This is a genomic window from Undibacterium sp. Tian12W, from assembly GCF_049339405.1.
GTDB lineage: Bacteria > Pseudomonadota > Gammaproteobacteria > Burkholderiales > Burkholderiaceae_D > Undibacterium.
Genome location: NZ_JBMPPK010000004.1, coordinates 227,584 through 319,565, shown reverse-complemented (window position 1 = coordinate 319,565; position 91,982 = coordinate 227,584). Strand labels below are relative to the sequence as shown.

Genomic DNA, 91,982 nt, shown 5'->3' with positions numbered 1-91,982 from the left:
CATCGGTTTGCTGGGGCATGCGCCGGATCAGGCGACGTTTGATGCACTGCTGGCGCAATCGGGTACCGATGTGGTGACGCTGATCGGGCAGTTTATTAATTCGCCTGAGTATCTGGCGCGGTTTATGCCGGTTTGATTTGTTGATCTGTGTCGTTGATATGCGGAGTTTCTCTTAAAAGGAACTCCGTACATAGTCTATCTTTGCTACATCCATTCTCACCAGGCTGAAATATCCAGCCTGGTGCAGATCAAAACTATGCGCCTGTGCGCTGTGTCCATGGAATTGCCGTTCCAGCTTCCTTCTTGGCTTGCTTGGCGGCTTTCTTTTCTTTAGGCGTACTGGCCGCCTGCTTCTTGGTTTCTTTATTACTTTGCTGAACTTTACTCATGATTTACTCCTGGGAACACCAAGGCCTTGGTGACAAGTCAGTATAGGCTTGTATTGCCTCATCAACCGTTTTCCAGAAAATATAGTCCGCAAGGATTACATATCATTTAAAAGCCATTTCATACCGCGATTTACGCAATCTGTCTCAATGCCAGGGCAAAGCAAACAGCTTTTCTCTACAGTTAGCCCATGCAAATAAAATAATGATGGGGGAGCGAGATGCTGGAAATCAGGAATGTCACAAAAACCTTTGGTAAAAAACTGACCGCAGTCCATGATTTGTCACTCAATCTCGGTCACGGTGTGATCGGCCTGATAGGACACAATGGCGCGGGCAAGACCACGCTCATGCAAATGATCGCGACCCTGACACGCCCCAGCAGCGGCAGCATACTTTTCCAGGGTCAGGACATTGTCAAGAAACCGCAAGCCATACGCCAGCGTCTGGGATTCCTGCCGCAGGACTTTGGTATCTATCCCAATCTGACAGCGCTGGAATTCATGCAGTATTTTGCCGCCCTCAAGGGTGTGCGAGATCCAGCCAGGATCAGGCATTTGCTGGAAGTGGTGAATTTGCATGAACAGGCCAAACGTCAGGCTTCAAGCTTCTCTGGCGGCATGCGGCGGCGTCTGGGTATTGCCCAGGCCTTGCTGAATGATCCAGACATCCTCATCGTTGATGAACCAACCGCCGGGCTGGACCCGGAAGAACGCCTGCGCTTCCGCCATTTATTGAGTGAACTGGGTTTCAAGAAACTGGTGATCATGTCCACCCATATCGTCTCTGACGTAGAAAGCATTGCCAGCCAACTGGCCATCATGCGGCAGGGCAAACTGATCGCCCATGCAACGCCGGATGACATCCTGGCACAGGCGCATGGACAAATCTGGACTGCCGACATTGCCAGCCATGAATATGAGACCTTGCGTAATAAAGTGCATGTATTGCAAAGCCAAAAACAGGGCGATCAAATGAGCTTGCGCATTGCCCATCCACACCAGCCATGTGCAGGCGCACGCCATGCTACGCCCAGCCTGGAAGAAGCCTTGATGGCACAACGCTATGCGGTACAGGAGCTGGCAGCATGAGCCCTTCCCTGCCAAATACACTGAACACACTGACCATTCTGCTACAGAGTGAAGCCCGTCTGCGCCTGCGGCGTCTGGGCAGCGTGGTCGCGATACTGGCAGTCATCGCTCTGGCCTGGGTCATGATTCCTGATCCGCAATCGGGTACGTCCCTGATGGTCATAAAAAGTACCCGCGTACTCTACACCAGCTCCACCCTGGCTTTTGGCAGTGCGACTCTGGCCAGCCTGTTATTTGGCCTGGCTGGTTTTTATCTGGTACGAGGCCGTATTGCAGAAGACATGCGCAGCGGCTGTGGTGCCGTCATCGCCGCTACTCCTGTCAGCAATGGCATCTTTTTGCTGGGACGCTGGCTGGGCGGTGTGGCTTACCTGCTTGTGCTAAGCACTGCCTTTATGGGTGCCATGCTGGTCTGTCATCTGGTACGGGGTGAAGGCCCGTTAGAACTGCTCATCTATCTGCAAACCTATCTGGCCCTGCTGTTGCCCATGATATTTTTTGTTTGCAGTTGCGCCATCCTGTTTGACAGTTTTTCACCCTTGATGGGCAAGCTCGGCGATGTGATTTTCTTTTTTGTCTGGGTCGCACAAATCGCCCTGCTGGATAAAGCAGATAGCGGTATTGCCGGTGAAATCAATCCTTACATGTATATCGATTTCATAGGTGCAGCCACATCGATGGCACATCTGAAGTTATATGTCAGTACCAGACATATCTCTTTGGGCACTGCCAGTTTTGATGCAAAACTCATCCCCATACTTTTACCCGCCTTCATGTGGTCCGGAAAATTAATGGCCCTGCGTTGCGCCACAGCGATGCTGGCCTTGCTGCCACTACTACCAGCGATCGTCTTGTTCCACAGGTTTTCACCAGACCGGGTAAAAGTCAGCCAGGCCCGCAAGCGCCGTTCTCCCCTTAATTATTTAAATCAAATACTGCGCCCTTTCGCTGGCTTGTGCCAACCGCTATTTCGCCTCGCGCGAGCCTTGCCAGGTCTGGCCGGGCAAATATGTGCGGACCTTGCCCTGACAGTGGCGACCACGCCTGTCGCTGGCCTGGCCTTATTGATCATCCCCTTGTTATCCATGTTCTTGCCAAGCGCAGTTTTGCCAGGTTTATTGACGATCACCGTCGCCATCTGGGGCATACTCATCAGTGATCTGAGCAGCCGTGACCATCAGGCTGTTACCGGTGAAATGACAGGCGCCGTATCAGGCGGTATTGCCCAGCGTTATTTGCGGCAGTTTGCAGCTAGTACACTGCTGGGCTTGATGTTGATGGGTGTCATCGGTTTGCGTTGGCTTATGCATGAATCAATGCATGAGCCAACACATGAGCCAATGCGGGCACTGGCCTTAGTGAGTGGCATTTTCAGTATGAGTGCGGTGGCCTGTTTGCTGGGGCGCCTGTCAAAGACACCGCGCACTTTTTTGTCCTTGTTTCTGTTTGGCATCTATGTTGCGGTGAATGCAAAAAAAGCCCCGATTATGGATGCATTCGGTTTCAATGGTGTGGCAAACAATTTCTCGATCAGTTGGCAACTGATGCTGGGCGTAATCGCACTGAGCTGCGGCTATCTGTATAACCGCCGCGCAGCAGCATAACGGTACCTGTGTATAAAACGGTGTATAAGTTGTAGATAGGCTGTAGATAAGTAGTAGATAAGCTGTGGACAAGCCACGGATGTTTTATTTCTTTTCAGCAAAGCACAAATTGTATTAATTGTAAGCAGACTTTAGTTTCATTGTTTTAGCAAATTGATGTCTCTATACTTTTTATACTTTTGTTGATCTGACGACGATGTTTTCAGGTCTGCCGGAATCCTGTCTGCTGAGCTTTTTTTGCCTGGTTAATATGTGGCCTGTTCATCAGCATCGTTCCCTCCGCATGTTCATGAACAGGATAAATTACGCCTATGTCTACCGGATTGTCTCTCAAAAAAGATTTGGCAAAAATACTGCTGTATTCTCTGCTGTCGCTATTCCTGATACCTGCGTTTACTTACTGGTTTTCTCAACATGTGGAAAACAAACAGGATGAAAAATTCCTCAGTTTTGTATCGCAGCAAATTGATACAGACAGCAAGCTGACTTCTGAAGAAAAATTCCAGCAACAAGAATTTTTTCGTCAATACCCGCCGTCTAAAATTTGTGACAGCAATATAGCCGAAGCCGCCAGTTACAGGGAGCGTGTATGCGCACGCTATTCAGATAACTGGCAATTCATCATGGCCAAAAAAGTCTCGGCCTGGACCATGGCCGGTGGTGTAGTCTTGCTGATCAGTGTGCTCTTGCTCGGTGCTTTTGCCTTTCTCAATGAAAAAGCCCAGTACCTGAGTTTTGTCACAGGCTGGCGTGTGCTGACCTTGAGTTGCACTGCCGGAACAATTGCGCAGGGCGCAATGCTGATGTGGTTGTCATTCTGGGTCACGGCGTATTTCATGAACCGCTATTCCGTCAAGCTGATAGCCGTCGCCGTCATCTTTGTCGCAATTGCGGTTTTCTATGTCATCGTCAGCATCTTTAAACGTGTTAATAACAATCACCAGATCCAGGGTGAGCTGATTTCTGAACAGGCAGCGCCGGGTTTGTGGCAACGCGTACGTGAACTGGCGGCACGTTTGAAAACAGCAGCGCCAGATAATATCGTCGCAGGTATAGATGCCAATTTCTTTGTCACTGAATCCCCCTTGAATGTCAGCGGCAGGAGCTTGCGCGGGCGTAGCCTGTTCATCAGCATCCCACTGTTGCGCCTGCTGAGCCAGTCAGAAGCGGATGCCGTGCTGGCACATGAACTGGCGCACTTCCGTGGCGGTGATACGGCAAACAGCGCTGCGCTTGGGCCCAAGCTGGCACAATATGATCAATATTGTTATGAGATGCGTAGCGCCCATGTGCCTACCGTGTTTTATCTCATGTGTTTGTATCGCATGATTTTTGAAATTGCCTCTGCCCGCAATAGCCGTGACCGTGAATTTTTGGCAGACCGCATCGCCGCGAAGGTGATTGCACCTGCTGCAGTCACTTATTCACTAATCAAAATTGCGGCTTATGCCAATTACAGGAACGAAATCGAAAACCAGCTGTTTTCACGCAACGAAAGACATGGTGCCAGTGTAGGGATAGCACAATTTGTGGCGTCCGGCCTGCATCCATATGCGCGCTCGTCCGCCTTCATTGACACCATGAAACATGCGAGCGTGCCGCACCCTTACGACAGCCACCCCAAGATGACGGAGCGCATGAAAAACGTTGGCCATGTGATAGCCGAAGCTGATTACGGTGCCATCGTCACCAGCATACCGGCGCAAACCTGGGCAGCCGATATACAGGTTGCCGACGAAATTGAAGCGCGTTTGTGGACCAGCTATGAAGAAGATTTTTCACAGGCGCATGAACACAGTCTGGCCTACCGCTATGAACCAGCCAATGAAGAAGAACAGGCGCTGGTGTTGCGCTACTTCCCACCGGTGGAATTTTCCCTGAACGAAGGCAAAGCCATACAAGTGACCTATGCAGGCTGGATTTTGCCCGATGAAACCGAGCCGCTGGCCTGGGACAGGGTAGATACCTATGAATACGAAGATGGCATGCTGTCAGATACCCTGACCATCAAGCACCCTGAAAAAGGCATGCTGGGTGCCAAATCGACCAAGGTAAAACTCGCCGGTATCAAGAAAGTGCGCGAAGAATTCAAGAACGTCTCTGGCCATTACTGGCACAGGCATCAGGTCATGCGGCATCAACAGGCCTTGCAATAAATCTGTTGTTCTGATTACCCCAGCAAGAATCCCGTCCAGGCGGGATTTTTTTATTGTGTACGCTTAGCTGTACGGACAAGGCTGCGGACAGTGTGGACAATCAGGCCTCAATAAAATACCCATATAAATCAATGACTTAAAACTGGCACGCTTTCTGCTAAACAGTATGCAAACTGTTTAATGGAAACATCATGATAAGAGACACTTCAGGCCAGGATACGGTGTTGGCCGCCAATAAGGGACAAAAACGCAAGCGCATTATCATTGCTGGCGTCGCCACGCTGGTGGGCGTCACTGGCCTGGTATTGCTGATGTCGGCCTGGCGCAGCAGCAGCCAGTCTGTCAGCGCATCACGCTTGCGCATTGCCACCGTCAGCCACGGCACCCTGGTCAGGGATGCGGCAGTCAATGGTCGTATCGTTGCCGCCATCAGCCCGACCTTGTACTCCAGCGCCGGTGGCACGGTGACGCTGAAAGCCAATGCGGGCGACACCGTCAAGAAAGGTGATATCGTCGCTGAGATAGAGTCCCCTGATCTCAACGACCAGCTCAAACGCGAACAATCAAATACCGAGCAACTGGAAGCAGAAGTCGCGCGCCAGCAAATCCTCGCGAAGAAACAAAAACTGATCGCCAGACGTGATGCCGACCAGGCCGAGATAGACCGTGTGGCAGCCCAGCGCGCCTTCCAGCGTATAGAAGCTGCGGGCGTTGTTGGCGTGGTTGCCAAGAATGATTTCCTGAAAGCCCAGGATGCCATGCATTCCACAGAAATCCGTTCCAAGCATGCAGCCCAGGCTGCAGACCTGGAAAACGAAGATGTGACGCTGGAATTAAAAACCAAGATGAGCCAGTTGCAGCGCCAGCGCCTCTCCCTGGACTTTGCCAAACGCCGTGTCGATGAATTGAAACTGCGTGCACCTGTCGATGGCATCATCGGCAGCCTGGCGATTTCCAACCGCAGCGTAGTGGCCGCCAATACAGCTTTGATGACACTGGTTGATCTGTCGCAGCTTGAAGTCGAAGTCGAAATCCCGGAATCGTATATGACAGACCTTGGCCTGGGCATGAAGGCAGAAATCATGATCAACAATAACAAGGTCATGGGCACCCTGACCGCCATCTCGCCAGAGGTGGTAAAGAACCAGATACTTGCCAGAGTGCGTTTCAGCGACAAACAGCCTGAAGGTATGCGTCAAAGCCAGCGCGTCTCAGCCCGTTTGCTGATGGAAGAAAAAGCAAATGTCATGATCTTGCCACGCGGCCCCTTTGTCGAAGCAGACGGCGGACGTTTTGCCTATGTCGTCGAAAACGGTGTTGCCCAGCGCCGCCCCATCAAAATGGGTGCTACCAGTATCTCTGCAGTAGAAATTCTCAGTGGCTTGAAAGACGGCGACAAAGTCGTGATATCCGGTACCGATACATTTGAAAGCGCGAACAGCGTTTCGATTAATAACTGATTAACAACTGATCAATAACTAATATCAACAATTAATTTAAGAAGGAATATCCCATGTTACGCATGAAAAACCTCAGCAAAGTTTACCGTACGCATCTGATCGAAACGCATGCACTGCGCGGCTTTGACATACATGTCAAGGAGGGTGAATTCGTCACCGTGACCGGGCCATCCGGTTCTGGCAAAACCACCTTTCTGAATATTGCCGGTTTGCTGGAAGAATTCAATGACGGCGATTATCTGCTCGATGGCATCAACGTCAACGGCATGAATGACAATGCCCGTACCCGTTTGCGTAATGAAAAACTGGGTTTCATTTTCCAGGGTTTCAACCTGATCCCTGACCTGAACCTGTTCGACAATGTCGATGTACCTTTGCGCTATCGCGGCTTCAATACGGCTGAACGCAAGGAACGCATAGAGGATGCACTGGCACAGGTTGGCCTGGCTTCACGCATGAAGCATTATCCGGCTGAATTGTCTGGTGGTCAGCAACAGCGTGTGGCGATTGCCCGCGCCCTGGCTGGTTCACCAAAACTGCTGCTGGCCGATGAACCTACCGGTAACCTCGATACCCAGATGGCACGCAGCGTCATGGAATTGCTGGAAGAAATCAATGCCAAGGGCACGACCATCCTGATGGTAACGCATGACCCTGAACTGGCCGTACGGGCCCAGCGCAATGTGCATATTATTGATGGACAGGTCAGTGATCTGGTGCGCAAGCTGCCATCACTTTACGATGCCAAAGCTGAAACCAAGACCGATAGCGGTTCAGCCAATGAAGTCGATAGTTCGGCAGTCGCCTGAGGAGCCGCATGATGTTTCGTTATTATTTTTTACTCGGCATACGCAGCCTGCGCCGTAATCCGGCCCTGACTGCCCTGATGGTGCTGACCCTGGCAGTTGGCGTTGCCGCCAGTATCTCCACCCTGACGATCTTGCATGTGATGTCGGGTGACCCGATACCACACAAGAGCAATCGCCTGTTCACACCCTGGATGGACAATGGTCCATTAAAAGGCTACACGCCGGACGACAAGCCGAATGATACCCAGATGAGTTACCGGGATGTCATGAATCATCTTCCGGCAAAAATTGGAGAGAGACGTACGGCCATGTATGGCATATTGATGGCCATAGAACCAGCACGCAAAGACTTGCCTGCGATAGAGCCGGAAGGTGCCGCCGTCACCAAGGATTTTTTCGCGATGTTTGACACGCCGTTTTTACATGGCCAGGGATGGACTGAGAACGACGATGCAAAAGCCGCCGACGTTGTCGTACTCGGAAAAAAAATGGCAGACAAGCTGTACGGCAATACCAATCCTGTTGGTCAGTACCTGACCATGATAGGACATCAGTTCCAGATCGTCGGCGTACTCGACACCTGGGAACCAAGCCCGCGCTTTTACCGCAATGCCACCTTTGGCGTGCAGGAAGATTTCTTCATCCCCCTGGCCAGCGCCATCCGGCATGAAATTACCCATGCAGGCGGTATGGGCTGCACTGGCGATACAGCGCCTGGCTGGCAAGGGCGACTGGATTCTGAATGTACATGGCTGAGCTTTTGGTTTGAATTAAAGTCAGAAAGCCAACGCCCTGAACTGCAAAGCTACCTCGACAATTATGCATCCGAGCAGCGCAAGCTTGGGCGTTACATGCGCCAGGCGAAAAACAAACTGTTCAATGTCATGGAGTGGCTGGAAGAATCCAAGGTAGTGGGCAACGATAACAAACTGTCTGCCTGGCTGGCATTTGGCTTCCTGTTGCTGTGTCTGGTGAATACCGTGGGTCTGTTACTGGCGAAATTTTCTGTGCGGGCATCGGAAGTCGGCGTACGGCGTGCACTGGGCGCATCCCGCAAAGAGATATTCAATCAATTTCTCATTGAGAGCAGTGTCATCGGTCTGGCTGGTGGTGTTGCGGGATTGTTGCTGGCATTTGGTGCACTTGCCCTGATCGCCAACCAATCCAAACAACTGACTGTCGTGGCGCATATGGACTGGCAAATGCTGAGCATTACTTTTGTGATGTCAGTCACCGCTGCCATATTGGCGGGCTTGTTCCCGACCTGGCGTGCATGCCAGGTGACGCCTGCCATACAACTCAAATCACAATGAGGCTATCATGAAACTCAATCTCGAAATTCGCCCCATTTTATCTGCGCTACTGCGCAGCAAGACCGGTGCCATCCTGGTGGCCCTGCAGGTTGCCATCAGCCTGGCAATTTTAACCAACGCTGTCTATATTGTTAAACTACGTATGGAAGTGGTAGCACGCCCGAGCGGTGTCGCAGAAGAAAACGATCTGTTTTCCATCAATATCAGCAACCGCAAAGTCGCTGATCATACTGAACAGATCGCCACGCAAAAGCAAGAAGAAGCAACCATACGCGGGGTCTCTGGCGTGCAGGGCGTGACAAGAGTCAGCCAGACACCATTGTCCTGGTCTGGCAGTGCCATGGGAGTTTCGCTGGACAGGAAACAGGCTGCCACCAGCGCCAATGTATCGAGGTATATCGTCTCGGAATCCGTGATGAAACTCTGGGGCCTGAAGCTGGCCGATGGGCGAGACTTCAATCAGGGTGAATTTCGCGAAATTGATACCAGTACCAGCAAAGAATTTCCGAATGTCGTCATCATTACCAAGGCGCTTGCAGACAAACTTTTCCCTGGTCAGGCCAGTGTCGTTGGTAAAACCATTTATTTTGGTACAGGTGACGATGCGGAGGAGACCAGGATCATCGGTGTGCTTGACCGTTTGCAAACCCATGCTGCCCAGATTGGCGAAAAAGGTGAAATCTCGGTTGTCTTGCCGATACGCATGTCAAATGACCCCTACTCCAAGTATTCGGTACGCGCCGAACCAGGCCAGCGTGAACGTGTCATGAAGGATGTTGAGATGGCACTGAGAAAAGCATCTGCTACACCTATCATCATCAATTTGCGCAGCTTTCAGGAAGACAGGTCGAGGCGCTACCGCGCTGACAATGGCCTGGCGTGGATGCTGATTGCAGTCTGTGTGCTGCTCTTGCTGGTGACTGCCAGCGGCATCGTCGGCATTTCCAGCCTGTGGGTCACGCAACGCCGCAAGCATATCGGTGTGCGTCGTGCACTGGGTGCGCGCAAGATAGACGTGTTGCGTTACTTCGTCACAGAAAATTTCATGATCACCACTTTTGGTATCGCCTGCGGCCTTGCCCTGGCCATAGGCCTCAACCAGTTATTGGTCAGCAAGCTGGAGCTGACCAAATTGCCTGCAGCTTATTTGCTGGGAGGCAGTGTAATTTTCTGGATACTTGGTATCATCGCGGTGGTGGGACCAGCGGCACGTGCTGCGTCGATTTCACCAGCCACTGCTACCCGCAGTACCTGAAGTACTAAAACCCCTGAGTTTTGAAAACACAAACACTGACAATGCCTACCGTATTAATTATTGATGACAATGCCACCGTCGCAGTTGCACTGGAAGTGCTGTTTTCCCTGCATGATATTGATGCGGTCTGCGCCACATCGCCAGAACAGGGCCTGGCAATGCTGGAACATCAGGCTGTCGATCTGGTGATACAGGACATGAACTTCACCGCCGATACCACCTCTGGTGATGAAGGCCGTGCCCTGTTCACTGAAATACGCAAGCGCTACCCTGACCTACCTGTGATCTTGCTGACAGCCTGGACACATCTGGATGCGGCAGTAGAACTGATCAGGTCAGGTGCTGCCGATTACCTCGGCAAACCCTGGAATGACCAGAAACTATTGACCACCGTCAGGAACCTGATAGAACTGGGGCAAAGCAACCGCGCCCTGCAACAAAGGCTGCAACGCGAACGCAAGCAAAAGCGTGAACTCGAGCAAAAATTCAATCTCTGCAATCTGGTCTGGAATGATGCTGCGACCGAACGGGTATTGGGCATGGCTTGCCAGGTCGCCCGCGCCGACGTGCCGGTACTGATCACCGGGCCAAATGGTGCAGGCAAGGAAAGGATCGCTGAAATCATACAGGCCAATTCCAGCGTCAAGGATGGCCCTTTTGTCGTGCTCAATTGCGGTGCCCTGCCGGCAGAACTCATAGAAGCAGAACTGTTCGGTGCCGAAGCGGGTGCTTATACCGGGGCCAGCAAGGCGCGCGAAGGTAAATTTGAAGCAGCCGATGGCGGCACCCTGTTCCTCGATGAAATTGGTAACCTGCCACTCGCCGGGCAAATGAAATTATTGCGGGTGCTGGAAACCGGGCGCTTTGAAAGACTGGGCTCGAACAAGGAAAGACAGGTAAAGGTACGTGTCTTGAGCGCCACCAACGCTGATTTGCCAGCCATGATCAAGGCGGGCAGCTTTCGCCAGGATTTGCTATACCGTCTGAACGTCATCGAATTGCATTTACCCACGCTGGCAGAACGCACTGGCGACATCTTGCCGCTGGCAGAATACTTCCTCAACAATGGCAAGACCCTGCATCCCAGCACGGCATCAGCACTGGTGCAATATGCCTGGCCGGGCAATGTACGGGAACTTAAAAATGTCATGCAGCGCGCCTGCCTGCTGGCCGCCAAAACTGAAATCATGCCGACTGACCTTGGCCTGCCCTTGGCAAATAGCTGGGTCAATGAGCAAGAGCCCGACAAGGAGGCGATAGAACGCTCCCTGCAAAAAGCTCACGGCGTGGTAGCGCAAGCTGCCGCCGAACTGGGACTGAGCCGCCAGGCTTTGTACCGGCGTATGGACAGGCTGGGCATCAGCCGTAGCGCATGACAGACCAGAAAGCTCCATCAGCAAGCGGCAGCGTTCCCGGCCAGCGCCCGCTGTTTTCCATGCTCACGCGTTTGAGTCTGTTGATGGCTGCCATATTATTGCTGGCAGTTGCTGTCAGCATGCTCATGCTGCATTTACTGCCAGACCAGCTCTGGCTGGCTACCGGCCTCAGTCTATTGATTGTCTTGCCAACAGGCTTGGTTCTGTTGCGCAGCCAGTTGCAAGCCATGATACGTTTGTTCCACACCCTGGCTGGCACGGTCATCAGTTATCAGGACAATGATTTTTCCATCGGTGTGCACTGGCCCTTGCAAGACGAGTTGGGTGAACTGGTAGATGCCCATAATGCACTGGGCGATGTCTTGCGCAAGCAAAGATTGAATCTGGTACAGCGTGAATTGCTGCTTGATAGCATGGTGCAGAACACGCCGGTAGCGATGATGCTTGTGGCTGACCATGGCCCCATCGTCTTCGCCAATATCGCGGCCAGGCAATTGCTGAACCAGGGGCGCAAGCTAGAAGGTTTCAGTTTCAATGAGGTGATGACACAAGTCTCGGCCTCATTGCGGGAAGCCATACTGCGCGGTGGCGATGGCTTGTTCACAGTAGCTGCCAAAGATGCCGAAGAAGAGGAAGAGGTGTATCACCTGGCGCGCCGCCACTTCAGCCTGAATGGCCGTCATCATGAATTATTTTTGCTGCGCCACCTGACGGTGGAATTGCGCCGCCAGGAAGTGCAGACCTGGAAAAAAGTCATACGTGTGATCAGTCATGAACTCAATAACTCGCTGGCACCGATAGCCTCGCTGGCGAATTCTGCTGCGGTGCTGGTAGGCCGTGGCCAGACCGAGCGCCTACCCGGTATTTTGCTCACGATAGAAGAACGCACCCGCCATCTGGAAAGTTTTATCGATGGTTATGCACGCTTCGCCAAACTGCCGACACCGAGGCTGGAGAGTACGCACTGGGATAGCTTTATCGCTGGTCTGAAGTCACAAGTCATCTTCACCGTGACTGACAGCTTGCCTGAAGAAGCTGTCAACCTCGACAGGGCACAAATGGAACATGCGTTGCTGAACCTGTTAAAAAATGCCCATGAGTCTGGCTCACGGGAAGATGAAGTATTTCTAAACATACGCAACTTGCAAGGCATCATACGCATAGAAGTCATGGACAGGGGCAGCGGCATGACAGATACGGTGATGTCGAATGCCCTGATCCCCTTTTACTCCACCAAACGTAGTGGCACAGGCCTGGGCCTGGCACTGGTGCGTGAAATCATAGAAGCACATGGCGGCAGGATCAGCCTGCAAAACCGTGAAGGCGGCGGCCTGAACGTCAGCCTGTTCCTGCCTGTATCACTCTAAGCAAATTAAGCAAATGCCATTGGCAAAACCATCAACATGCACAGCCCGGCGGCACGGCGATTGCTGGCCGTGATGCTGCCACCATGCGCCTGTATCACGCGCTGGGTAATCGCCAGCCCCAGGCCATAACCTTCGCTACTTTGTTCTGCCAGCACACTACGGTAGAAAGGCTGGAAGATGCTCTGCAATTCGGCTTCCGGCACGCCTTCACCTTCATCCAGGATGGACACATGTAAATGTGTACCCAGTATTTCTGCGTGTAGAGTCACGGCAGTATCGGGACGGGTATGTCGTATCGCATTGCGTAAGACATTTTCCATCGCCCGGTGCAGCAATTCATAGCGCCCCAGCACGCACACCTTGCTGATGGCATCGGCAGAATATTCTGTCTTGAACGCCTTGCCTGCGGTCTTCGCTTCAAAGTGGGCATTGTCAGTCAGGTCAGCGAATAATTCATCCATGTGTATCAGGTCTTGCCCTGCATGGGCACCCGCTTCGAGACGCGACAGTGTCAGGATTTCACCGACCAGTTTATCCATGCGCACGGCTTCCCTGTCCATGCGCACCATGTATTCTTCTGCCTTGTCTGGCTGTTGTCGTGCCAGACCTATCGCTGCCTGCAAACGTGCCAGCGGTGAGCGCAATTCATGCGACACATCATGCAAAAGGCGACGCTGGTTTTGCAGGGAACCTGTCAACTGCTCGGCCATGCGGTCAAAGTCACGCCCCAGCTCTGTCAATTCGTCCTTGCGCTTACCCATGCTGTCTCCTATGCGCGCCTGTAGTTTGCCGCCTGCCAGCTCATGAAAAGCCTCGCTGAGCCTGCGTATGGGCTTGGACATATACCAGGCCATCAGGGCCGCAAACAGCAGGCTGGCAAACAAGGCAACTACCATGGGAATAAAGGCACGCGAATCGCCACCATCATGCGGTGGCTTGCGCATACCCATAGGCACCGGCCCAGGCTCACCAGGCGGACCACCGGGTCTGGCTGCATTACGGAAATCCGGACCGGGACCATGTTTGAATTCAGAACCAGGGCCGGAGCCGGGGCCAGGACCAGAGCCGGGGCCAGGACCGCGCCTTTCTTCATGCTGGGGTTTGTCGGGCTGCACAGCGATTGCCGCAGCCCTGGCCATGTCTTCATTGCTGCGCTTGATCCAGAATGTGATACTGATACCGGCGATGGCCGTCAATTGCGCCAGCCAGATGAAGAAAAAGAATTTCCAGAACAAGCGACCGAGTTTCAGCATACTGAGTTTAGGCATCATTACTCGCTTATTCACTTAATCGCGCGTCAGCATATAACCCTGGCGATATACCGTCTGTATGACAGTACGGCCATCGGCAAAGGCGCTGATCTTTTGTCGTATGCTGCTCAGATGAACATCGATATTCCTGTCGAACCTGGCCAGTGGGCGGCCCAGGCCCTGCTCGGACAATTCATTCTTGCTGACAGTTTGTCCGGCATTTCTTGCTAATAACTCCAGCAGGGTGAATTCAGTACTGGTCAGGTCAAGCATTTTATTATTCCATTCTGCGCGGCGCTGGCCTGGCCATATCTGCAAGGCACCAACGACCAGACATAGCCGGTCATGGTCGGCATTCATGCCACTCTCGGTACGGCGCAGGATGGCCCTGAGCCTGGCCAGCAATTCGCGTGGGGTACATGGCTTGGGCACATAATCATCGGCCCCCAGTTCAAGACCGATGATGCGATCGACATCATCACCACGCGCGGTCAGCATCAGCACTGGCATGCGGCTGTGCTCGCGTATGCGGCGCAGGGCTTCGATGCCATTCATGCGCGGCATCATGACATCCAGCACGGCAATCGCATGCTGCCCAGATAGCGCCTCTGCCACGGCTTGTTCGCCATCATGTACGGTAGTAATGGCAAAACCCTCACGCTCAAGATATTCCTTGAGCATGCCTACCAGTTCGACGTCATCGTCTGCGAGCAATACCTTGGTCATAAAGTGTGGGGATATGAATTCTATGTACTGATGATAGCAAAGCCATTCATATACGCGTGCAAATTTACCTGCTTTTACAGTCAGGCAATTTCCAGGACACAAAATCCTTACCTAACTTTACCTTTGCTTTACTGCACTTAACAAGTCATCAAGACACAATGCAGCAACACCAATGTAATACCCACAGCGAGGAAAACACATCATGGAAAAACATGGCAACCAACTGGAAACCGATCTTCACACCCTGATGCAGGCAGCCGCATCACGCAGGCAGATGCTGCGCTGGATATCGGCGGGTGGCGCTGCGACCTTGCTGGGTTGTGGCGGCGGCAGCGACGCCTCCACCTCAACGGCGACATCATCAACGACAGGTACCACCACGGGTAGCACAAGCACCGCAGGTACAACTACAGGCACAAGCACGGGAACAACAGGTAGCACGACTTCTTCCTGCAGCATCATACCTGAAGAGACAGCCGGGCCTTATCCTGGTGACGGCAGTAACAGCAATGGTGTCAGTATTGCCAATGCGCTGGCGCTGTCTGGCATAGTACGCAGTGATATACGTTCCAGTATTGCCGGTGCCAGCGGTGTTGCAGCAGGTGTGCCCCTGACCATCAAATTGCAATTGGTGAATACCAAAACCAGTTGCGCCTCTCTGGCGGGTTATGCCATCTATCTGTGGCATTGTGACAGGGATGGCAATTATTCCATGTATTCATCCGGCATCACCGCTGAAAACTATCTGCGCGGCGTGCAGGAGACAGACAGCAATGGCAGTGTCAGTTTCACCACGATCTTCCCTGGTTGCTATTCAGGACGCATTCCTCACGTGCATTTCGAGGTTTATCCCAGCGTGAGCAAGATCAGCAGTGCCAATAACAAGGTCAAGACTTCGCAATTCACCTTCCCCATGGCCACGCTGAACGAAGCCTACCAGGCCACAGGCTACACCACCAGCGTGCGTAACCTGTCGCAGATCACATATGCAACAGACAATGTTTTCAGCGATGGTACCAGCCTGCAAATGGTCAGCGTGACTGGCAATGCCACACAGGGTTATGTCGTGACCCTGACCGTGGGCATATCCGTATAAAACTTACAATGCCGGGGACAGAACCAGCTTGTTTTGCTCCCGGTATTTGCATAGAATCGGATTTTATTTGTACTCTTTTCAAGAAAGGAGGAAATATGGAAGTTCTAAAGTATGCCATCAGCGGCATACGCAACTTTGGTACCTTTGCCAGCTCTTGTCCTGAATCCATCGCGCAGCGATAAAAGGCGAGAGCACATATATCCCATCACCCTCCGGGCCAGTTCTCGGCTCATTATCGTTAGCGCTCCTGTTGACGTGGATGTTTGCATCCCAAAACAAAGACAAGAGCATGACTACCTTATTATCTGCACAAGCATTACAACTCGACACCAACCACGGTGTTTTATTTCAAAACCTTAACTTCACCCTGCAAGTCGGTCAACGCATAGGCTTGATAGGTCACAACGGCAGTGGCAAATCGACCTTACTCTCCCTGCTGGCAGGACAAGGCCACGCCAATCGCGGCAGCATACAGATGGCACGCCTGTGTCGCCTGCAATATGTAGAGCAACATCTGCCACCTGCGCTGCATGCGCTGAGCCTGTACGATGCGATGCTGGATGCGATCAATGACCAGCCAGAATTGCACTGGCGTGTCGATAGTCTCTTGCAAGAACTTGGCATAGACGCAGCGACTGCTGAAGTTGCAGTGCAATCCCTGTCCGGTGGACAGCATACCCGTCTGCTGTTGGGCCGTGCCTTATTGCGCGACCCCAATCTCTTGCTGCTGGACGAACCCAGTAACCACCTCGACTTGCCATCGCTGTTATGGCTGGAAGAATTTTTGCTGAACTGGAAAGGCGCATTTGTGCTGGTGTCACATGACCAGCGCCTGCTGAACCGTGTGACGCGACAAAGCTGGATCTTGCGTGACCGGCAAATCACCAGCTTTGACCAGCCCTGCTCTGACGCCCTGCACTCCCTGGCTTTGGCGGATGAAGCCGCACAGGCCAGACGTGATGCAGAGCAATCTGAAATTGACAGGCTGGCAGCCAGTAGCAAGCGTCTGGCCATCTGGGGCAGTGTGTATGACAATGAAAAACTGGCACGCAAAGCCAAGACCATGCAAAAACGGGCAGACCGGCTGAAGGAAGAACAAACCACAGTCACCGAAGGTCAGCCCTGGACTTTGCAATTGCATGGCAAGGCATCGCCTGCCAATCACTTACTGCAACTTGATAGTCTGACAGTCAGGGCAGCGCCTGGTTTGCCAGCGCTGTTCAAACTGGAGCAATTCGGTATAAGGCCAGGTGACAAGATTGCCTTGCTGGGCGCGAATGGCACAGGCAAGTCTTCGCTGCTCAGGCAGTGCTGGCAAGCGATACAGGCAGGCCAGGAGTCAGTCCAAAAATCAGACCAGAAACCAGACCAAAAGTCAGGACAGGACAGCGAACACATCAGCTGGCATGCGACAGCGCAGATCGGTTATTACGACCAGTCTTTGCAACAACTGAACAGCGATGCCAGCCTGCCGGATGCGCTGTATCCCTTTGTCGCTGGCTCTGATACTGCCAGGACAGAACTGGCACGCAAGCAGGCACTGATCTCGGCAGGATTTCCTTATCACCGGCATCAACAAAAAGTGGCATCGCTGAGTGGTGGTGAACGGGCACGTCTGTTGTTTTTGGCACTCTCGCTGGCCAGCTACCATTTGCTGTTTCTCGATGAACCAACCAACCATCTGGACATGCAGGGCAAGCAGGAATTGACAGAAGCACTGGCAGGATTTGCCGGTGGCTTTTTGCTGGTATCGCATGACCGCGATTTGATAGAGCAAAGTTGCCAGGAATTCTGGGTAATACAGGATGGTCGCCTGGAAAGGTGGCTGGATGCAGAAAGTGCCTATGAATGCCTGCGGCAAAAACAGCCTGTCTCTGAAACGGGGCGGGCGATGTTGGCTGCACCTGAGATAGCGAATAACAAAGTGGGTGAGACAGTGCTCAGTGATACAGAGCTGGCTTTGCAAAGGCTATGTGAACTGGAAGAATTATTGCAGGCTGATCTGGCACGCAAACCCAGACACCAAAAGCCGCAACAACAGGCAAGCTGGCATCAGGAAATGGCAGATTTAAATCAGTTTCTTGGTCTGAATTAATTCGCCTGACCAGCAGTAAGTCATTCCCGGCGGAGCGCAACATCAGGCAAGCAAGATGTTGTGCTCCGCTTTTTTAACTATCGGGCAAGCCCTGGTCACACCACATGCATGCCTCGCGCTGACTATCCGTACGCATGCTGCATGCCGGGCATGCAACCAGGTTTTCTTTTTGTGTTGAAGCGTTTGAAAATACCCTGAAAAATATCCATACAGCCAGGGCAGCAAATCCCACAAAGAAAACCAGATATGCCGCAGCAGAAGCAGATATCCAGTCCTGCTGTACCGCCATAGCAATCAATAGAAACAACACGATGCTGACAACTGATATTCTGAACAAGAATTTCATCCTGCGTATCCCTTATATATTTCCTTATCCCTCATCCCCTAGTCCAGGTTCATGCGAGCGGAAAGCGTATGAGCAATTGCGTCCCGGCTGCGGCAGAGGACTGCAATTCAATCTCACCATTAAAAGCCACCACACGCTCGCGCATACCCGTGATACCTATGCCAGCAGAGCTGTGGTGTATATCAAAACCCACGCCATTGTCGCTGACCTCTATCTGCAAACTCTTTTGCTCTTCCAGCATGGTCAGGGCCACTTCCACTTGCGTCGCCCCGGCATGCTTCATGACGTTGGACAAGGCTTCTTGTATGATGCGATAAACTGAAATTGCCAGCCCGCTATCCAATCCCGAAAAATCCCCGTCGCTATCAAAATGAAACTGGCAGCCAGGCACATTGCTGTTGTAATGCCTGAGCATGTCTTCGACCGCACCTTGCAAGCCCAGCATATCCAATACTTCAGGCCGCAGGCGACGCACCAGGTTGCGACCGTTAGCGTATAAATCCAGCGTCAGTTTGGTGATGGCTCTGGCGCGTTCCTGAATTTCTTCACTGGCACCACCAGCGGCCATCTGCGCAGCAAGGTGCTGTATGCGCTGAGCTTCCAGCCTCGCTGCAATCAACGAGGCATTCAGTTCATCATGTATTTCTATGGCGATACTCTTGCGTTCATCTTCTACTATGCTGTGCACCTTTTGTATGAGCTTGCGTTTCTCTGCATTGGCCTTTAACGCTTCATTGCGCGACTCCATCAAATCACGCGTTCTTTCCTGCACTTTGTTTTCCAGATCCTGCTTGGCCTGTTGCAGGCTGATGGACATGGCATTGATGGAAATCTGCAAGTCCCCTATTTCGCCACCCGTAGTCACTTCCAGCGTACTCGAATAATCACCTTCACGTATCTCACGCAGGGTTTCTATGGATTTTTGCAAGGGCCGTGTCAGGCTCAATGCAAGATAGACTGCCAGCACCGCGCTGACAAACAAAGCCAGCCCGCTCATCGCCAGTTCAAACATGAAGCGCTGGCTATGTTTGGCCAGCATGCGCGTCGCCGACATCGTGACCCTGATATAGCCCAGTATGTCTGCGTCCTTGCTTTCGGTGCTGGCCGTCGTCAGCGGCAGGACGCCTGATTTTGAAGTCCGGGATTCTTTCAGCAAATTTACCCATACCAGTTGACGTCTGACCGGTACTTCTACCGAATGTTCCGCTTGCTGAACTTTTTCTGTAGAAATAATGTGCAAGATGTCCTTCTTGTTTGTATCAAGCACATCTATTCTGGCAATGCTGCGGTCTGACAACATGACATCCGTCATGGTGCTTTTCAGGCCGGGCAGGTTCTTGGTCAGCAGGTTGTATTCCACGCTCTCGGCCAGTGCTGTGGAGATCACATACGCACGCTCCAGCAATTCTGCCTTGCCCTCTTGCAGGCGCGACTGATAGGAATACCAGACTACCGAGCAAAACATGTAGATCACTGGCACGAAGATGATAAGAAACAGGCGCGAGCGCAAATCCCAGTTGCGCCAGAGCAGCGCGGCAAAATTCATTGCGGCACTGCCTTGATCAAGGCGGATACTAATGCGTGTAACTTTGTCTGCAACAGCATCACGGTGCAATCAATCCATGTTTCACCGCCAGCTTGGTGATGTAGGCAGGACGGTGTACACCCAGTTTTTCCTTGATGGCCTGGCTGACATTGCTGATTGTTTTCAATGACAGGTCCAGCCGCTCGGCGATCTCGGCATTGGTCAGCCCTTCTGCCATGAGTTTGAAGATTTCAAGGTCACGCTCATTCAATAATGATTGCGGTGATTCATCACCACGCACCGACAGATTCGCCAGACGCTCTGCGATCTGCGGCAGGAAATACAATTCCCCCTGATGGGCGCGCTGCACAGCGGTTGCCAGATCAGCCGGGTCACAGTCCTTGGTCACAAAAGCCTTGGCACCGAGGCGATAAGCCTCCTTGATCAGCGCATCCTGATCAAACTGACTCAGGAAGATAATCTTTGCATCGGCAAATTGCGCAAGGATATCGCGCGCCGCATCCAGGCCAGTCAGGTCGGCACCAAAGCGTATGTCCAGTATCACAACATCCGGTTTCAAAGCGGCATATTGCTCAAACGCTTCTTGCGGCGTCCTGGCCTGCCCCAGCACGCTAATCCCCAGACTACCCAGCGACATGGCAAAACCCGTCATCACGATGGGATGATCATCAGCCAGCAATACCCGTATGCCATTTTGCATAATTACAACACCTTATAAATTAGCAGAGTTATTTACTCATCAAACGCAATAGTAATGCTTTTTACTAGCAATTGCATTAGCAGCAGCGCATAAAGTATGCGCCATAGTGTCAAAGGCGATTATTAACTTGGTTTTTCAATCCCGGCTGCAGCGGTAACCAGAGCAGCAAGCAGAAATGAAGCGGATATATTTTTCCGTTCAAGCGATATTGAAATGATTAAATTAATAACAAATACATTGTCTGAGAATCTGCAAACCACAAAATAAATAAAATAAATGCTTTTCAAGTGACATTTTTATTGCTATCTTAAAGCACATGGATTGCACATTAATGCTATTTTCAACTACTTCCACAGTTAAGAAACGGCAAAAACAGTTGCATCTCCAAGCCAGCCCCGGCATGTGCTTGCACCACGCCGGGCCAGATCCCAAACCTGGAGAACAAAATGGAATTTACACAAAACCAGCAACATCCCTTCAAGCGCATGTCACGTTTGGGTGTAGTCGCCGTGCTGCATGTGGCCTTGTTGGCTGCTTTGCTTAACAGCATGAAGATCAAAGTCAGCCCGCCAGTTTTTTTTGAACCCAAGTCTATTCACGAACCTGAAAAACCCAAATCTGTAGAACCCGATTATTTTCCACCTACACGAGACACTTTACCGCCTCCCATCAATCCACCGGTCCTTCCTCCGACAGATGTAATCGGCGATCCGCCGCCCATTACCCCTCCTGTAGACCGTGGTGGCAAAACAGATGAAGGCAATACAGGAAAAGTCATTGAAGGCACAGGCGTGTCGGGTAGCGGTACCGGGACAGGCACTCAAGTAGTAAAGAACCCGGTCCATGTTGCAGCCGTCGTCGATATGAGCCGTTGTGAAAAGCCCGCCTATCCAGCAAGGTCGATACGTATTGGAGAGACAGGGACAGTGACACTAGCCATGCTGATAGGTACAGATGGGCGCGTGCTTGAAACCAAAACAGAGGGTAGCAGTGGCTCACGCGATCTTGACAAAGCAGCCAGCCAGGCTCTGTCACTGTGTCGCTTCACACCCGGCACCATCGATGGGGTAGCACAGCAAAGCTGGACCAAGGTGCAATATGTCTGGAAGATAGATTAATCAGGAAGGGAAACAACAAGGCATGCCTTCCCCGATGTCTTTCCCACTTTGCCGCTTCCCGTTTTTCTGCCTGCCTGTCGTGCGGTACCTGCGACAGGTAAGGCAGTTTTTTTAAATAGAACTTACGCAAAACCGTCCCAAACTTGCAGCCAGCCGTACTTCCCAATTTGTCATACCCGCGCAGGCGGGTATCCATGCCTGATCGGCCCCATCGGTCTACGGTTGATCAACGATGGATTCCCGCTAAAAGCATGCGGGAATGACGGTTTGGGGTACTCTGTATTTATTGCGTTCATTGTGCTCATTGTGATCTGTACATGGCCGAAGCAAAAATCGTCCAGGCCAATTTTGCGTAAGTCCTATTAAATATGAACTGACACCTTACGAATGACGAACAAGCCATGCACCGCAAATACAGCCACTCCAGCTATCTTCGCGTCCTCTGCTTTTTTGTCAGCATGATGCTGGCTTCTTACGCAACGGCTACTTTGCCTCCCGCGATCAATAGCGATAAGGACTTACCTGTACTCATGGTCAATATTCAGGATCATGCGGCCAACTCAACTGCGGCAAGTGCCCCTGCGTTTACGCCCTATCACGGCGCAATCGAACGCTCACCCTATCTGGGCTGGATTATCCTGATATGCGCCTGGCTGCTGCCAGCAGGCATGCTGGTCGTAACGCTTGCCACCGTGTTTGACTTTCGCAAACGCAGACGGGACGATGAATTATTTACTGCGGCTACGGCAGCACATTAAGTGAAGTCTGCATCTGCATTGACATGTCTTGGTCATACTGGCACTTTAGAATAAGGCCATCTAAAGTCTCCGTAAGGAAAAGCCATGTCCAAGGATCGCAAGCCAAACAAGAGTGAACTGGAACGCCGCCAGTTCCTGTGCAATGCCAGCGCCAGCGCTGCTGCCATCATCGCAGCAACCGGCCTGCCAAAACTAGTACGCGCACAAACTGCGCCGGCACTCATCACGTCAGACAAGCTGCGTCCGCAATTGCCCTGTGGCGTCATGAGCGGCGACATCACACGCGACAAAGCCATCATCTGGAGCCGCACCGACAGGCCCGCGCGCATACTGCTGGAATACGCGAATAACGAAGCATTCAAAAATGCTTCCAGCCTCAATGGCCCAGTGGCATTGCCCAGCACAGATTACACAGCACGCATAGACTTGAGTGGCTTGCCCGCAGGCCAGCGCACTTATTACCGCGTGCGTTTCCAGGACCTGCAAAACCCGTCTGCTATCAGCGAAGCATTACAGGGCAGTTTGCTGCTGCCAGGCGGCAAAGAGCGCGACATCACTTTTGCATTTTCTGGTGATGAAGCGGGCCAGGGCTGGGGCATTAACGAAGCTTTTGGCGGTTACCGTATTTATGAAAGCATGCGCCGCTTCCAGCCTGATTTTTTCATTCACTCAGGCGACCAGATTTATGCAGACGGACCTATACAGGCGCAAGTCAAACTGGATGATGGCAGCCTCTGGAATAACATCACCACACCCGCCAAATCCAAAGTCGCAGAAACCCTGGACGATTATCGTGGCAATTTTGCCTATAACTTCCTGGACGCCAATAAGCGCCGCTTTGCTGCCGAAGTACCCTTCCTGGTGCAATGGGATGACCATGAGGTACGCAATAACTGGTACCCAGGCCAGCAAATCGGCGAAGCAGAAAGACGTTACCAGCAGCGTGATTTGAATACCCTGGCAACCAATGCACGCAGGGCCATGTTTGAATATAATCCCTACCGCATAGACCAGCATGATCCTGACCGCATCTACCGCATGTTCAGTTACGGCCCCTTGCTGGAAGTGTTCATGCTCGATGAGCGTAGCTACCGTGGCAAGAATTCACCGAATCTGCAAACGACACTGAATGAGGATGCCGCCTTCCTCGGCAAGCCGCAACTGCAATGGCTGAAGCAGGCATTGCTGCGTTCACGCGCTACCTGGAAAGTCATCGCCAGCGACATGCCCATCTCCATTGTCGTACCAGACCTGAACCCTGATGTACCCAAAGGCACTTATGAAGCCTGGGCCAATGGCGACAACGGCAAACCACTGGGACGTGAACTCGAAATTGCCGAGGTACTCAAATTCATCAAGCAGCACAATATCAAGAACGTGGTCTGGGTCACTGCCGATGTCCACTATGCAGCGGCGACTTATTACACGCCGGAGAAAGCCAAATTTACCGACTTCAAACCCTTCTGGGAATTTGTCGGCGGCCCCTTGAATGCGGGTACCTTTGGCCCGAATGAAGTCGATCAAACCTTTGGACCCGACGTGAAATACGTCAGCGTGCCACAGGGAATGAAACAAAACCGCTCACCGGCAGAATTGCTGCAATTCTTTGGTATTGCGAAAATTGATGCCAAGACCAAGGCAATGACCGTGTCCATCCACGACATCGATGGCAAGAGCCTGTATAAAGTCGATATCAATCCAGAAGCCTGACAGGCTTTCAGTTACCGATGTATTTCAAAAAGCAAAAAGCCTGGTGAACACCAGGCTTTTTTACTATTGAACTGCCACAAGATTATTTATACACAGTGACCGGCTCAGTATTTTGCACAGGCACAACAGGTTGACCATTTTGCACACGGCCATACTGGCCACGGTTGGCACCGCGAGGTGCGCCGAACTGTACCAGCAATTCATCATAGGCGGCGTCAGCCAGGCTGCGGGAAGTCTCTTGCATGACCTTACCACGGCTGAAGACTACACGGTCACCAGCACGGCTGATTATCTTGGTATCGACACCAGAACCGCTGGCGCTGAAAGCTGCCTTGACTTCATAAGTCTTGGTATTGATGAGGCTAAAGTCAGCAACCAGGTCCAGCGACAGGCTGGCTGTCATAGAGTTACCGTATTGCAGCTGGTTACTCTCCTGGCGGAACTGGATATTGCTGACAGTACCAAACAAGACATAATCAGCGCCCGGGTACATGCCCTGCTTGATACGGCCTATGATGTCATAGATTTTTTCCATGGGCTTGCCAACATAAGGGCGAGCCTGAACCAGAGAAACACCACCACCCTTGATCAGGGCACCTTTGAGGTCAGCAGTGTAAGTCTTCAATTCACCACGATCGATGTAGGTATAGAAACCTTCGGCTTCGTAGTAATTGCTTTCGCTCTTGGCGTTTACATTGCCACGCTGGGAATAGCTGTGATCGGTTTCACGTTCACTATAGCTGCCCTTGACACTGCTCTTACTGGAAGCAGAAACCACACGGAAATATTCACTGACTTTTTCTTCATAGGTCAGGTCAGTCACCGCAATTTTTGGGATGGTCATTCTTTGTTCAGCGGCAACGGCAGAAAATGCCGCTACAGAGCAGAACAGGCCTGCCATCAGTTTTTTCAGATTCAACATCGTATTGCCTCTTTGAATGAATAGCGCTTCAGAATTGCGCTTCAGAGTAAAGCCTGAGATTAGCGCTTGGAAGTTTTACGAATTTCTTTTTCGTCTTGCCATTCGATGGAGCCTTCTTCGACGTCATACAATTTCAAAGTCATTTTGTAGAACACGTCTTTGGTATTGGCATTTTGCTTGACGATGGAAACAATCTCGCCTTCCAGGGAGTATTTGGCAGCAGCCATATTGCCGATTTTTGCCTTACCCTGGGCTTTATACAAGCCGCTTTGATTTTGACGTTGCAACTCATCGACGCCTTGCTGCATTTCATCAGCGCTACGGGTGAATTTCACCTTGCGGCTTTTCACCAATGCAGTCTGAATACTGTTCATGATGGATTTGGTATCGATGTATTCGCTGGTCTTGTTGCGTACGCCAGCCAAAGTCATGGTCGGGCGATTTGCCAGTACCGGGTCTTCGAGCAGGGAACCGACCATTTTTTCTGCAATCATTTGCAGATCAGTAGAACCAAACTCATTGGTGACAGTTTCTACCGCCTTGTTGTCGCCATAACTAACCTGGCGTGCCAGGCTGACAGTAGGCTGGGACAACCTGGTCTGACAGGCAGTCAGTGAGAGGCCAAGCAAGACGACGAGCGCGCAGCTTTTGGACAGTGAGGAAATGCGTTTCATATGTACTCCGTAAAGATAATCTTGTTACTGTTCACTATTTCACTATAGGTGATTAGCGTGGTTCTGCGCTGAGCTCTATCCTGAAATCCGTTGCTTGCGGACCATAAGCCGTGCCTTTGACGAACTGGCTTTGCTGGCCCAGTATCATCAATGGTTTCCAGACTTCGCCGTCACCTACCTGCATGCCTGCTGCATCAGTCCAGCGGAAACGGTAATACACGCGGACATCGCGGTTGGTCAGGTTGACCATCTCAGCCTGCACGACCATGACATCATTCTTGCGTTGTGAACGCAGGTCAGTCACCTGCACACCTTCGAGCGTGCCACGCACCATCAGTTTGGCAGCAATACCGGGCGAAGATGCGTTCGGGATATCCTGGGCCATGACAGGGGTGACGAAGCAGGCAGCCAGCAAAGCCGTGCATGCAGCAAATTGTTTGGAAATCAGTTTCATATATCCTCTTCTATCCTCTATATCAGTTGGATTTGGTGCTGGTAGTGCTGGTCGTACTTGTCACTGTGGTGGATTTCGCTACCGGTTTTTTGACTGCCGGTTTTGCCTTGCCTGAAGGCTTGGCGTCGACTGCCTTGGCTTCCGGCTCTTCCTGCAATTGTGCTACAGGTGTCACGCTACCAAATTTTGCCAGGTCGCCGAGGTAAGTTTTGTCCTGGTAAACACGCACAGGAACTACCATGTAGCGGCCATCAACCGTGATCTTGCTCGACTCTCCGCGATTACCAAAATTCAGATCATAATCGCCTGGAGGCAAAAATGCACGAGCGACAAACACGCGGTCTGGCAAACTGCGCCACATACGGTCATCTGCCGGGCTCTCAGTTACGGCAACCGCCAGATTGGCGGCCAGTCCAGCGAGTGCACCAAAGTTTTTATTTACCTGGTCCTGTACCAGGCCCTTGGTAATGGCGCGCACCGCAGCACGGGTATAAATACCTGGCAATTCATCTTTCAAGGCCTTACGTGCCATGACGTTGAAGTCAGTTACCAGAGCGGTAGGCAGCATTTGATTGCCGACACGGATACTGTTGATGATAGGTGCATTCGGGTCAGGATAAATTACAGGGAAAGCGAACGAGATAGTCACCAGACCACGGCCAGTAGGCACAGGGAAAGCGATTTTCTTGGATTGGCGTGCCGGTGAATTACCAGCCTCAATAATGAACAGTACATCCGTCACGCCTTTCTTGCGGCGAAAACTGGTACGCTGATCCAGGCCTTTCAGGCCATCTTCGAGCACCGGCAGGTCGGGGCGCAATTCAATTGCCTTGCGATAGCCAGGTGCAGCCAGGCCAGGCTCATTCAGGGCTTCATAAACAAAACCTGCCAGGTAGTGGCTTAGAGCATTCTGATAACCGTTTTTCAGCTTCAGCACCTCAGGGTCGTTCAGGGTTTCTACCGGGTAGCCATTGAGCTCCTTGCCGGTAGAACTGACACCCTTGTCCTTGGCTTCTTTTTCTGCTTCTGCTGTTTCCTTGGAACGGAATTCAGCAATTACGGCTTCACGCTCATGCGTGCGTTTGATATCAACGCGGGCGGTATCGAGATCACCAAGGTTCAGCCTGTCCATCGCCATGCGTGTGGTCAGCATGACTTTTTCATAGTCCTGGCCTTCATAGTCGCGGCTGGCATCACCCATGATGGTGGCACCGATCTGGCCCATGAGTTTTTGCGGCGATGATTTGGCAGTTTCTTCCCAAATTTTTACTTTGGCGTCCGCCACGTCAAAAGCGTCCAGGCTGTCTTTATAGCGCTTGCCTACGCGCATCAATTCGCCTTTTTCCAGATTCAATAGCAAGTCAGTTTTGTTATTGCCTTGTGTTTGCGCTTCTACCTGTCTGATTGCTTCATCAATCTGGCCAGATCTTGCAACGGAAAGTGAGGCAGCAACTTTGCTGTCATGCTTAGGCGTAGTCACGCAGCCCGTCAGCACAAGTGCGGCAACAACAGGTGTCAGGGTAAAGGCTTTTAGGCGCATAGTTATCATTATAAAGAGCTAGTGTAGGGTGAAATGCAAAACGCACGCATGGAAATATCCACACGTACGCATAGACGATAAGTATAGTAAGGCTTTGCATTTTTGTCATAGCTTTAACTGCTACGAAACCGAAGTTCTTGTAACTAGTTGTAATGAAATAGAGGAAATAGAATACTGTTTCGATATGAATTGCTGTGCATTAACGGTAATTCATATCACTGCTTATTTTCCTGCTTGTTTCCCAGTTATTCACTATTTATTCATTACTTTCTCATCACCTACTTATTACCTACTTACCAACTACTTACCAACTACTTATTTTCCACCTTATGCTCCAACAACCAAAGGTCTATCTGATGCATGAAATCAGGCAAATAGTTTCTGTCCTTTGTGCTGAGGCCGTGGCCAGCGTCGGGAAAACGCCGTATGTCGATGGCTTTTCCTGCAGCTTGAAACTGCTGCCGTAAATGGGCAATTGCATCGTCAGGAATAACCGGATCAGCATCTCCAACGGCCAGCAGTATCGGCATGTTCAAAGCAAGCAAATTGGCCGTTTGTGGAATGGCAGCTATCTCTGACCAGTAACGCCAACTACGGCCATGCATGCGCGCTGTATCTTGATCTGCCGGCGTAGCACTCAAGCCTGCCTGTAATTGCTGCCAGGCCGGCAGCATCGCGGGATTTTGCTTCGCCAGCGCGGCATACACATCTAGTGCATTCATCCCAGCATGCGACAGTAAAACCAGGTGCGTTGCAGGTAAATGCTGCGCCAGTATGGGGGCCAGTTCTGCCCCTTCGGAAATACCCATGATGACCAGGCGTTGCGGCATATTTCCTTGCGCTTGCAGGCCCGCCATTTGCGCGCGTATAAATTCCAGTTGATCAGCCTGCCAGCGTGAAGGATGATCAGCACGCTTGTAGGCTTCGCCGCAAGCAGTACCATTAGAGCCCGGCAAGATGTGGCGCTTGTGCATGATGAAAACCCGCGTGCGGCCAGATTCCCCTTCCAGCCCAGAAAAATACTGGGGCAAAAACGGCCCCATGCTGACACAATCTGAACCAGAAATCACAAAGACCACATTCGCCAGTGGCTGCTCTTCATCTCTTTGCTGCCAGGGCTTTCTATCCATGTCAAAATAAATCGCGTGGCCGCCATCGCTGAATTTAAATTGATGCAGATTTACTGCCACCCGCTCACGCTGCAAGTCTGCCACGCTGCAGGCAGACAACAGACCGCAGAGCGCGATGACAGTCAATGTCATGAAATGTTCTAACGTATAAACTGCGCGCCAGTAGCCTGCAAAAAATTTCAGCATGACATAGGATTTATAGATGCCAATTCGAAAGCATTATTTTGAAAATGCCTTGCGCGATCCATCTTCATAGACCTGATCATCGGCGAGCAGTTTTCCGTTTTCATCCCAGCTACGCTCGCGCTGTATGCGGCCACGCTCATCGTAATGAGATTCGCGCACCAGCGCGCCGTTTTGTGCAAAGCTCTGGTGCACACCAATCGGGCGTTCGCGGTAGCGGCCTTCATAGACATAGCGCTCAAGACTGGACATCCTGCCGTTATCAAAATAATTGCGTACTTCCTTGACGTCGTCCTTGCCTTCAACAGAGAATTTCTCGCTACGCTTGGGCTGTCCATTCAGGTAAAAACTGGCATCGGATATCAAACGATTCTGGCGACGGCCCTCTTTTTCAACGAAGGCATACAACTGCTCGCGCACTTTGGGGCCAGTCTCGTGATATTCAACTTCACGCTCAATCGCAGCGGGTTTTTCTGTGACGTTCCACGCAGTCTCTTTAAACAATACACCCGTGTCAAAATATTGTTTACGCGTCTTTTGTTTTGTACCAACTTCGTCTACTGTTTCAGGCTTGCCGTTGTCGTAGTAATGCGTGGCTTGCTGAATCTCACCTGCAAGAAAGGTGAACTGGCTGCGCAAGCGCCCGCCTTCTGCAAACAGTTGTACCTTGGACGGTTTGCCATTGAAACCGCACAGGGCTGCATCATTCGCATGGGGTGCCAGCAAAGCTTTGTCACCACATTCAATTGCACTTAATTGTTTGTCCTGCGTATATTTGATGGTGGCTTTTTCCTTCGGATTTTCACCAATAAAAGAGATCCGCTTAGCTGCGCCATTGGGATACCATTCGCGCACCAGGCCGCGGGTACTGCCATTGACATTGTTTTCTTCACGCAGCACTTGTCCATTCGGCGCAAATTCACGCGCACGACCATCGGTATTGCCACGCTCATTGACGCTGTGTTCCTTGAACAAAACACCGTCCTTGTAATAACGCACCAGCCCCATGAAAACACCTGCGCGCAATTCCTGCTCGCGTACCAGCTTGCCAGTATTCCTGTCCACACATTTCATGATGCCGGTTTTACCCGCAGTTGTATTACCGTTGGCAGGATTGACCTGCTCTTTGTTTAATTCACAATCTTCGATAGCCATGGCATTGGACATGCACAGCGCGCTAATAGCAATAACAGGGAACAGGCCCCTCAAAATGGATTTGGTAGAGATAGTCATCTTGAAATAAAAATAATGTTTAAAAGCAAGAAATAATACAATAGCAACATTGTCAAAGCAATCAGGTATTTGGGATAGGCCAAAGTTTTCTCCCATCATACCAATTAACCAACAAGACTTGCGAAAACTGCTGCCTTGATACGTATTGCCTGGTCAGGTTTTCGTGCGTCCCCCTGAAAAAAGCTAGATTGATCACAACAACATTGGAGCCTGTTGCATGTCCTTAAAGTCCTTAATGTCCTTAAACAAAATCAGTTTTCAAAAACCCGTCTACACTTATGCAGACCTGAGTACATTTGGTGGCCAGTATAGTTTTGCCAACGCCATCAACGATGCTGGCCAGATGATAGGCAGCGATACAAAAAATGAATCTGGCAACTCACATAGCTCATCTAAATATGGTGTCCAGACTACTTATGCAGTACTTTGGGACAATTCATATTACGTCCCCAAAACCAGCTTGCTGGCAGATGTCGAGAGCCATGCTTACGGGATCAATAACTTGTCTGCCATCGTTGGCTCTTCACTGAAAGAAGTGAATGGCAGTTTCCAGACAACCGCCACCATCTGGCAAGACGGCAAGACAAATTACCTGGCATCACTAAGCAATGGCCTGTACAAGAGTAGTGCCAATGCCATCAATGACAAAGGTGTGGTGGTTGGCAACAGCTTTACCGGCAATTCATGGGATGCACATCACGCCACCCTCTGGAATGACAAAGGAGTGATTGATCTCGGCACCCTGGGCGGCACGGACAGTAATGCATTAGCCATCAATAATGATGGCGTGATAGCTGGCTGGGCTTCTGGTGCAGAACCCAGCGACTATACCCATCCTGTCATCTGGAAAGATGGCAATATCATCAATTTATCGCCAACGCATCATGGTGCCGCCGACAGCATCAATGACAGTGGCATGGTCGTAGGATATATCCTCGACGACGAGATGTACGCACATCCTGTACTGTGGAACAATCAAAAAGAAACCATCATGCAAAGCGCTGCGGGATCTTTTTGTTATGCAAGTGCCATCAATAATAAAAATCAGGTAGTCGGTTCAGAGATCAGCGCCAACGGCCAATTCCATGCTTTGCTCTGGAATACACCTGACAGTGCGCCCGTCGATTTGAATCAATTCCTCGACCAGTCTCAGCGCGACGCCGGCTGGACACTGGCAAACGCCCTTGATATCAATGACAAGGGCTGGATAGTTGGCTCTGCCATGAATACCAGAACCTATGAAACACATGCCTTCGTGCTGACAGCCGATGGCATTACAGGCCTGACGGGTGCCGGACCGGTACAGGTAATCGCGACTGCCGCACCCGCTTCCCATGCGGCAAGCGCCGATATTTGGTCTATGGCTTGCTGAAACAACAAGCTCAGTCGACAAGAGCGAGGTAAACTGCCCCGGAATACGGGACAGTTTTGTTATTTTCTTGCCCGCGATTTCAATTTGTGACTGGCAGAAATGAAAATTGGGCAGAACTAAGCCTAGTCTGCGCCTGCTGTCAAGACTGGCGCAAAGTCACAAATTGCGTATCATCTGCGCCTTGATTGCTTTTTTTATGTCTGGATTCTGGATTTATGTTGCCTTCGATTGAACAAAGACTTGCCGTAGAACTGGTTGCCAAGCCGGTTCAGGTTGCTGCTGCTGTTGCCTTGCTGGACGAAGGTGCAACGGTCCCGTTTATCGCCCGTTACCGTAAAGAAGTGACCGGTGGCCTGGATGATATCCAGTTGCGCCTGCTGGAAGAGCGCCTGCGCTACCTGCGCGAGCTCGAAGACCGCCGCACTGCCATCATTGCCTCGATAGAAGAACAGGGCAAGATGACACCAGTACTGCTGGACGCCATCACCCATGCCGAAGACAAGACCCGTCTCGAAGATTTGTACCTGCCCTACAAACCCAAACGCCGCACCAAGGCCCAGATCGCCGTTGAAGCTGGTTTGCTGCCTCTGGCAGATGCCTTGCTGGCCGACCCGATGCTGAACCCGGATACTGAAGCCGCGAATTACCTGAAGCCAGCCTTCACCACCGATAATGGCGACAACCCCGGTGTGCCGGATGCCAAAGCGGCCCTTGATGGCGCACGCCAGATCCTGATGGAACGCTTTGCCGAAGACGCGACCCTGTTGCAAGCCCTGCGTGAATACCTGAATGACCATGGCATCGTGGAATCCAAGGTCGTTGCCGGCAAAGAAGAAGCCGGTGAAAAATTTGCCGATTATTTCGATTATTCCGAAACCCTGGGCACTATCCCTTCCCACCGCGCCCTGGCCCTGTTCCGTGGCCGCCGCGAAGAAATGCTGACCGTGACCCTGCGTCTCGACAGCGAAGAAGAAAAACCTAAATGGGATGCGCCGCTGAACCCATGCGAAAGCCGTATCGCCGCCCGCTTTGGCGTGAGCCAGAAAGACCGCCCTGCCGATAAATGGCTGGTGGATACTGTGCGCTGGGCCTGGCGCGTCAAAGTCTTCATGCATCTCGATACCGAGCTGATGGGCAAGCTGCGCGAAACTGCAGAAATCGAAGCGATCAATGTATTTGCCCGCAACCTGAAAGCCCTGCTGCTGGCTGCGCCCGCTGGCCCACGCGCCACCATGGGTCTTGATCCTGGTCTGCGTACCGGCGTCAAGGTAGCGATCGTGGATGCGACCGGCAAAGTGGTGGAATATGCGACTATCTACCCGCATCAACCGCGCAATGACTGGGATGGTTCGCTACATGTATTGGCGCAACTGGCGGCCAAGCATAATGTTTCGCTGATCTCTATCGGCAATGGCACGGCTTCGCGTGAAACCGACAAGCTGGCAGGCGATTTGATCAAGCTCAAGCCTGAACTCAAGCTGACCAAGATCGTTGTGTCTGAAGCTGGTGCATCGGTGTATTCTGCCTCTGAATTTGCATCCAAAGAATTGCCTGACCTGGATGTGTCCATCCGTGGTGCGGTATCGATTGCACGCCGCCTGCAAGATCCCCTAGCTGAGCTGGTGAAGATAGATCCTAAATCCATCGGTGTAGGCCAATACCAGCATGACGTCAGCCAGTCACAACTGGCGCGCTCACTCGATGCAGTGGTTGAAGATTGCGTGAATGCGGTTGGTGTCGATGTGAATACGGCTTCTGCACCTTTGCTGGCACGTGTGTCCGGCCTGTCGTCCAGCGTGGCGCAAAGCATCGTCAATTTCCGCGATGCCAAGGGCATGTTTAATTCACGTTCCGACTTGCGCTCTGTACCGCGCCTGGGTGACAAGACCTTCGAGCAGGCAGCCGGTTTCTTGCGCATCATGAACGGCAGCAACCCCCTCGACGCCTCTGCAGTCCATCCTGAATCTTATCCGTTGGTAGAAAAAATCCTGGCGGATATCAAGAAGGATGTGAAGGGTGTCATCGGTGATGCTGGTTTATTGAAATCACTGAATCCAGCCAAATACGCCGATGAAAAATTTGGTGTACCGACTATCACCGACATCATCGGTGAACTGGAAAAACCAGGCCGTGACCCACGTCCAGAATTCACTACCGCTACCTTCAAGGATGGCGTGGAAGAAATCAAGGATTTGCGCCCCGACATGATTTTGGAAGGCGTGGTCACCAACGTTGCCGCCTTTGGTGCTTTCGTTGATATTGGTGTGCATCAGGATGGCCTGGTACATATCTCTGCTCTGTCCAACACTTTTGTCAAAGACCCGCATACGGTCGTCAAGGCTGGCCAGGTCGTCAAGGTGAAAGTGCTGGAAGTCGATGTCAAACGCCAGCGTATCGCCCTGACCATGCGTTTGACAGATGCTGCACCTGTGGCAGGCAGCAAGCCTGAACAACGCGGTGACCGTAATGATGCCAAACGCCTCAATCAACACCGCTCACAAGCCCAGGCACCAGCACCTGCTGGTAATGCGATGGCAGCGGCGTTTGCGAAATTGCGTGGGTAAGTAGTAGAAAAATTCCCCCCCCTTCAAGGGGAGGGTTAGGGTGGGGATGGGGTTCGGTTGATCATTGAATAATTTGTTTTTCTAAAGAAACCCATCCCCATCCCATCCTTCCCCTTGAAGGGGAAGGAGTTACTCCACTGTCCCAAATTGTGACAGTCTGATCAGAGTTGCGAAATAATGTGACACCTGGATTTACCACCCCTCTATCTCTGCAATTCCATCAGCAACAGATTCCCCTCTGCACCTGATCCATCTCCGTCTGCACCTGCTGTATTTTTCCGCCAGGAAAACATTCCCGGCATGGCACGCCGTTTGCGTTGTTATCCCCGTGTCGCAGCTAATGCGCACCATCTAATAAACAACGGAGACCCCATCATGAACATGGCAGACATCAGCAAACTCGGTATCAGCAATCCTTTCGCCAAGCGCTACGATAATTTTATAGGCGGTAAATTTGTGGCCCCGGTCAAGGGTGAATATTTCGAGAATATCAGTCCTGTCATCGGCCAGGCTTTTTGTGAAGTGGCACGCTCAACGGCTGAAGATGTGGAGCTGGCACTTGATGCTGCCCATGCTGCCAAAGTGGCCTGGGGCAAAACTTCACCAGCCGACCGTGCCAATATTCTCAACAAGATCGCTGACCGCATGGAAGCCAACCTGAGTCTGCTGGCGACTGCAGAGACTATAGACAACGGCAAACCCATACGCGAAACCATGGCGGCAGATATCCCGCTGGCGATTGATCACTTCCGTTATTTTGCCGGTTGCATACGTGCGCAGGAAGGCTCGGTTTCAGAGATCGATGACCAGACTTATGCCTATCATTTTCATGAACCACTGGGCGTCGTCGGTCAGATCATTCCATGGAACTTCCCTATCCTGATGGCAGTATGGAAAATGGCCCCAGCCCTGGCCGCAGGCAATTGCATAGTCATGAAACCGGCAGAGCAAACACCAGCCTCCATCATGGTATTGGTTGATTTGATCAAGGACCTGTTACCGCCCGGCGTATTCAATGTCGTCAATGGCTTTGGTCTGGAAGCTGGCAAGCCACTGGCATCGAGCAAGCGTATCGCCAAGATTGCGTTTACCGGTGAAACCGGCACTGGCCGTCTGATCATGCAATATGCCTCGCAAAACCTGATCCCTGTGACTTTGGAGCTGGGTGGCAAATCACCGAATATCTTCTTTGCCGATGTCATGGAAAAAGATGATGCCTTCTTCGACAAATGCCTGGAAGGCTTTGCCATGTTTGCACTGAACCAGGGTGAAGTCTGCACCTGCCCTTCACGCGTGCTGATACAGGAATCTATCTATGACCAGTTCATGGCCAGGGCCATCAAGCGCGTCGCCGCCATCAAGCAGGGCAACCCGCTCGACAGCACCACCATGATAGGTGCCCAGGCTTCGCAGGAACAGCTGGAAAAAATTCTCTCTTACCTGGACATAGGCAAACAGGAAGGCGCCCAGCTCTTGATAGGCGGCGAAAGAAATATGCTGGATGGCGATCTGGCCAAGGGTTACTACGTCAAACCGACCATCTTCCAGGGTCACAACAAGATGCGCATCTTCCAGGAAGAAATCTTTGGACCTGTGGTGTCCGTGACTACCTTCAAGGATGAAGAAGACGCGATAGCTATCGCTAACGACACCCTGTATGGCTTGGGTGCTGGCTTGTGGACACGCGACGGTTCCCGCGCATTCCGCGTTGGCCGCGCCATTGAAGCTGGCCGCGTCTGGACCAATTGCTACCATCTGTATCCAGCGCATGCAGCATTTGGTGGTTACAAACAATCCGGCATAGGACGCGAGAATCACAAGATGATGCTGGATCATTATCAGCAAACTAAAAACCTGCTGGTAAGCTATAACCCGAATGCGATGGGGTTCTTTTGATTGACATTTAGGACCTCTCAACACAGAGACACGGAGGAAGGAAAGGCGGCCTGCATGCCGCCTTCGTTCCGCAGGCAAGTAGCATGCTACTTGAATTCCCTGCTGCACCACAGAGAAAGGCAAGAGAGAAACTGAGAGACCAAAACTTGCTTCTCCTCTTTATGCTTCATTCATCTACTGGCCCATAGAGACATTGCAAAACAGACGTGGATCTTCTCCTGTTTTTTCTCTGTGTCTCTGTGCCTCTGTGGTGAGCTTTTCGGTCTTAAGCATAAACAACCGATACAAACAAAATGACCAACACACCTGCCCGCGTCACTGCCACACCTGCAGCACTCGAATTTATCAGCGTGCTGCAAACCAAATACGGCCCGCTATTATTTTTCCAGTCTGGCGGTTGTTGTGATGGCAGTTCACCGCTTTGTTATGCCAGGAATGAATACGGCATAGGCGATGCCGATGTGTATCTGGGTGATCTGGATGGCACGCCGTTTTATATGGGCAGCGATCAGTTTGAGTACTGGCGGCACACGCAACTGATCATTGATGTTGTCAATGGCATGGGTGGCATGTTTTCACTCGACAATGGCACTGGCAAACGCTTTTTGACACGTTCACGCCTGTTTACGGATGAAGAAAATGATTTACTGGGTACTGCGGTTTTGCACGGCCCGCAGGCTTGATCAGTCACTTTTCAAAGCGGCCAGCTTGCGGTAAATTGTATTGCGCGATACACCTAGCGCTTTGGCCGCAGCAGTAACGTTGCCCTGATGTTGCTGCAAGGCTTGTTGTATGGCATCCATTTCCAGCGCATCAAGACTGGATGGCATTTGACTCAAGGCTATGGTAGCAGGCTTGAGTGCCGCATCCATATCTTCCAGAAAATCCTCAGGCAAATGTTCGAGACGGATTTCCATATCCGCATCCGTCATGACAATGGCGGTGCGCAAGAGATTCGTCAATTGGCGGAAGTTCCCCGGCCAGCCATGAGCATGAAATAACTGCATGACTGCAGGTGCTATCCTGTATTGCCTGCCTTCGCTTTCTGTCGCCAGGACTTTAGCAATAACAACATCGAGGTCCGTGCGTTCACGCAAGGGCGGCAAACGCACTACCAGGCCATTCAGACGGTAATACAGGTCATCACGGAATTCGCCTTTACCTATCATCTCGCGCAGGTTGCGGTTGGTGGCGCAGATCAGGGCGAGGTTGACCGGGATGGATTTGCTGCTACCCAGTGGTGTCACCATACGCTCCTGCAAGACCCGCAGCAAACGGGCTTGCAGATTGAGGGGCATGTCACCGATTTCATCTAGAAAAAGCGTACCGCCATTGGCCTGCAAGATCTTGCCTATATTGCCTTTCTTGCGTGCGCCAGTGAAAGCGCCATCTTCATAGCCGAACAGTTCTGATTCAATCAGGGTCTCTGGTATCGATGCACAATTCACGGCAACAAAGGGGCTGGATTTACGTGGTGAATCATTGTGTACTGCCTGGGCCAGCAATTCCTTGCCGGTACCCGTCTCACCCGTCACCAGTATTGAGATATCACGACCTATAACACGTTTGAGTTTATCGATGGCGCGGGCAAGTTGCTGGTCGCCGGTATCCAGATAATGCAGGCTGGATAGCTTGGGTTTGACTTCTGCCGCTTGCGGTTCACGTGCATTGTCCAGCACATGTCTGGCTCCAGTTGACTGACGTTTGAGACTCTGGCTTTTGGCATACACCCGCACACCATTATGCAGGCACAGCGTCAGCAAACCCGGTGTCGCGGTGCGGTAGTGTTCATGCAAAGCTGATACAGGCAAACCAAACAAGGAACTGAAGGTATGCGTCTGCAAGGCAGACAGTGGCAAACCCAGCTGAAACAAGCCACTACGGCTGGCAGATAAAAAACGGCCATCATTGTCGAAACAGGCGATACCTTCCATCAGGGTGCCCAAAAATTCCGGGCGGCTGTGAAAACTGAGTTTGATTGCATCCTGAAAAGAAGAGGCAAACAACTGGTTTTCGATCATCTGCGCCGACATGCGCACCAGGGCCATGGTGTGCTTGTGGAAATTATGCTGGTCCCCCGTCACATCCAGCACACCGATGACATTGCCCATGACATCAAAAATAGGTGCGGCTGAGCAAGTCAGAAAATTGTTGGCTTCGAGATAATGCTGGTCTGCATGGACGATGGTAGGTGTTTTTTCGGCAATGGCCGTGCCTATGGCATTCGTGCCTTTGCTGCGCTCAGACCAGACGACACCGGGACTCAGTGCCACCCTGTCGGCCTTTTCCAGAAAATCAGCATCGCCAAGCGTATGGATAATGAGCCCATTCACATCGGTCAGGATGACCATATTGTGCGTGTTAATTATTTGCTCATACAGGTTTTCCATGACCGGCAAGGCATGCTGATGCAAGACCCGGTTTTGCTCGAGCAGGGTCTTGAGATCAGTCTTGCCCAGGGGGTCATAGTCTGGCGTAGCCGTGCGCGGCAAGCCATAGGCGGCGGAGCGTTCATGTGCCTGTTCTATCATCATGCGGGCTGATGAAGCAGAACTTATGCCAGGGCCAGGCTTAACTTGCCCGGAGGAAATTCCAGTGTCACGCATTTGCATACGGGTCTCCTGAGACATGGCCGATTTATCGGCTCTAGGCTATTGCTCTAAGGTCTTAATGTAACACTAATAGATTATCGCACCAGAAACCGCAAATTAATTTACCTTCACTTACCTGACCTGAGCTAACCGACACTGCAGTGTGCTTTCTACTATAATGACGGTATTCGTAATAATTACTGGAAGATAGCCATGAGCGATGTACAAAGCTGGATCAAAGAAACTGTTACTGCAAACCCTGTAGTGTTATTCATGAAGGGTACTGCCCAATTCCCGCAATGCGGCTTTTCTGGCCGTGCAATACAATTGTTGAAGACTTGCGGTGTGCAAAACATGGTCACCGTGAATGTGCTGGAAGACCCGGAAGTACGCCAGGGCATCAAGGATTTTTCCAACTGGCCTACCGTACCTCAGTTGTATGTCAAAGGCGAATTCGTTGGTGGTTCCGACATCATGAATGAAATGTTTGACAGCGGTGAATTGCAGACTTTGCTGAAAGACTAAGCAAGGCATGACTGAAGCCGCAGCCCCCAAGCGCCTGATTGTTGCCATTACCGGTGCAACAGGTGCCATCTATGGTGTGCGGCTGCTGCAAGTCTTGCGCAATATTTCTGGCGTAGAAAGTCATTTGCTGATTTCAGAAGCAGGTGTGCTGAACTTGCACCAGGAAATGGACTTGAAGCGCAAGGATGTAGAAGCCCTGGCCGATGTTGTCCACAATGTGCGCGATGTCGGCGCCAGTATCGCCAGCGGTTCGTTTTTGTCAGACGGCATGGTCATCGCGCCCTGCTCGATGAAAACCCTGGCAGCCGTGGCACATGGGCTGTCCGACAATCTCATCACCCGCGCTGCCGATGTGGTCTTGAAGGAACGCCGCCGCCTGGTCCTGATGGTGCGCGAAACACCGTTCAACCTCGCGCACTTGCGCAATATGACAGCCGTCACAGAAATGGGCGGCATCATCTTCCCGCCTCTGCCTGGTTTTTACCACCGTCCGCAAAGCATAGAAGAGATGGTCGATCACACGCTGGGTCGCGTACTCGATATGTTTGCCTTGCCGCATGAACTGACGCCACGCTGGCAAGGCCTTAAAGATTCTTAGCGGATTTACACAAAACCGCCCCAGCTGCGTTGCAGCTCCCGCATTTAGTAAAACCCGGTACTAAAGTACTGTCTTCGTCGCTACGGTGTTTTGGGGTTTCAGACAACACGTTGTCTGCCAATTTAACGAAGCTCTCTTGCAAGAGAGCTTACCTAAAGGGTTAGCCTTGCTGGGACAATTTTGTGTAAGTCCTTAGTACCGATCCATGATGAGCTGGGTCTTCAGCGAATCTTCTGCCACAAACCAGCCACGCGAAATCAGGTAAGCCTGCAATTCATCATGCTTGGCTGATGCTGTTGCTTCACTCGTGGTCTTGAAAGAGGCTTCGACGATGTAGTCAGTACCTGTACCAGCCTGGTTCAAAATAGGCCAGACTTCGATGTACAGCTTGAGGCCGCTCCAGGTGCCGACTGAGCGCTTGGCCAGTATCGGGCCATACTTGCGCGAACTGTCGAGCATGGATTTGCCCCAGCCGCTATACAGCCAGTTGTCCATCTTGCCGGGGATATTCTTTTTGAGCAGGCTGCGGGCATCGCTGGCAGATGGCAAGTCCACGCCACTGTAACCGGATTTGCTGTCTTTCTTGCTGTTGGAAATACTCAACGTTTTCTTTTGATAGCCCCATTCAACCTGGGCTTCATAATTCTTTTCTGTAGAGTCAAAACCCTCGGCATTGGCGCGATACAGGGCTTCGGTGATATTGCCATTGTCTATGGCATAGCGTTTCTTGTAGGTCAGCTCGAACTCACTTTCACCTTCGGTCTTGCGTATTCGCGCTATCCAGGTATTGCCGTAGATATCTTTGGCATTGGTATCCATGAACAAGACATTCATCTTGGTCACAGATGTTGGCATGCTGAAGGTGCTTAGTACCGTACCCTTGAGTTTGTGATCGGCATCGAGAACCACATTCGGGTTCATCAGCAACTTGACTTCATAGTCGGGCACCATATTGCTGGCGGCAATTGCCTGGCCTAGTGGCAGCAACAATGTCAAAGCCAGACCAGATATTGCGCGACGTATCGTAGATTTCATCATGATGTGCACTCCATGGATTTTGTGTGGGCACACTATAAAAGCCAATTGTGACCTTCGCATTACGACAGGCATTGTCGGTAGTGGACTGTAACAGTGGAAATCGGAGTGCCTGCCATGTGCGCGACGATCATGGCTGCGTTGCAAATGCTCGCGATAGTCCCGCTATCGCTGTGTTCATTTGTTCCACCCTTGCCTTGCCCTGATGCGCCGGGCACACGTCCTTCACTCTCGATTCCACTGTTACAGTCCACTAGTGTCATTGCTGCGTCACATGCCGGTAGTAAATTCGCGGGCAAGAATTTTAACGCAAATTTATCTATTCAAGAGGTCCTGTCAAATGATGCAAAGTAACAAGAACCTGATACTCAGTAGCCTGGCTGCCGCCATGCTGCTGAGCGCCTGCGGTGGCAGCAGCAATAATACTGTCGTCACCACACCTGCCACGCCTACACCAGTCAATGGCATATTCCTGGATGCCGCAGTTGATGGCCTTGAATATTCTGTTGCTGGCGGCACCAAGCAAAACACATCTGCCACTGGCGGTTTTAGCTGCAATGTGGGCGACACTGTTGCGTTTTCTGTGGGTGGCATAGGTATCGGCTCTGCTCCTTGCGCTACAACCATTACACCATTGACGCTGGCTAATTCCAGCAACGTCAAGGATGACAGCGTCGTCAACCGCCTGCTATTCCTGCAATTGCTGGATGAAGACAATGATGTTGCTACAGGTATCAAAATACCTGCTACAGTAAAGACTGCGCTCGCTGGTCAGACGCTGGATTTCAATGCCACTGCTGCCAACTTCAATACAGCACTGACGGCAACTTTGGCCAAGCTGCCAGCGAATTACCAAAAGCTCACCGTGGATGCAGACCGCCGCACCCTGGTACGCGAACATTTTGAAGACACCATGGCATCCAAACTGGGCACACCTGTCGTTGATACTGTCACGCAAACCAATGCACTGGGCACGGTCAGCGCTGCCGTCACGCGTTATCAGATACAGGCTGCTGATAATTTCTTCGTACCGTATGAAGGCACGAATGCCGCCGTCAAGGCAGAATTCCCGAAAGGTTTCTTGCCATCGTATGGTTCTGGCCTGACCTTCAAGGGCAAGGCGGCTGATGGCTCGCTGGAATTTTATGGCATCACCGATCGTGGTCCTAACGGCGATGGCCCCAAAGTACCTAACTCGGTAGTGACGCCTGGCGCCACTGGTACCAGCGATGCCAAATTCTTCCCATCCCCCAGCTTCACGCCGTCCTTTGGCCTGATCAGTATAGGCAAGGATGGCGCTGTGCTGAAATCCAGCACGCCTATCAAGTTCAGCGCCACTATCAATGCATCTGGCCTTTCTATCGCGGCAGGTAAGGTCGGTTCCTCTGCCGAAGTGCCTTTGAATGATGCAGCCAAATTTGATGCCAGCAGCAAAACCACGTTCAGCGACTATGGCCTCGATACTGAATCCATCGTCTATGATGCAGCACGCGGTGTAGTCTGGGTGTCTGATGAATACGGCCCATTCATTTTGAAGATTGATGTTGCCACCGGCGTCATCCTGAAAAAATACCAGCCAGGCACAGGCGCAAGCGACTTGCCAGCCGTCTTGTTGAAACGTCGCGCCAACCGTGGCATGGAAGGTCTGTCACTGGAAATCGCCACTGGCAAATTGAATGGATTTATCCAAAGCCCGCTCGATGATGGCAAGGCCAATTACATCGTGCCCGGTGCAACGGCAGCGACCAGCGAAAGCATCAAGGACTATGCCAAGTTCAACCGCTGGGTAGAGTTTGATCCGGCCACAGAAAAAACCAAGCTGTATGCCTACCCTATCGACAGCACGCAATACACCGCGGGCAAAACCGGCAATGCCAAACTGGGTGATATGGTCTCGCTGGGTAACGGCAAATTCATCGTCATAGAACAGGGTACAGATGCGAACGGAAAGGCCTTCAACAAGCTGATGCTGGTGCAAGTGCCTAGCAATGCGACCGATATTGCCAACATGAGCACGGACCTGGAAAAAAGCAGCATGACAGGCGCGGCAGTCAATGGTGTCAATTATGCCGATGTAGTCTTGCTCAAGAAAACACAGTTGTTTGATTTGAACAATGCAGGCTGGCTGGCAGAAAAAGCCGAAGGTCTGGCCCTGGTCGATGAAAACACCCTGGCACTGACCAATGACGATGATTTTGGCATGAAGACTGTGATTGTTGATCCTACAGGTGCCATCGTGGTTGGTGCAGATGTGACCAAGTGTACGGTAGATGCCAATGGCGCAATGACGACCACGGCTGGTGCACTGGGCTGTACCGCAGGCAATACCATGCGCGTAGCCCGTGGTGCAGACACTGAACGCCCTAACCGCATCTGGCTGTTCAAGTTCAACAAGAAACTGTCCGACTTCAATATCCCTTCCTGATATTGTCTTGCCGATAGAAAGCCGCTGTGAGTGATCAAACTCACAGCGGCTTTTTTCATTTCAATACCATCTCTTGCGACAGATAAGAATACACCGCCGACACCCGGCGCAAATGCCTGGCCTCGGTATGCGTTAGCAACCATAACTCAGTCTGGCATTCATCCAGCACATCGCTCAGTTGCACTACATCTTTGCGCCCCTGTGCGAGGAATAGCGGCAAGATACCCAGGCCCAAGCCTTGCCCCACCAGCTCTGCCACGGTGAGTATGCTATTGACCTTGTAGGTCGCCTGCAGCTTTGGGAAATGTTTCTTGCGCCATACGACAGAAGGATGTTCTGGCAAGGCATCATCAAGGGCTATCCAGTGATGACGCTGGGCGACATCGGCATCAAAGTGTTTTATCTTGCTGGTCTTGCCTGCGTACAAAGCCACCCGTATCGGGCCCAGATGCTTGCCTATCAAATGCTGCGGTGGCCGCTTGCTTGCCCGTATGGCAATGTCGGCATCGCGCCTGGTCAGACTGGCCAAGTCATTGCCCGCATGCAGGTCCAGGCTCAAGAGGGGATGCAGCAATTGCAAAGGCTTCAAGACAGGTGCCAGCAAGCCATGCAGTATGGTATCTGTAGTTGTGATGCGCACGGCTCCGGCGACCTGGTCTGGTTGCATTTGCATGGCTGAACGGGCAGCTTCCAGCTGCGCTTCCATTTGCTCTGCATGCACAGCCAGTTCCTGCGCCAGCTCATTGGCCTGATAACCTGTGCGCGAACGTTCAAACAGGCGCTGGCCCAGGCCTTTTTCCAGCTTTTGTATGCTGCGAAAGACGGTAGATGCATCCAGTGCCAGCCGTTCTCCCGCCTCAGCCAGCTTGCCGGTACGCACCAGCGCCAGCACCACTTCAAGGTCAGCAGCATTTAGTTTGTATTGTATTTTTGCATTCATAGTTTGCTCTACCGCCTATTTTCATTGCAAATGAGAAATCATATAGTAGCTCCATCAACTACTTTTTGGAGAACAAAATGACTCATTCAAATTCATCTGCAGACCAAGGCAGCAATGCCTACGGTATCACCCTGTTACGCCTCAGCCTGGGCATCATGTGGATAGCCCACGCCTTGCTGAAACTGTTTGTGTTTACCCTGCCCGGTACGGCGCAGTTTTTTACCAGCATAGGTTATCCGGGCTTTCTCGCTTATCCCGTTTTTGCGCTGGAATTACTGGGCGGCCTGGCACTGGTACTCGGCATCTACAGCCGCCAGGTTGCGCTGGCACTGGTGCCCATCATGGCGGTTGCCGCTACTGTGCATTTTGGCAATGGCTGGGTGCATACCAGCCCTAACGGTGGCTGGGAATATCCGGTTTTTCTGATCGTGACTTCAATCGCGCTCTGGTTACTTGGTGATGGTGCCTTTGCCTTGCGTCGTAGTTCACGCTTTTCACTGACATAAGAGAGGGGTAAATCATGAGCAATACATATACCCTGGTCAGCCACAAGCTTTGCCCTTATGTGCAACGCGCGGCCATTACCCTCGCCGAGAAAGGTCTGGAGTTTGAACGCATAGACATAGACCTGGCGAACAAGCCTGACTGGTTTCTGCAAGTGTCGCCACTGGGCAAGACGCCAGTGTTGCTGGTAGATGGACAAGCCATCTTTGAGTCAGCAGTCATTTGCGAATACCTCGATGAAACCACGCCACATCGCCTGCATCCGGAAGCTGCATTGGAAAGAGCGCAACACCGCGCCTGGATAGAATTTGCCTCAGCCACCCTGAATAACATAGGCGGTTTTTACAATGCCGCAGATGCGCAGATCCTGGACGCCAAAGTAGCAGAACTAAAAACTAAGTTTGCACAACTGGAAAAGCAACTGGGCGACGGACCTTATTTTTCAGGTGAAAATTTCAGCCTAGTAGACGCCGCATTTGCACCAGTATTCCGCTATTTTGATGTGTTTGAGCAGATAGCAGATTTTGGATTTTTTACTGGCCTTTCCAAACTACAAGCATGGCGGCGAACTCTGCAGGCACGGACTTCAGTACGGACTGCTGTCAGTGAAGACTATCCTGCTTTATTAAGCGCTTTCTTGCATGCACGTCATTCTGCCTTGTCAGCTTTGATGCCATAAAAAAACGGTGCAGATTTTTCTGCACCGTCTCTTTTGCATCTCAAAGATCAAAAAAGAATCAGAGATTGTTCTTCAAGAATTCCCACTTGGCCTTTTGCTGCGACCAAACCACCCAGTCACCGCGCGGGCCATGGCCTGCCCCCGGATACAATTGCAGGCTATAGTCCTTGCCATTCTTGATCAGTTCATCAATGAACATGATGGTATTTTGCGGATGGACATTGTCATCCATGGTGCCATGCATGATCATGATCTTGCCGCTCAGGTCCTTGGCTGCTTTCAGCACGCTACCCTTGTCATAGCCTTCTGCATTGTCTTGCGGCAGGCCCATGTAGCGCTCTGTATACACGCTGTCATACAGACGGTAGTCTGTGACTGGCGCACCGACGAAACCTATCTTCCAGGCCTTGCTGTGCGTCATCGCATACGAAGTCATATAGCCACCATAACTCCAACCATTCAGGGCTATCCTGTCCATATCTGCCCAGCCCTGTTTGCGCAACCATTCCAGGCCATCAAGCTGATCCTGCAATTCAAGCTGGCCCAGTTTTTTGTGTATGGGCCAGGCGCTGGCCAGGCCCTTGTTGCTGGCGCTGCGGTTATCCAGTACCCAGACGATATAACCTTGTTGCGCCAGGAAATGGTACAAAAGATTATTACTCCAGCGATCCACCACTTGTGATGCCATGGGGCCGGAATACAGATGCTGATAAACCGGATATTTCTTTTTAGGATCAAAGTCTGGTGGCAGGAACAGCAGACTTTCCATGAGGAAGCCATCACGCGACTTGATTTGTTGTTGCGTGACTTTGGCCAGTTTCAGGCTTTGCATTTTCTCAGGCACGCCGATATCATCAACCAGCTTTTGCGATACACCTTCTGCATTGAATACTGCCTGCCTTGGTGGCTGTTTAAGACTACTCCAACTATCGATGAAATGGGTATATGCGCTATTCCAGCGTGCATTATGAGTGCCTGATTCTGTCGTCAGTCTTTGCAGCTTGCTGCCATCGAGATTGACGGCATACACATCATTGCCTATGGGGTTGCGTTCATTGGCCGCAAAAAAAACTTTGCCTTTTGCTTCATCGACACCATAAACGCTGCGTATATCCCAGTCACCTTTGGTGATTGCACCTTTGAACTGATATTGCTGGTCATAGCGATACAGGTGATGGTGACCTGTGCGGTCAGATTCCCAGACAAAACTGCCATCTTTCAAAAATTGTGGCAAAGGCAAACGCTCTACCCAGGCCGGGCTGCTCTCGCGCAGCAATTGCCTGCTGCGGTATTGGGCATCATACAGGCGCAAATCCAGCCAGGTCTGCACGCGGTCTTGCCAGGATGCCAGCAATTTGCCGTCTGGTGTCCAGCCTACCTGTACGATCAGGGTTTCCTTGCCCGCATAAGGGTTTTCAGTCCAGCTGGTTTGGCCCGTCATATCAACAACACCGAGCTTGACTTCAGGGTTGGGGTCGCCTGCCTTGGGATAACGGGTGCGTTCGCTCTTGATCGGTTGCACATGATCACCACTCAAGGTATATACCGGCACCTTGCTCTCGTCAAAATTCAGGTAAGCGATTTTTTTGGAATCAGGTGCCCACCAGAATGCCCGTAAATGGCCACGGCCATAAATTTCTTCCATATAGACCCAGTCCAGACGGCCATTGAAAGTGGTTTCATTGCCACCGGTAGTCAGGCGTTTTTCTGTGGCAGTAGCAATATCGGTCAGGTAAATATCATTACCCCTCAGATAGGCGACCGATTCCAGGTCAGGTGACAGTATCGCTTCATCTTCTGCCTGGTCTGGCGTATGGGTAAGTTCTTTGACCTTGCCCCTCTGTAGATCCAGCAGCCATAAGTCATTTTTATACGTGAACAGGTAAGACTTCAGGTCGGGCTTGATTTGCGGTGTCAGTTTGTCTATCTGCGCTTTGGCTTCTTTTTCTGGTATGCCCGCAGCAGTCATCATCGCCAGAATATTGCCATCCAGGCTTAACACCTGTTTGTCCCAGGTCGCAGGGTTCACCACAAATTGCTGGACTATGCCATCCTTGCTTTCGGTTTCTATCAAACGGTTTTGCGCATCCCAAGCCAGGCGCGTCAGTGACGTGGTATCAAATTTTTCTTTTTTTGTCGGGTGATACAGCATTTCCAGACTCAATATGCCTTCTTGTGCCTGGGCAGCAGTGACTACCAGTAGCGGGAACAGGAACAACAGCTGCGACGCCTTGCTAAGTTTCATAAGACTCCTACTTTTTCCATTTGATTCATGCTGACCAGGCTTTTGAGCAGGCATGCGTGATCAGTTTTTTACGTAAAGGGATTATGACCGCGATGCAAGGCAGCAGTTCAAGTATTGGGGAACAAAATGGGGGAAAAGCACGGGGAAAGGCGGAAATACGGTGAAAAGCAGGAGTAGTACAGAATTAATGCAAAAACAGCGTATCCCGGCAAGCTTGTAACTGACCCGGCGCCCCGGGTCAGTCTGTCCTGGAAAATCTGCCTTTGGAAAACATCATCAAACTGAAAAACTGGTGTCAGGCCCATCATTATTTAAGCCCATCACTATCTGAATAAAGGGCTGAAGAATCAGCGATCAATAAGTCAGGGTAACAGTCACTGTATCGCTATACACGCCAGCGGTAACACTTTGTCCGGCAGGTACGCGACCATAGACGGAGATCGATTGGGCGGAGCCTGTACCTGTACCTATGGAGGTATCAGAACCTACAGTGTTACCCCAGACAGTGCTACGGCCAGAATCTTTGTAGAGGGAGTAATTCAAGGTGCCGCTGACCGAGCCTGTCATCTTGCGGACAGCGGTCGTTGCGCCTGAACCACCGCCAGCATCCAGGCCTACATTATAAGATGTGCCATTAGTGCAAGTGACGCTAACAGCAGCGCTGTTGTCGATCTGGCTGCTGGCATAGGTACCAAACGCCAGGGAAGCACCTGTGACGGAACAAGCTGACAGAACGGTAGCAGACACTGTCAGGCTACCAGTGGAGGTGGCAGCAAAACTGCTGGCAGAAACGCACAGGCAGACTGCAGAGAATAATGTTGTGATCAGACGGTTGCGGTTTGCGTTGGACATGATATTTTCCTTGGGCTAAATGATCTGGTTTAGGTATTGCTAGTTCTGTTGGAGGTCAGGTTTTTCGTGTTTCTGAATAACTGCGCTGTGATAGAACTTTATGCCAGGCCAGCCTTCTGTGATATCGGGGTAAACCTGAGTTTTGGCTTATGCAACTCAGGGTTTTCCTGATACAGGTAAAAATCGACAGGAAATAAAACAACAAAACAAATTAATAGAAATGCTGACCCCCTGCGGCAATAGCAGCTTGGGCAATAGCAGATCGGGTAATACCTGCTTGCATATCAATCGCAAGGCAGTGCCGACAAATTTAACCGGACATGGATGTGGCTGACCATGTCCCTGGTCAGCCAGCCCCGGAAAATTGACATATTATCAAAAAATAATCAAACAAGAATAAACAAAAACAAGCAAGGTCAAACATCGCCGAACATCGGCAAGATCAACATATCGCCAGACTTTATTGCCTGTGCGCACCTGAAAAGATAATCACCCCAGTGCAACGGAAGTTAATCATTAAACAAGTCAAATCAGTAAGTCAGGGTGACAGTAACGGTATCGCTATAAATGCCAACATCGGCATTCTGCCCGCCTGGCACCCTGCCATACACGGAAATCGATTGAGCAGAGCCTGTACCTGTACCAATCGCCGTATCGGAACCTACAGTATTGCCCCATACGGTACTCCGGCCAGAATCCTTATAAAGAGAATAGCTCAGGGTGCCGCTGATCGAGCCAGTCATCTTGCGGACGGCGGTGCTGGCACCTGAGCCACCGCCAGCATCAAGTCCAACGTTATACGCCGTACCATTGGTGCAGGTAATGCTGACGGCAGCACTATTATCAATCTGGGTATTGGTATAGCTGCCAAAAGCCAGGGATGATCCAGTCACAGAACAAGCCGATAAAACGGTAGATGACACTGACAGATTGCTATTCGAGGTAGCTGCCAAGCTGCTGGCAGAAATGCACAGGCAGACTGCGGGCAAAAACAGGTGAATGGGACGGATAAGGCGATTGCGGGTTGCGGCGGACATGATGATTTCCTCAGGCTGGATTATTGAACACTGTTGAAAGCGCGGTTTTCATATTTCTGAATAACAGTGCTTTGATGAAACTTTATGTCCAACCAGCTCTTTGCGATATCAGGATAAGCCTGAGTTTCGCCTATTGTGGCTCAGGGTTTTCCTGATGCAGGGAATACAATTAATTGTCCTTTTCAACACCACTTTCGTCCACAGCCCAGCCCACACCTCACTCATATTTCACTCATATTTCACTCATATTTCACTCATATTTCACTCATATTTCACTCATATTTCACTCATATTTCACTCATATTTCACTCATATTTCACTCATATTTCACTCATATTTCACTCATATTTTTCCCTACCTTAGTCAATATGTCAGCAAAATCGTGACCGTATCCAGATACGCTCCAGCCTTGACATTCTGTTTGGCAGCGATACGCCCATAAATAGAATAATTACGTATCACGGGCGCCACTACACTGAGCAGGTAACCATCATTGATGATGGTCGAACCTGCAGTACCATCCCCCATGATAGTGGTGCGCCCGGAATCACTGTAAAGCTGATACGTCATCTGTGAAACGCCACTGGTCATGATCCGCGATGCGACACTGCCCGTCAGGCCGCCATTGAGCTTGACGTTATAACTGACCAGTAATGACACCAGGGCATTGCAGGTCACCGTCAGCGTCCCGGTGATGTCAGAAGGCGTGTTCGACAATGGGTCATAGGTGCTGAAAGTCACTGGCAGCGTGGAGACCGTACAAGTCTGCGCTTGCGTCTGGAGACTGACGCTCAGCAGCAGAATAAAAAGTATTTTGCAAAAATGGCGCATGATCATTTACAGGTAAGTGGGCCCACGACAGGTATGGTTTCTTTTTTGGGGACACTGTCCGCACCAAGCCGGCATGTTGCACCGCTGGCGGTGATGATTTCCAATGTGTCTTCGACTTGCAATTCAGGGAAATAGGTTTCGCCGTCATAGCCGACGATCGCCCTGTTGCCCCCTTTTTTAACTTGCACAGAGCTGCCTACAGGGAGAAATTTACCTTCGCTGTCTTGCAGAATGATGCGCACACCCAGCGCTCTGGCAAGCTTGAAATGGACGATGACACCGTTGCGGTTTTGTGGCTTGACGGTATATTCGGAGACGCCGATTTGCACATCCATAGGCAAATCGCGCAGATCAAGAGAAATTTTATTGGCTTCGTAAGAACGCAGATCAGGTATCAGCAACTTGCCGCGCGCATCTGTGCGGCCTACCATGCGGTTTTCGGCAAACACGGCAACATTGCTGATGCCGCTGGCATTCACCACGGCAAAGCTGTCATCAATCCAGTTGGACAAAAACAATGAACTGTCTGCCCACACCAGCGCACCACGCAGATTGGCGCGCTCGCTCGACAGATTGCCAGATTGCGAAACTGCAAGGCTGACACGGGCAGCATTTGCCCGGTAACTGAACTCTGCCAGTCGCTGGGTATAGTCACCTTCATTGTCTTGCAACTGCCAGCCTATGTCACCCACCTGTATCGCCGGACGGGAAGCCTGCACAGAAAAATTACGCAAACCTCCGCCCGTGGTGTAGCTGGTGCTGATACTGTCTTTGGTACCCAGAGCCATCAGCAAACCTACAGTCAGGCCATAACTCTGGTCAGTGCGGTTCTTGAAACCGGTCAGAAAAAAATTGGCACGATTGAAGATGGATTTGAAATACGAGAAGGACAATATATCGGCATCAAGCTGCCTGATCTCGGGCATGCTTTCTGTACCGGGCAATGTGGTTTTCGCTGATGTGTAAGCCAGGTTCAGCGAACCATATTGCTGAGAATACAAACCCAAGCTGGCTGTCAGCAAGGAGCGTGGTACGGGTGATCCGTAGATGGCACCAATGTCGCGATAAAAGCGGTCAGCCTGCATCTTCGATACCGAAAAACTGGCAGCCTCAGCACGCCTTTCAAAACCAAGCAGATATTGCATGCCCTGCTGGCCTGCATTGCTGCTGCGACTGGCTGCGGCGCTGAGTACACCCCAGTCGCGCACCGTGGTTGCCAGACCCAACCCTGCCTGCCGAAGGCCAGCCGTCGCCTCTGCATGCCCTTCCAGTGTGAGCGTCGGTGACCAGCCATACCGTACTGAACCTGAGGCCACGAGGCTGCCATAATCACTGCTCTGGACACCATAATTCTTGCGCAAGGAACCCGCTTCAGCGGAATACGATAGCAAACCATCGCGCAACAGTTTTTCGCTGGCATAGAAAGAGATATTCCTGAAGGTCTGGCGTCCCAGTGCATCTGTCACTGCCAGTGACATGGTGCCGGCACCAGTGGCAATGGGAGGGCGCCGTATTTCAAACGGCCCTGGTGGTACGGTCTCGGATAACTGCCGTATGCCATTGAGGAACAGGTCCACATTCGACGCGACCACGGCTTCCCCCCGCAAGTCCGGTGTAGGGAACGTCACCAGATCAGGCCGCAAACTGAAATCGGTAGAAAGTTGCAAACCACCTATCCGTACCGGTCTGGACCAGTTCAGGCCATTGCTGATGAAGTCACCGGCCCGGTAGCGATGCAAGCTGCCCGGGCTGGAATAAGTATAGGTAGTATCAAGCCGCCGGGAACTGGCCTTGCCCTCATGTGCATAGGCCAGGCCAGTGCTGCTAAATACGTGCGGACCATAGAAAGTGCGTGCCTCAGTGAGAGCACTGACACCCCTGCTGCTGCCAGTCTGGGTTGCCAGCACATCGTAATTGAGTAAGGCACCAGGATGTTTATCTGCCAGTGTCAGGGCATCCGCTTCTGCTACAACAGCCTGCAATTGCGTGGTGCTCAACAGGTCTGGCCGGACCTTGATGTTAATCGTCTGCGCTCCCATGTCCAGTTGCACATCTGCGGCAAAACTGGCCAGGTCTATCAGTTGTTTTGGCGCAGCGTTCAAGCGTATGCCAGCGGCCTGCAATTCCTCCACGCTGGCAAACAGTTTGCCAGCGCGCCTGGTAAATTGCATGACACTTTGCGTTTGACGCCCATTCACGCTGACCTCCAGTAACAATATCTCATCTGCCGGAGCCGCATGCAGTGCACCAGTCAGACAGAACAGCATGGCACTCCCGGCCAATAATCTCATGGCAAGACAGTAGTTTCCACTTCGACAGGTCCGGTATCGGATGTCGCATAAATTTTCACGGGCAGCCCTGCCTTGAGTTCGGCACTGGGTTCAAATTCGTAGCGCCGCCTGGCACCAGCCAATGCATAAGGATTCGCCGCAGCCTTGGGAGATAGCCGCTTTCCATCTGGCAAACCCAGACTGATGTTGAGCAACTTGGCACGCTGTCCGCCAAAATTTTCTACTACGATGGCTTGCTTGCCACCAGCTTCGACACGCCAGTTGATTTTGGGAGATTGTATTTTTTCCGGCTGTATGAACACCGGCATGGAGATGCGGAATTTGAATTTCACTGCAGACTGTTCAGCGTCAGGAATTTCATCTATCAGCAAGCGATAGGCGAGTTCGACATTGCTGGTCAGAGGCTTGCGCGATATCACACGTATGACTTGCGCAGCGCCTGGCTCAATCACAAACATGGGGGGGCTGATGAGCAAGGCCTCGCTACTGTTGAGCTGGTCATCATTGTCCAGTTGCGTCCATTCATAAGCACGCACCTGGAGAGAGACAGGATGATCGTCCTTGTTGACGATGCGTATCACCCCGGCGCTGCGGTTCATGCTCAGGTCGAGCACAACGGGAGCTATCTCAAAGTTGGAAGCCTGGGCAGGCAAGCTGCCTGCAAAAAACCCTAGGCCTAAAATTAAAACACATGCATAAGGAAACATGACGTCTCCTCCATAGCGAGGTTTTACATCAATAGGTCAGGGTAATGCTCACTACCTCATTTTGATGAAGAGGTGCAGCTACCTGACCAGCCGGGATACGACCATATACAGGCAGATTTTGCAGATTGCCATTACCGGTAGAGCTTATGGCATGGTTGTCAACGGCGGGTAGCGACTGCTTTCCACGTGCACGGTTCTGGGAAAAAGCATAGTCCAGTGCCGTACTCACGGTGCCCGACATTTGCGTGGCATCGGCTCCATTTCCCAGACTCAGCACATAGGCTGTGCCTTGCGAACAATTGACGCCGATATTACCTGCCTGCTCTACAGGCACGACTTCATGTCTCGCGGAAGAAGTTGCCGAACCATTCACAGTGCAAGTTGGCACAACCACTGCAGATACTGCCAGGCTGGCAGTACGATTTTCTGCCAACGCTGGTTCCAGTATAGCAAGCAAGCTGGCAAATATTGCCAATTTAGTTATCGAATTTAGCAATATCTTATATTTGTTGAAAAAAATACACATATCCTGGTATGAAGTTGAAAACGCCAGATCCTTGAAATCAGCAGGTAAAAACATACCGCTTGCCGGCAAATTATGCATTCACCGTCAAATAAGGATCTATTTTGACAAAAAATTACAAATAATTCTATAATTATTGCTAATATCTAATTAGCAATAAAGCTTTTTAAGCATCGCAATTGTCTTATTTGCAATTAACACAAAGCAAATTCTCCAAGACATGCGCGGATACCGTCATTATCCGTCATCTGCATGCAAAATCGCTCTATTAAACAATATTTTTCCTTCTCAAATCATGCTGGAAGGCAAGCACCTGATGAGCATACCTCTACGTGTTTTACTGGTAGAAGATGTCAGCGAAGATGCCGAGCTGATCGTTCGCGAACTCAAACGCGGCGGGTTCGCACCCGACTGGCTGCGGGTAGATAACGCCAGGGCCATGCAAGACGCCTTGAAGCAGGCCAAGTGGGACATCGTTATCTGCGACTATTCCATGCCTGCTTTCAGCGGTCTGAAAGCATTGGAGCTGCTCAAGAGCCTGAAGCTACATATTCCCTTCTTCATCACTTCAGGCACCATAGGCGAGAACACGGCTCTGGAAGTCATGCGCGCTGGTGCGGATGATTTTTTCCTCAAGCAAAATATCACGCGCCTGCCTCTGGCCATAGAAAGGGAATTACGTGACTCGGCACTGAGGCGCAAGAAAATGGCCAGTGAAACTGCCTTGCGCGAAATGCAGGTGCGTTTTCATGCCTTCATGAATAACGCCCCCATGCCCGCCTGGATCAAGGACAAGGACTTGCGCTATGTGTATGTGAATACAGCCCAGGCCAGTTTTTTTGGCATGGCACCCGCAGAGATGATAGGTTGCGATGATTTTGACCTGATGTCGATAGGCGCGGCACAAACCTCACGTCATCATGATGAGCAGGTACTGGCCAGCAGTGCCAGCGTCAGCACGCAGGAAACCATCGCTGACGAAGGCCTGACTGCACGCATACTGAACATCACTCGCTTCCCGCTAGGCATGGATGAGGGACAGCCCATGGTAGCCGGGCTGGCGATGGACGTGACCGCTGAGGTACACAACCAGGAACACCTGAAAGCTGCCAACCAGCGTTTGCAGCTATTATCCGGCAGCATCATCGAAGTCCAGGAAAGGGAGCGCCAGCATCTGGCGCGCGGCCTGCATGACGATGTAGGGCAATCACTGACTGCCCTGAAGATCATGCTGCAGGCAGCGCAAAAAGCTGATGATGAAGTCCGGCACACCAGGCTGCAGGAAGGTGTGGAACTGGTCGCCAGCATCTTATCGCAGGTACGCACCCTGTCGCTGGAGCTGCGCCCACCCCAGCTGGACAACCTGGGCCTGGTATCAGCGTTGCGCTGGTATGTGGAAAGCAAGTCTTCCAGTGATGGTTTGCGCGGCTGGTTTGAATATGAAGGCCAGATCAGCAAGCTGCATCCGGATATTGAAAACACCTGTTTTCGCATCGTACAGGAAGCCATCACCAATATCCTGCGGCATGCGCAGGCCAGCAATATTTGGGTCAGGCTGGATAAGAATGAAAGCAATCTGATTTTACGCATACGTGATGATGGCAAGGGCTTTGATGTAGACCAGGCGCGCGAAAATGCCGTGCTGGGCAATAGCTTTGGCCTGTTGAACATGGAAGAGCGCGCATTGCTGTTAGGGGGCACGATGGACATCACGTCATCTCCCGGGGCGGGAGTGAATATCGATGTGCTGCTGCCCTTCACACCTCATATCAGGGGGTTCACATGATGAACATACGCATTTTGCTGGCAGATGATCATGCACTGGTACGCAGCGGCATACATTCCCTGCTCAAGACCATGCCAGGTATACAGGTAGTGGCCGAGGCTGCCGATGGCGCCGCGGCCCTGATGGAGGCAGAAATCCACAAACCTGATCTGGCCATCCTCGACATCGCCATGAAAGGCATGAATGGCATAGAAGCAGTACGCCATTTCCGCGCCCGTTGCCCGGATGTCAAACTGCTTATGCTGTCGATGTACAGCAGCGAAGAATATGTGATGCAGGCCTTGAACGCTGGTGCCAGTGGTTATTTGCTGAAAGACTCGGCAAGCTATGAGCTGGAAAAAGCCATACGCCAGGTCATGCAGGGACAACGCTATATTGATTCATTCCTGTCGCCACAGGCACTGGAGCAATACATGCGTCGTGTCGCTGAAAAAGGAAGCAACATAGAAATCCTGACACCAAGGCAAAGGCAGATACTGCAACTCATTGCTGAGGGCGACAACACCAAGGAAATTGCCTACCGCCTCAATCTCAGCGGTAAAACGGTGGAAACCCACAGGGCCCAGTTGATGGACCGCCTGGACATCCATGACGTACCCGGTTTGGTGCGTTATGCGATACGCATAGGGCTGACGACGGCAGAAAAATAAGGCCTGCGAGCTTAGCGCGGACGAGCAGATAAGGCACGCATCACATCTGCCAGCCATCACAGCCTTCAGCCAGCATTCAATAGCCCCGGGCCCCAGCACCATCCTTCACTCAGGATGGTGCCTTGTTGGTGACAGTCCAGTACAGGCCGACCTGGGCCACAACATTCATGAAGGCATCGAAATCAACAGGCTTGACGAGGTAACTATTGACGCCGAGTTTATAACTCTCGGTCACATCACTGCATTCTGCTGACGAGGTCAGTATCACCACCGGGATAGACTTGGTCTTGTTGTCTGCCTTCAGGTATTTCAATACCTCTATCCCATCCATCTTGGGCATTTTGACATCCAGCAAAACCAGCTTGGGATTGCCAGTCCTGCGTCTGGTATAAGCGCCAGTACAGAAAAGGAATTCCAATGCCTCGGCACCATCTTTGACCCAGGTCAGCTTATTGCCAAAATTATGCTTTTTGAGAGCACGCATGGTCATTTCTGCGTCGTCTTCACTGTCTTCTACCAATAAAATTTCTGCAGCATCGATATCATCCATTCTGTGCTCCTATTGGTAATGAAAAAAAGAAAGTGGCCCCCTGGTTCAAGCTCGACTCGGCCCAGATACGGCCACCATGGCGCTTCAGGACTCTTTGCACTATCGCCAGACCGACACCCGTACCACTGAATTCGCTACTGTGATGCAGGCGCTGGAACACGCCAAACAGTTTGTCGTAGTATTCCATGTTAAAGCCCACACCATTGTCTTTGACGGCATACACTATCTCGTCACCTTCAATCACACCGCTGATTTGCACTGCCGGCTTCTCAGCCTTGCTGCTGTATTTGATGGCGTTAGATAACAGATTGAGCCAGGCTTGCTTCAACAAGGCGCGGTCAGCCAGGGCAGCAGGCAATTTGTCGAGTATTATTTCCGGCGCATTTTCTGTCTGTTGCAAAGACTCATGAATGGCTTCCCTGACCAGCGCCGTCATGTCCAGGTCAAACTTATGCACGTCTTGTCGTCCGAGACGTGAAAATGCCAGCAGATCATCAATCAGCATACCCATGCGCTGGCTGTTCTTGCGTATGACAGACAGGTAGCGCAGTGCACTGCTATCGAGTTGAGCGGCGTAATCTTCTTCCAGCATGCGGCCAAAGCCATCTATCGCCCGCAAGGGGGCGCGCAAATCGTGAGAAACCGAATAGCTGAAGCTTTCGAGATCGGCAGTGCGCTCAGCGACACGTTGCTCCAGGGTGGCATTGAACCCACTCAAATCCTGATTAAGCCTGGCCAGCTCATGCGTTCTTTCTTCCACCTTCAATTCCAGATCCAGGTTTGACTGATGCAAAGCCAGCTCCAGCTCAGACCTGTGCACATTGAGTTTTTTCAACAGCCAGAATGCATACAGCAGCATCGCAAAGCCTGTCATATTCCCGAGAATGATGATGACGATAGTACTGGCGGTACTTTGCTCTGATTCCTGTTTTCTTTGTAGCAGCAATTGATTTTCAGCACTCCTGAATTGCTGCATCAACTGTATCAGGGACTGGAATTCCAAAGGCGTGCGGCCTTTTGCCAGGGCGGCATTGGCGCCTGTTGCCAATATCTTGCTGGCAGCGTCTATGGTTGGTGCCAGCCTGGCTTCCAGCTCCTGCAATCTGGCATACTGCGCCCGGTTATCCTTGGTCAGTTTCTTCAGCTCATTGAGCCTGAATTGTATATTGCTGACTAGATTATTTAATTCTTGCCGCTCATTTGCGGTCGCTGCAAGCGTCAGGTAAGTAGCCACCTCGTCCGACAGAATCTTGACTTCATAAGTGTGTTCGACCCAGGTATTGCGCGCATCCAGAGCACGCAGGCTGCCATAAGAAACGATCATGGTGGTAGCCAGCACCGTCACAGCCACGCCCAGGAAAACATAGAGATTGGATTCACCTTTGGCCAGCACGTCTTGCTCAGTACGCTCCAGCATCAGCGCAGCGGCAAACATGCTCATGGAAAACCCTGTCATGAAAGCCATGCGGGGAAATCCATACCAGCTATAGGCAAGATCCAGCAACAGCATGTAACCGACCATGCCCAGCACACTGATGGTCAGCATCACGCCTGCGGCGGTACGCGGTTTGATAAAAAAATTATTTTTGCCGCGCAGCAGACCCGCTCCACCAAACAGAAAAGCCACTGCGGTGTTGGGTGCCATGCGGCCGGGATGAGGATTGGCATCGCCATACCATTGATGAATACCATCGAGGTCTATGCCCAGGCTGACATTGAAGAGATTTTCTATCAACATCAGGATGGCAATGACAACAATCACGGCACCGATAGCATTACGTGCCAGGGGTGCCTGCCTGGGGAAATAAACCGGCAACAAGAATGCCAGCCCGGCCAGAAAAAAACAAAAAGCCGTATAGAACACCATGACCGTGCTGCTGTAAAACACCTTGACCAGATAAGTGTTCTGGCTAAGCCAGGCTACCATAGTCATCGCGCCTGTCAGCAATAAGCACAGACCAATTAAACCTACCGATTTGAGACGCATCATTTTCCGACTCCCATCAGTTGCCTGTGTGGATGAATACAAATTCATCAGCAAGTTTCACTGCGGTAAATCTAACTATGCTTGCAATCCATAATCAATGACGGCAAGCAAACCAGAGAAGATGGGGTTTCCTATTCAAGCTGGTTTGTATAGGCAAAAATCAATAGCATTTCAATAATTTATAAATTTAGCATATCAGAAAATTAATGAATATTCACGGGAATTTTGCTCAATTCCGCAAGCACTTACTTTCGATACCAGGCGGCAAGCACACTTACACTCAAGCTATCGATGTACAGTGTCTTTAAGCTGGTATTAATTAAGATTGTTGATACGCAGCGACCTGTTTTAATGCAACGATCGCGGCACTCATCCCTACATCTTTCCCAGGGACTGGTTTTTAGTCGCTAATGAGCTGGTCTGATATGACATCATTTCCCTGTATTTCAGCGCGGCTAGCTAACTGATCAACAGCCAATGTCAGTGAACAAATGGAAATACGTAAAAATGGAAACAAAAAGAAAAAACCCACCGTTATTGCTAACGATGGGTTTTTAATTTGGTGCCGACTGCCGGAATCGAACTGGCCACCTGATGATTACAAGTCAACTGCTCTACCAAATGAGCTAAGTCGGCGAAACTTTTTTCGTTTTTGCTTCGTTGCCGTTGCATTCCCGAAGACCAAGATTATAGGCTATTTTATTATTTTTAGCGAGGGCTTTTCTGATTTTTTTTCAGATTTTTTTGGTTCTTCTTCAGAAAGCTGCTTTTCCACTGGTGCAGGCGCACTTTTTACCGATGCCAGGCCCAGCACAGGCTTGCTGATTTCTTCAGCTTCTGCGACAACTGCTTCGCCTTCTTCAGGCGTTTCGCTGAGATCAACTTCAAATGCCATGCCCTGGCCGTTTTCGCTGGCATACACGGCCAGCACATTTTCTACCGGCACATAGATTTCGCGTGAGACACCGCCAAAGCGGGCTTTGAAGGCAACTGCATCATTATCCATCTTCAGGCCACTGGTCGCGCCAAAACTGATGTTGAGTACAATCTCACCATTCCTGACGAATTCCATAGGCACGCGCGCAGCATGGTTGACCTTGACCGCCATGTAGGGGGTAAAGCCATTGTCGGTGCACCATTCATAGATGGCACGCATAAAATAAGGTTTGGTGGATATTTCTTGCATGTGTATACGATAAATGCGATAGCTGCGATAGATGAAAATGTACTTTAGGCGGTACTTGCGAATACTGTAAAACTTACTCAAGCATAGGCGTAGTGCCCAAAAACAACAAGGCTGATATGCATCAGCCTTGTTATCTTATCCTGAAATTGCCTTGCTTATCTGCGCATGACTTTTTCAGATGGTGTCAGTGCTTCGATATAGGCAGGACGGGAGAATATACGTTCTGCATATTTCATCAAAGGTGCTGCTGTCTTCGACAATTCTATACCGTAGTGATCAAGACGCCACAACAACGGGGCAACGGCCACGTCGAGCATAGAGAACTCATCACCGAGCATGTATTTGTTCTTGACGAACAAAGGTGCCAGCTGGGTCAGGCGATCGCGAATTTCTGCGCGGGCCTTGTCCTGCACTTTGGCCGACGCGGTGTTCTTGTCGTTTTCCAGAGTGTGGACGTGGATGAACAATTCTTTTTCAAAATTGAACAACATCAGACGGGCGCGGGCGCGTTGCAGCGGGTCTGCCGGCATCAGTTGTGGATGCGGGAAGCGCTCATCGATGTATTCGTTGATGATATTGGATTCATACAATATCAATTCACGTTCAACCAGGATAGGTACCTGACCATAAGGATTCATGGTCGAGATATCTTCAGGCTTGTTAAACAGATCAACATCACGGATTTCAAAATCCATGCCTTTTTCAAACAGGACCAGACGGCAACGTTGAGAAAATGGGCAGGTTGTACCCGAATAGAGAACCATCATTTTTATAGTTCCTTAGAAACGATCAGGGCGAGGAGCCAGTTTTGCGCACCTCACCCCAGGGATTACACGTCCGTTTACGACGGAGAAAAACGGACGATCTCAAAAAATTCCGGGCTCATGCCGCTAGCAGCACAAGCCAGAAACCTTACATTTATTTTACTTCTTTCCAGTACGATGCGTTCAGACGCCATGCCAGCGTAGCCAGCGTAGCGAGGAACAACAAGACCCAGACGCCCAGGCGCTTGCGTGTGCTTTGCGCCGGTTCGCCCATCCACTGCAGATAAGCGACGAGGTCGCCAACCGCATTGTCATACTCTATCTTGTTCAAGGTGCCAGGCGTTACCGTTTCAAAGCCAGCGAACTTGTGAACCTTTTTGGATTCATCATGCGGGTCGCTTTCTTCTACCATCTTGACGGTACGTGTACCTTGCAGTTCCCACAGTACATGTGGCATGCCTACGTTAGGGAACACCATATTGTTCCAGCCGGTAGGACGGGATTCATCCTTGTAGTAAGTACGCAGGTAAGTGTAAATCCAGTCTGCACCTGTGCCGTCGCCAGATGCCTTGGCACGGGCAATCACGGACAAATCAGGAGGCACTGCACCAAACCAGTCCTTGGCATCCTTGGCGGACAAGGTGGTTTTCATCAGGTCGCCGACTTTTTCGCCAGTGAACAACAGGTTTTGCTTGATCTGCTCATCTGTCAAACCGATATCTTTCAAGCGGTTGTAACGCATGGCGGATGCAGAGTGGCAGTTCAGGCAATAGTTGACGAACAGCTTGGCACCGTTTTGCAATGCTGACAAGTCAGTAGAACGATCAGGTGCGTGGTCCAGTGGGAACGTGCCGCTATTCGCCAATACCATTGCAGGAGCAAATGCCAGCACAGCGATCAGTTTTTTAAGTAATTTCATGCTTATTCTTCCTCGCTTTTTCTCAGTGCGCTGCAAATGTTACGCGCTTGGGCACAGGCTTGAATGTACCCATAGCACTCCACCATGGCATCAGCAGGAAGAAGCCGTAGTAAATAATCGCGCAAACCTGGGAGACACGCTCACGAACTGGTGAGGGTGGCTCAACACCGAGGTAACCCAGGGCAACAAAGGCGATACCAAACACGATATACACATATTTGTGCCAGTCAGGACGGTAACGTATGGATTTAACCGGAGAAACATCGAGCCAAGGCAGGAAAGCCAGGATCACGACAGAGCCGCCGAACAATACCACACCCCAGAATTTAGCATCGAGTGCGCCTGGCATCATGCCTGCGATAGCGATCAGAGCAATTGCGGCAATCGCGATCTTCAGCAACTGTGGCAGCTTGGTAGTCAGCCAGATCAGGGCCACATAAGCAGCAGCACCGGCCTGCACCACGAACAGGAACTCGGAAGTAGTTGCACGCAGAATCGAGTAGAAAGGCGTGAAGTACCAGGTCGGGGCAATATGTGAAGGCGTTTTCAGCGAATCAGCCGGGATAAAGTTGTTGTACTCAAGGAAGTAACCACCCATTTCCGGTGCAAAGAACACAACTGCACTGAAAATTGTCAGGAACACAGTCACGCCAAAGATATCGTGGAAAGTGTAGTAAGGGTGAGAAGGCACGCCATCAACAGGGTGACCATCAGGGCCCAGGTTTTCTTTGATTTCGATACCGTCCGGGTTATTCGAACCCACTTCATGCAAGGCGATCAAGTGAGCAACCACCAGACCCAGCAGGACCAGAGGAATGGCGATGACGTGGAAGGAGAAGAAGCGGTTCAAAGTCGCATCAGACACCACATAGTCACCACGGATCCACAAGGACAGATCAGGACCAATGAAAGGAATGGCACCAAACAGATTAACAATAACCTGAGCACCCCAGTAAGACATCTGGCCCCATGGCAGCAGGTAACCGAAGAAAGCTTCGGCCATCAGGCACAGGAAAATCGCGAAACCGAACAACCAGATCAGTTCACGTGGCTTGCGGTAAGAACCGTACAAAAAGGCACGGGTCATATGCAGATAGACCACGATGAAGAATGCCGAAGCGCCGGTCGAGTGCATGTAACGCACCAGCCAGCCCCATGGCACATCACGCATGATGTATTCAACAGAAGCAAACGCCAGGTTCGCATCTGGTTTGTAATGCATGACCAGGAAAATACCGGTAACGATCTGGATAACCAGTACCAGCATCGCCAGGGAACCAAAGATGTACCAGAAGTTGAAGTTCTTTGGCGCGTAATACTTGCCCCATTGATCATTCCACAGCTTGGTCAGCGGAAAACGGGAATCAACCCAGTTCAAGGCCTTGTCCACGACAGGAGCATCTGCCGGAAGTTTTTTCTCAACAAATGCCATGATCAGGCCTCGCCTTTCTCATCTTTACCGATGATGATTTTAGTATCTGACAAAAACATGTGACGAGGCACATCCAGGTTTTGCGGAGCTGGCTTGTTTTTATATACACGTCCAGCCAGATCGAAGGTCGAACCGTGGCATGGGCATAGAAAGCCGCCTTTCCAGTCATCTGGAAGAGATGGCTGAGCACCTTCCTGGAATTTGGAGCTTGGGGAGCAACCCAGGTGCGAGCAAATACCTACTGCAATCAGGATGTCGCTATGTTCTTTGCGTGAGCGGCTTTGCTTGTCGCAGTACTCTGGCATGTCCATGGTGTAAGGCTTTTCCGATTTTGGATCGGCAACCTTGTCTTCAGTCTTGGCCAGACTCGCCATCATTTCTGGTGTGCGCTTCAAAATCCATACTGGCTTACCACGCCATTCAGTGGTTTGCATTTCGCCTGGCTTCAAGGACGAGATGTCCACTTCCACCGGTGCACCTGCAGCCTTGGCACGCTCGGATGGCTGGAAAGTGCTTACCAGCGCACCTGCCGTTGCCAAGCCTGCCACACCGCCCGCCGCGCAAGTGGCGACGAGCAAACCGCGACGGCCGGAATCGACCTGCTTTTCGATACTCATACCAACCCCAATCTGTCAATAATCAAAAACTGATGAAGCAAAACCCAGCTTCTAGCAACCTTAAATTATAAATGACCCGGATATGGTTTTAAAGAAAAAGATATCCGAAACGCCAACTTGCTGGCTTTTTTCAACAATTCAAGCCCGAATGGCATGTGCGGGCTGGCTGAATTTGCACTTTGAGCACAAAATCATAGGTAATAATAAATATTTAAGGCTGGAGAGAAAACAAAATTGACAAAAAACTGCAGGCTTTTCCCCTGCTTTGGGCATTAAAATCTGGATAATTACATTTTGTGCATGCATTTTTGTCGTTTATTCTGCAGCACAATGAGGTATTTATCTGCGCCTCGTCCTCTGTTTATGATTTATTTACCAGTTTCTCACCGGAGAATTTCTATGTCCATGTTGCATGAATTTAAAACCTTTATCAGCCGCGGCAACGTCGTTGATCTGGCTGTCGGCGTCATCATTGGTGCTGCCTTTGGCAAAATCGTTGATTCCCTGGTAGGCGATATTGTCATGCCTGTCATCGGCCGTATCGTTGGTGGACTGGACTTTTCAAATTACTACATACCGCTGAATGGCCAGGGCACGCATCTGGTGCTGGCAGAAGCCAAAAAAGCAGGTGGCGTTATCGCTTATGGTAATTTTGTGACTGTCAGCGTAGGTTTCGTTATCCTGGCGTTTGTGATTTTCCAGATGGTCAAACTGGTCAATGCGCTCAAAAAGGCAGAGCCTGCACCGGAACCTGCGCCAGAAGTCACGCCTGAAGATGTGTTGTTGTTGCGTGAGATCAGGGATGCTTTAAGGAAGTAATTGCTGTTGAGGTTGCTATTGAACATATCACCTCAGACTGAGGTGCTATACATGATTGGCCGCTCCTCTGTAGGAGCGGCTTCAGCCGCGAATGCCGGACAAAACTGCATGACCGATGGAATCAACTGATCGCGGCTAAAGCCGCTCCTACGAAATCAGGTGATTCCCGGATTGCCATAAGCTACGCGCAAAATATATCCCTACCCTTACATATCCCTAACCTCACACCGGATTATCGATATCCACAAAGCTGTGCTGCACTCCGAAAGTGTCAGCAATGAATGCCCCCAGACTCTGCACGCCAAAACGCTCGGTCGCATGATGGCCGCAGGCGATGTAAGCCACACCTGATTCGCGTGCCAGGTGTACTGTCGGTTCAGATATTTCACCACTTAAATAGACCGAGGCACCTGCCGTAATCGCCTGATCCAGCATGTTCTGCGCAGCTCCTGTGCACCAGGCCACCCGGCCCACAGGTGCTGCCGGATCACCGATCAGCAAGGGTTTGCGGCCCAGCTTGAGCTCTATGTGCAAGGCCAGGTCAGCAAGGGTAGCAATGGCTTTGTCTTCCAGAGTCCCCAGCCAGGCCAGATCATTTTCACCAAAGCGCCCATCGGCACTCAGACCCAGGCGACGGGCCAGGCCTATGTTATTGCCCAGCTCTGCATGGTTATCCAGCGGCAGATGGTAGGCGAACAGGGAAATATCATTTTCCAGCAAGAGTTTCAGGCGGCGCTGCTTTTGCCCTATGACGCGCATGTCTTCGCCGCGCCAGAAATAACCATGGTGTACAAGGATGGCATCTGCCTGCAATTCCACGGCTTTTTCCAATAATGCTAAACTGGCAGTCACACCGCTGACTATATGTTTAATGGTGTTGCGCCCTTCCACCTGTACGCCGTTTGGGCAATAATCACGAAAATTATTTACTTGCAATTCTTTTGCCAGGAATTGCGCTAATTCGTCCCGATTCACTGATTTCATACTGATTCTCACTATGCGTCGTCTTTGGTTATTGTTTGCCCAAACTGTCACTGTCGGTCTGGCGCTCTGGTTCATTGTAACCACCTTGAAACCAGACTGGGTAAAAGCTGGCTATAACAGCAGACAAACCCAGACCCTGAATGCCGGTGCGATCGTTAAGGAAGCGCCTGCCAACAGCGTCCCCGCGCAAAGTTCGTATGGTGCAGCGGCCAAGAGGGCCATGCCCTCGGTGGTGAATATCTTCACCTCGAAAGAGGTACGCCAGCGCCGCAACCCGCTCTTGAATGATCCTTTCCTCAGGCGTTTTTTTGGTGACCAGCAAAACCCGCAGGCCGAACGCCTGTCCAGCCTGGGTTCAGGTGTCATCGTCAGTTCTGAAGGTTATATCCTGACAAATAACCATGTGGTGGAAGCCGCTGACGATATTGAAGTTGCCCTCGCGGATGGCCGCAAAGCCAGCGCCAAGATAGTCGGCACTGACCCGGAAACTGATCTGGCTGTCATCAAGATCGATTTGCCGGATTTGCCTGCGATTACCCTGGGCCGCTCCGACACCGCCAGTGTCGGCGACGTGGTGCTCGCCATAGGCAATCCCTTTGGCGTAGGACAGACGGTGACCATGGGCATCATCTCTGCGCTGGGACGTAATAACCTGACTGACAACGCCTTTGAAAACTTTATCCAGACAGACGCTGCCGTCAACCCAGGCAACTCGGGTGGTGCGCTGGTGGATGTGAATGGTAATCTGCTCGGTGTCAATACCGCGATTTACTCACAGACCGGGGGCTCGGTAGGCATAGGTTTTGCGATACCGGCAAGCACGGTCAAACAAGTCATGGAATCCATCATCACCAATGGCCAGGTAGTGCGCGGCTGGATAGGTGTAGAGCCGCAAGACATCACGCCAGAGCTGGCTGACAGCTTTGGCCTGAAACAAAAATCCGGTGCCATCATCGCTGGCGTCATACGCGGCGGCCCGGCTGACAAGGCAGGCATGAAGCCTGGCGACATCCTGATCGCGATTGAGGGCAAGCCCGTCGGTGACACTACGCAAATGCTGAACCTGGTGGCACAACTGAAGCCAGGCAACAAGGCCAAGGTCACGGTCCTGCGTGACACCAAGGAACCAACACTGGAAATCCTGATAGGCAAACGCCCGTCAGCACGTAAAGAAGAAAACCGGGAATAGAAATCCATGCATCTGATTGACTTGCAAGCTTATTTGTCCGAACTGGGCGACAACAATAACCGCGCCTGGTTTGTCATGAACAAACCGCGTTATGACATTTTGCGGGCAGAATTTTTACAACTGGTCACTGAGCTGATCACAGAGATCAGCAAGTTTGATCCTGCCATTTTGGGCCTGGAACCCAAAAAAGCCTTGTTCCGCATTAACCGCGACGTGCGCTTTGCGCATGACAAATCGCCGTACAAGACTACCTTCTCCTCTTCCATCCTCCCTAGCGGACGCAAGAAGCCCAGTGAAGGTGGCGGACCCGCTTATTATTTCCAGATGGATGGTACAGGCCGGCTGTTCTATGCGGTCGGTGAATACATGCCTCCGTCAGACCGTCTGAAGGCAATCCGCAATCACATCGTCGCTGACCCGGATGGTTTTGCCAAGGTCTTGAAGGACAAGAAACTGAAAGCCCAGTTGGGCACTTTGCAGGAAGAAGGCAAGCTGCAACGCCCGCCCAAAGGCTTTGATGCTGACCTGCCGCATATAGAGCAGATCAAGCTGAAGAACTTCATGGTGTGGACTGAATGCCCGCTCAAGGGCATGGATACTGATGAGCTGAAAACCACCCTGCTGACAGCTTACCGTAGCGCGATGCCACTGGTAAGCTGGTTGAGATCAGTTCCCGTTTGATTCGCTGGATCCTGAGGTTTCTTCAGGCGCCTGGGTTACCCTTACAAACATGGGGGCGATCAGCAAACCCAACTCATACAAGATGCACATGGGCACAGCCAATGAGAATTGGCTGACAATGTCCGGCGGTGTCACGATGGCGGCGATGACGAAAGCACCGACGATGACATAAGGGCGTATGGCCTTGAGTTTATCCAGCGGCACCAGGCCCATGCGTACCAGCACAACCACGATCACCGGCACTTCAAAAGTCACGCCGAAGGCGAGGCACATGGACATGATGAAGTCCAGATAATTTTCTATATCCGGTGAGACGTTGATGGATGCAGGGGCAAATTCATTGATGAATTTAAAGACACGGCCAAATACCAGAAAATAACAAAACGCTACGCCGCTCAAAAATAGTACTGATGAAGAAATCACCAATGGAGCGACCAGACGTTTTTCATGGGTGTACAGGCCAGGTGCAACAAAAGCCCACACCTGATACAAAATCCAGGGCAGGGCCAGCATGAATGCCAGCAACAAGGTCACCTTCATCGGCACCAGAAAAGGTGAGATAACGCCAGTCGCAATCATTTTTGAACCGGCAGGTAAAGATGCCAGCATGGGTTGCGCGAGAAAATCGTAAATAGCCGAAGGCCCCGGCCATAACATCAAAGCACCGCAGGCGATGACCAGGCCATACATGGACTTGACCAGCCTGTCACGCAACTCAACCAGATGCGAGATAAAACTTTCTTCAGGAGCCTGTTCCGTGTGATCGCTCATGCGAATACCGCCAGATTATAAAAACGCAAAGACATAAGCGAAAATTAAAAGAAGCTGCCGCCAGATCGGGGATAGGCACGATGACGCGCCATTCTTGCCGATCCAGAGATAATATGCTGGCGCTGGCCGTGGCGGTTTTTATACCAGGCAGGCAGTGCCGAAGTACGCGCGAGTTTTTTTCGGCGGAAGTTTTTTGCCTTGACCGCCAGTTGCTCAGGCGTGGCCGTATGCAACAAGGCGGTATCAGTTTCCTGACCCAGATTGCGCAATTCCTGCTCAGTCTCGGACCAGGTCTTGTGTATCGATTGCTCTACATTCTGCGCCGCATCGTGCACATCTTTATGCATCTTGCGCAATTCTTCCAGCTCAATTTCGCGGCTGACTTCAGATTTGACGTCATTGATGTAACGCTGCGCACGTCCCAGCAAGGTACCGGCCATTCTTGCCACCTTGGGCAATTTTTCAGGGCCAATCACGATCAAAGCAACCACACCTATCAAGGCGAGTTTGCTGATTCCCAGGTCTATCATGGGTAAAACCTACATAAAAAATCCAGATTACCGGTAAAGAATGCAATCACAGTTTGGATTTTTCTTTGGCTTCTACATCTATCGTGCTTTTGTCGGCAACTTGCTGAGATCCTGCAGCAGCCTTGTCTTCTTCACCCTTGAGGCCATCTTTGAAACCCTTAACGGCTTTACCCAGATCAGGGCCGATATTGGCGATCTTTTTTGTACCAAACACAACAACAACGATAGCCAGCACCACCAGCCAATGCCAAATACTGAATGAACCCATGATGTACTCCTTATGAGAGTCTTGCTCTCGAAAAATATGAATAGAAACCCGCGATTATCAAACCCAGCCATATCACAGTGTCAGCTCAGCGTCTGTTCACTGTCGGTCATCTGGTAGATCAGCGTTGTCCTCGCCAAGGCTTGGGGCCACCTATCACATGCATATGCAGATGATACACCTCTTGCCCACCATCCGGTCCGGTGTTGATGAGGGTTTTGTAACCGCCCGTTAAGCTGCCATCAGCCTCTTGCACCGGTGCACATCCTTGCTCCTGTGCCAATTTTGGCGCCAAAGCAAGCATTTTTCCCAACAAAACCGAATGCTCAGCTTGCACTGAAGACAAGGTATCGATATGTACTTTGGGGATAATCAACAGGTGCACAGGGGCAGCCGGGTTGATATCTTTAAAGGCCAGCAATTCTTCATCTTCATAGACACTGGCGGATGGAATTTGTTTTGCGGCAATCTTACAAAAAATACAGTTATCCACGTTTTATCCGTTCTTTTCAACAAGACGCATGATGTCAAATGATGGCTTCACGCATCCTTGCGTGCTGCCTTTTCTTCAATACCAGAAATACCTTCGCGCCTTGCCAGCTCGTCCAGCACCTGCTGAGGGCTGAGATCATACTGCGCTAACATGACAAGCGAATGAAACCACAGGTCAGCACACTCATATAAAAGCTTGGACGCATCACCAGACACGCGTGCATCCTTGGCGGCCATGACAGTTTCTGTTGCTTCTTCGCCTATCTTTTTCAAGATGGCATCGTCACCCTTGGAAAACAGGCGGGCGACATAGGACTTGTCCGGGTCACCACCATTCACCAGTTTACGGCTTTCTATGATCTCTGCCAGACGCTGTAAAGTCTGTATTTGTGTATTACTCATTTGTAGATGCTTTCCGGATCTTTCAAGACCGGATCAACTGCCTGCCAGTCACCATCATTGAGACTACCTTCAAATTTCTGGAAGAAACAGGAATGGCGGCCAGTGTGGCAGGCGATGCTGTCAATCTGTTCTATCTTCAGCAAAACCACGTCTTCGTCGCAATCAATGCGGATTTCTTTGACCTTCTGGATATGACCCGACTCTTCGCCTTTGTGCCAGAGTTTCTTGCGTGAACGACTCCAGTAAACCGCCTCACCCAGCTCTACGGTTTTAGAGAGGGCATCGCGGTTCATCCAGGCAAACATCAGAATATCGTTGCTGCTGGCCTCTTGTGCAATGACAGGTACCAGGCCGTTTTCGTCCCATTTGACCTTGTTCAACCACTTTGCCGCGCTCATGACAACCTCATCGGTATATGTTGTGCAGCCATAAATTGCTTGGCCTCGCCTACTGTATGTTGTCCGTAATGGAAGATGCTGGCAGCCAGTACCGCATCTGCCCCACCTACCTTGATACCATCGGCCAGATCTTGCAAACCACCAACGCCACCTGATGCAATCACGGGTATCGATACTGCGTCTGACACTGCACGGGTCAGGCCCAGATCAAAACCAGAACGCGTGCCATCCTTGTCCATGCTGGTCAGCAGGATTTCGCCGGCACCGAGTTTGGCCATATGCTGCGCCCATTCAACAGCATCCAGACCAGTGGCATTGCGGCCACCGTGGGTGAATACTTCCCACTTGCCTGGACCTACGTTCTTGGCATCAATTGCGACGACTATGCATTGCGAACCATATTTATGCGCAGCATCCGCCACCAGTTGCGGATTGGTGACGGCAGAAGTATTGATACCTACCTTGTCCGCACCGGCATTCAGTAAACGGCGTACATCAGCCACCGTTCGCACTCCGCCACCGACAGTCAGCGGGATGAACACTTGCGAAGCCACGGCTTCAATAATCGGCAAAATCAGGTCACGGCCATCAGAAGATGCCGTGATATCGAGAAAAGTAATTTCATCTGCGCCCTGCCCGTCATAACGGCGGGCGATTTCTACCGGGTCACCGGCATCGCGCAGTTCCTGGAAATTAATGCCCTTGACGACGCGGCCAGCAGTCACATCCAGACAAGGGATAATACGTTTGGCTAAGCTCATTCAGTTTCTTCTTCATCATCGAATTCACCACTGAGTTCATCAGCACGGTCTTGTGCCGATGACAGGTCCAGCGTGCCTTCGTAAATCGAACGGCCACAGATGACACCTTCTATACCCTCGTCCTGCACAGCGCAAAGTGCTTCAACATCGGCCAGCACATGGACGCCGCCAGAAGCAATAACGGGGATGCTGACGGCTTGCGCCAGCTTGACGGTGGCCTCGATATTCACGCCGCCCATCATGCCGTCGCGGCCTATGTCGGTATAGACGATGGCCTCGACGCCATAGCCCTCAAATTTTTGGGCGAGGTCGATAACTTCATGGCCAGACAATTTGCTCCAGCCATCGGTAGCGACCTTGCCATCCTTGGCATCGATGCCAACGATGATCTGGCCGGGAAAAGCGCTGCAGGCATCTGCCAGGAACCCGGGGTTCTTGACCGCAGCGGTACCTATGATGATGTAGGACAGGCCATCGTCGAGATAGCGTTCTATGGTATCGAGATCACGGATACCGCCACCGAGCTGCACCGGGATTTCTTCGGTATCGGTTTCTTCTGCGTAGTCACGCACCGCTTGTATGATGGCTTTGACGGCCGCCTCGTTCTTGGGCTTGCCGGCAAACGCGCCATTCAAATCCACCAGATGCAGACGACGTGCGCCCTGACGCAGCCAATGGCGCGCCATTTCGGCAGGGTCTTCAGAAAATACGGTGGCCTGGTCCATGTCGCCTTGTTTAAGGCGTACGCAGTGGCCATCTTTCAGGTCTATAGCAGGAATGAGCAGCATGATATGAAAAAAAGTAGGAACGTCAATGTGGCAACAAGAAAAGACAACGCCAGTTAAAAATCAGTGTAAAAAATTTACCTCAAACACATGGTTCGCAAGCTTACGGTTTCCAGTGTACAAAATTCTTATACAGTTGCAAGCCAGCCGTCGCGCTCTTTTCAGGGTGGAACTGGGTGGCGAAAATATTGTCACGCGCTACGGCACAGGCAAACAGGCTGCCGTAATCCGTCATGCCGACTGCGTGTTGCACATTTGCAGGCTGAGCATAGTAGCTGTGAACAAAATAAAAATAGGCATCATCAGCAATATCTTGCCATAGAGCATGTGACTGCGATTGCTGTACGCGGTTCCAGCCCATTTGTGGCACTTTGTAACGCGAGCCATCTGCCTGCAATTGTCTGTCCAGCTCAAACCGCACTACCTTGCCGGGCAATAGCCCGAGGCCAGGCGTGTCGCCTTCTTCACTGACATCGAACAGCATTTGCTCACCGACGCAAACACCAAACAAGGGTTTGCTGCTGGCGGCTTCCAGCAAGGCATCTTGCAGGCCTGATTCACGCAGGCAGCTCATGCAATCCGGCATGGCGCCCTGACCTGGCAAAACGATACGATCGGCGCTGCGGATATCGGCAACTTCACCCGAGATCAGCACATTCGCCTCTGGGGCAACGGCACGCAGAGCTTGCGCTACCGAGCGCAAATTACCCATGCCGTAATCTACTACTACAATTTTATTCATAATGAATCACCAGCAAGCTGGTATCTCGTGTCTGCGATTTGTATCTGTATCGGTATTTGCATTACGATCAAAGGCTGCCTTTGGTCGAGGGTATGGTTCCTGCCGCACGCGCATCAAGCTCCGTCGCCATACGCAGGGCGCGGCCAAAGGCTTTGAACACCGTTTCGCATTGATGATGAGAATTGTCGCCGCGCAAGTTGTCGATATGCAAGCTGACTAAAGCATGGTTGACGAAACCCTGGAAAAACTCACGGGTCAGATCGACATCAAAATTGCCTATCATGGCGCGGGTAAAGGGAATATGGTATTCCAGGCCTGGGCGGCCAGAAAAGTCGATGACCACGCGTGACAAGGCCTCATCCAGCGGCACATACGCATGACCATAACGGCGTATGCCTTTTTTATCACCAATTGCCTTGGCAAATGCCTGGCCCAGGGTAATACCAACGTCTTCTACCGTGTGGTGGGCATCAATATGCAAGTCGCCTACGGCTTCTATGTCCAGATCAATCAGGCCATGACGGGCAATCTGATCCAGCATATGATCCAGAAAAGGGACGCCGGTATTGAGTTTTTGCTGGCCTGTGCCATCAAGATTAATGGCAACACGGATTTGTGTTTCATTGGTATTGCGGGTAACCGCCGCAATGCGTTCTATGGGCTTATTCATTTTGATGATAAAGATGCTGCCAGGGCAGCAAGAAAAAGAGCATTCTCTTCACGGGTGCTGACTGTGATACGCAGGCAGTTACCCAGCAGATTATGCATTTTACCTACATTTTTGACTAAAATTTTTTGTTCGCGTAATTTCACAAAGACTTGTTCGGCATTCGCAACACGTATCAACACAAAATTGGCAGCCGAAGGAAAGACTTGCACCTCTGGCAAGCTTGCCAAAACGGCCATTAATTCTGTGCGTTGCTGGCGCAATTCTGCTGCCTGCGCGTCCAGTATTTCTACTCTTGCCAAGACAAATTCTGCCGCTGCCTGCGTCAATACATTGATGTTGTAAGGCGGACGCACTTTTTCAAATTCATGCATGAGGGCATTATTACCAGCCATATAACCGAGACGTATGCCTGCCAGGCCCAGCTTGGAGACGGTGCGCATGACGATCAGATTATCAAACTCTGCCAGGCGTGACATGAAGCTGGCCTGGGCAAACGGTTGATAAGCTTCATCGACGATAACGATGCCATTTTCACCAACTGCCTGCAAAATGGCGACCATGTCGTCAGCATCGTAAAGCGTGCCCGTGGGATTATTGGGGTAAGCCAAATAAGTGATGGCAGGTTGATGTTCAGCAATAGCGGCCAGCATGGCTGCCTTGTTCAGCGTAAAATCCGGATTCAGATCTACGCCCACAAATTCCAGCCCGGCAAACAGGGCGGACATCGCATACATGACAAAGCCGGGCGCAGGTGCCAGCACCTTGGCACCTGGCTTTGCGCAGGCGATGGACACCATGCTGATAAGCTCATCCGAGCCATTGCCCAATACGATGTCATGTCCAGCAGGAACACCAAGTTTGTCGGCAATCAATTGCTTGAGGCTGACATAGGCGGGTTGTGGATAACGATTCAGTGCTACGCCTGCCAGATGCTGGGCCAGTTCCTGCTGCATATCAGGCGGCAACAGGTAAGGGTTTTCCATTGCATCCAGCTTCACAAAACCACTGGCGTCCGGCACATGATAGGCGGACAGGCTGGCGATTTCAGGGCGTATCAGTTTGGTGATGCTCAATTCTTTGCTCCATGTTCAGCTAGTACATTGAAAATCACGCAGGCTCCCGCTCAACAACCAACGTTCAACACAAATCAGGCAGAAAGTGCTTCCGTGTCGATCAAGGCCAGGCGATTTTCTATCATTGCGCAATAGTCGGGATTTAATTCAAATCCGACAAAATCACGCCCACAACGTTTGGCAGCTACGGCGGTGGTGCCGCTGCCCATGAAGGGATCGAGTACAACACCGCCGGGTGGGCAGGAAGCCTTGATCATGCGCTCGATGATTTCGAGCGGTTTTTGGGTAGGATGTTCTTCACGCTCGGCATGCTCTCTGTGCAGGCGCGAGACGCTCCAGACATCCTTGGGATTGAATCCCATTTCCAGCCACTTCGCACCCTCAAAAATCTTGCGGCTGCGGGCTTTCTTGGTGGCTGCATCATACGGGATGCGTATGGCATCCAGGTCAAAATAATAATCCTTGGCTTTGACAAAAAACCCTATCGTGTCATGCACCGATGAATACTTCCGTACGGTACCACCCATGGATGGCACCCGCCTGTCCCAGATAATTTCATTCATCATGCTCATGCGCTGCTTGAGCATGACAAAGACTTCTGGTGAATAACGCCAGGTCAGAAAGATATACAGGCTGCCATTCACCTTCAGCTTGGGCAGCGCCAAGTCTATCCACTGTGTCATCCATTCCAGATAGTCAGCCGACTCCATCTTGTCTGACTCATTGCCATAATCCTTGCCCAGGCCATACGGCGGGTCAGCCAGCAATAAATCTATGCTGCCATCAGGCAGACGCGCCAGACCTTGCAGCGCGTCTTCACAAAAAACCTGGTTACGCCATTCAGCCATCATATGCAGGTATAGGTATTCATGGCAGCCAGCAATTTTACTTTCATGACTTGAGCCGCAATTCTGCACTGCGCGCGTGAGCTTGCAAGCCTTCGCCATAGGCCAGTTCAGCAGCTACTTTACCCAGCGTCTGTGCGCCCTGCTCACTGACAAAAATCATCGATGAGCGTTTCTGGAAATCGTAGACACCTAACGGTGAAGAAAAACGTGCCGTGCGTGAAGTCGGCAAGACATGGTTGGGACCAGCGCAATAATCACCCAGGGATTCGGACGAATAACGACCGAGGAACATGGCACCGGCATGACGTATCTTGTCAGCCCATTGCTGAGGGTTTTCTGCAGAAATTTCCAGATGTTCAGCCGCGATGCTGTTGGCAATTTCGCAGGCTTCATCCATATCGCGCACCTTGATCAGTGCACCGCGATTGGCCAGAGAAGTGCGTATCACTTCATGTCTGGGCATATCCGGCAGCAGTTTGATGATGCTGGCTTGCACAGCCTCGATATAGGCTTCATCCGGGCACAATAAAATGGATTGTGCCAGTTCATCATGTTCAGCCTGCGAGAACAAATCCATGGCAACCCAGTCAGGGTCTGTCGTGCCATCGCACAAGACCAGAATCTCGGACGGGCCAGCGATCATGTCTATACCAACCACGCCAAACACACGGCGCTTGGCAGCAGCCACATAGGCATTACCGGGGCCAACGATTTTATCAACGGGCGGTATGCTTGCCGTACCATATGCCAGGGCACCAACTGCCTGTGCACCACCGATAGTGAAGACGCGGTCAACACCGGCAATCGCGGCAGCTGCCAACACCAAAGGATTTTTTACGCCGTCTGGCGTAGGCACCACCATGATGATTTCTTTGACACCTGCCACCTTGGCCGGTATCGCATTCATCAATACCGACGATGGGTAAGCTGCCTTGCCACCGGGTACATAGATACCAACGCGATCGAGTGGCGTGACTTTTTGTCCGAGTACCGTGCCATCAGCTTCGGTATAGCTGAAACCGGCAGAGCCGCATTCTGCCTTTTGAATTTCGTGATAGGCGCGTACGCGTGCTGCTGCCGTTTCCAGCGCAGTTCGACGCTCGACATTCAGGGATGCCAGTGCCGCCTGCATTTCTTCCTGCGTCAACTCCAGCGCGGCGACGCTGCTGGCATTGAGGCGGTCAAAACGATTGGTCGCTTCCAGCACGGCAGTGTCGCCGCTGGTTTTGACACTGGCCAGTATCTGCGCAGCGGCGCGGTCTATCGCTTCATCTTCACTCGCTTCAAAAGCCAGCAGGGAAGTCAGTTTCCTGGAAAAATCTGCATCAGTCGTATCAAGCCGGGTAATCAGGGATGCCATGCTGTTCTCTTGGTCAATTATGCATTTGCCCTGGAGGCACGATCAAATGCTTCCAGTATTGGTTGCAAGCGTTCACGTTTCAGTTTCAATGCAGCCTGGTTAACCACCAGGCGCGAAGAAATTTCCATAATGTGTTCAACCTCAACCAGATTATTCGCACGCAGGGTGCTGCCGGTACTGACCAGATCGACAATTGCATCTGACAAACCGACCAGTGGTGCCAGCTCCATCGAGCCATACAGCTTGATCAGATCAACGTGCACACCCTTGGCAGCAAAATGCTGACGCGCAGTTTCGGTATATTTGGTCGCAACACGCAAGCGCGCGCCCTGGCGCACGGCGTTTTCATAATCAAAACCAACAGACACAGCAACTGACATGCGGCATTTGGCAATATTCAGATCGATAGGCTGGTACAGACCAGCACCACCATGCTCATGCAAGACATCCTTGCCTGCCACACCAAAATCAGCCGCACCATATTGCACATAAGTAGGTACGTCAGACGCACGCACGATGATGACGCGCACATCAGGATCATTGGTCGCCAAAATCAGCTTGCGCGATTTCTCTGGATCTTCGGTCACACGTATGCCTGCCGCTTCCAGCAAGGGCAGGGTTTCTTCAAAGATGCGGCCCTTGGACAAGGCCAGTGTCAATTGTGGAGTGGTGGCTGAAGACATTTATTTGACTCGCTGTATCTGTGCACCGACTGCTGAGAGTTTGACTTCCATACGGTCATAGCCGCGGTCCAGATGGTAGATACGGTCTATCAGGGTTTCACCCTCGGCCACCATGGCGGCAATCACCAGCGAGGCAGATGCGCGCAAGTCCGTTGCCATGACAGGCGCGCCTATGAGTTTATCAACACCATTGACGATGGCAGTGTGGCCGTCGATTTCTATCTTCGCGCCCAGGCGATTCATTTCCTGCACATGCATGAAACGGTTTTCGAATATCGTTTCTGTGACACGGCTTGTGCCTTGCGCGATACAGTTCAGCGCCATGAATTGTGCCTGCATGTCAGTCGGGAAGCCTGGATATTCAGTAGTACGGAAACCGACAGCCTTGGGGCGGCTGCTCATTTGCGCACGTATCCAGTCAGGGCCAGTCGTCAGTATCACACCAGCGTCACGTAATTTATCAAGCGCGACATCAAGGATATCGCTACGTGTGTTTTTCAAAGTGATGTCACCACCGGTAGCAGCTACTGCGCACAGGAAGGTTGCGGTTTCTATGCGGTCAGCGATCACGGTATGAGTAGCACCGTGCAGACTCTCTACACCCTGGATAACGAGGCGGTCGGTGCCTATGCCTTCTATCTTGGCACCCATGGCGACCAGCAAGTTGGCCAGGTCAGTGACTTCTGGTTCACGCGCTGCATTTTCAAGTACGGTTTCACCTTCGGCCAGCGTTGCTGCCATCAGCAAGTTTTCTGTGCCTGTCACGGTAATCATGTCAGTGACGATGCGCGTGCCTTTGAGTTTCTTGGCTTTGGCATGGATGTAACCTGCTTCAATATTGATCTCGGCACCCATGGCTTGCAAACCCTTGATGTGCTGATCCACAGGGCGGGAACCTATCGCACAACCACCTGGCAGCGATACCTTGGCTTCACCAAAACGTGCCAGCAAGGGGCCGAGCACGAGTATCGATGCGCGCATGGTTTTCACCAGGTCATACGGAGCTTCAAGCTTGTCTATGGCTGCGCCATTGAGTACGGTCACACCGTTTTCCTGCGTAACTTGCAAACCCATCTGACGCAGCAATTTCAACATGGTACTGACGTCTTGCAGCGAAGGCACATTATGCAATTCGACGTTACCGGAAGTCAGCAAGCCTGCACACAGGATAGGCAGTGCAGCATTTTTTGCGCCAGAGATAGTGATGTCACCATTCAGGCGATTGCCGCCTGTGATCAATAATTTATCCATTATGCAGCGTACTCTTCTGGCGTCAGGGTTTTCATGGAAAGGGCATGTATTTCTTCACGCATGCGGTCACCGAGAACGGCATAGACGATCTGGTGACGCTGTATCGGACGCTTGCCAGCGAAGGCAGCAGAAACGATCACAGCATTAAAGTGCTGGCCGTCGCCTTCGACTTCCAGGTGTGTACATTCCAGACCGGCTGCAATGTAATTTTTAATTTGTTCGGGCGTAGGAAACACGGCTAACTCTCTTGATCAAAATGGTGAAGCAATTGTTGTACTGCGTATTGTTTTTACTTGATACTGACTCTGTGTCTTACTCAGTGATTTACTTAGTCTCTAACTCAGTGTCTTAATCAGTGTCGTAATTTATATCCACGTTTCAACATCTGGATGGCAATCGTCGCCAGCAACAACGAGAAAACTGTAACGATCATCAGGCTATGCAGAGGATCAACGTCGGACTTGCCGAAGAAACCAAAACGGAAGCCATCTATCATGTAGAAAAACGGATTGAAACGCGAAATACTTTGCCAGATGCCGGGCAGGGAATGAATGGAATAAAACACACCCGACAGGAAAGTCGCAGGCATGATCAAAAAGTTTTGGAAAGCCGCGAGCTGGTCAAATTTCTCTGCCCAGATACCGGCAATCAAACCCATGGTGCCCAGCATGGCAGCACCAAGGAAAGCAAAAATCGCTATCCACCAAGGCGCTACAAAATGCAGGTCAGCAAACCAGGCAGTGACGATGAAGACACCGGCACCGACAGCAACGCCACGCAAGATGGCTGCCAGTACATAGGCACTGAAAATTTCCCAGTGCGACAGTGGTGGCAACAAAATGAAGACCAGGTTACCAGTGATCTTGGACTGTATCAGTGAAGAAGAAGAATTCGCAAACGCATTTTGCAGGACACTCATCATGACCAGACCAGGCACCAGAAAGGCCGTGTATTTAACGCCAGGATAAACCTGTACATGATCTTCCAGCACATGGCCAAAAATCAGCAAATACAGGATGGCCGTCATGATGGGCGCAGTGATGGTTTGTGTCGCCACTTTCCAGAAGCGCAAAACTTCTTTGTAGAACAGGGTATTAAAACCGGTCAAGCTACTCATTTGCTGCCCTCCATGATTTGCAGGAAGACATCTTCCAGATCAGCTTGCAATAAATGCATATCTTCGATGACACAACCATCAGCACGGAAAGCGGCTAGCATGCCTTCGACCTGGTTGTAGTCAGTTACGCGCAGGGCAAACTGGCGTGGGTCTGACGGGGTTTCATGGGTAATTACCTTATCACGCAAGCTGGCAGGCAAAGTCACTACGCCACTAGCAGCCAAGGTGATGCGCAATTGCGAGCCCGAGATGCGCTTGATCAGATTGGCCGTGCTATCCAGCGCCACGACCTTACCGAGCTTCAGCATGGCGATACGGTTACACAAGGCCTGAGCTTCTTCGAGGTAATGTGTGGTCAGGACGACAGTATGGCCTTCGCGGTTCAGGCGGGCGATGAATTGCCATAGGGTCTGGCGCAGTTCCACATCGACACCGGCAGTCGGTTCATCGAGAACAATGACAGGTGGTTTGTGTACCAGCGCTTGCGCCACCAGCACACGACGCTTCATGCCGCCGGACAGCGCGCGCATATTGACGTCGGCCTTATTGGTCAGATCGAGGTTTTCCATGACCTCGTCTATCCATTTGTCATTGTTCTTCAGGCCAAAATAGCCAGACTGCATGCGCAGGGTTTCACGCACGGTGAAGAAAGGGTCGAATACCAGCTCTTGCGGCACCACGCCCAGCTTCTTGCGGGCATTGCGGTAGTCCGTGACCACATCATGACCTTGCACGGTGATGTTACCGGCGTCAGCACGGTTAAGGCCCGCCAGTATGGAAATCAAAGTAGTCTTGCCAGCACCATTTGGCCCCAGCAAACCGAAAAACTCACCCTCTTCTATAGTGAGTGACACACCGCCCAGCGCCTGTAGCGACTGGTAGCGTTTTTGTATATTGCTAATTTGTATGGCTGCCATCTGGCGTGTTTGCACTAAGTGCTCATCAGGGAATTAAGAACCGGAAAACCCGGTTTCTTGTCACTAGTTCACTATTACAGTCCACTAGAGTGACGAAACCTTTGATTATAGGGGATTTTCGGGATTTGATTTGAAATGGCATGCCTGCTTTACTGCTGAACATGCCTTTTCAAGGGAGAAACAACTCAGGATGCGATCAATGTCGCTCTGGTGTATGAAGCTGGAATTGCTCGTTGAGACCGTATAGTGCCAATAAACTCAGCAAGCTGGCAGAATAACCACTGAACTGTAGCTGCACGCCTTTCTGAATAGCCTGACGTTGCCAAGCTATCATGACCGCCACAGCGCTGGAGTCAATTTTAGTCAGCGCCGACAAGTCGAACGCTGACTGACCTGCAGCTATGGCAGACAAGCCCGCAGCAACTACTGCATTGGCATTATCATGGCTAAGCTCACCTGTTGCTGTATACACAATACGTTCCCGGATTTATTTTGCGTCTTATTATTGCGTCTTACTATTGCTTTTTATTTTCCGTTTTTGGCCGCACTCGCAGCTGCCAGTTTTTTATTCTTTTCAGACAGAGTCTGGATCAGGCCATCAATACCGGATTTACTGATTTCAGCAGCGAAACTGCCTTTATAGGTTTCCACCAGCCAGGCACCGAGTACATTGATATCAAAAATCTTCCAGCCAGCTGGCAATTTTTCGAGGCGATAGTTCAAGACAATTGGTTCACCGCGTGACTGTATAACCTGGGTACGTACCTCAACTTCTGTATCAGCTGCATCAGCACGCATAGGCTTGAATTCAACACGTTGATCCTTGATCTGAGAAATCGCGCCAGAATAAGTAAACACCAGCAAAGTACGGAATTCATTGGTCAATTGTTTTTGCTGAGCTGGCGTCGCGTCTTTCCAGCTTTTACCGGCAGCCAGGGAAGTCATGCGGGGAAAGTCTATGTATGGCAGGATTTTGCTTTCCACCATGTCATACACTTTCTTTTGATTCCCGGCCTGGATATCCTTGTCATTTTTTGCCGTATCCAGGATTTCCTGGCTCAGGCGTTTGACCAGGGCATCGGGTCCTTCCTGTGCTTGTGCCGCGCCGCTAGCCAGGCCGGTGATGAGTAAGCTGGCAAATACCAGATTAAAAAATTTTGTCAGAGTTCGTTTCATTTTATTATTCCTGTTCCTGATTTTGCGGCAAATGCCGCACATGAGCAGTTAACTTGTCAGCAGCCTCGGCGGTTGACTCAGTTCACCACACCTACACCAATTCTTACACTTGTAGGACTTACGCAAAACCGCCCCAGCTGCGTTGCAGCTCCTAGCCGTACTAAAGTACTGTCTTCGTCGCTGACGCCTTGCTGGGACAATTTTGCGTAAGTCCTGATCTGCAAATAGCGCTCAAACAATAATCAGTCTGCATCATCCGCATTAACCTGCCCTGCCCGGCGCTGCAAATAGGCGTCACGGAAGAAGACATATTTATCAAGTGCCGCTTCTTCCAGCAGGCTGCCGGCATCCAGTACCGATGCACGCTTATCAACCAAACGCACCACCGAACCTATGTTCTTGATATACATCGGCCGCTTGTAGTACCACAAATCCCCGCGCATATCGACAGGCGTCGCCAGTGCATCACGTACAGTCGATGGCCCCAGTACCGGCAAGACCAGATAAGGGCCGGACTTGACACCCCAGCGCCCCAGGGTCTGCCCAAAATCTTCATTATGCTTGGGCATGCCAGCTGCTGAACCTATGTCGATCAGACCACCTATGCCTATGGTGGTATTAACTGCAAACCGCATGACATCTGTGACACCATCATTGACACGTCCTTGCAGCAAATTATTCACTGCATTCCAGACGTCACCAATATTGCTGAAAAAATTGCCAATCCCAGTCTGTACAAAACTTGGCGTAGCAGCACGGTAAGCCTGCGCCACCGGTTTGACGACCGCCGTATCAACAGTGTCGTTAAAGCTGAACATGGCACGGTTGAAACCTTCCAGCGGATCACGCGGGTTCTTACCTATATTGGTCTTGGTGCTCAATACATCAAGGGTCTGGTCAGCCTTATCCTTGATTTTTTCTACCGAAACTGTGCTGCAACCGGTCAGCAATACACTGGCCATCAACAGCAACATGGCTAACATCCTGCTGCTTGCAGGAAACTTATTTGTTCTTGTCATTTTTCTCTTCCGTATTACCGTCTGCTGCTTTGCTGAACAGGAACTGACTGATCAGGCTTTCGAGCACGATGGCATCTTGGGTAAATGTAATTCTGTCACCTGCAGCCAGCAATTTTTCATCGCTGCCTGCGGTCAAACCTATATATTGCTCACCAAGCAAACCCGCGGTCAGGATCTTGATGGACGAATTTTTTGGGAATTTATAACGCTTTTCCAATTCCATGACGACAGTTGCCTGATAAGTTTTATCGTCAAACTTGATTTCACTGATGCGGCCCACTACCACGCCTGCACTTTTCACTGCAGCCCTGGGCTTGAGCCCGCCGATATTGTCAAAGCGCCCGGTAACAGTATACGTCTGCTCAAAGGACAGAGAGCTTAAATTGCCCGCCTTGAGTGCCAGAAACAACAGCGCAGCCGCACCCAGCAAGACGAACAGGCCTACCCAGAAGTCGAGAGATTTTTTTTGCATTTTTCTTTTCCACCTATTTCTTGCGATTTCTTACAGTTTTACCAGGCACACAGCCACTTTGCAGGCCAGGCAAATAATTCATTTTGCTCTATCCGCACAGCAAAATATGCGGATCAGGGCCAACTACTGGAACATCAATGCCGTCAACAGGAAATCCAGCCACAACACCAGCAATGAAGATATGACCACAGTCCTGGTCGTGGCACGCGCTACACCTTCAGGCGTAGGCTGCGCTTCATAGCCCTGGAATAATGCAACAAAGCTTACTGCAAAACCAAAGACGATGCTTTTGACGACGCCGTTACCAATATCCTGGAATACTGCGACGCCTGCCTGCATTTGCGACCAGAACGCGCCATTATCGACACCGATCAGTTTCACGCCAACAATATAACCACCAATAATGCCCATGGCATTGAAGATGGAAGTCAATATCGGCAAGGCGATGATGCCAGCCAGAAAACGCGGTGCCAGCACCCTTTGGATAGGGTTGACTGCCATCATTTCCATTGCTGCCAGTTGCTCGCCAGCTTTCATCAAGCCTATCTCAGCGGTCAGCGATGTACCTGCACGCCCAGCAAACAGCAAGGCGGTTACCACCGGGCCCAGTTCACGCACCAGCGACAGGGCAACCAAAAGACCCAGCGCCTCTTCCGATCCATAACGGTTCAGGGTGTAATAACCCTGATAGGCCAGCACAAAGCCGACAAACAATCCCGACACGGCAATAATCAACATCGAATAATTGCCGATGAAATGAATCTGGTCCGTGACCAGACGTGGCCTGCGCCACAAACCACCGCAACTCATCAATATCGAAAAAAAGCTGCGGGCCGAATAGCCCAGGTCAGCCATGGTCGATCTGACAAAACCGCCGATTTTTTCTACGATCATGTGCGCGTCTCCAAACCCAGGTCCGCCTGCAGGGATGCACCGGGATAATGGAAAGGCACGGGTCCATCTGCCTCTGCATGCACAAACTGTTTTACATAGGGGTCTTCTGAGGCCCGCATTTCTTCTGGCGTACCTTGTGCGACGATTTTGCCCTTGGACAAAAAGTAAACATAATCAGCGATCGCAAAGGTCTCATTCACATCATGTGAGACCAGAATGGAGGTTGACCCCAGAGCGTCGTTCAAGTTCCGTATCAAATTGGCAGCAACGCCCATGGAGATAGGGTCGAGACCAGCAAAGGGCTCGTCATACATGATCAATTCTGGGTCCAGCGCCACTGCACGCGCCAAAGCAACGCGTCTGGCCATGCCGCCTGATATTTCAGCAGGCATCAAACTGGCTGCATTACGCAAACCCACGGCCTGCAATTTCAGCAAAACCAGGTCACGTATCATGGTCTCGCTCAGGTCGGTATGTTCACGCATGGGAAAAGCCACGTTATCAAAGACACTCAAGTCAGTGAACAAGGCACCATGCTGGAACAGCATGCCCATTTTGCGGCGGATGGCATATAAACCCTTGGTGTCCAGCTCACTAACTTCTTGCCCATTGACCTTGATACTGCCGCGTTGCGCGCGGATTTGTCCGCCTATCAGACGCAAGATCGTCGTCTTGCCTGAGCCTGAGCCACCCATGACGGCAATCAGTTTACCGCGTGGGAAATCCATACGGAGTTCAGACAGGATGGTCCGGTCTCCATACCCAAACTGGATATCGCGAATTTCTACAAGATTTGGCACAGCAATGGGGAAGATAGTTTATAAAAACTAGATTGTAATGCAGAAAGGCAAAGAGGGTTGTACAGACAACTATATTAAAAAAACAACTAATTGATGAATATTCAGAATATTGCGGCTATTTCACGCAAAACGCGATAAATGCATATTTTTCCGAATTTAATTCAAATGATGGGGGCGAAAATAAATTTTTTAAATGAACGCAAAGTCAGTTATTTACAAATATCTGTCTAAAACTGGCCTGCCGGAGCGCACTGCCTACCATTTTACCCGCAAAAAACAAGCCGCCCCGCACTAAGAAAAATGCCAGTCAATAAGCAATTAATAATTAAAGCCCATTTCATCAATACAGATGAAATGGGCTCCGGTCCTGCTATTCAGTGTAGCAAATCAGCGCGGCAATACTGAATCACCCATGAGGAAGGCATCTACTTCACGAGCACACTGGCGCCCTTCACGTATTGCCCACACCACCAGCGACTGACCACGGCGCATATCGCCTGCTGCATATACCTTCTCGACATTAGTTTTATAGCAACCAGCACCATCTGTGCTTGCCCTGGCATTGCCGCGCGCATCTTTATCAACGCCAAAAGCATCCAGCACTTGTTGTACCGGCGAGACAAAGCCCATGGCCAGCAAGACAAGATCAGCTTTCATTTCAAATTCTGAATCCGGTACTTCCTGCATTTTGCCGTCTTTCCACTCCACGCGGCAGGCGATCAGCTTTTCTACCTTGCCAGCCTTGCCTTCCAGACGCTTGGTCGCTACTGCCCAGTCACGGTCACAACCTTCTTCATGCGAAGAAGAGGTGCGCAGCTTGGTTGGCCAGTAAGGCCAGACCATGGGTTTGTTTTCTTGCTCAGGCGGTTGCGGCATCAGTTCAAACTGGGCGACTGATTTGGCACCGTGACGGTTGGAAGTACCTACGCAGTCAGAACCGGTATCACCGCCACCGATAACGACGACATGCTTGCCACTGGCCATAATCTGGTCCTTGACTTTGTCACCGGCATTGACCTTGTTTTGCAGCGGCAAAAAGTCCATGGCGAAATGCACGCCTTTGAGTTCACGGCCAGGCACGGGCAAGTCGCGCGGGGTTTCTGCTCCACCGGCAATGATGACCGCATCGAAGTCTTTTTGCAGCTGTTCAGGGGAGATGGTTTCCTTGGCCCAGTTGGTCACTGTTGCGGGGAAGTCCTTGCCGACGAATACGCTGGTACGGAAAGTCACGCCTTCAGCGACCATCTGATCGACACGACGGTCGATATGGGATTTTTCCATCTTGAAGTCAGGAATGCCATAACGCAGCAAGCCACCAACACGGTCATTTTTTTCAAACACAGTCACATCATGGCCAACACGTGCCAGTTGCTGTGCCGCTGCCAGGCCCGCAGGCCCAGAGCCAACCACGGCAATTTTTTTGCCGGTCTTGATGGATGGAACTTGCGGCACGACCCAGCCGTTTTCCCAACCTTTGTCGATGATGAAATGTTCTATCGACTTGATACCGACGGCATCGCTATTGATACCAAGAGTACAGGCCGATTCACATGGTGCAGGACAAATGCGGCCTGTGAATTCAGGGAAGTTATTCGTTGAATGCAGGGTATCCAGCGCCAGTTTGTAATTGCCATTGAACACCAGATCATTCCAGTCAGGGATGATGTTGTTCACGGGGCAGCCGTTATTACAGAAAGGGATGCCGCAGTCCATGCAGCGTGCTGCCTGCACCTTGGCCTGGCCATCATCAAGATGTACCAGAAATTCCTTGTAATGCTTTTTTCGTGACTGTGGTGCTTCGCTTGCTTCTTGCAAACGCTGGTATTCCATGAAGCCGGTAATTTTACCCATTTTCTAACCTCAATTTTGTTGCGGGCATCTGCCCTGTCTGAATTTGAAATAAGCTGAAATAAGCTGAATAGTCTGGAGAACACAGGAGGGCGCGACCGCAGCAAAGCTGCGGCACGCTCACTCAACTATGCCGTGACTTTTTCCTTTTTCGCTACGAGCTGTTTGGCTGCATACATTTCACCCAGGGCGCGCTTGTACTCGGTAGGGAATACCTTGACGAACTTGGCACGGCTGCGGGCCCAGTCGTCCAGCAAATTGCGGGCGCGGGTACTGCCTGTATGTTTGAAATGACGCTCTATCAGATTGCGCAAGATAGCTTCATCGGTCTCGCCGTCACCGCCACGCAGGCGGCTATGCCAGATTGATTTATCCAGGGTTGCCACTTGTACGTCACCGGCCAACACCGGCTCCAGTGTCACCATGGACATATTGCACTTGGCTTCGAATTCACCTTCAGGGTCATAGACATAAGCGATACCGCCTGACATACCGGCAGCAAAGTTACGACCGGTGTTACCCAACACGATGACTGTGCCACCTGTCATGTATTCGCAGCCATGGTCGCCAGTACCTTCAACCACAGTGACTGCACCAGAATTACGTACGGCGAAACGTTCGCCGGCAACACCATTGATAAAGGCTTCACCAGAGATGGCACCGTACAGGACAGTGTTACCACAGATGATGTTGTCCACTGCCCAGCCACGGAATTCTGTATTCGGGCGGATGATGATGCGGCCACCGGACAAACCTTTGCCGACATAATCATTACCTTCACCCACCAAATCCAGCGTCACGCCATGTGCGAGGAAAGCACCGGCAGACTGACCAGCCGTACCTTGCAATTGAATGTGGATAGTGTCATCCGGCAAACCGGCATGACCATATTTTTTTGCCACTTCACCAGACAACATTGTGCCTACCGTGCGGTTCAGGTTTTTGATCGGTGATATGAAGGATACTTTTTCACCAGTTTCCAGAGCGATCTTTGCCTGGGCAATCAGTTTGTTGTCGAGCGCTTTTTCCAGGCCATGATCTTGTACATCAACATGGCGTATCGCTGCACCTTCAGCCAGTTCTGGCTGATAGAAGATGCGGCTGAAGTCCAGCCCCTTGGCTTTCCAGTGCGACACAGCTTTGGATTTATCCAGCAAATCAACACGGCCTATCAAATCGTCATAAGTACGTATGCCCAGTTGCGCCATGATCTGACGCAATTCTTCTGCTACAAAGAAGAAGTAATTGACGACATATTCAGGCTTGCCAGAGAACTTGGCACGCAAGACCGGGTCTTGTGTCGCCACGCCTACCGGGCAGGTATTCAGATGGCATTTGCGCATCATGATGCAGCCTTCAACCACCAGCGGTGCTGTCGCAAAGCCGATTTCATCGGCACCCAGCATGGCAGCAATCGCGACGTCGCGGCCAGTCTTCATCTGACCATCAGCCTGCACGCGCACACGGCCACGCAAGCCATTCAAGACCAGGGTTTGCTGGGTTTCAGACAAGCCCAGTTCCCACGGTGTACCAGCATGCTTGATGGAAGACAAAGGTGAAGCACCAGTACCACCATCATGACCAGCGATAACAACGTGATCAGCCTTGGCTTTGGACACACCGGCAGCAACGGTACCGACACCCACTTCAGATACCAGCTTGACCGAGATCGAAGCTTTTGGATTGGCGTTTTTCAAGTCATGAATCAACTGCGCCAAATCTTCAATCGAATAAATATCATGATGCGGTGGCGGAGAAATCAAGCCCACGCCAGGCACAGAGAAACGCAACTTGGCGATGTATTCAGAGACTTTATGCCCTGGCAACTGGCCGCCCTCACCTGGCTTGGCGCCTTGCGCCATCTTGATCTGTATCTGGTCAGCAGAACTCAGGTACTCAGCGGTAACACCAAAACGGCCAGATGCGACTTGCTTGATTTTCGAGCGCAGCGAATCACCATCCTGCAAAGGAATATCGACTTCGATCTGATCTTTGCCAATGACGGAAGCCAGCGTTGCGCCTTGCTTGATAGGGATGCCTTTCAGCTCTTGCTGGTAACGCGCAGGGTCTTCACCACCTTCACCGGTATTTGATTTACCGCCTATGCGGTTCATGGCCACAGCCAGCGTTGCATGTGCTTCGGTACTGATGGAACCCAGGGACATCGCACCCGTCGCGAAACGCTTGACGATTTCCTTCGCAGGTTCTACCTGGTCCAGTGCGATGGCTTTGCTTGGGTCTATCTTGAATTCAAACAGGCCACGCAAAGTCATATGACGCTTGCTCTGGTCATTGATGATCTGCGCGTATTCTTTATAAGAATTGTAGTTGTTGGCGCGGGTGGAATGCTGCAACTTGGCGATTGCATCGGGTGTCCACATATGGTCTTCACCACGGACGCGGAAGGCATATTCACCACCTGCATCCAGGGCATTTTCCAGTACTGGGTCTTGACCGAAAGCTGCCTTGTGCAAACGCAGGGCTTCTTCTGCAACTTCAAATACGCCTATACCCTCTACATTCGATGCCGTGCCCTTGAAGTATTTATCAACCAGGGATTTATTGAGACCAACTGCTTCAAAAATCTGCGCGCCACAATAAGACATATAGGTAGAGATACCCATCTTGGACATGACTTTCATCAAGCCCTTACCGACTGCCTTGGTGTAGTTATAAACGGCTTTTTCTGCTGACAATTCACCCGACAGATCCTTGGCCATATCGGCCAGTGTCTGCATCGCCAGGTAAGGATGGACAGCTTCTGCACCATAACCTGCCAACAGGGCGAAGTGATGGGTTTCGCGGGCAGAGCCAGTCTCGACTACCAGACCGGTCGTCGTACGCAAACCCTTGCTGACCAGATGCTGATGCACGGTAGAAGTTGCCAGCAAAGCCGGGATGGCAACATAGTTTGCGTCCATCTTGCGGTCAGTGATGATCATGATGTTGTGGCCAGACTTGACCGCATCAACGACTTCCGCACAGATAGATGCCAGGCGTGCCTCAATACCATCCTTACCCCAGGCGATGGGATAGCAGATATCCAGTTCGTAAGACTTGAACTTGCCGCCAGTATTGGCGCTGATATTACGCAGTTTGGCGATGTCAGCAAAATCCAGTATCGGTTGCGCGACTTCGAGGCGCATCGGTGGGTTGATGTTATTGGTATCGAGCAAATTCGGTTTCGGGCCGATGAAGGAGACCAGCGACATCACCATCGCTTCGCGGATAGGATCGATAGGTGGATTGGTCACCTGCGCAAACAATTGCTTGAAGTAGTTATACAGAGGCTTGAGCTTGTTCGACATGACTGCCAGCGAAGAATCATTGCCCATGGAGCCGATGGCTTCTTCACCTGCCAGTGCCATTGGTGCCATCAGGAACTTGAGGTCCTCCTGGGTGTAACCAAAGGCTTGCTGACGGTCCAGCAAAGTGGCGGAGTATTCTGTCTTGTCTTCCGCTGCCTTCAACTCATTGAGCTTGATACGTACCGATTTAATCCATTGCTTGTAAGGCTTGGCGTTAGCGTAGGTATCCTTGATTTCCTTGTCATCAATGATGCGGCCAGCTTCCAGGTCGATGAGGAACATCTTGCCTGGTTGCAGACGCCATTTCTTGATGATCTTGGATTCAGGAATAGGCAAGACGCCGGATTCAGATGCCATGACGACCAGGTCATCATCGGTAACGATGTAACGGGCAGGACGCAGGCCATTACGGTCCAGCGTGCCACCAATCTGGCGACCATCGGTAAAGGCCATGGCGGCCGGGCCGTCCCATGGTTCCATCATCGCTGCGTGGTATTCATAGAAGGCGCGGCGGTTCTCATCCATCATGGTGTGGTTTTCCCAGGCTTCCGGGATCATCATCATCATCGCTTGTGCAATTGGATAACCGGCCATGACCAGCAATTCCAGCGCATTGTCGAAACTTGCGGTGTCAGACTGGCCTTCAAATATCAGCGGATACAGTTTTTGCAAATCGTCGCCGAGTACTGCAGACTTCATGACGCCTTCACGGGCGCGCATCCAGTTGAAATTGCCTTTTACCGTGTTGATTTCACCGTTATGCGCAATCATGCGGTAAGGGTGGGCCAGCGGCCATTCAGGGAAAGTATTGGTCGAAAAACGCTGATGCACCAAAGCCAGCGCAGAAACACAACGCTCATCCTGCAAGTCTTTATAGTAGACACCAACCTGGTCAGCCAACAGCAAGCCTTTGTAGACGATGGTGCGGGCAGACATGGATGGCACGAAATATTCCTTGCCATGCAAGAGCTTCAAAGCTTCAATCGCATGCACAGCCGATTTGCGTATCACATACAGTTTGCGTTCCAGCGCGTCGGTGACCATGATGTCAGGGCCGCGACCAATGAAAATCTGACGGATGACCGGTTCTTTTTCACGCACGGTAGGTGACATCGGCATATCGCGATCCACAGGCACATCACGCCAGCCCAGTACAACCTGGCCTTCAGCGCGCACGGCACGTTCTATCTCTTGTTCGCAAGCCAGGCGGGATGCATGTTCCTTCGGCAGGAAGATCATGCCTACGCCATATTCGCCAGGTGGTGGCAGGTTGATGCCCTGTTTGGCCATCTCTTCACGGTAGTACTGGTCAGGAATCTGGATCAGGATACCGGCGCCATCACCCATCAAGGCATCGGCACCAACCGCGCCCCTGTGGTCAAGATTTTTCAAAATCAATAAACCCTGATCGACGATGGCATGCGTCTTCTTGCCTTTGATATGGGCAACAAAACCTACGCCACAGGCGTCATGTTCATTGGATGGGTCGTATAAACCTTGAGCGTGCATAGTGGATCTCCGGAGGACAATTTCAATATCAGGACTTACGTGAAACAGCTGTCGGCATGAATAGCTGGCTTGGCTATTCAGCAATTTTGCTGGCTGCGGATGGCAGCTTGATGACTTTAGTTTGAAGGGTGATCAAACCGTGCTGGCCATGCTTCCGGGTAAGGGCATGGCGCTACGCTGGACAAATGTGCCAGGCATTGATTGATTGTTAATGCCGGCACGACAGTTTGGCGTAAATCCTGTCAGGACAAGACAGAGAATAGTGCAGTGCAAAATATTGCGCAACTGATTTAATTAGGGTCGGTGTCAATTTAAAATAATCATATTCTCATGAATATTTAAATAGGGACATAGTAAATGCGCCGAAATTTATTGAGTTTCTGACGCTCATATGAGGATTTCCAGGCACGGAAG

General features: G+C 51.2%; 84 protein-coding genes and 1 tRNA gene. 28 read left to right on the top strand and 57 right to left on the bottom strand.

The features are described from left to right. Nucleotides 1–254: 254 nt before the first annotated feature. The gene (locus tag ACO0LI_RS07255; RefSeq protein WP_255431525.1) at nt 255–389 is read right to left on the bottom strand and encodes a hypothetical protein; all 135 of its coding nucleotides are present in this window, start codon (nt 387–389) and stop codon (nt 255–257) included. Nucleotides 390–607: 218 nt separating this feature from the next. Here ACO0LI_RS07255 and ACO0LI_RS07250 point away from each other — a divergent pair, with 218 nt between their 5' ends. The 9 genes from ACO0LI_RS07250 to ACO0LI_RS07210 all read left to right on the top strand — a co-directional run bounded on the left by ACO0LI_RS07250 (nt 608) and on the right by ACO0LI_RS07210 (nt 12,817). Beyond that, nucleotides 608–1,477 (top strand): ABC transporter ATP-binding protein, encoded by an 870-nt coding sequence (locus ACO0LI_RS07250; RefSeq protein WP_422954392.1) that lies wholly within the window; start codon nt 608–610, stop codon nt 1,475–1,477. Continuing rightward, nucleotides 1,474–3,081, top strand: coding sequence for a hypothetical protein (locus ACO0LI_RS07245; RefSeq protein WP_423031941.1), 1,608 nt, complete (start codon nt 1,474–1,476; stop codon nt 3,079–3,081). Before ACO0LI_RS07250 ends, ACO0LI_RS07245 begins: the two co-directional genes overlap by 4 nt. Before the next feature lie 311 nt (nt 3,082–3,392). Continuing rightward, on the top strand, nt 3,393–5,237 hold the full coding sequence (locus tag ACO0LI_RS07240; protein WP_423031940.1) for a M48 family metallopeptidase: 1,845 nt from the start codon (nt 3,393–3,395) through the stop codon (nt 5,235–5,237). Nucleotides 5,238–5,428: 191 nt separating this feature from the next. After that, on the top strand, nt 5,429–6,697 hold the full coding sequence (locus tag ACO0LI_RS07235; RefSeq protein ID WP_423031938.1) for an efflux RND transporter periplasmic adaptor subunit: 1,269 nt from the start codon (nt 5,429–5,431) through the stop codon (nt 6,695–6,697). A 53-nt stretch (nt 6,698–6,750) separates the two neighbouring features. Next, entirely contained in the window at nt 6,751–7,506 is a 756-nt protein-coding gene (locus ACO0LI_RS07230) for an ABC transporter ATP-binding protein (protein WP_422954387.1), read from the top strand. Between the two features lie 11 nt (nt 7,507–7,517). After that, nucleotides 7,518–8,819 (top strand): ABC transporter permease, encoded by a 1,302-nt coding sequence (locus tag ACO0LI_RS07225; protein ID WP_422954386.1) that lies wholly within the window; start codon nt 7,518–7,520, stop codon nt 8,817–8,819. 7 nt (nt 8,820–8,826) lie between these two features. Then, nucleotides 8,827–10,074, top strand: coding sequence for an ABC transporter permease (locus ACO0LI_RS07220; RefSeq protein WP_423031936.1), 1,248 nt, complete (start codon nt 8,827–8,829; stop codon nt 10,072–10,074). A gap of 41 nt (nt 10,075–10,115) precedes the next feature. Continuing rightward, the gene (locus ACO0LI_RS07215; protein WP_423031934.1) at nt 10,116–11,450 is read left to right on the top strand and encodes a sigma-54-dependent transcriptional regulator; all 1,335 of its coding nucleotides are present in this window, start codon (nt 10,116–10,118) and stop codon (nt 11,448–11,450) included. Beyond that, nucleotides 11,447–12,817 (top strand): sensor histidine kinase, encoded by a 1,371-nt coding sequence (locus tag ACO0LI_RS07210; RefSeq protein WP_423031932.1) that lies wholly within the window; start codon nt 11,447–11,449, stop codon nt 12,815–12,817. The genes ACO0LI_RS07215 and ACO0LI_RS07210 overlap by 4 nt, the downstream gene beginning before the upstream one ends. A 5-nt stretch (nt 12,818–12,822) precedes the next feature. On the opposite strand, the gene ACO0LI_RS07205 is transcribed toward ACO0LI_RS07210, so the two are convergent. Both ACO0LI_RS07205 and ACO0LI_RS07200 read right to left on the bottom strand, forming a co-directional pair. Continuing rightward, the gene (locus tag ACO0LI_RS07205; RefSeq protein ID WP_423031930.1) at nt 12,823–14,085 is read right to left on the bottom strand and encodes an ATP-binding protein; all 1,263 of its coding nucleotides are present in this window, start codon (nt 14,083–14,085) and stop codon (nt 12,823–12,825) included. 18 nt (nt 14,086–14,103) lie between these two features. After that, complete coding sequence (locus tag ACO0LI_RS07200) at nt 14,104–14,793, bottom strand: response regulator (RefSeq protein ID WP_423031928.1); 690 nt, start codon at nt 14,791–14,793, stop codon at nt 14,104–14,106. Between the two features lie 202 nt (nt 14,794–14,995). On the opposite strand from ACO0LI_RS07200, the gene ACO0LI_RS07195 reads away from it, so the two are divergent. Both ACO0LI_RS07195 and ACO0LI_RS07190 read left to right on the top strand, forming a co-directional pair. Then, on the top strand, nt 14,996–15,889 hold the full coding sequence (locus tag ACO0LI_RS07195; RefSeq protein WP_423031926.1) for an intradiol ring-cleavage dioxygenase: 894 nt from the start codon (nt 14,996–14,998) through the stop codon (nt 15,887–15,889). A gap of 289 nt (nt 15,890–16,178) precedes the next feature. Then, nucleotides 16,179–17,984 (top strand): ABC-F family ATP-binding cassette domain-containing protein, encoded by a 1,806-nt coding sequence (locus tag ACO0LI_RS07190; RefSeq protein ID WP_423031924.1) that lies wholly within the window; start codon nt 16,179–16,181, stop codon nt 17,982–17,984. A 73-nt stretch (nt 17,985–18,057) separates the two neighbouring features. Here the strand turns inward: ACO0LI_RS07190 and ACO0LI_RS07185 are convergent, their stop codons facing one another. The 3 genes from ACO0LI_RS07185 to ACO0LI_RS07175 are packed head-to-tail and all read right to left on the bottom strand — an operon-like array spanning nt 18,058 to nt 20,576. Continuing rightward, nucleotides 18,058–18,321, bottom strand: a complete 264-nt coding sequence (locus ACO0LI_RS07185) for a hypothetical protein (protein ID WP_423031922.1) — start codon at nt 18,319–18,321, stop codon at nt 18,058–18,060. A gap of 58 nt (nt 18,322–18,379) precedes the next feature. Continuing rightward, nucleotides 18,380–19,876 (bottom strand): ATP-binding protein, encoded by a 1,497-nt coding sequence (locus ACO0LI_RS07180; protein WP_423031920.1) that lies wholly within the window; start codon nt 19,874–19,876, stop codon nt 18,380–18,382. A 58-nt stretch (nt 19,877–19,934) separates the two neighbouring features. Then, nucleotides 19,935–20,576 carry a response regulator gene (locus ACO0LI_RS07175; protein ID WP_423031918.1) on the bottom strand — a complete coding sequence of 214 codons (642 nt, stop codon included), beginning with the start codon at nt 20,574–20,576 and terminating at the stop codon, nt 19,935–19,937. Between the two features lie 446 nt (nt 20,577–21,022). Between ACO0LI_RS07175 and ACO0LI_RS07170 the strand changes: the two genes are divergently transcribed. From ACO0LI_RS07170 to ACO0LI_RS07160, 3 genes are all read left to right on the top strand, one after another. Beyond that, nucleotides 21,023–21,694: an energy transducer TonB gene (locus ACO0LI_RS07170; RefSeq protein WP_423031916.1), complete on the top strand. Its 672-nt coding sequence runs from the start codon at nt 21,023–21,025 to the stop codon at nt 21,692–21,694. Nucleotides 21,695–22,155: 461 nt separating this feature from the next. Beyond that, nucleotides 22,156–22,452 (top strand): hypothetical protein, encoded by a 297-nt coding sequence (locus ACO0LI_RS07165; RefSeq protein ID WP_423031914.1) that lies wholly within the window; start codon nt 22,156–22,158, stop codon nt 22,450–22,452. Nucleotides 22,453–22,536: 84 nt separating this feature from the next. Then, nucleotides 22,537–24,162 (top strand): alkaline phosphatase D family protein, encoded by a 1,626-nt coding sequence (locus ACO0LI_RS07160; RefSeq protein ID WP_423031912.1) that lies wholly within the window; start codon nt 22,537–22,539, stop codon nt 24,160–24,162. Nucleotides 24,163–24,244: 82 nt separating this feature from the next. On the opposite strand, the gene ACO0LI_RS07155 is transcribed toward ACO0LI_RS07160, so the two are convergent. From ACO0LI_RS07155 to ACO0LI_RS07130, 6 genes are all read right to left on the bottom strand, one after another. Beyond that, nucleotides 24,245–25,084 (bottom strand): hypothetical protein, encoded by an 840-nt coding sequence (locus ACO0LI_RS07155; RefSeq protein ID WP_422954372.1) that lies wholly within the window; start codon nt 25,082–25,084, stop codon nt 24,245–24,247. A gap of 59 nt (nt 25,085–25,143) precedes the next feature. After that, a complete protein-coding gene (lpoB, locus tag ACO0LI_RS07150) occupies nt 25,144–25,758 on the bottom strand; it encodes a penicillin-binding protein activator LpoB (protein ID WP_422954371.1) in 615 nt (204 codons plus the stop codon). A 52-nt stretch (nt 25,759–25,810) separates the two neighbouring features. Further along, entirely contained in the window at nt 25,811–26,212 is a 402-nt protein-coding gene (locus tag ACO0LI_RS07145) for a YcfL family protein (RefSeq protein ID WP_162043465.1), read from the bottom strand. 22 nt (nt 26,213–26,234) lie between these two features. Then, nucleotides 26,235–27,752 (bottom strand): COG3014 family protein, encoded by a 1,518-nt coding sequence (locus tag ACO0LI_RS07140; protein ID WP_423031910.1) that lies wholly within the window; start codon nt 27,750–27,752, stop codon nt 26,235–26,237. Nucleotides 27,753–28,063: 311 nt separating this feature from the next. Continuing rightward, the gene (locus tag ACO0LI_RS07135; protein ID WP_423031908.1) at nt 28,064–29,014 is read right to left on the bottom strand and encodes an alpha/beta hydrolase family protein; all 951 of its coding nucleotides are present in this window, start codon (nt 29,012–29,014) and stop codon (nt 28,064–28,066) included. A gap of 87 nt (nt 29,015–29,101) precedes the next feature. After that, nucleotides 29,102–30,298, bottom strand: coding sequence for a hypothetical protein (locus ACO0LI_RS07130; protein ID WP_423031906.1), 1,197 nt, complete (start codon nt 30,296–30,298; stop codon nt 29,102–29,104). 235 nt (nt 30,299–30,533) lie between these two features. Between ACO0LI_RS07130 and ACO0LI_RS07125 the strand changes: the two genes are divergently transcribed. The 4 genes from ACO0LI_RS07125 to ACO0LI_RS07110 all read left to right on the top strand — a co-directional run bounded on the left by ACO0LI_RS07125 (nt 30,534) and on the right by ACO0LI_RS07110 (nt 36,813). Then, nucleotides 30,534–31,670, top strand: a complete 1,137-nt coding sequence (locus tag ACO0LI_RS07125) for a hypothetical protein (RefSeq protein ID WP_423031904.1) — start codon at nt 30,534–30,536, stop codon at nt 31,668–31,670. A gap of 215 nt (nt 31,671–31,885) precedes the next feature. Then, nucleotides 31,886–34,234, top strand: coding sequence for a Tex family protein (locus tag ACO0LI_RS07120; RefSeq protein WP_423031902.1), 2,349 nt, complete (start codon nt 31,886–31,888; stop codon nt 34,232–34,234). A 375-nt stretch (nt 34,235–34,609) separates the two neighbouring features. Further along, nucleotides 34,610–36,130, top strand: coding sequence for an aldehyde dehydrogenase (gene adh, locus ACO0LI_RS07115; RefSeq protein ID WP_423031900.1), 1,521 nt, complete (start codon nt 34,610–34,612; stop codon nt 36,128–36,130). A gap of 293 nt (nt 36,131–36,423) precedes the next feature. Further along, nucleotides 36,424–36,813: a DUF779 domain-containing protein gene (locus ACO0LI_RS07110; RefSeq protein WP_422950350.1), complete on the top strand. Its 390-nt coding sequence runs from the start codon at nt 36,424–36,426 to the stop codon at nt 36,811–36,813. Here ACO0LI_RS07110 and ACO0LI_RS07105 read toward each other — a convergent pair whose 3' ends face one another. Continuing rightward, entirely contained in the window at nt 36,814–38,661 is a 1,848-nt protein-coding gene (locus tag ACO0LI_RS07105; protein ID WP_423031955.1) for a sigma-54-dependent Fis family transcriptional regulator, read from the bottom strand. A gap of 273 nt (nt 38,662–38,934) precedes the next feature. Here ACO0LI_RS07105 and grxD point away from each other — a divergent pair, with 273 nt between their 5' ends. Both grxD and ACO0LI_RS07095 read left to right on the top strand, forming a co-directional pair. Beyond that, nucleotides 38,935–39,246: a Grx4 family monothiol glutaredoxin gene (grxD, locus tag ACO0LI_RS07100; protein WP_422950349.1), complete on the top strand. Its 312-nt coding sequence runs from the start codon at nt 38,935–38,937 to the stop codon at nt 39,244–39,246. A 7-nt stretch (nt 39,247–39,253) separates the two neighbouring features. Then, nucleotides 39,254–39,844 carry a UbiX family flavin prenyltransferase gene (locus ACO0LI_RS07095; protein WP_422950348.1) on the top strand — a complete coding sequence of 197 codons (591 nt, stop codon included), beginning with the start codon at nt 39,254–39,256 and terminating at the stop codon, nt 39,842–39,844. Between the two features lie 192 nt (nt 39,845–40,036). Here the strand turns inward: ACO0LI_RS07095 and ACO0LI_RS07090 are convergent, their stop codons facing one another. After that, nucleotides 40,037–40,882 (bottom strand): hypothetical protein, encoded by an 846-nt coding sequence (locus ACO0LI_RS07090; RefSeq protein WP_423031898.1) that lies wholly within the window; start codon nt 40,880–40,882, stop codon nt 40,037–40,039. A 337-nt stretch (nt 40,883–41,219) separates the two neighbouring features. Between ACO0LI_RS07090 and ACO0LI_RS07085 the strand changes: the two genes are divergently transcribed. Continuing rightward, a complete protein-coding gene (locus tag ACO0LI_RS07085; RefSeq protein WP_423031896.1) occupies nt 41,220–43,304 on the top strand; it encodes an esterase-like activity of phytase family protein in 2,085 nt (694 codons plus the stop codon). A gap of 55 nt (nt 43,305–43,359) precedes the next feature. Here the strand turns inward: ACO0LI_RS07085 and ACO0LI_RS07080 are convergent, their stop codons facing one another. Further along, nucleotides 43,360–44,244 (bottom strand): LysR family transcriptional regulator, encoded by an 885-nt coding sequence (locus ACO0LI_RS07080; RefSeq protein ID WP_423031894.1) that lies wholly within the window; start codon nt 44,242–44,244, stop codon nt 43,360–43,362. 77 nt (nt 44,245–44,321) lie between these two features. Here ACO0LI_RS07080 and ACO0LI_RS07075 point away from each other — a divergent pair, with 77 nt between their 5' ends. Continuing rightward, nucleotides 44,322–44,750: a DoxX family protein gene (locus tag ACO0LI_RS07075; RefSeq protein ID WP_423031892.1), complete on the top strand. Its 429-nt coding sequence runs from the start codon at nt 44,322–44,324 to the stop codon at nt 44,748–44,750. 14 nt (nt 44,751–44,764) lie between these two features. Then, a complete protein-coding gene (locus ACO0LI_RS07070) occupies nt 44,765–45,427 on the top strand; it encodes a glutathione S-transferase family protein (protein WP_423031890.1) in 663 nt (220 codons plus the stop codon). A 58-nt stretch (nt 45,428–45,485) separates the two neighbouring features. Here ACO0LI_RS07070 and ACO0LI_RS07065 read toward each other — a convergent pair whose 3' ends face one another. From ACO0LI_RS07065 to ACO0LI_RS07035, 7 genes are all read right to left on the bottom strand, one after another. Continuing rightward, entirely contained in the window at nt 45,486–47,672 is a 2,187-nt protein-coding gene (locus ACO0LI_RS07065) for a S9 family peptidase (protein WP_423031888.1), read from the bottom strand. Nucleotides 47,673–48,026: 354 nt separating this feature from the next. Next, nucleotides 48,027–48,524, bottom strand: a complete 498-nt coding sequence (locus ACO0LI_RS07060) for a Csu type fimbrial protein (protein WP_423031886.1) — start codon at nt 48,522–48,524, stop codon at nt 48,027–48,029. Between the two features lie 530 nt (nt 48,525–49,054). After that, nucleotides 49,055–49,561: a Csu type fimbrial protein gene (locus tag ACO0LI_RS07055; RefSeq protein WP_423031884.1), complete on the bottom strand. Its 507-nt coding sequence runs from the start codon at nt 49,559–49,561 to the stop codon at nt 49,055–49,057. 363 nt (nt 49,562–49,924) lie between these two features. Beyond that, nucleotides 49,925–50,392: a Csu type fimbrial protein gene (locus ACO0LI_RS07050; RefSeq protein ID WP_423031882.1), complete on the bottom strand. Its 468-nt coding sequence runs from the start codon at nt 50,390–50,392 to the stop codon at nt 49,925–49,927. Nucleotides 50,393–50,394: 2 nt separating this feature from the next. Further along, complete coding sequence (locus ACO0LI_RS07045) at nt 50,395–52,683, bottom strand: fimbria/pilus outer membrane usher protein (RefSeq protein ID WP_423031881.1); 2,289 nt, start codon at nt 52,681–52,683, stop codon at nt 50,395–50,397. Next, nucleotides 52,680–53,390, bottom strand: a complete 711-nt coding sequence (locus ACO0LI_RS07040; RefSeq protein ID WP_423031879.1) for a fimbrial biogenesis chaperone — start codon at nt 53,388–53,390, stop codon at nt 52,680–52,682. The genes ACO0LI_RS07045 and ACO0LI_RS07040 overlap by 4 nt, the downstream gene beginning before the upstream one ends. Nucleotides 53,391–53,418: 28 nt before the next feature. Beyond that, a complete protein-coding gene (locus ACO0LI_RS07035) occupies nt 53,419–53,823 on the bottom strand; it encodes a Csu type fimbrial protein (RefSeq protein ID WP_423031877.1) in 405 nt (134 codons plus the stop codon). 406 nt (nt 53,824–54,229) lie between these two features. Between ACO0LI_RS07035 and ACO0LI_RS07030 the strand changes: the two genes are divergently transcribed. Further along, a complete protein-coding gene (locus ACO0LI_RS07030) occupies nt 54,230–55,699 on the top strand; it encodes a histidine kinase (RefSeq protein ID WP_423031876.1) in 1,470 nt (489 codons plus the stop codon). Then, nucleotides 55,699–56,349, top strand: coding sequence for a response regulator (locus tag ACO0LI_RS07025; RefSeq protein ID WP_423031953.1), 651 nt, complete (start codon nt 55,699–55,701; stop codon nt 56,347–56,349). The genes ACO0LI_RS07030 and ACO0LI_RS07025 overlap by 1 nt, the downstream gene beginning before the upstream one ends. A 109-nt stretch (nt 56,350–56,458) precedes the next feature. On the opposite strand, the gene ACO0LI_RS07020 is transcribed toward ACO0LI_RS07025, so the two are convergent. The 8 genes from ACO0LI_RS07020 to petA all read right to left on the bottom strand — a co-directional run bounded on the left by ACO0LI_RS07020 (nt 56,459) and on the right by petA (nt 63,804). Further along, nucleotides 56,459–56,899, bottom strand: a complete 441-nt coding sequence (locus tag ACO0LI_RS07020) for a response regulator (protein WP_422950333.1) — start codon at nt 56,897–56,899, stop codon at nt 56,459–56,461. Beyond that, nucleotides 56,892–58,889 carry a sensor histidine kinase gene (locus ACO0LI_RS07015; protein ID WP_423031874.1) on the bottom strand — a complete coding sequence of 666 codons (1,998 nt, stop codon included), beginning with the start codon at nt 58,887–58,889 and terminating at the stop codon, nt 56,892–56,894. Before ACO0LI_RS07015 ends, ACO0LI_RS07020 begins: the two co-directional genes overlap by 8 nt. A gap of 557 nt (nt 58,890–59,446) precedes the next feature. Beyond that, nucleotides 59,447–59,522, bottom strand: a tRNA-Thr gene (locus ACO0LI_RS07010). Between the two features lie 58 nt (nt 59,523–59,580). After that, complete coding sequence (locus ACO0LI_RS07005) at nt 59,581–60,072, bottom strand: ClpXP protease specificity-enhancing factor (protein WP_423031872.1); 492 nt, start codon at nt 60,070–60,072, stop codon at nt 59,581–59,583. Nucleotides 60,073–60,227: 155 nt separating this feature from the next. Continuing rightward, a complete protein-coding gene (locus ACO0LI_RS07000) occupies nt 60,228–60,839 on the bottom strand; it encodes a glutathione S-transferase N-terminal domain-containing protein (RefSeq protein ID WP_110256517.1) in 612 nt (203 codons plus the stop codon). Between the two features lie 151 nt (nt 60,840–60,990). Then, the gene (locus ACO0LI_RS06995) at nt 60,991–61,755 is read right to left on the bottom strand and encodes a cytochrome c1 (RefSeq protein WP_422950329.1); all 765 of its coding nucleotides are present in this window, start codon (nt 61,753–61,755) and stop codon (nt 60,991–60,993) included. A 22-nt stretch (nt 61,756–61,777) separates the two neighbouring features. After that, a complete protein-coding gene (locus ACO0LI_RS06990) occupies nt 61,778–63,190 on the bottom strand; it encodes a cytochrome b (protein WP_423031951.1) in 1,413 nt (470 codons plus the stop codon). Then, nucleotides 63,190–63,804, bottom strand: coding sequence for a ubiquinol-cytochrome c reductase iron-sulfur subunit (petA, locus tag ACO0LI_RS06985; protein ID WP_422950328.1), 615 nt, complete (start codon nt 63,802–63,804; stop codon nt 63,190–63,192). Before petA ends, ACO0LI_RS06990 begins: the two co-directional genes overlap by 1 nt. A gap of 399 nt (nt 63,805–64,203) precedes the next feature. Between petA and mscL the strand changes: the two genes are divergently transcribed. Next, nucleotides 64,204–64,623 carry a large conductance mechanosensitive channel protein MscL gene (gene mscL / locus ACO0LI_RS06980; protein ID WP_162043482.1) on the top strand — a complete coding sequence of 140 codons (420 nt, stop codon included), beginning with the start codon at nt 64,204–64,206 and terminating at the stop codon, nt 64,621–64,623. A 222-nt stretch (nt 64,624–64,845) separates the two neighbouring features. Here the strand turns inward: mscL and ACO0LI_RS06975 are convergent, their stop codons facing one another. Next, nucleotides 64,846–65,607: a Nif3-like dinuclear metal center hexameric protein gene (locus ACO0LI_RS06975; protein WP_423031870.1), complete on the bottom strand. Its 762-nt coding sequence runs from the start codon at nt 65,605–65,607 to the stop codon at nt 64,846–64,848. A gap of 13 nt (nt 65,608–65,620) precedes the next feature. Here ACO0LI_RS06975 and ACO0LI_RS06970 point away from each other — a divergent pair, with 13 nt between their 5' ends. Together ACO0LI_RS06970 and ACO0LI_RS06965 are read left to right on the top strand one after the other, a co-directional pair. Beyond that, nucleotides 65,621–66,796 carry a Do family serine endopeptidase gene (locus ACO0LI_RS06970; protein ID WP_423031868.1) on the top strand — a complete coding sequence of 392 codons (1,176 nt, stop codon included), beginning with the start codon at nt 65,621–65,623 and terminating at the stop codon, nt 66,794–66,796. 6 nt (nt 66,797–66,802) lie between these two features. Further along, nucleotides 66,803–67,477, top strand: a complete 675-nt coding sequence (locus tag ACO0LI_RS06965; RefSeq protein ID WP_423031866.1) for a DUF2461 domain-containing protein — start codon at nt 66,803–66,805, stop codon at nt 67,475–67,477. Here ACO0LI_RS06965 and tatC read toward each other — a convergent pair. The 26 genes from tatC to ACO0LI_RS06835 form a co-directional block, all read right to left on the bottom strand. Continuing rightward, nucleotides 67,463–68,248: a twin-arginine translocase subunit TatC gene (gene tatC / locus ACO0LI_RS06960; RefSeq protein ID WP_423031864.1), complete on the bottom strand. Its 786-nt coding sequence runs from the start codon at nt 68,246–68,248 to the stop codon at nt 67,463–67,465. The genes ACO0LI_RS06965 and tatC overlap by 15 nt on opposite strands. A 44-nt stretch (nt 68,249–68,292) precedes the next feature. Then, complete coding sequence (gene tatB / locus ACO0LI_RS06955; protein ID WP_422950323.1) at nt 68,293–68,778, bottom strand: Sec-independent protein translocase protein TatB; 486 nt, start codon at nt 68,776–68,778, stop codon at nt 68,293–68,295. Nucleotides 68,779–68,824: 46 nt separating this feature from the next. Beyond that, nucleotides 68,825–69,046: a Sec-independent protein translocase subunit TatA gene (tatA, locus tag ACO0LI_RS06950; RefSeq protein ID WP_422950322.1), complete on the bottom strand. Its 222-nt coding sequence runs from the start codon at nt 69,044–69,046 to the stop codon at nt 68,825–68,827. A gap of 118 nt (nt 69,047–69,164) precedes the next feature. Continuing rightward, nucleotides 69,165–69,536 (bottom strand): histidine triad nucleotide-binding protein, encoded by a 372-nt coding sequence (locus tag ACO0LI_RS06945; protein WP_422950321.1) that lies wholly within the window; start codon nt 69,534–69,536, stop codon nt 69,165–69,167. 47 nt (nt 69,537–69,583) lie between these two features. After that, nucleotides 69,584–69,937: a phosphoribosyl-ATP diphosphatase gene (locus ACO0LI_RS06940; protein WP_162060926.1), complete on the bottom strand. Its 354-nt coding sequence runs from the start codon at nt 69,935–69,937 to the stop codon at nt 69,584–69,586. Further along, nucleotides 69,934–70,335, bottom strand: a complete 402-nt coding sequence (gene hisI / locus ACO0LI_RS06935; protein ID WP_162043491.1) for a phosphoribosyl-AMP cyclohydrolase — start codon at nt 70,333–70,335, stop codon at nt 69,934–69,936. The genes ACO0LI_RS06940 and hisI overlap by 4 nt, the downstream gene beginning before the upstream one ends. Then, entirely contained in the window at nt 70,332–71,096 is a 765-nt protein-coding gene (gene hisF / locus ACO0LI_RS06930; RefSeq protein WP_110256503.1) for an imidazole glycerol phosphate synthase subunit HisF, read from the bottom strand. The genes hisI and hisF overlap by 4 nt, the downstream gene beginning before the upstream one ends. Next, nucleotides 71,093–71,884: a 1-(5-phosphoribosyl)-5-[(5-phosphoribosylamino)methylideneamino]imidazole-4-carboxamide isomerase gene (hisA, locus tag ACO0LI_RS06925; RefSeq protein WP_422979001.1), complete on the bottom strand. Its 792-nt coding sequence runs from the start codon at nt 71,882–71,884 to the stop codon at nt 71,093–71,095. The genes hisF and hisA overlap by 4 nt, the downstream gene beginning before the upstream one ends. Nucleotides 71,885–71,984: 100 nt before the next feature. Further along, nucleotides 71,985–72,623, bottom strand: coding sequence for an imidazole glycerol phosphate synthase subunit HisH (gene hisH, locus ACO0LI_RS06920; protein ID WP_423031862.1), 639 nt, complete (start codon nt 72,621–72,623; stop codon nt 71,985–71,987). 67 nt (nt 72,624–72,690) lie between these two features. Further along, nucleotides 72,691–73,293, bottom strand: a complete 603-nt coding sequence (gene hisB, locus ACO0LI_RS06915) for an imidazoleglycerol-phosphate dehydratase HisB (RefSeq protein ID WP_110256500.1) — start codon at nt 73,291–73,293, stop codon at nt 72,691–72,693. After that, the gene (gene hisC, locus ACO0LI_RS06910) at nt 73,290–74,366 is read right to left on the bottom strand and encodes a histidinol-phosphate transaminase (RefSeq protein WP_423031860.1); all 1,077 of its coding nucleotides are present in this window, start codon (nt 74,364–74,366) and stop codon (nt 73,290–73,292) included. The genes hisB and hisC overlap by 4 nt, the downstream gene beginning before the upstream one ends. A 74-nt stretch (nt 74,367–74,440) precedes the next feature. Further along, entirely contained in the window at nt 74,441–75,214 is a 774-nt protein-coding gene (locus tag ACO0LI_RS06905; protein WP_423031858.1) for a DNA-methyltransferase, read from the bottom strand. 43 nt (nt 75,215–75,257) lie between these two features. Next, nucleotides 75,258–76,574 (bottom strand): histidinol dehydrogenase, encoded by a 1,317-nt coding sequence (hisD, locus tag ACO0LI_RS06900; protein ID WP_423031856.1) that lies wholly within the window; start codon nt 76,572–76,574, stop codon nt 75,258–75,260. Between the two features lie 17 nt (nt 76,575–76,591). Further along, nucleotides 76,592–77,257, bottom strand: coding sequence for an ATP phosphoribosyltransferase (hisG, locus tag ACO0LI_RS06895; protein WP_423031854.1), 666 nt, complete (start codon nt 77,255–77,257; stop codon nt 76,592–76,594). Next, entirely contained in the window at nt 77,258–78,508 is a 1,251-nt protein-coding gene (gene murA / locus ACO0LI_RS06890) for a UDP-N-acetylglucosamine 1-carboxyvinyltransferase (protein ID WP_422950314.1), read from the bottom strand. After that, nucleotides 78,508–78,744, bottom strand: a complete 237-nt coding sequence (locus ACO0LI_RS06885) for a BolA family protein (RefSeq protein WP_162043501.1) — start codon at nt 78,742–78,744, stop codon at nt 78,508–78,510. Before ACO0LI_RS06885 ends, murA begins: the two co-directional genes overlap by 1 nt. A gap of 116 nt (nt 78,745–78,860) precedes the next feature. Further along, nucleotides 78,861–79,616: an ABC transporter permease gene (locus ACO0LI_RS06880; protein ID WP_422950361.1), complete on the bottom strand. Its 756-nt coding sequence runs from the start codon at nt 79,614–79,616 to the stop codon at nt 78,861–78,863. 5 nt (nt 79,617–79,621) lie between these two features. Next, nucleotides 79,622–80,542, bottom strand: a complete 921-nt coding sequence (locus ACO0LI_RS06875; RefSeq protein WP_422950360.1) for an ABC transporter ATP-binding protein — start codon at nt 80,540–80,542, stop codon at nt 79,622–79,624. 196 nt (nt 80,543–80,738) lie between these two features. Then, the gene (locus tag ACO0LI_RS06870) at nt 80,739–81,014 is read right to left on the bottom strand and encodes an STAS domain-containing protein (RefSeq protein ID WP_423031852.1); all 276 of its coding nucleotides are present in this window, start codon (nt 81,012–81,014) and stop codon (nt 80,739–80,741) included. A 53-nt stretch (nt 81,015–81,067) separates the two neighbouring features. Further along, entirely contained in the window at nt 81,068–81,718 is a 651-nt protein-coding gene (locus ACO0LI_RS06865) for an MlaC/ttg2D family ABC transporter substrate-binding protein (protein ID WP_422950312.1), read from the bottom strand. Nucleotides 81,719–81,960: 242 nt separating this feature from the next. Next, nucleotides 81,961–82,737, bottom strand: a complete 777-nt coding sequence (locus ACO0LI_RS06860; protein ID WP_422950311.1) for an MlaA family lipoprotein — start codon at nt 82,735–82,737, stop codon at nt 81,961–81,963. Continuing rightward, nucleotides 82,721–83,209, bottom strand: coding sequence for an outer membrane lipid asymmetry maintenance protein MlaD (mlaD, locus tag ACO0LI_RS06855; protein ID WP_422950310.1), 489 nt, complete (start codon nt 83,207–83,209; stop codon nt 82,721–82,723). The genes ACO0LI_RS06860 and mlaD overlap by 17 nt, the downstream gene beginning before the upstream one ends. 123 nt (nt 83,210–83,332) lie before the next feature. Further along, nucleotides 83,333–84,103, bottom strand: coding sequence for a lipid asymmetry maintenance ABC transporter permease subunit MlaE (gene mlaE, locus ACO0LI_RS06850; protein WP_422950309.1), 771 nt, complete (start codon nt 84,101–84,103; stop codon nt 83,333–83,335). Next, entirely contained in the window at nt 84,100–84,903 is an 804-nt protein-coding gene (locus ACO0LI_RS06845; RefSeq protein WP_423031850.1) for an ABC transporter ATP-binding protein, read from the bottom strand. The genes mlaE and ACO0LI_RS06845 overlap by 4 nt, the downstream gene beginning before the upstream one ends. Nucleotides 84,904–85,290: 387 nt before the next feature. Next, nucleotides 85,291–86,754, bottom strand: coding sequence for a glutamate synthase subunit beta (locus tag ACO0LI_RS06840; protein ID WP_423031848.1), 1,464 nt, complete (start codon nt 86,752–86,754; stop codon nt 85,291–85,293). Between the two features lie 125 nt (nt 86,755–86,879). Then, nucleotides 86,880–91,568: a glutamate synthase-related protein gene (locus ACO0LI_RS06835; RefSeq protein WP_423031846.1), complete on the bottom strand. Its 4,689-nt coding sequence runs from the start codon at nt 91,566–91,568 to the stop codon at nt 86,880–86,882. Nucleotides 91,569–91,982 lie beyond the last annotated feature (414 nt).

Bases quoted from the DNA above. Each gene is read 5' to 3' on its own strand.
- ACO0LI_RS07255 (WP_255431525.1), bottom strand. From the start codon at position 389: ATGAGTAAAGTTCAGCAAAGTAATAAAGAAACCAAGAAGCAGGCGGCC.
- ACO0LI_RS07250 (WP_422954392.1), top strand. From the start codon at position 608: ATGCTGGAAATCAGGAATGTCACAAAAACCTTTGGTAAAAAACTGACC.
- ACO0LI_RS07245 (WP_423031941.1), top strand. From the start codon at position 1,474: ATGAGCCCTTCCCTGCCAAATACACTGAACACACTGACCATTCTGCTA.
- ACO0LI_RS07240 (WP_423031940.1), top strand. From the start codon at position 3,393: ATGTCTACCGGATTGTCTCTCAAAAAAGATTTGGCAAAAATACTGCTG.
- ACO0LI_RS07235 (WP_423031938.1), top strand. From the start codon at position 5,429: ATGATAAGAGACACTTCAGGCCAGGATACGGTGTTGGCCGCCAATAAG.
- ACO0LI_RS07230 (WP_422954387.1), top strand. From the start codon at position 6,751: ATGTTACGCATGAAAAACCTCAGCAAAGTTTACCGTACGCATCTGATC.
- ACO0LI_RS07225 (WP_422954386.1), top strand. From the start codon at position 7,518: ATGTTTCGTTATTATTTTTTACTCGGCATACGCAGCCTGCGCCGTAAT.
- ACO0LI_RS07220 (WP_423031936.1), top strand. From the start codon at position 8,827: ATGAAACTCAATCTCGAAATTCGCCCCATTTTATCTGCGCTACTGCGC.
- ACO0LI_RS07215 (WP_423031934.1), top strand. From the start codon at position 10,116: ATGCCTACCGTATTAATTATTGATGACAATGCCACCGTCGCAGTTGCA.
- ACO0LI_RS07210 (WP_423031932.1), top strand. From the start codon at position 11,447: ATGACAGACCAGAAAGCTCCATCAGCAAGCGGCAGCGTTCCCGGCCAG.
- ACO0LI_RS07205 (WP_423031930.1), bottom strand. From the start codon at position 14,085: ATGCCTAAACTCAGTATGCTGAAACTCGGTCGCTTGTTCTGGAAATTC.
- ACO0LI_RS07200 (WP_423031928.1), bottom strand. From the start codon at position 14,793: ATGACCAAGGTATTGCTCGCAGACGATGACGTCGAACTGGTAGGCATG.
- ACO0LI_RS07195 (WP_423031926.1), top strand. From the start codon at position 14,996: ATGGAAAAACATGGCAACCAACTGGAAACCGATCTTCACACCCTGATG.
- ACO0LI_RS07190 (WP_423031924.1), top strand. From the start codon at position 16,179: ATGACTACCTTATTATCTGCACAAGCATTACAACTCGACACCAACCAC.
- ACO0LI_RS07180 (WP_423031920.1), bottom strand. From the start codon at position 19,876: ATGAATTTTGCCGCGCTGCTCTGGCGCAACTGGGATTTGCGCTCGCGC.
- ACO0LI_RS07175 (WP_423031918.1), bottom strand. From the start codon at position 20,576: ATGCAAAATGGCATACGGGTATTGCTGGCTGATGATCATCCCATCGTG.
- ACO0LI_RS07170 (WP_423031916.1), top strand. From the start codon at position 21,023: ATGGAATTTACACAAAACCAGCAACATCCCTTCAAGCGCATGTCACGT.
- ACO0LI_RS07165 (WP_423031914.1), top strand. From the start codon at position 22,156: ATGCTGGCTTCTTACGCAACGGCTACTTTGCCTCCCGCGATCAATAGC.
- ACO0LI_RS07160 (WP_423031912.1), top strand. From the start codon at position 22,537: ATGTCCAAGGATCGCAAGCCAAACAAGAGTGAACTGGAACGCCGCCAG.
- ACO0LI_RS07155 (WP_422954372.1), bottom strand. From the start codon at position 25,084: ATGTTGAATCTGAAAAAACTGATGGCAGGCCTGTTCTGCTCTGTAGCG.
- lpoB (WP_422954371.1), bottom strand. From the start codon at position 25,758: ATGAAACGCATTTCCTCACTGTCCAAAAGCTGCGCGCTCGTCGTCTTG.
- ACO0LI_RS07145 (WP_162043465.1), bottom strand. From the start codon at position 26,212: ATGAAACTGATTTCCAAACAATTTGCTGCATGCACGGCTTTGCTGGCT.
- ACO0LI_RS07140 (WP_423031910.1), bottom strand. From the start codon at position 27,752: ATGCGCCTAAAAGCCTTTACCCTGACACCTGTTGTTGCCGCACTTGTG.
- ACO0LI_RS07135 (WP_423031908.1), bottom strand. From the start codon at position 29,014: ATGACATTGACTGTCATCGCGCTCTGCGGTCTGTTGTCTGCCTGCAGC.
- ACO0LI_RS07130 (WP_423031906.1), bottom strand. From the start codon at position 30,298: ATGACTATCTCTACCAAATCCATTTTGAGGGGCCTGTTCCCTGTTATT.
- ACO0LI_RS07125 (WP_423031904.1), top strand. From the start codon at position 30,534: ATGTCCTTAAACAAAATCAGTTTTCAAAAACCCGTCTACACTTATGCA.
- ACO0LI_RS07120 (WP_423031902.1), top strand. From the start codon at position 31,886: ATGTTGCCTTCGATTGAACAAAGACTTGCCGTAGAACTGGTTGCCAAG.
- adh (WP_423031900.1), top strand. From the start codon at position 34,610: ATGAACATGGCAGACATCAGCAAACTCGGTATCAGCAATCCTTTCGCC.
- ACO0LI_RS07110 (WP_422950350.1), top strand. From the start codon at position 36,424: ATGACCAACACACCTGCCCGCGTCACTGCCACACCTGCAGCACTCGAA.
- ACO0LI_RS07105 (WP_423031955.1), bottom strand. From the start codon at position 38,661: ATGATAGAACAGGCACATGAACGCTCCGCCGCCTATGGCTTGCCGCGC.
- grxD (WP_422950349.1), top strand. From the start codon at position 38,935: ATGAGCGATGTACAAAGCTGGATCAAAGAAACTGTTACTGCAAACCCT.
- ACO0LI_RS07095 (WP_422950348.1), top strand. From the start codon at position 39,254: ATGACTGAAGCCGCAGCCCCCAAGCGCCTGATTGTTGCCATTACCGGT.
- ACO0LI_RS07090 (WP_423031898.1), bottom strand. From the start codon at position 40,882: ATGATGAAATCTACGATACGTCGCGCAATATCTGGTCTGGCTTTGACA.
- ACO0LI_RS07085 (WP_423031896.1), top strand. From the start codon at position 41,220: ATGATGCAAAGTAACAAGAACCTGATACTCAGTAGCCTGGCTGCCGCC.
- ACO0LI_RS07080 (WP_423031894.1), bottom strand. From the start codon at position 44,244: ATGAATGCAAAAATACAATACAAACTAAATGCTGCTGACCTTGAAGTG.
- ACO0LI_RS07075 (WP_423031892.1), top strand. From the start codon at position 44,322: ATGACTCATTCAAATTCATCTGCAGACCAAGGCAGCAATGCCTACGGT.
- ACO0LI_RS07070 (WP_423031890.1), top strand. From the start codon at position 44,765: ATGAGCAATACATATACCCTGGTCAGCCACAAGCTTTGCCCTTATGTG.
- ACO0LI_RS07065 (WP_423031888.1), bottom strand. From the start codon at position 47,672: ATGAAACTTAGCAAGGCGTCGCAGCTGTTGTTCCTGTTCCCGCTACTG.
- ACO0LI_RS07060 (WP_423031886.1), bottom strand. From the start codon at position 48,524: ATGTCCAACGCAAACCGCAACCGTCTGATCACAACATTATTCTCTGCA.
- ACO0LI_RS07055 (WP_423031884.1), bottom strand. From the start codon at position 49,561: ATGTCCGCCGCAACCCGCAATCGCCTTATCCGTCCCATTCACCTGTTT.
- ACO0LI_RS07050 (WP_423031882.1), bottom strand. From the start codon at position 50,392: ATGCGCCATTTTTGCAAAATACTTTTTATTCTGCTGCTGAGCGTCAGT.
- ACO0LI_RS07045 (WP_423031881.1), bottom strand. From the start codon at position 52,683: ATGAGATTATTGGCCGGGAGTGCCATGCTGTTCTGTCTGACTGGTGCA.
- ACO0LI_RS07040 (WP_423031879.1), bottom strand. From the start codon at position 53,390: ATGTTTCCTTATGCATGTGTTTTAATTTTAGGCCTAGGGTTTTTTGCA.
- ACO0LI_RS07030 (WP_423031876.1), top strand. From the start codon at position 54,230: ATGAGCATACCTCTACGTGTTTTACTGGTAGAAGATGTCAGCGAAGAT.
- ACO0LI_RS07025 (WP_423031953.1), top strand. From the start codon at position 55,699: ATGAACATACGCATTTTGCTGGCAGATGATCATGCACTGGTACGCAGC.
- ACO0LI_RS07020 (WP_422950333.1), bottom strand. From the start codon at position 56,899: ATGGATGATATCGATGCTGCAGAAATTTTATTGGTAGAAGACAGTGAA.
- ACO0LI_RS07015 (WP_423031874.1), bottom strand. From the start codon at position 58,889: ATGATGCGTCTCAAATCGGTAGGTTTAATTGGTCTGTGCTTATTGCTG.
- ACO0LI_RS07005 (WP_423031872.1), bottom strand. From the start codon at position 60,072: ATGCAAGAAATATCCACCAAACCTTATTTTATGCGTGCCATCTATGAA.
- ACO0LI_RS07000 (WP_110256517.1), bottom strand. From the start codon at position 60,839: ATGATGGTTCTCTATTCGGGTACAACCTGCCCATTTTCTCAACGTTGC.
- ACO0LI_RS06995 (WP_422950329.1), bottom strand. From the start codon at position 61,755: ATGAAATTACTTAAAAAACTGATCGCTGTGCTGGCATTTGCTCCTGCA.
- petA (WP_422950328.1), bottom strand. From the start codon at position 63,804: ATGAGTATCGAAAAGCAGGTCGATTCCGGCCGTCGCGGTTTGCTCGTC.
- mscL (WP_162043482.1), top strand. From the start codon at position 64,204: ATGTCCATGTTGCATGAATTTAAAACCTTTATCAGCCGCGGCAACGTC.
- ACO0LI_RS06975 (WP_423031870.1), bottom strand. From the start codon at position 65,607: ATGAAATCAGTGAATCGGGACGAATTAGCGCAATTCCTGGCAAAAGAA.
- ACO0LI_RS06970 (WP_423031868.1), top strand. From the start codon at position 65,621: ATGCGTCGTCTTTGGTTATTGTTTGCCCAAACTGTCACTGTCGGTCTG.
- ACO0LI_RS06965 (WP_423031866.1), top strand. From the start codon at position 66,803: ATGCATCTGATTGACTTGCAAGCTTATTTGTCCGAACTGGGCGACAAC.
- tatC (WP_423031864.1), bottom strand. From the start codon at position 68,248: ATGAGCGATCACACGGAACAGGCTCCTGAAGAAAGTTTTATCTCGCAT.
- tatB (WP_422950323.1), bottom strand. From the start codon at position 68,778: ATGATAGACCTGGGAATCAGCAAACTCGCCTTGATAGGTGTGGTTGCT.
- tatA (WP_422950322.1), bottom strand. From the start codon at position 69,046: ATGGGTTCATTCAGTATTTGGCATTGGCTGGTGGTGCTGGCTATCGTT.
- ACO0LI_RS06940 (WP_162060926.1), bottom strand. From the start codon at position 69,937: ATGAGTAATACACAAATACAGACTTTACAGCGTCTGGCAGAGATCATA.
- hisI (WP_162043491.1), bottom strand. From the start codon at position 70,335: ATGAGCGCGGCAAAGTGGTTGAACAAGGTCAAATGGGACGAAAACGGC.
- hisF (WP_110256503.1), bottom strand. From the start codon at position 71,096: ATGAGCTTAGCCAAACGTATTATCCCTTGTCTGGATGTGACTGCTGGC.
- hisA (WP_422979001.1), bottom strand. From the start codon at position 71,884: ATGCTGCTCATTCCTGCTATAGACCTGAAAGATGGCCACTGCGTACGC.
- hisH (WP_423031862.1), bottom strand. From the start codon at position 72,623: ATGAATAAAATTGTAGTAGTAGATTACGGCATGGGTAATTTGCGCTCG.
- hisB (WP_110256500.1), bottom strand. From the start codon at position 73,293: ATGAATAAGCCCATAGAACGCATTGCGGCGGTTACCCGCAATACCAAT.
- ACO0LI_RS06905 (WP_423031858.1), bottom strand. From the start codon at position 75,214: ATGGCTGAATGGCGTAACCAGGTTTTTTGTGAAGACGCGCTGCAAGGT.
- hisD (WP_423031856.1), bottom strand. From the start codon at position 76,574: ATGGCATCCCTGATTACCCGGCTTGATACGACTGATGCAGATTTTTCC.
- hisG (WP_423031854.1), bottom strand. From the start codon at position 77,257: ATGTCTTCAGCCACCACTCCACAATTGACACTGGCCTTGTCCAAGGGC.
- murA (WP_422950314.1), bottom strand. From the start codon at position 78,508: ATGGATAAATTATTGATCACAGGCGGCAATCGCCTGAATGGTGACATC.
- ACO0LI_RS06875 (WP_422950360.1), bottom strand. From the start codon at position 80,542: ATGGCAGCCATACAAATTAGCAATATACAAAAACGCTACCAGTCGCTA.
- ACO0LI_RS06865 (WP_422950312.1), bottom strand. From the start codon at position 81,718: ATGAAACGAACTCTGACAAAATTTTTTAATCTGGTATTTGCCAGCTTA.
- ACO0LI_RS06860 (WP_422950311.1), bottom strand. From the start codon at position 82,737: ATGACAAGAACAAATAAGTTTCCTGCAAGCAGCAGGATGTTAGCCATG.
- mlaD (WP_422950310.1), bottom strand. From the start codon at position 83,209: ATGCAAAAAAAATCTCTCGACTTCTGGGTAGGCCTGTTCGTCTTGCTG.
- mlaE (WP_422950309.1), bottom strand. From the start codon at position 84,103: ATGATCGTAGAAAAAATCGGCGGTTTTGTCAGATCGACCATGGCTGAC.
- ACO0LI_RS06840 (WP_423031848.1), bottom strand. From the start codon at position 86,754: ATGGGTAAAATTACCGGCTTCATGGAATACCAGCGTTTGCAAGAAGCA.
- ACO0LI_RS06835 (WP_423031846.1), bottom strand. From the start codon at position 91,568: ATGCACGCTCAAGGTTTATACGACCCATCCAATGAACATGACGCCTGT.